The sequence below is a fragment of the Gluconobacter sp. genome, assembly GCF_047722525.1.
Lineage (GTDB): Bacteria > Pseudomonadota > Alphaproteobacteria > Acetobacterales > Acetobacteraceae > Gluconobacter.
The window spans coordinates 1-115,343 of the sequence record NZ_JBDNYY010000005.1 but is presented as its reverse complement, the minus strand read 5'-3'; the positions used below and the strand labels follow the sequence as shown (position 1 = coordinate 115,343).

Here is a 115,343-nt window from a genome sequence, read left to right as displayed (position 1 = left end):
CGTTGATGGACTGGATCGTCAGGTTGGGCGCCACGCGCTCCAGATCACGCAGGGTTACGACGCCGCGTTGGGTCAGGCGGTCGGCGGTGAGGCGTGTATCGGCGTCCGGGAGGTGCTGGGCGGCGACAAAAGCGAAGTCCGTCCGGCGGGCAGTGACGGCGATCGTTTCGGTGTCACGGGCCTGGATGGCGTGTGGGGCTGCCGGATGGGGGAGGGGTTTCGCGGCGGTGTGGTGAGGCCCTGCATGATGGGGCGTGCGCGCCTTGCCGGCCAGCGGCTTCGTCTCCTCCGGCGGGGCCGCAAGGGCGAGGGAGGGGCCAAGGAGACCGGCGCTCAGGAGAAGGGCCTTGCGAAACGTCATAAAAAGGGCGGATCTCCTGAAAGGGACGGTATCAGTGGGGGCACCCTGCCTGAAAAAGAGCAGGAAAGCCCGAAAAAACACCGTGCTTATATGGCACGCGCGCATCGGAGCCAACGACCACGCGAAATGGTTCTCAAGACGAAAGATTTCACTTGAACTGTTATGATATAACATAATAAGAGGGCTGCTTCGATTATCCTTCGCTCCTGCCGTCTTCCTGTCCGGAGGTTTCATGCCGTCTTTCGTGTCTGCCCGTTCATTTCTTCTGCTACTGGGCTGCACTACCGCCCTTGCCGATTCCGCATTTGCGCAGTCGGTTTCGTCCTCCACTCCGGCTTCGCAGGCGGCAACGACGCCTTCCGCAGCACAGATGGATGATGAGACTTCCGCCGCCCGTTCCAGCTTCGGTCACGCTGATGACCAGCATGGAACGACAACGACGGAAACCAGTCGTACGGGGGCGGATGACATTACCGTCAACGCTCATCTTGAGCGGGCCCGCGCAGCCCTTCAGCCGTCCACGGGTGCGACCACCTATAATTTCTCGCGGCAGGCCATCGAGACCAATCCCGGCGGTGACAATGCGGGGCTGAACACGCTGCTGCTTCAGGCGCCGGGTGTGGCGCAGGACAGTTACGGACAGATCCATATCCGTGGCGACCACAACGAAGTGCAGTTCCGTCTGGATGGTGTCGCCCTTCCGGAAGGCATGAGCGTTTTCGGGCAGACGCTCATGACCCGGTTTGCACATTCCATGTCGCTGACGACCGGCGCGCTGCCGAGCGAATACGGTTTCCTTCAGGCCGGTGTGATCGATATCAATACCAAGAACGGCTATTCGGACGCTGGTGGTGATGTCTCGATCTATGGCGGTGCGCGCGACTATTTCTTCCCGTCCGTGCAGTTTGGCGGTCATCACGGCAAGTGGGACTGGTTTGCGACGGGCGATTTCGTGCACAACCGTGTCGGCATCGAAAACACAACGCCGAGCTTTAATGCGATCCACGATCTGACCAACCAGTACCACTTCCTGGGTCATGGTCGTTACACGGTCGATGAAAACACCCGGATCAGCTTTACGGCCGGTGTGTCCAATGCCGAGTACCAGCTTCCCAACAACCCGGGGCAACAGCGTCAGTTCGCCAATCCATCCTTCGTCAATAGTGACCTGTCGCAGAAGCTGTACGGTAATGGCGACAGCTCAAGCCTGACCGAGCACCAGAAGGAAATTACGGATTTCGGCATCCTGTCCCTGCAGAAAGACATGGGTAAGCTGAGCTTCCAGACGTCCGCCGTGCTGCGTTACAGCTCGCTGCGGTACTCGCCCGATCCGCTGGGCGATCTGGTCTATAACGGTATTGCCCAGCGTGCGGCCCGTTCGGTTTTCTCAACGGGTACACAGTCCGATGCGACATGGCAGGCCGCCAAGGATCACACGGTCCGCTTCGGCTACCAGATCTATGTGGAACGAAACGTTTCCAAATCGGATTCAACCGTCTACCCGCAGAGCGGCGAGGATGCTGACGGGGAAGCAGTCTATTCCGACAATCCGCTCACCATCCATGACGGCACGGGCCGGACGGGCTGGATGTACGGGCTTTATGCGCAGGATGAGTGGCGTCCGCTGAAGAACCTGACGATCAATTACGGTCTGCGGTTTGACGGCGTGGATGAATATACCCATTCCAAGCAGGTCAGTCCGCGCCTGAACATCGTCTACAAGCCCTGGCATGGCGGGACGTTCCACGCAGGCTATTCCCGTTACTTCACGCCGCCGCCGTTCGAACTCGTGGGCGGCACCTCGCTCAACAAGTTTGCCAACACGTCCGCGGCTCCTGGAACATTCCAGAACAGTAACGTGAAGGCCGAGCGCGACCATTACTTCGACGCCGGCTTCTCGCAGACAATCCTGCCGGGCTGGCATGCGTCCTTTGATGCGTATGTAAAGCTCGCGAAAAACATGATCGACGAAGGGCAGTTCGGTTCCCCGGTCATCCTGTCGGCGTTCAATTATCGTCGCGGACAGGTGCATGGCTATGAATTCGCCACGGACTACACCCGCGGCGCCTTCAGCGTGTATGGCAATTTCTCCTGGTCGCGGGCCATCGGCAAGGACATCACCACGGCCCAGTGGAACTTCGATCCGGACGATCTGGCCTATGCCAGCAAGCGCTGGATCCATCTGGATCATGACCAGCGCTGGACCGCTTCGGCGGGTGGAAGCTATTCCTTCTTCCACCGGACCGGCCATCCGCTGCGCCTGTCCGCCACGATGGTCTATGGCAGTGGTCTGCGGGCTGACGGGGCAACGCCGAACGGGGCTTCCGTCCCGCAATACGCGACCTTCAACCTGTCACTGGTGCAGTCCTTCAAGGATCTGTTCCAGGTTCCCTTCCTCAAGCGCACACAGCTTCGTCTGGACGTGACCAACCTGTTCGACCGGACCTATCTCCTGCGTGATGGCAGCGGCATTGGCGTCGGTGCGCCGCAATACGGCCTGCGCCGCACGATCCTGACGGGCATCGATCAGCGTTTCTGACCCCTGTCCTGACGGACCGGAAGCTCCGCCAGGGAAGTTCCGGCTGCGAGGCGTTCAGAGCAGCGCCTTGTACCGGATTTTTTCCAGTGCTGCGGGAATGTCCATGACCGGCACCGCTTCACACAGAAAATCTCCCTGCACGAAATCACATTCCATCTCCAGAAGCGCGCGCACCTGAGGCGCGCTTCCGATCCCCTCGGCCACCACCTTGCGCCCAAGACTGTGAACGATGTCGATCACGCCCCTGATGATCGCCGCATCCGTTCCATGACGTTCCAGCCCGGCTACAAACGCCCGGTTGATCTTCACATAGTCGAACGTGATGGTCTTGAGATGGGTCAGGGACGCAAATCCCGTACCGAAATCATCAAGGGAAATCTGGACACCTTTGCGGTGAAGGGTATCCAGTTCCTGTTCCACCTGCCGATGGTGGGGGCGGCAGAAGATGTTCTCGGTGACCTCGAGGGCCAGGGTATCGAGTGGAACATTCATTTCGTCTGCCAGAGTGGCGATCTTGTGAAAGAAATCGCCGCCCTCCAGATCGCAGGACGTGATGTTGATGGCAATGCGTTCGAAGCGGATGTTCTGGTCGTGAAGCTGGCGGATGTCCTGCATGACCCGCTGCGTGACGAAACTGTTCAGGGCCAGGGTCAGTCTCGGGTCTTCGAAGATTTCAGGGAAATGCTGCGGGGAAAGTACGCTGTGTTGCGGATGGTCCCAGTGCAGGAGGGCTTCGAAGGAAATGCGGCCCGGTATCCTTAGGGAAAAGATGGGCTGATAGAAGACTTCGATGCTCTGGTTGCGCAGCCCGGTCTGGACGCGTTTGCGAAGACGGGCCGCGAGATCAAGTTTTTCTTCCATGGCGGAATGATATTTGCGGATGCGGTTTCGCCCGTCTGTCTTTGCGGCGTAGAGAGCGAGATCGGCGCATTTCAGCAGCGTCTTTTCCCGTGCATCGGGCAGTGGAACGGAAATGTAACCGATGCTGACGGTGCAGGCGTGGGTCATGGTCCGGTTGCGAAAGCTGAAACGCATCTGGCCCAGGATGTCCAGGAGGGTCATTTCAAACTGGGACGGGGCATTGCCGGTCATGAGGATGGCAAATTCATCGCCGCCAATGCGTGCGATGAAACATCTGTCGTTCTGGAACGACTGGAGTTTCTCGGCCACCTTACGCAGAAGGCGGTCACCGGAATCGTGGCCTGACGTGTCGTTGATGGTCTTGAAGGTGTCGATGTCGAGGAGGGCCAGGCAGATATGGTCGGCTGTACTTCTGCGCAGCGTCCGGCGCAGGGTATGGGAGAAATGCTGGCGGTTGGAAATCTTGGTCAGGAAGTCGGTATTGACCGCTTTCTGAAGATTCTGGCGGCTGGATTTCAGGTGGTTTTCAGCCTGTTTGCGGGCTGTGATGTCAAAGCGGATGGCGACATAGCTCGTGACCTTGCCGCTTTCCGAAACATGGGGAACGATGGTTGTATCGACCCAGTAAAGGGCGCCGTCGCGACGGCGGTTGCAGATCTCGCCATGCCAGACATGGCCCGAGGCAATGGTCCGGTACATCTGCCGGAAGAACTTCTGGTCGTGCTGACCGGAACGCAGCATCCGGTGGTCGTTGCCGATGAGTTCGTCGCGGGTGTAGCCGCTGATTTCCTCGAAGCGGGTATTGACGGAAAGAATCCGGCCACGGGTATCAGTAATAGCAACAATGGCGGAGCAGTCCAGAGCGTGGAGGACGAAGTCATCACGGGTACCCTGAGGCCAGTTATTTATATAATTCAGGCTTCTCCTGAAATCATCCTCTTGTTTTTCCATCACTCAGGTTGACTCTCTCGATAGGAGACCTGAGTGATGCCATACAATAATTAAACGTTCGTTAAAAGACTGTCATGGCATTTTCGTATCGGTTTTTGCGGATCTGTTGCGGAAGTTTTCTTTATGTCTTGGAGAGGGTGTTGGTTTTTATTTGATGTATTTCAGTAGAAAGGTTTTTCAACGGAAAGGAGAGACGGCCTGATCATTTGATTGTGTCCATGGTATATCCTCTGACCGGGTCCTGCGCGCGATCAGAGGGTGTCCCGGCTGTCTTCTGACGGGGCTAGAGTTCGGCCCACTGGCGAAGCAGGTTATGATAGGTCGAGGTCAGGCCCAGGACCGCCGGATGGCTGTCGGGAAGGGCTTTGCGCGTCTCGATGATGGAGCAGTCGAATTCGTAGAGCAGTCTGCGTTTCGTGTCGTCGCGGACCATGGACTGGGACCAGAAGAACGAGGCCCAGCGGCTGCCGCGTGTGATGCGGTTGACGCTGTGCAGACTGGTCGAGGGATAGAGGACCATGTCGCCAGCGGGAAGCTTGACGTTCTGGGTACCGTATGTGTCCTGGATAACGAGTTCGCCGCCGTCATACTCGTCCGGGCCGGTGAGGAAGAGTGTGGAGGAGACGTCCGTGCGGATGCGCATTCCGGCGCCGGGGATGGGGCGGATGGCATTGTCTACATGGGCATCGAAGTGCATGCCGGTGTCGTAACGGTTGAAAAGTGGTGGATAGACGCGCAGGGGCAGGGCGGCGCTGTTGAAGGTTGGATTGCGGCCGAGCGCGCGCAGGATGAGTTCGCCGAGTTTGCGACATTCGGGGGCATCCTGCGGGATCTGGAGGTTCAGCTTGGCCTTGGCGGACTGTTCCCCGGCGGTGACGCGGCCATCGGTCCATTCAGCGGCTTCCAGCGTGCGGCGGCAATGCAGGACCTCCTCGGCAGTCAGGACGTTGGGGATATGGATCAGCATGGCGGCGGTCCTGATGATGAGAATGACTCTTATCTGAGTCCATAAGACTGTTCCTGCATGCATGCAATTGTGTGTGACGCCGGAGTCCGTCTCCATTGACAGGCCCTCCCCGGAGGGGAATTAAGGGGGGATGGCACCTTCCTATCCCCCCGTCGAGCAGCGTCTGAAGCAGGCGCATGGTCATCTGGCCAAGATCATGACCATGCTGGCAGAACAGCGGTCCTGCGAGGATGTAATCCAGCAGATTCAGGCGGTGGAAAGCACGGTGCACAGTGCCAAACGGCTGATGATCCAGGAGCATGTGGGGACCTGTATCCTCGAGAAGTTCGCAGAGGGAGATCTGGATCTTGAGGGTGTAAGGCAGGAATTCGCGGCCTTTTCGCGGTATCTCTGACGTGAAACGGGAGATGATCCGGTTTTTCGGTCTGCTGCCGGTCTGCATGGGCCTGTGGGGAGGGGGGTATGCGGCGGCGGCCGGGATGAGTGCGCCGCTGTCCATCCATGATGCGATTGCGGCGGCCTGGAAGACGGACCCGGTGCGGGCCGAGCTTGAGGTCAACCAGGATTCCGCGGATGCGCGGGCAAAGGCGGCGCAATCCTGGTTTGCGGGCGGACCAACGCTGACGGGCGATTATTATGATGACCGCATCAGCGGGGACAACCATGGGTATGTGACCTGGCAGGGCGGGGTCTCGGTGCCGCTGTGGCTGCCGGGGCAGGGCACGGCGACCGAAAACGTGGCGAAGGCCGAGGCGAAGACGGCGACGGTCCGGCTGGATGTGGAGCGGATGTCGGTTGCGGTGCGGGTCGTGGATGCGACGGGAGCTGCGATCATGGCGATGCGCCGGCAGACGGCGGCGCTGGCGACGGTGGCGGCGTTGAGGCGGATCGAAGCGGACGTGCGGCGGGCCGGACATGCCGGGGAAATCGCGGTGTCGGACCAGCAGGCCGTGGAGGCGCAGCTTGCGCAGGCGCGCAGCGAAGCCGACATGGCGGCCGAGGAAATCGAGACCACGGCGAGCCAGTTGCGGACGCTGACGGGCCTGCCGGGTGTGCCGGACATCACGCAGGCGGATGAGCACTGGCTGGCACTGACACGGGCCAATGATGCGCGCTGGATCGAGGATGTCGATCCCAGGGTGCGGGCGACGCATCAGGCGGTGATTGCGGCGCAGAACCAGATGAAGCTGGCGCGCAAGAGCTTCATGCCCAATCCGGAAATCGGCGTTGATGCGATTGATCAGGGGCAGTACCAGAGCCCCTGGGATACGCAGGTGGGTGTCAATCTGCGGGTACCGTTGCCCAGTGCGGTGACGAATACGCCACAGGAATCTGCCGCGCGGGACCGGATGGCGGCAGCGACGCGGCAGGAAGTCGAGGCGCGGCGTGCCGTGCGCAACGAGATGGCGCAGGTGCGGGCACATCTGGCATCGACGACGGGCGCGTTGTCTAATTCGCGGGTGGAGGCGAGTTCCATGCTGCGCCGGGCGGACGGGATGGAACGGTCCTGGCGGGTTGGCGAAACGCCGCTGATCGAGGCGCTGCGTGCGCGGATGGATGCGTATCGCGCGCTGCTGGATCTGAACCGTGCGGAAATTGCCTGGCATGCGGCGGTCATCCGGATGGGTATTGCGACGGGGACCATTCCATGAGCCGGTTTGTGCGTTTTCTGGTCTGTGGGGTGGCGGTATGCGCTCTTGGGCGTGCGGGTGCGGCGGAGGCGTCGGGCTGGATGCAGCCACTGACGCTCGGGGCTGAGGCGCAGGAAGGCGAGCATCTCCAGACTGCGGTGGTGCGGCAGGGGATGCTGCATGACACGGTGTCGGCGCTGGCGCGGGTGAGTGCGGATCTGTCCCGGGCGGTGGTGATCCGCGCGAGCGGGGACGGGAAGGTGACGGCTGTGCGGGTGACGCCGGGGCAGACGGTACAGCCGGGTCAGGCGCTCGTCGATTATACGGATCATTCGCTGCATGTGCTGCATCTTCAGATGGAGCAGGATCAGGCGGCTCTGGCATCTGCGAAAGCGACGCTGGGGGAGGCGGAACTGGCCTACCGGCGCGGGCAGTCACTTGTGGGCAGCACGGTCTCGGTCGGGGAAGTGCGGCGGCGTCAGGCGGCAGTGCAGCAGGCGCGCAGCATGGTTGTGGCGCGGGAAGCGGATATCGGGCTGATCGAACATCGTCTGACGGAGGAGTTCACCTCCGTGACGGAAAAGATCGTGCAGGATGAGGCGTCGACGCTGATTTCGCCGGTGCGGGGTGTTGTGCAGTCCATCCAGACGTCCGTGGCGTCGGATGTGACGCCGGGGCAGGCTGTGGCGACAGTTGTGGATCTGTCGGCTGTGTGGATCGTCGCGGATTTGCGACCCGATGAGGTGTCGCGGCTGGAGAGTGGCGGGGGCGTGATGGTGCGGCCATCCGGGAACGCGCGGGCCGAGCCGTTTCAGGCGAAAATCACGACGATCGATGGCGTGGCCGATCCGGTGACGGGGCTGGTGCGGGTGGTGTGTGTCGTGGATCGGCCGGTTGCGTTCCTGCGGCCGGGGATCATGCTGGATGCGGCGCTTGAGACCAGTGATGCAGTCAGTGGCATGATCGTGCCGTCCAGCGCGGTGCAGACGATCGAAGGGCATGATCTGGTCTATGTGCAGACCGGCGAGGGCCAGTATGCGCCGCGTGAGGTGCGGGTGCGGCTGGCTACGGACGAGAATGTAGTCGTGCAGGGCAATCTGCGGGTCGGGGACAGGGTGGTGACGGAGGGCAGTTTCGCCCTCAAATCCATATCGCTCGTCAGCGGGCTGGATACGGACTGATCGGGTTTCATGCTGAGTTTTTTCCAGTCCAACCGTTTCGTTCTGCTGGGTCTTCTGGCTGCGCTGATGATCGGCGGGGTGATGGCCGTGCCGGGGCTTCCGGTCGAGCCGGTGCCGGATATTTCCCCCAAACAGGTCATGGTTTCCGTGACGGCGCCGGGGCTGGCGACGGAAGAGGTTGAGAAGCTCATCACCTTCCCGGTCGAGGCCAGTCTGACCGGTATTCCGGGTGTGACGGATCTGCGGTCCGTGTCGCGGACGGGGGTGTCGGCGGTTTATCTCCAGTTCGATGACGCGACGGATATTGATCTGGACCGGACGCGGGTTTCGGAGCGGTTGCAGGCGGCGCGGGACAGCATCACGATGCCGGGCGTCAGTGTCTCGATGGGGCCGCTGGCGACGGGCATGGGCGAGATCATGCAGCTTCAGATCAAGGGGACGGGACGTTCCCTGATGGAGCTGAACCGGCTGATGACCTGGACGGTTGTCCCGCAGCTCCGGCTGGTGCCGGGTGTGGTGGACGTGAACGTCAATGGCGGGGCGGTCGAGACGTATCAGGTGGCGGTCGATCCGGCGCGGATGCGGACGTTCGGTGTGTCGGTCAGCGAGATCGCTCAGGCTGTGGATGCGAACAATGCGTCGTCCGGTGGCGGCTGGATTGCGCATCATGCCGAGCAGAACGTGGTTGTGGGTCGGGCGCTGGTAGGCAGTCTGGCGGATTTTGGCGCCATTCCCGTGAAGATGGGGGCGGGCGGCCATGTGATCCGCCTGCGGGACATGGGAGTGGTGTCGGCCGGGCCGCGCACGCGGCTTGGGGCGGTAACGCGCGACGGGCAGGGCGAGGTGGTTGTCGGGGCGGTGATGATGCAGACCGGGGCCAGCTCGAATGCGACGCTCGATGCGATCAGCCGGGCCCTGCCTGCGATCCGGCAGTCCCTGCCCTCGGGTGTGACGCTGGAGCCTTATTACAGTCGGGCGACCCTGACGGGGCAGACCATCCATACGGTCAAAGAAAACCTGCTGATCGGCGCGGGGCTGGTGCTGTTCGTGCTTGTCGTCGTGCTGGGGGACTGGAGGGCGGCGCTGGTGATCGTATCGGTCATTCCGGCGGCTCTGGTGGCGGCCATGGCGGGGATGCGGCTGTTTGGCGTGTCGGCCAATCTGCTGAGTCTGGGAGCGATCGATTTCGGGATGATCGTGGACAGTTCGCTTGTGGTGGTGGAGCACATCATGGTCGAGCGCGCTGCCACGCGGGAGTCGAAACCCTTTGCCGAACTGACGGTGGATGCAGCAAAGGCCGTGGTGCGGCCGGTCAGTTTCGCGATCTTTGTGATCGTCATGGTGTATCTGCCGGTGCTGACGCTTCAGGGCATCGAGGGCAAGATGTTCCGCCCGATGGCGCAGACGGTCATCATGGCGCTGCTGGCTTCGCTGGCTTACTGCTTCGTCTGTGTGCCGGTTCTGGCGGTGCTGGTGATGCGCAACAGTCCGCCGGATCGGGAAACCTGGTTCGTCCGGACGGTCCGGCGGTATTATGAGCCGGCGCTGCGCTGGACCGAGCATCACAGCGGGCGGCTGCTGATCGTGACCGTGGGCGCTTTTCTGCTGGCGGTGCTGGTTGGAGGGCGGCTTGGCGGGGAGTTCGTGCCGCAGCTTGAGGAAGGATCGCTGGCCCTCAATGCGATGCGCCTGCCCGGTGCGTCTCTGACGACGGTCCTGGAAGGGGTGACGGAGGAAGAGCGGATCCTGCGCTCCTTTCCCGAAGTTCAGACGGTTGTGAGCAGCACGGGAACGGCGGCCATTCCCACGGACCCGATGGGAACGAACGAGACCGACACCTTCATTTTCCTGCGGCCGCGCAGTATGTGGAAGACGGCCACGACGCAGGCGGGACTGGTCGAGAAGTTCAATGCTGCCCTGCAGGCAAGGCGGCCGGAAGCGGCGTATTCCTGGTCGCAGCCGATCCAGATGCGGATGGATGATCTGCTGGCGGGTGTGCGGACGCAGCTTGCGATTTCGGTTTATGGTGATGACCTGTCGGAACTGGACCGGATTGCGGGGCAGATCGTCGAGACGTTGCAGACGGTGCGCGGTGCCGCCGACGTGGCATTGCAGGGAAGCGGGACGGTGCCGTTCCTGCATATTGACGTGAACCGGGATGCGGCGGCCCGGCTGGGGGTTTCGGTTCCGGATATCTTGGCAGTCGTGGAGGCCGTGGGCGGTCATGTCGGCAAGCCGGTGACGGTTCAGGGGGCGATCATCCCCACGCAGGTCCGTCTGCGGGAGGATGCGGTCAGTTCGCCGGATCGGATCGGTCACCTGCAGGTGCGCCGGGCGGACGGGCAGGGCTGGGTCCTGCTGTCGCAGGTGGCGGATATCGTGCTGTCGGACGGGGTATCGCGGATTGACCGGGATAATATTCACCGGCGGGTGATCGTGCAGGCCAATATCCGCGGGCGGGATGTGAGTTCGTTCGTGTCGGCGGCGCAGAAGATCGTGGCGCAGAAGGTGAAGATGCCGCAGGGCTACCGGATGGTGTGGGAAGGGCAGTTCCGCAATCTCCAGTCCGCGCTGCATCGGCTGTTCATCGTCGTGCCGGTAGCGCTGGCACTGATCTTCCTGCTGCTGGTGGCGGCACTGGGATCGTTCGGGGCGGCGGCACTGGTGTTTGCCAATCTGCCGATGGCGGCGACGGGGGGCATTCTTGCGCTGGCGGTGCGTGGTGTTCCGTTCAGTATCGCGGCAGGGATCGGCTTCATTGCGCTGTTCGGGGTTGCGATCCTGAATGGTGTGGTACTGATGAGCCAGATCCGGGTGTTCCGGCAGGCGGGCATGGCGGCGGCAGATGCGGCGTTTCAGGCAGCGCGAAGCCGGTTGCGACCGGTACTGGCAACGGCGTCCGTAGCCAGTCTGGGTTTTTTCCCGATGGCGTTTTCGGCTGGATCGGGGGCGGAGGTGGAGCGGCCTCTGGCCTCGGTTGTGATCGGGGGACTGATATCCTCCACGCTGCTGACGTTGTTCGTGCTGCCGACGCTGTACGCGCGGCTCTTTGGGCGTGAAAATCAAAGCGCCCCGGACGAAGAGTGAGCCCGTCCGGGGTGCGGACCCTTACTGGAAGGGCAGGTAGCGGAAGTCGAAGAAGATCTGGCTCATGCTGGTATGCGGATCGCCGCCGATGCCGGACCAGATCTGCCGCCGCGAATAAGCGAGCTGCGTGCCGGCTTCCACTGTGCCGAACCTGCCTTTGAAGAAGCGCCACCAGCCGCCAATCGTGATTTCGGACACGCTGCGGGTGTTAGCGCTGCAGGACAGGGTGGAGAGTTCCTGCAGGCAGCCTGCATTGGAATAGCCGGGGTTGCCGTAGCCGTAAGAGCCACCATTCTGGTTGAAATAGGAATGGCCGACGCGCTGGGTGCCGAAATAGCCGTAGACGTCGATGCGCGGGTTGGGATGCGCGATGACGCCAGCCTGTGCCTGCACGCCAAAGAGCGGATCGGGGCTGCCATTGGCCTTGAGGGTGGCGTCAGGCAGCAGGACGGACCCGTAGCGGTTGATGCCCCAGCCTGCCAGCCCGGCCATGCGCAGTTCCACCTTGCCGGGGATGAGCGGCAGGATCATGGAGCCGCCCGCGCCGCCACCGATGGCGGTGTTGTTATGGCCGGTGTTGCCCATGGTCACGCGGTCATGGGGGAAGTGCAGGATGCCTTCCATTTCGTAATGGCCCCAGACGGGATCGTAGGCGACCTTGCCGATAACGTCAGGGGCAATTTCGTTGGAGAAATTGGCCGTGTCGTTGGTCAGGCCGACGCCGTTCTCACCGATCGTGACGGTCGATCCGTTCGGCATGGAGACCGCACCATTGCTGTTGGAAAATCCTGTGGTGTCATACAGCGTGGCAGGGTTTTCTATCGAAAGACCGGTCCACAGGCGGTGATGGAAGAAGTCCTTCACGATGCGGACCTGCCACTGGCGGGACCAGGTCTGGCCGGCAAGCATGGAGGCTTCGATCGTTTCCGGAAGGCTTTCCTGTCGCGCGACAATACCCGCACGACCCGGCGTCAGGAGGCTCCAGGCCTGCCCGCCGAGGAAATGCCAGCCTTCCTTGTTGTCGTCATAGGCCAGATAGGCCTGACGCAGGCGGAAGGAATAGCTGTTGCTTTCATACGGATCGGTGGTGACGGCGCCGGCTCCGAAATCGGATTCGAAAAAGCCGGAGATCGTGGCTTCGGAATTGATGTTGCCGCGCGCCAGCAGGGACAGGCGGCTGTAGCGGGCGCCCCCATCGAAATTGTTGGTGTGATAGCGCGGCTCGTTCGGATACGGCATGTCCTGCCAGAAATTGAACGTGTCCGACGCGACATGGCGGTTTTCGAGCACGGCAGCGGTATCGACGAAGCCGCCGAGCATAAGCGTGACGGGACCGAGATGGAAAACGCCGTGATCGCCGACGGCGCCTGCGGCCTGTGCGCCGAGTGTTTCACGCGGATGCGGGCCGACGCCGTTTTCGGCGAAATGAACGACAACGTCCTCGGCGCGGTGGCCGACGACGTCGAGTTCCGAGCCCTTGTCTGTATCGACCAGGCCACGTCCCGTAGGGGAGAGGGAGACCCGGGGGGGGCGGGGGGGGGGGGGGGGGGCCGGCGCGGGGGGGGGGGGGGGGGGGGGCCCCCCCCCGGCTCCTGTCCGGATGTGGCGGTCATCTCGGCGGGAGACGTCCTGAACTGCGGGGCTTCCGCTGTCCTGCCGCCATGACGGCGGGCGGAGACGGTGGTGATCCGTTCGGCATGCTCTGCCCGAACGTCACTGCGTGCGTCGGGGTGGGCCGCAGCGAGCTGTCCGTCATGGGGCGAGGCCGCGTGGGCGGCGGAGGCGCCGGATGCGTGGTGTCGGGCGATTTCCGCTTTCAGGAGGGCCATGTCGTGATTGATGGCGCGCTGTTCTTCCTGCACATGGGCCTGTGCTGCCTGAAGGCGGCTCATTTCCTGTTCCATCTTTGAAACGATATCATCGTCGGCCCGGGCTTTCGTACCAAATAGGAGGACGCCCAGGGTCGTTCCGAGAAACAGATATCCGCGTCCCGATAACCGCAGGGAACGCAGGGTGCGGAAGGTGAGCAGTTTCAATTAATTCCCCCATGTCAAAAGATGTCTTGAACATGTGCATGAACTTGCGCGGGATAGCTTCTAAAAAGATTTTCAGGGGCGGGAGTGCGGCTGGACGGTGGAAAATCCCGTGGATGCCCGGAAAATATTCGTGATGGTTCCGTTGCGATATCACGAGAATGTGAGGGCATTTTTGCGCTGCTTCTCCTGTTGTCCCTCTAGGCAGGAAAGGTCGCGCAGCGGAAAACGGATAATAAAAAACGCGATTATATCGTGGATCTTCCCGGGAATACGGAGGGACCTCTATCGGGAACTTCAGGTCTGTTTTCTGGCGGGGGAGGAGGGACTGCCCGGGTTCTTCGGAGGTGTCGTTTTCCTTGGGCGCAGGGTGGGTGTGATCTGTTACTGTAAGGAAAAGTATCAGATCTGTTTTTTCGTCCTGTGTTGAAGGAAGGGGGCGGAAAGCGCGGGTATTCCGTCTTCACCGCACCGTCCGGGTCAGGCATGCTGAACGGATGGAAACGGGGAGGCGTGCATACACCTCCCGGAATAGGGGGTAGTGATGAAAGTTGCTCTGGGACAGTTTGCCGTTGCGCCGGACTGGGAGACCAATCAGCGTCAGTGTCTGGATCTGATCGAGGAAGCGCGGGCGGGCGGAGCCGAGCTTCTGGTTCTGCCGGAGGGTATTCTGGCGCAGGACATTAACAATCCGGAACTTCTGCCCAAGACGGCGCAGCCGCTGGATGGTCCGTTCATGGAAGGACTGCGCAAGGCCAGTCAGGGCATTGCTGTCGCAGGCTGTGTGAATGTTCCGGATGGGCAAGGACGGTTTTACAACACGCAGTTCGTGCTCCAGGACGAGGCATTCATTGCAACGTATCGCAAGCTGCATCTGTATGACGCCTTCAGCATGAAGGAATCCCAGCGGACCTCTCCGGGGCTGGAACTGCCGCCCGTGGTGCAGATCGGTGACATGAAGGTGGGTCTGATGACCTGCTACGATGTCCGTTTTCCGGAGCTCGCGCGTCATCTGGCGCTGGCGGGAGCCGAGGTGCTGCTGTTGCCTGCCGCCTGGGTGCGGGGCCCCGGCAAGGAGCGTCACTGGGAAATTATGTCGGTGGCGCGGGCGCTGGAGAACACCTGCTATGTCGTGGCCGTCGGGGAATGTGGGCCGCGCAATACCGGTTTCAGCATGGTGGTCGATCCGCTGGGCGTCGTGACGCTGGCATTGGGGGAGTCTCCAGCGCTGGGTTTTGCGACGCTGGACCGCGAGCGGATCGCCCATGCGCGGCGGGTCCTGCCGGTGCTGGAAAACCGGCGTTTCGCAGCACCGGTTCTGGCTGAACGGTAAAAGGGGACAAGGGCCTGTTACGCCTGGCGTTCAGGCGTGTTACAGTTCGTTTCCGGTAACCATTGCTGTAGACGAACGATGAAAAACCTGACTGCGTGGAGTGTGGGTGCGGCGGCACTGTTGGCCGGGCTGGGTGTTATCGGGCTGAGCCTGAGGCAGCCGCAGGTCATGCAGACTTCCGCATCCCGGCCGGATCCGTGCAGCACGTCAAACACGGCGGGACAGCACCCCGAGGACTGTCATCATTCCGGTGGGCATTTCGTGTATGCCTCTTCATCCCATGACAGGTCTGACGATGGTCGGTCCGGCCGGGGTGGGGAGGATACGTCCTCTGCGGGGCATGCCGGATTTGGCGAGGGCGCGGCCGGGCATGGGGGCGGAGGCGAATAGCGCCTTCTCGTGGTTCAGCTTCGCCGCGTGATCTCTGCGCCCCGGCCGGACTGGACGGCTCAGGCGGAGCGGCTGGGATATCATTATTACCGCAATGCGGATGGCAGCTTCGCATGGCGTGAGGATGTCCGTTACGCATTCGATGCATCCGCGCTCGTCCGTATCCGCAGGGTTGCCGAAACGTTGCATCAGCTCTGTCTGGCGGTGGTGGACGAGGCGGTCCGGCAGCCCGGAGGGCTGGATGCGTTTCATATCCCGCCCGCTGTTCAGGATGTCGTGCGGGAGTCCTGGGCGCGGCGTGATCCGTTTCTGATCGGTCGTTTCGATCTGGCATGGTGTGGAGGGCGGCTCAAGCTCATCGAATACAATGCCGATACGCCCGCGACCCTGCCGGAGAGTACGCGGATGCAGGCACTGTGGCATCGGCAGAGAGGTGGATCGCATGGGCATGCGCCTCTGGACGCACAGGCACTCGTCGATCGGCTGGTGGCGCTGCGGCGGTCGGGACGGATTGAGTCCGTGGTGCATGTCGTGCCCTATCCCGACAATATCGAGGACACCACGCATGCCGTTTATTACCGGCAATGGGCCGAACAGGCGGGGCTGGAGGCGGTTCATTGTGAGCTGCGGGATCTGGAAATCACACATGGGGGGCAGCTTCTGCACCGGGGGCGGATCGTCCGGAGCATGATCCGCATGTATCCGTGGGAGCTGATGTTCAGGGATTCCGGTGCCCGACATCTGCGGAATTGTGGGTGTACGTTTCTGAACCCGCCCTGGACGGCGCTGCTGTCCAACAAGGCGCTGCTGCCAGCATTATGGAAGCGCTATCCGGGGCATCCCAACCTGCTGGCGGCAGGATATGCGCCCGAGGATGTGCTCCGCGAACGGCCGGGGCCTTATGTGGAAAAGCCGATCCATGCGCGGGGCGGCGAGAACGTGCGCGTCATGGTGGGGGATCGTCCGGTCTGTGCCGAGGAAGGGACCTACGGGGCGTATCCGAAGGTCTATCAGGAATTTGCCGATCACCGGATTGATGGCGTAACGGCGTCAGTCGGGGCATGGATGGTGGGAGACCGGTTTTCCGGCCTCACCATGCGCGAAAGTGCGGACCCGATCGTGCGGCACACATCTCCGATCGTGCCGCATCTCGTCCGGGAGCCGGGACGGTTGCGCGGACTGTTCAGCCCGCGCTGACCGACTGTCCGGGATCGCGGGGTCAGAACTCCGAGACGACCGAGAAGAAAGTGCCGCGACGCTGGCCGTACTGGGCCTGATAAATGCCGACGCCACTGCCGTCGCGGAGCTGGTAGCGTTTGTCGAACAGGTTGACGACATCGGCGCGGACCTTGATGTCGTGTCCGAACGGCACCTTCGTGAAGGTATGCTGATAACCGATATTGAACACGTCGTATTGCGGTTCCTTGTACAGATTGGCGAAGCCGCTGCGCAGACCGTAGCCATAGACGAAATCGATATAGGCCATGTCATGCTTCGTGGTCCAGGAAGCCCCGGCCGTGGCGGTGAATTCGCCCTGATGGTCCAACTGGATCGCATGCTTCTTGATGTAGGCCAGTTCAACCAGATCGAACTGGTACTGTGCCGAATTGATGTCGCGGGCCGATGTTTTCACATAGGAAAAATTGCCGAAGAGCGACCAGGGTCCATGCCGCCAGGAACTGCCAAATTCGGCGCCATAGACGCGTCCGCGCTTGTAGCTGAAGGGTGCAAGGATCACCGCGCGACCGAACTGCCCCAGATCGGTAAGATCATGGGCCCATTTCGCATAGGCATCGAGCGTGATCTGGAACTCTGGTGTGATACGCTGGAGGATGCCGCCATCCACGTAGTGTGATTTTTCGACCTTGGTCGCGTCGTTGATCATGTTCGCGGCGGCATTGGTCGTGCCCGCGAATCTGGCCAGCGTGGAGGGGTAGACATATTGCGGTGACGGGGGCGCGAAATAGCGGGAATAGCCGAGATGCAGGGTCGTGTTGCGTGTCGGCTTCCACACCATGTTCGCGCGCGGGCTCAACTGGCCTTCATTGTCGAAGGAGGACGCGAAACGGTCGTAACGGATGCCGTAATTGAAGGTCAGGTTCTTGGTGATCTTGTATTCATCCTGGATGTAGGCACCCGCTTCGACCGACCAGTTTCCCGTATTGTCGATCAGGCGCACCGGGACGTTCGAACTCTGGTTTCCGGCCTCATCGACGGGGAATGCCAGCGTGTTGGTGTCAAGCTTCTCGGAGGTGTACTGGCCAAGCAGGCCCGCGCGTAATGTGTGATGGCGCGCGATCTCGTAGGAGAGATCGAACTGCATGCCGCCGGTTGTGAAGTCGTTGACTTCATGCTCGGACACGCCCTGGTAGATCAGGTCCCGGTCACGATCGGGCGTATAATCAATTCGCCCGTAACGGAAATAGGGCGAGGCCTGAAAGTTCATCTTGTCTGTTGTGCGCTGATAGGACAGCACGGCGTAATAGTTCTGTTCTGTTTGACTGTCGTTCAGATTGGCCCAGTTCATCGACGGATCGTGAGGATTGACGCCGGCAGTGTCATAGATGGTCGTGTAATCCGGGCTGTTTACATCGAATGTCTTGAACGAATTGGGGATCTCGAAATCCGCATAGGAGGCGCTCGTCAGCAGCGTGACGCGGCTTGCATCGTCAATATGGTAGGAAAGGTAGGAGAAAGCCTTTTCCTGTTCGGTCACGTCGTGAACGGCCCGGAACGTATTGCTGGGGTTCTCGATACCGATATTGTTGCGGGTGAAGGACAGGGTGGTGAAGTAGTCCAGCTTTCCGTGCTGCCCACCAAACTGGAGGGAGGGAACGAACGTGTTGTAGCTCCCGCCATAAAGCGAGACCTGATTGTGTTTGAGGCTGTCGCCCGTCTTGGTGGTGACATCCACCACACCCGCCGTGCGGAAGCCGAACTGGGCCGGCAGGGTGCCGGTCAGCAGATCCACGGACTGGATGATCCGTGTGTCGAGTTCCTGTCCGAAACCGTTCAGTCCCTCAGGCAGCAGCACGCCGTTGACGCGATAGGTCAGGCCGCCATGCTCGCCGCGGACATGCACCTCGCCATAGCTGTCCAGCACGACACCGGGCACGCGCAGCAGGATCTGGCTGAACGCGGCGTTCTGGCCCCCGGGAGTCGTCGTGATCTGCCGCTGGTCGATGTTGTAATCCACCGCGCCAAGCCCCGGGAAAATGCGGGCGCGTTCCCGGTTAAGATGACCGACGACGTTGATCTGCTCGGAGGCGGGTGTTTTTTCCGAGGAGGCAGGCGCCTGGGTGACGGCCGCTTTCTTCGTATGCCGGGGCTTGTCTTCGGGAGCGGCTGCATTGGCGACGTCTGTTCCGAGAAGAATCAGGCTCACGGCCATCCATCCGCAATGACATCCTGCCAGCAGTTTGCAGGCATGAGGCCGTTTCTTTTCGGATAGTAAACTGCCTACAGAATAGCACTTGCTATATTGTTGGCGGTGCGTGAGCGAATGTCTTCGCGCGGAAGGAAGCATGAAGGGCAGCCTGCAAAATACGTTTCAGCCATCGGAGGCCATGGGGGGAGTCTACGTTAAAGCATCCATGCCATTGTATGCAATATGCTATATAAATGAGTCCCTGGCATTACAGGATGCTCTTTGAGCGGTTGGTCAATAATCTTGGGGAAAACTGCGGAACAGCACCTGAAGATCGCAGGCGGGATGTTCGCCGTATGTCGTAAAGGAGGACCGGACGCTGTCTGTTATCGGGCTCTGGCTGGAATCGGATGGCACGGATGGTGGACTGCATTGATACGATTGCGGAAAAATAGATTCATGGAATGAAAAAAATCATATGCTTGGCCGTCCCTTCGTCCCGAAGGCCGTGATTCATTTTGGCAACGGACGTGTTTTTACGGTGGTCGCCGAGCCTCTGGACGCGCAGCACCCGTGTGACGGTTCCATAATCCTCGATGCCCAATTGCTTGAAAAACCCTTTCTGTCGCGAAGAGCGTCATGGCAGGGAGCGTGCTGGTAGCGTGACGACCGTGCGCAGTGGCAGCAGAGGGTGCTTCAAAGCTATCACATCAATTGTCACATAAAATCGTAATATATCACAGATAAATGTGTTCTAAATCCCATAGATGATGTTATGGGTGCTCATCGTTTTTATCGTTCGATGATCCGTCACGCTGTCTGGAGGGTGTTCAATGCGCCAGGAGTTCACCATCGGAATCGACAGTGGTTCCACGACGACGAAGGCTGTCGTGTTCTCGCCGACCGGCGCCATCATGGGGACGGGGCGGCGCCGTGTCGCACAGCATATGGGCCGGCCTCACCATGTTGAGCGGGACATGCACGAAGCCTGGGAAGCTGTGACTGGCTCGGTTCGGGATGCTCTGGCGGATGCCGGGCTTGAGGGTTCGGCCATTGCCGGCATCGGCGTGACCGCGCATGGAGATGGCGTTTTCCTCCTTGACCGCTCAAGTCAACCGCTGGGGCGGGGAATCATGTCGCTCGACAGCCGGGCTACGGCTCTGCACGAGCGGTGGCAGCGCGATGGCCTGTCCGATCTGGTTCTTCCGGTGGCGGGGCAGCGTCCCTATGCCTATTCGGCTAATACGCTTCTCGCCTGGATCCGTGAAAACGAGCCGGAGCGTTATGCCGCAATCGGGTCCGTTATCTTTGCGAAGGACTGGATCCGGTACTGCCTGACGGGTGAGATTGCGACGGATCTGACGGAAGCCAGCACCTCTTTCACGGATCTGCATACACAGGACTACAGCGATGACCTGCTGGAAATCCTGGGGTTGCAGGGCATCCGCCGGGCGCTGCCGGATATGCGTCTGTCCTGCGACAGCGGGGGTGTTCTGACAGCTGAGGCCGCGGCGCTGACCGGCCTGAAGGCCGGGACGCCCGTATCGGTGGGGCTGCATGACGTCACGGCGGCAGCCGTCGGGATGGGGTATACGCAGGCTGATGATCTTTCCGTCACGGCCGGAACATTCTCGATCAATGAAGTGTTCCGGGATCGTCCGGTCATCGGGGAAGGCTGGGCCTGTCGCGCAGGATATCGTCGTGGTCTGTGGAACTGCATGGCCATTTCGCCAGCGTCCTCCAGCAATCTCGAATGGCTGGCCAAATTGCTGCGCCCTGAAGAACAGGATGCAGCCCGACAGCTTTCGGCGGAAATGGAAAGCCGCCTTTCACAGCCGGGCGGACGTCATCAGGTTCCGCTGTATCATCCGTTCCTGTTCGGCTCGCCCTATGAAGCACCGGCCAGCGCCTCCCTGTTCGGGGTCCAGTCCTGGCATGATCGGGCGGATCTGTTTCAGGCGATGGTGGAAGGCACGATCTTCAATCACCGCGAGCATGTCGATGCGCTGCGTCAGACTGGCCCTGTCCGCAGGATTGGCGTGTCAGGCGGAGGAAGCGGGCAGCCTGTGATCGCCCAGATGTTCGCCGATATTCTGGGGGCGGATGTGGAAATCCCGGAAGTGCGGGAGGCCGGCGCGCTTGGCGCGGCCCTGACGGCCAGTGTCGCCATCGGACGATATGCCGATCTGGAGGAGGCCGTCTCTGCCCAGACCATCCCGATGCAGACTTACACTCCCCAGATCGAACGGCGGCGTACTTATGAAGGGATTTACCAGCGTTATGTTGCTCTGACCCAGGCCATGCGGCCTTTCTGGTCGGATCTTTATGATGGCGGAACAGCTCAGGCAAAGTCCGTTACAGAGCCTGTTACGGTGGAGGCGGGCGCTGTCCTGAACTATGCCGCCGTTGGCTTTGTGCCGCAGGAGGCGCGGTCATGAAGGGGCTTGCTGCCATACCGGATAATGCCACGTTCGACGTGGCGATCATCGGAGCCGGGATCAATGGTGCGGGCCTGTTCCGGGAACTGACCTTGCAGGGACTGCGTGTTCTGCTGGTGGACCGGAATGACTTCTGCTCTGGCGCATCATGCGCGCCCTCACGTCTGATTCACGGGGGCATCAAATATCTTGAAACCGGCGAATTCCGGCTCGTGGCGCAGTCCACGCTGGAGCGCAATCTGCTGCTGCGCAACGCGCCGCATGTGGTCAAACCGCTGCCGACCGTCCTGCCGATCCGGTCCTGGTTCGGCGGTATTGTGCCCTCGTTCCGGAAGTTTCTGGGGCTGGGTGGGAAAATGACTGATCGCGGCGCGCTTGTTCTGGAAGCGGGTCTGCAGATTTACGATTTTCTGGGACGTCGTGCTCGCGTAATGCCCCGTCACAGCCTGTTCCTCAAACGCAAAACCCGGCAGGAATGGCCGCATATGGCTGCGGATGTCATGGCGACGGCCCAATACTATGATGCCGCTATTACACAGCCGGAACGTCTTGGTTATGAATGCGTGCGTGACGGTCTCGATGTTGGTACGGACTGCGCGGTTTCGACCTACACGGTGCCGCTGTCCTTTGCGGAGGGTGTGCTGGCGCTCCGGGATGAAAGAAGCGGCGAGACGCGCCATGTCCGTCCGCGGATCATCGTCAATGCCGGGGGCGCATGGATCGACCGCATCAATGCTGTTCTGGGTCATGCGACCCGCTATATCGGCGGGACGAAAGGCAGTCACCTTCTTCTGCGTCATGAGGGGCTTCTGCGGGAACTGAATGGCCGCATGATGTATTTCGGAACGCCGGACGGACGTATCTGTCTGGCCTATCCATTCTATGGTCATGTACTCGTCGGCTCCACTGATCTGCGGATCGACGATCCGGACAGCGCCGTCTGCACCGATGACGAACAGGACTACATGCTGCGTATGCTCGGTGACCTGTTCCCGGGATTCCGGTTTGGCGCGGACGATGTGATTTATCGCTACAGCGGCGTGCGGCCGCTGCCTGCGACGGATGCAGCCGATCCGGGGGCCATCAGTCGCGATCATATCATCCATGAGGACGTTCTGGACGGCATCCCGATCCTGTCGCTGGTCGGCGGAAAATGGACGACGTTCCGAGGGCTGGCTGAAGAAACCGCTGACAGGGTGCTGGACATGCTGGGGGTAGCGCGTCGGCTGTCCACACAGGATTTTCCAATCGGTGGCGGTCGCGACTATCCCGCGCCCGAGCGGTACACGGCCTATCTGGACGCATTCTTCGTCACGTATGGCCTGCCGAGAGCCCGGGCGGCTCTGCTTCTGGAGCGCTATGGGACGCGGGCGCGGGCCTTTGCGGTGTTCTGTCAGGAAAAGCCGGATGCGCCGCTGCGCAGCCTGCCCTCCTATACGCGCCGTGAACTGGCATTCATCGCTACTGATGAGTTGGTGCGCACGCTGTCAGATGTCCTGTTCCGCCGCACGCCGATCGCCCTGAGTGGTCTTCTGACGCCGGATATCGTGCGCGAAGCAGGCGCCGTCGTGGGGGAGGCGCTGGGCTGGAGCGCGCAGGAGACGGAGCAGCAGTGCCTGCTGACCTGGAAGGAAGGGCAGGAACGCCACCAGTTGAAGGGTGAACTGCCCGCAGCATCGTTTTTACACACAGCCCTGAGGGCATGAACCATGAACCGTTACGAAGAAAAGATTGCGCGCATGGTCTCCGGTCAGGACAGCCGGACCGATTTCATCCTCGCGGACGCCAAGGATTCCGACATGGCGGCTGGTATCAGCGCCACGGGCCTGCATCGCCATTCGTCTCCCGGCCAGGAAAAGCGCTCCCGTTTCCGCACGCGGCGCGACTATGTCGATGTGATCAGGACGATCCTCGATCAGGATATCGTGGATATCATGCTGACATCGGCCTCGATCCTGGAGACGCTGATTCAGGAAGATGCCTTTGAAGGCACGCGCATCCAGTCTGCCATCCGCGCCAATGACACCACCGATCTGTGGCGCGTCCGGGGCGGCAGTTATCAGACCCAGAAATCGGTTCCGTTCCGTTCGGCCTCCCTGAAGAAAGCACAGACCAATCTCGGCCTGTATTCCATGACGTTCAACGGCGACGCCGATCAGGACAGTCTGGCGCTTGAGGAATTCGCCCGCTTTCGCGAGGAAGCGGCAGAGCGGCGTTTTTCGTATTTCCTGGAAGTATTCAACCCCAATGAAGGGCGCATTTCCCATGCCGATCAGGGCTTCTTCCTCAACGACATGATCGTCCGCTGTCTGGCGGGGCTGCGGCGCGAAGAACGGCCGGTTTTCCTCAAGGTTCCGTTCAATGGGGCGGAAGTGTTGACGGAACTCTGTGAGTTCGACCCGTCGGTGATTGTCGGCATCATGGGGGGTGGAAGCGGCACGACCCGCGACTGTCTGGAACTGCTGCATCAGGCCCAGTGCTGCGGCGCCCGTGCCGCCCTGTTCGGTCGCAAGATCGTGGACGCGGACGACCCCGTTCTGCTGATCGAAGCCATGCGCAGCGTGACGGACGGCGCCCTGTCTCCCATGGAAGCCACCCATGTCTATCATGAGAAAATGGGCAAGCGCGGCCTGGTCGCAGGGCGGGGCGTGGAAGTCGATAGTGTGGTGACGGAAACCGTCCTTCTGGAGCGGGCGGCGTGACGTTCGCGTGAGGGGTGGGGAACTTTTCTGATGTATCATTACTTTTGACAATAATAACGTTTGTAGTGTTATTGTTTAGCGTTAAAGTGTTCCGGATATCAGTAGGGCTGGGAGAATCGGCATGAGCATTCAGCCAGTTGGGCAGTCTTTCGGGAGGTCGGTTGTGGGTCAGAAGAGCGTCTGGATCGGGACGAACTGGAAGATGAACAAGGGGCCGGCCGAGGCGGTTGCGGCAGCGCGGGCGCTTGAGTCTTTCCGACCACCCCCGGGGGTGCGCTCGTTTGTGATCCCGCCGTTCACGTCCCTGCGGGATGTGTGTTCGGTGCTGGAGGACAGCGCGCTGATGGTGGGGGCGCAGAACATGCACTGGAAGGACAGCGGCGCCTGGACCGGGGAGGTTTCCGCGCCGATGATCGCCGAATGTGGGGCATCCCTTGTGGAGATCGGCCATTCGGAGCGTCGGCAGCATTTTGGCGAGACGGACTGGACGGTGAACCTGAAGGTGCTTGCAGCCCTGCGGCACGGTCTGCGGCCGCTGATCTGCATTGGCGATACGCTGGACGAGTTTGAGTTCGGGGTCTCGCCCGAAACGCTGGCGCGGCAGACGAAGATTGCGCTGAATGGCGTGGCCCAGAAGGATCTGGGGCAGGTCCTGATTGCGTATGAGCCGGTCTGGGCCATCGGATCGGCGGGGCGTCCGGCAGAGGCGGCGTTCGTGTCTGAAATCCATACGAGACTTCGGGCCGTGGTGCGGGAAATCGCGGGCGAAAGCGGGGTGCGGATTCCGCTGCTTTATGGCGGTAGCGTGTCGCAGGCGAATATCCGCGATTACGTGGCATTGCCGGATGTGGATGGCGTGTTTGTCGGGCGGGCGGCCTGGGAGCCTGCGGATTTCATGAAGCTGGTGAACAGCGTGAGTGGGCTGGTGTCCCGCAAGGCGGCAGCGTGATGACCGCCAGGGCGGTTTGTTGCGGTTCCGTATCCTGTTCCGGCCGGCGGAACAGTCTGACTGAACGTTAAGAGACGGAGAACGGTCATGCGTATTGCGATTGGTGGAGACAGTGCCGGTGAAGGTCTGGCGCGGCTTCTGGTTCAGCATCTCTCGGCACTCGGGCGGCATGTCGTCATTGACATGTCCCATCCCGGGCACGAGCGGGGCGAACTGTATTCGGAACTGAGCGAGCGCGTGGCGCTGTCGGTTCTGCATGGAGAGTTTGACCGGGGCATCCTGTGCTGCGGAACGGGGATTGGTGTGTGCATTTCGGCCAACAAGATCCCGGGTATCCGGGCGGCGCTCACGCACGACACGTACTCCGCGGAGCGGGCGGCGCTGTCGAACAACGCGCATATCATCACGATGGGATCGCGTGTCATCGGGCCGGAAGTCGCGAAATCCATTGCGGAAGCCTGGCTGGCCTGCACGTTTGATCCGCGCAGTGCGTCGGCGAAAAATGTTGCGGGTATTGACGCGCTGGGGAAGAAATACCGCCAGCAGAGTCCTGTCGGCGCAGCTTGCTGAAGTAAAACGTCCGGTCTGGAGCTGATCCGGGCCTCTATTTGAAAGAATACACTTATGAAAACGGCATTTGCTTTTGCCGCAATGCTGACGGCTGCGCCATTTCTGGCGTCGCTGGTAGCAGGTCAGGCCCAGGCTGCGGATAACAGCGCACCATTGCGGTTCGTGCTGATCCCCAAGACGGTACATCCGTGGTTCGACAAGGCGAATAACGGAGCGCAGGCCGCTGCGGCGATGATTACGCAGGCGACAGGACGGAAGGTCGAGATCGAATACCGCGCACCACAGACGGCGGACGTGTCATCGCAGAACGACATTATCGAACGTGCCATCGCGACCCATCCGGACGGGCTGATTCTCGACCTGCTGGACGAGAAGGGCAACCGGGCGACGATGGACGAGGCCGTGGACGAAAAGATCCCCATGACGGTGTTTGATTCCCTGCCGCCCGAAGGCATGGACATCACAGCAGTGGGCGCGGATTTCTGCGAGCAGGGAACGATGGCGGCGGAGCGGCTGGCGAACCTTGTGGGCAGGAAAGGCGAAGTGGCGATCATGATGGGGGTGCCGACGGCGCCGAACCATACGCTGCGGGCCGAGTGTGAAAAGAAGGTCTTTGCCAAATATCCGGACATGAAGGTCGTCGCGACCGGTGTGGATAATGACAGCATCGAGACCGCGCAAAAGCAGGCCTCCGCCATCATGCAGGCGCATCCGGATCTGGTCGGCTGGGTTGCGTGCGATGCGTCCGGACCCGTGGGCGTGGGTCAGGCCATCCGTGAGAGTGGCAAGACGGGCAAGGTGAAGGAAGTGGGGCTCGATAACCTCAATGACATGATCCAGCTCATCAAGGAGGGCGTTGCGGAATCCTCTGCGTCGAGCCGTCCGGAAATGCAGGGGTACTGGGCGGTTGTGTCGGCCTGGCAGCGGGCGATGGGGCAGAAGACGCCCAAATATATTGATACCGGAATTGATCTTCTGACGGCCAAGAGCCTCTAACGCGGCAGGACAGGGAGTAACGGTCATGACAGTTCTTCAGATTGAAGCCGTCCGGAAGACCTATCCCGGTGTGGTGGCGCTGGATCATGTCGATCTGACACTGGAGCCGGGGAAGATTCATATTCTCGCCGGGGAGAACGGCGCCGGAAAGTCCACGCTCATCAAGACACTGACCGGGCTGGTCGTGCCGGATGAGGGGGCTGTCCTGATCGAAGGGCAGGATGCGCTGCATGACCGGACGCTGTTTGAGAAGGTTGCGTATGTGCCGCAGGAGCTGAACCTGTTCGGGCCGATGACGGTGGCCGAGAACATGTTCATGCCGTTTAACCGTTCCGGGTTCGGGCATCTGACGGTGTCGCGCGGGGCGATGGAAAAGGCGGCCGCGGAGCTGATCGAGCGGTTCGGCATTCATGCCAAGCCGGGGCAGCTTGTGAACCGGATCAGCGTGCCGGACCAGCAGCTTCTGCAGATTGCGCGCGCAGCGTGCCGTGAAGAGTTCAAGGTACTGATCCTTGATGAGCCGACCTCGTCGCTGACGGCGAACGAGACGGAGCATCTGTTCCGCATCATCCGGACGCTGCGCGACGATGGCTGTGCGATCGTGTTCGTGTCGCACAAGATGGAAGAGATCTTTGCGCTGGGCGATACGGTGACCGTGCTGCGCAACGGGCGCAGCGTGGGCACCTATCCGATGGCGGGCATGACGGAGGAGCATCTGATCCGGCTGATGTCGGGCAGTTCAGTGCCTTTGGGGGAGAAGTTCCAGCCGCGTGGGGTTGCGACTGACTCCGATGTTATCTTGAGCGTTAAAGATATGTCGGGGCCAGGCTTCTCGGATGCGTCTTTCGTTCTGCGGCGGGGAGAGATCCTCGGTTTTGCGGGGCTTGTGGGGGCCGGGCGTTCGGAACTGATGCAGACAATCTTCGGATATCTGCGTTCGACGGGGGGGCATGCGTTTCTTGAGGGTGAAGAAATCCCGAAGGGCCGGACCGACCGGGCCGTGGCGCTGGGGATGGTTTACCTCTCCGAAGAGCGCAAGCATCACGGGATTTTTCCGCTGCTGAGTGTGCGGGAGAATATCAGCCTTTCGGTTCTGGATCGCATGAAGCGTGGGGGGATCATTTCCTCCGCGCGCGAGAACGAGGTCGTGGCCGATACGATCCGGCAGTTCGATCTGCGGACGTCTTCGGCGGGCAAGAAGATCGCGCATCTGTCGGGCGGGAACCAGCAGAAGGCGATTATTGGCCGGGCGATGGCGCGGCGGCCTCGTGTGCTGATTTTCGACGAGCCGACCAAGGGCATCGATATCGGCACGAAGTTCCAGATCTACCGCATCATGCAGCAGCTCGCGGAAGAGGGCGTGGGGATCATTCTCGTCTCGTCCGAGATGACCGAACTCCAGCGCTGCGCCTCGCGGATCATCACCATGTATTCCGGCCGGATCACGGGGTCGTTCGATCAGGCCACTACTGACGTTAACACGCTTGTCGGCGCGATCATCGGCGCCCCGGAGACCCGTCATGTCGCTTGAAACCACTGTTCCGGCAGCTCCTTCGCAGCAGCCGCCGAAACTGCCGCCGCTCAAGGCGCTCGTCTCCCGTCTGGCGGGCAATCCGCTGGGGGGCGTGATTGCAGCGCTCGTCATCATTTTCGGGGCGTCCTGTGCGCTGTCGCCGCACTTCCTGACGACGTTCAACATGATGATCATTGCCCGCGCGCTGGCCTTTATCGGGCTGGTGACGATCGGGCAGTCCATTCTGATGATCCTCGGCGAGCTTGATCTGTCCGTGGGTGCGATTGGCGGGCTTGCGGGCGTGGTGGGCGGCATCCTGATGGTGCAACTCGGGCTCAATCCGTGGCTGTCTCTGGGACTGTGCCTGCTGATGGGGGCGGGTTGCGGCCTGCTGAACGGGGCGCTGATCACGCAGCTCCGTCTTCATTCGCTGGTGCTGACGATCGGCATGGCCGGCGTGTATGGCGGCGCCAATCTGGTGGCGACCAAGGGTGTGGCCATTACGGGTGTGCCGCGGGACATCACGTTCCTTGGTCGTGGGCTCGTGATGGGCGTGCCGGTGCCGTTCGTAGTGCTGCTGGTCTGTCTGGCGATTGTGGCGTTCGTGATGCTGCGCACACCGGTCGGGCGTTACATCTATGCCATTGGCAGCAATCCTGATGCGGCGCGGATGCTTGGTATCAGGGTGAATGCGATCCGGATGGGGGCGTTTGCGCTGGCCGGGTTCCTTTCGGCGCTGGCGGGTATCCTGATGGTGGCGCGTCTGGGCACGGCCCAGCCGTCCATTGGTGACACCTGGGTGCTCGGTCCGATTGCCGCGGCCGTTATCGGTGGCGTGGCGACGACGGGGGGCATTGGCAGCCCGATCGGGGCGGTTCTGGGTGCCGTTATCATCGGGATTATCGAAGACATCATCGTTCTGTTTGGCATCTCGCCGTACTGGCAGTCGGTCGTCAGTGGAGGGATCGTCGTGCTGGCGATTTCCTTCGATGCGCTGGCCCGCCGTTACCTCAACCGTGATGCCGTCTGAAATCTGAAAAGGGAGACGTTCCATGACCAAGATCTGCGGTGACGCATCGACTTTCGCGGCGTCCGCCCTTCGGGGGTTCAGCCTTCTTCATCCTGATCTCGTGCGGCACGTGCGCGGCGGAGTGCTTCGGGCCACTCCCGGCCGGCGCGGCAAGGTTGCCGTTGTTCTCGGCGGTGGCTCGGGACATTATCCGGCCTTTGCGGGGTATGTCGGACCGGGGTTCGGCGATGCGGCGGTGGCGGGAGATATCTTCGCTTCGCCCTCCACACAGGCCATCAAGAGCATTGCGCGGCAGGCTGATCTGGGGGGCGGGATCATTCTCGGTTACGGCAACTATGCCGGGGATGTGCTGAATTTCGGGATCGCGGCGGACCGGCTGCGCGAAGAGGGCTATGACGTTCGCGTTCTGGCGACGGCGGACGATGTGGCGAGTTCGGACGCGTCCACACGGGAGAAGCGGCGCGGAATTGCCGGTGATCTGGTGATTTTCCGGATTGTGGGGGCTGCGGCCGAGGCGGGGCTGACGCTCGATGAAGTCGAGGAAGTTGCGCAGCGGGTGAACCGTCAGACCTGCACGTTCGGCGTGGCGTTCGATGGCTGCACGCTGCCGGGCGAGAAGGAAAAGCTGTTCGAGGTTCCGAAGAACCGCATGGCGCTCGGTCTGGGTGTCCATGGTGAGCCGGGTATTGACGAGCAGGATGTTCCGGATCCGGAGCATCTCGCGCGGATCCTGTTCGACCGCCTGCTGGCCGAGATTCCGGACGGGGCGTCACGCCGGGTGGCGGTTCTGCTGAACGGTCTTGGCAGCACGAAGCAGGAAGAACTGTTCGTTCTGTGGGACCGGCTGGTGCCGATGTTTGAAAAGGCGGGTCTGACACTCGTGGCGCCGCTGGTGGGCGAATATGTCACGAGCCTTGATATGGCGGGCTGTTCGCTGACGCTGACCTGGCTCGATGAGGATCTGGAGCAGTACTGGCGTTCGCCTGTGGAATCCGCCGCGATGAGCCACGGTCTGCTGGCCGGAGACGGGATCACGCGGCTTGAAGTGCCCGAGGAGACGGAGGTTCTGTACATGCGGTCCGGAACGGCGCAGGGACGTCGGGGCGGGGCATGTGTGGCGACCGTAATGGGGCATCTGGCGCAGATGCTGGCGGAGGTGGAGTCCGATCTCGGGCATATTGATGCCGTGGCGGGTGACGGGGACCATGGGCAGGGCATGGCGCGTGGTTCGGCGGCGGCGGCGAAAGTTGCCCGGGCTGCGGCGGAGGCCGGGGCCGGACCGGCGACGGTTCTGGCTTCGGCGGCGGATGCCTGGGCGGATCGGGCCGGGGGAACGTCGGGCGCGCTATGGGGCGAGGGGCTGCGGGCGTTCAGCCTGGCGCTCGACGACAACAGTCTGCCCGATGCACAGCAGCTTTCAGGCGGTGCGCGGAACAGCATGGAGCGCATCATGGAGCTTGGCCGTGCAAAGCCCGGTGACAAGACGCTCGTGGATGCGCTGGTGCCATTTGTCGAGACGCTGGAGGAGGCTCTGGCCGCCGGGCATGGGCTTGTGGAGTCCTGGCGGATCGGGGCGGAAGCGGCTCACGAGGCTGCGCAGGCCACGCGCGATCTGTTGCCGCGGATGGGGCGTGCGAAGATGCATGGCGAGCGCAGCAAGGGGCACCCCGATGCGGGCGCGCTTTCGCTCGCACTCTGCGCGCGGATCGTGGGGGAGGATCTGAAGGCGGGTCTGACCTCTGCAGGAGGGGAGCCTTCCCTGACCAGCCGCGTGGGGTAGTCCTGCGGGGAGGCTGCTTTCTGGCAGGAGGGAGGGGGTATCCTTATGAAAAACGGTGCCTCACCCTCCTCCGGTCATTTCAGGATATTGTAAAAAATCTTTCCCTGACTGATGTCGATGCGAATATTCCGGAATGATTCTGCAGGAAGAGGTGTTGACGCTGTGACCTCGAATGAGCCCGTGGAGGTGATGATACGATAGCGGAAAAGACCGTTGGAAAAATCCGGAAGCTTTTCTGCGAATGCGTGTCCTGATGAGGCTGTGAGGGTAACCTCATGGGGTCGGATCAGGGCCGTGGCGCGTCCGTCTTTGCCGTGAAAGGCGAAAGGAGCGATGTCATGGTTGTCCGGAATGAACTGACCTGACTGGAGGGTTCCGGGGAATTTGAGTGTTTCGCCCAGGAATTCCATGACGAAGGGGGTTGCTGGTGCTGCATTCAGGGTGGAGGCGTCGGCGGCCTGTATGATGCGGCCGTCCTGCATGACGACCAGGGAGTCCGCGACATCCATCGCTTCTTCGTGGTCATGTGTGACAAGAATGGTTGTCAGATTCATCCGGTCATGCAGATCGCGGAGCCACCGGCGGATGTCACGGCGCACGATGGGGTCGAGCGCGCCGAAAGGTTCATCCAGCAGGAGAAGCCGGGGAGAGGTTGCCAGGGCGCGGGCGAGGGCGACACGCTGTCTCTGGCCGCCGGAAAGCTGGTCCGGGTAGGCTTTTGCAAGATGGGGGAGCTGGATCAGTTCCAGCAGTTCGGTGACGCGGCGTTGTATGGAGGCGGGATCGGGGCGGCGTGAGCGCGGCAGGACGTCGAGGCCGAAAGCGATGTTGCGGGCCACGGTCATGTGCCGGAACAGCGCGTAGTTCTGAAAGACGAACCCGATGCCGCGCTCCTGTACGGGGCGGTCATGGATGGGCACGCCGTCTATCAGGAGACTGCCTTCGGAATGGGAGGAAAGGCCGGCGATGGCTCTGAGGAGCGTGGTTTTTCCTGCACCCGACGGGCCGACCAGGGCAACGAACGAACGGTCTTCGACGGTCAGGGTAATATCGTCAAGCAGCTTGCGCGAAGAGCGGGGGGCGTATTGCGTAAAGGCTTCGAGGGTGATGCTCATAGGTGCTGTTTTCTGAAGGAACGCTCGAGAAACATGCGGATCAGGACCGTTGTCATTGCGAAAAGGACGAGAAGGGCTGCCATCGCGAAGGCGGCTACGGACTGGTAGCCGTTATAGAGGGTTTCGATATGGAGCGGCATTGTCTCGGTGACGCCGGGGATGTGGCCGGAAATAACGGCGACTGCACCAAATTCACCCATGGCGCGCGCTGTTGTGAGGAGAACCCCTGAAAGAAGGGCCCAGCCTGCATCCGGCAGGGTGACGTGGATCAGGGTTTTCCAGAAGCCTGCGCCGAGTAGAAATGCGGCCTCCTCGGCGGCGCGGCCCTGCTGTTCCATATAGGGCATGAGGGTGCGGGTGACGTACGGGAAGGTCACGAAGAGTGTCGCGAGAACGATGCCGGGGACGGCGAAGGCGATATGGATGCCGTGCTGGCCGAGCCAGTTTCCCCACCAGCCCTGCCGTCCGAACAGCAGAAGCCAGACAAGGCCTGCGATGACAGGGGAAACGCTGATGGGCAGTTCTATCAGGCTGACCAGAAGGCGGGACCCGCGGAAATCGTATTTCGTCAGTGTCCAGGCGGCAGCGATCCCGCCCGCCGTGTTGATGACGGTCACCAGCGCCGTGATGATGGCCGTCAGACGGATGGCGGAGAGGGCTTCCGGGTCTTTCAGGGTTTCAAAGGCTGCGTGCAGTCCTTGCCGCAGGGCTTCATGAAGGATCAGGAGAACAGGCAGGACGATGAGAAGCCCGACTGCGGCATAGGTGAGGAGGGTCAGCAGAACCGGGATCGTTTTCGGGGAGTCGTTCATGCGCCGTCCTCGCGGACCAGTCCCGAAGATACGGAGCGGCGTAGACGGCTGACGGCAATGAGGCAGAGCAGGGCGGTGACGAGCAGGATCAGGGCGATCGAGGTTGCGCCGTCATAATTATACTCCTGAAGTCGCATGACGATCAGCAACGGAGCGACCTCGGTGTGGAAGGGCTGGTTTCCGGCAATGAAGATCACTGAGCCGTATTCCCCGATGCCACGGGCGAAGGCGAGGCCGGCGCCGCTCAGCAGAGGGGGCGCAAGTGTGGGAAGGAGAATGCGACGGAAGCGCTGCCATGCTGAGGCGCCCAGCAGGAAGGCCGCTTCCTCGACATCTTTGGGAAAGCTGCGCAGGACGGGCTCGATGGACCGCACGATGAAGGGCAGTCCGATGAAGGTCAGTGCGATCACGATTCCTGCGGGCGTAAAGGCGAGCTTCAGGCCCCAGTGACTGGCCATGGAGCCGATCCATCCGCCGGGACCGTAAAGTGTGGCCAGGGCGATGCCTGTAACGGCTGTGGGAATGGCGAAAGGGAGGTCAATCATGGCGTCCAGCACGCGATGGCCGGGGGGACGGTAGCGGACGAGGGTCCAGGCCAGCAGCAGGCCGACGGGCAGGTCAATGAGTACGGCCAGCAGGGCGCATGTGAAGCTGATCCGGAGGGCGGCGTGCATGCGTGCGTCGTACAGCGCATGGATCATCGGGCCGGCGCCGTGGTGCCAGGGGCGCAGAAGCAGGGCTGTCAGCGGGAGCACGACGATCAGCCCGGTCCAGAGCAGTGTCAGCCCAAGCGACAGGGAAAATCCCGGCAGGGCATGCCGCCGGTTTCGGGAGGTGCGCAGGGCCGTCACACTCGGCACTTTCATGGTCAGTGGCTGTAGATCTGATCGAAAATGCCACCGTCCGAGAAATGCGTTTTCTGAAGCCGGGTCCAGCCTCCAAGGCTGGCCACATCAAATGTTGTGGTCTTCGGAAAAACCGAGGCTGTCTCGGCCTGGATGGCGGGATCCACGGGGCGGAAATAATGTCTGGCCCCGATCCGCTGGCCTTCGGGAGAGAACAGGAACTCCAGATAGGCGCGGGAGATGGCTTCCGTCCCGTGTTCCTGAACATTTCTGTCTACCGTTGCGACGGGAGGTTCAGCGAGAATGGTGAGAGGGGGGACGACGATGTCGAATTTGTCAGGACCCAGATCGCGTGCCGCCAGAAGGGCTTCATCTTCCCATGCGATCAGGACGTCGCCCAGCCCGCGCTGGACGAAGCTGTTCGTGGCACCACGGGCGCCGGTATCAAGGGCGGGAACATGGGCGAAAAGGGCCTTGAGATAGGCCGTTGCGGACTGTTCCGTCCCTCCTGGCTGGTGGAGCGCCCAGCCCCATGCCGCCAGATAATTCCAGCGTGCACCGCCGGATGTCTTGGGGTTGGGGGTAATGACCTGGATGCCGTTGCGAATGAGATCGGGCCAGTCGTGAATGTTCTTCGGATTTCCCTTCCGCACCAGAAACACGATCGTGCTGGTATAGGGCGTCGCATTATGGGGCAGGCGCTTCTGCCAGTCAGCGGCCAGAAGGCCGTTCTGGGCGAGGATATCGATGTCATATGCGAGACCCAGCGTGACGATATCGGCGGGTGCGCCTTCGAGAACCGAGCGGGCCTGTGCGCCGGAGCCTCCATGGGAGGATGTAACGACGACACTGTCTCCACCGTGGGTTTTCGACCAGACGGCCGGGAAGGCGCGGTCGATATCGCTGTAAAGTTCGCGGGTGGGATCATAGGACACGTTCAGCAGCCTGTAATCTGCTGCCTGTGCGCAGGAGAGGCCCGCCGCTGCGACGAGGGCTGCTCCCAGAGCCAGTGTGCCTTTGAGGACGTAACGGCGGGACGACACGTTTTTCATGACCACGAACCTCTGGGAGCGGGGAGAATGACAGATGGCTTATATAACGATATATAAAAGTCGTTATCATAAATAACGATGAGAATTGATTATAGATCCGCATCATTTCGTCAAGCGGGCCTGTGCGGGATTCTTGTGGATGGATCAGAAACTCCCGGTTTTCTGACGAAAACCTATGATTCTGGGCATTGAAAGATGAGGCCGTATCAGGATTTGTGATTCTAATAACGATGATATAGGGTTTTTAAATCATAAAACGATCAGGAACAGTCAAATGGCCCTTGGTTCCGTTCCCGCCTCTGAAAAAAAAGCGTGCTGCGTTCCTCAGGCAGTACGATCAGCTCCCCGCGCCGTCTGCACTTCCATCCTTCAGGACAATCTTCTGTCCCGTGCTGTCAGTTACGAGGACATGGTGCTGATCGGGCCTGGAGCTTACCGGATTGGCGCTGATGATTCCGAGGTTCACGTTGCGGACGGGGAAGGTCCGGTCCGGTCCGTTGACATGGATGCCTTCTGGATCGACAGATATGCCGTGACCAACCGGCAGTTCGCGGCCTTTGTTGCGGCTACGGGCCATGTGACGGAGGCTGAAAGCGAAGGCTGGTCCTTCGTGTTTGAAGGCGTGGCCACGGCGACGGGAAAGAAGCGTCGTCTTCATGGATCGGTCCCGCAGACACCGTGGTGGCTGCCCGTCCGGGGCGCGCAGTGGCGGCATCCGGAGGGCCCGGGGTCCCATATTTCGTCCCGGCAGGATCATCCGGTCGTGCATGTCTCGTGGCATGATGCCGTTGCGTACGCGAACTGGGTCGGCAAGCGCCTGCCGACGGAAGCGGAATGGGAAATTGCGGCGCGGGGACGGATGGAGAACTTCCGCTATCCCTGGGGCAACGAGCTTCTTCCTGACGGTGAGCATCAGTGCAACATCTGGCAGGGACGTTTCCCCGAAGAGAATACCAAGGAAGACGGGTATGTGACGACAGCGCCCGTCACGGCCTTTCCGCCCAATGGGTATGGCTTGTACAACATGGTGGGGAATACGTGGGAATGGTGCGCTGATTTCTGGAGTCCGGACTGGCATCAGGCCGAGAATGCGCTGACGCGGCATAATCCCGCCGGGCCTCCTGAGGGAACGGACCGGGTGATCCGGGGCGGGTCGCATATGTGCCATCACTCCTACTGCAACCGGTATCGCAATTCGGCCCGGACCCATACGACGCCTGACAGTTCTCTGGGCCATATCGGTTTCAGATGCGCCTCCTCGGCCGTGGCGGAATTATGAGAATGGACCGTCCCGTGAAAACGATCAGCCGACGTCGTGTTCTCGCAGCGACGGCTGGAGCCAGTGCGGCGTTTTCGGCAGGGGGAGGGGCGAAAGCCCTTCCCGCACCGGCTGTTCCTTCGACCGACCGGAAGCCGAACATTATCTGGATCGTGTGCCACGATATTCATGCGCCCCTTCTGGGCTGTTACGGAAATCCGCTGGCAGCAACGCCGACGATTGATGCCCTCGCACGGGAGGGTATCCGCTTTGAACATGCTTACGCTGCCGCCCCGGTCTGCTCCCCGTCGCGTTTTTCGCTCGTGACGGGTCTGTATCCGCAGAGTTGTGGCCCTGCGGAAAACATGCGTGCCGTGGCGCGCGTTGCGGGGCAGTTCCCCAGTTTGCCCGAGCAGATGCGGGAAGCGGGGTATTACTGCACCAATAACGTCTTTACCGATTACAACTGTGATCTGGATCCCAAAACCATCTGGGATGAGTGTTCACTCACGGCGCACTGGCGCAACCGCCCGGAGGGGAAGCCCTTTTTTGCGGTTTACAACTATCTCATCACGCATGAATCCCACCTGTTCGAAACGGGTGCGACCGTAACCGATCCTGCGCGGGTCAGTATTCCGCCCTATCTGCCGGATACGCCCGATATCCGGGATTCGATTGCGCGCAATATCGACATGGTGAACCGGCAGGACAGGGCTGTGGCCCATATTCTGGAGGAGCTTCATCAGGATGATCTGGTGCAGGACACGATCGTCATGTTCTTCGCTGATCATGGCGGCGTACAGCCCCGAACCAAGCGGTACTGCTATGAAGGGGGCCTGCATGTTCCCCTGATCGTGCGCTTTCCGGAGAAATACCGGCATCTTGCCCATCGGGAGGCCGGGCAGTCCAGTCCGGATCTTGTCAGTCTGGTGGACATGGCCCCGACGACGCTGTCGCTGGCCGGGGCGGCCATTCCGCCGCATATGCAGGGGCAGCCGTTTCTGGGGCAGCGCCTTGCGGCGGCGCGCGATCATGTGTTCAGCGGTCGCAACCGGATGGATGAGCGGCTGGATCTGATGCGGACGGTCCGGAACAGGCGCTACCGATATATCCGCAATTACATGCCCCACCGTATTTACGGGCAGCATAATGCGTATGAATGGAAAGGGCGTGGCTACCAGTCCTGGGAAGAGGAATGGCTGGCAGGGCGTCTGAACGTCACTCAGGCCGCGTTCTGGCAGGCCAAGCCAGGCGAGGAGCTTTACGACATCGAGGCTGATCCGCACCAGATCAGCAATCTCGTGGACGATCCTGCGCATCAGGGGGCGCTGCGGGACCTGCGTGGCGTTCTGGATGCGCAGATGATTGCGATCCACGACAATGCCTTCATTGCCGAAGGACTGCCGCAGCAGGGATATCAGGAGAGCCGTCAGCCTGGCGTCTATCCATTGCCTGCGCTGATGGCCTTCGGGGCGAAGGTGATCCAGCGCAGGGCAGGGAATCTTCCGGCGTTCAGAACATATCTTCAGGATAAAAACGAGGTCCTGCGCTACTGGGCCGCGACAGGGATTCTGGCTGTGCAGAAGCCGCTGGATGCCCGGACGACCCATGACGTGGCGGTGGCATTCGAGAAGGAAACGTCTCCCGTTATCAGGGCGGTGCAGGGCGAAATCCTGCTGAATGGCAGTCATGCGGCTCAGGCGCTTGGATGGGTGGCCGCCACGATTGCGGAGATGGAGCACCCGGAGGGTTCTCTGGCGGCCGTGCTGGCAGCGACCTACGGAAAGAATGCGCGCTCTCCGAAAGTGACATCAGCCGTTCAGACGGCTCTGACCGCCCGTGTCTCGCCGCCCGACGTGCAGGCTGTGCTGGGTGTTTTCGCGGTGCGTGCTGCTGCGCGCTATCTCAGCGAAAAACTCGATGGAACCTATACGCCGCGCGTGAAACAGCCTTCGGATTTTGATGCGGCCGCCATGCAGAGCCCGGCCGGAAAGATGCTGGTGGCTGCCATGGGGGGCAGGATCGGCGACCCGCAGATCTAGGGGATGCTGCGGGCATCGGATTTCAGCTTTCTTCTGCGCCCACAGGGCGTGCGGCCCCGCTCCGGGCCGAATATCCGGAGGATCGGAATGGTACAGGTCAGACGTCGCAACCTTCTTGCCGCGGGTGGAGGGGCCTTTGTTGCGAAAGGATACGGGCATGCTCTCCCGGCGCGCCGGTGGACGAATATTCTCTATATTCATTCCCATGACAGCGGGCGGTCCCTCGAGCCTTATGACAGTGCTGTCTCCACGCCGGAAATAGCCTCTCTTGCCCGGGATGGTGTGCTGTTCCGGCAGGCTTTCAGTGCGGCGCCGGTCTGTTCTCCTAGTCGTGCGGCCCTGCTGACCGGCCAGTCTCCGCATCGCTCGGGGATGCTCGGGCTGGCGCATCGGGGGTTCAGCCTGAACGATCCGCGGCAGCTTCTTTTCCGGGATCTGCAGAAATTCGGGTATCAGGCTGTGCTGACCGGGATGCAGCATGTCGCCGCAGATCCGGAGACGCTGGGATATGACAGAAATCTCGGATATCGCGACGAAAACGGGAAGTGGCGGGCCGAGGCGGCGATTGTCGCACCTATTGCCGAGCGGTTTCTGGACAGCCGGCCAAAACAGCCTTTCTTCCTGGATGTCGGATTTTTCGAGACGCATCGAGATTACCCTGATCCGACAGCGGCCGATCTGGAGCGTGTCCGGGATATTCCCCGGCCGCTGCCTGACACGCCCGAAACCCGACGCGATTTTGCGGCTTTCGGGGCCAGCGCACGACAACTGGATGCGGGCGTGGGGCGTGTTCTGCGGGCGCTGTCCCGAAATGGTTATGCTGAGAACACACTGGTCATTTTCGTAACGGATCACGGTGTCGCTTTCCCCCGCATGAAATGCACTCTGACGGATGACGGGATCGGAACGGCGCTTGTCATGCGGGGACCGGGTCTGGCTGTGGGACATCAGTCGGACGTGATGGTTTCCCAGATTGATATCTTTCCGACCGTTTATGATTATCTGGGCATTCCGTGCCCGTCCTGGCTGACGGGAACGTCATTTCTGGCCGTATTGCGCGGCGGGCAGGAGGAAATCCGGGATGCCGTGTTTTCTGAGATGACGTATCATGCGGCCTATGAGCCGATGCGTGCGGTGCGGACCCGTCGGTGGAAATATATCCGCAGGTTTGGGGAGCGTCGGCAGCCCGTCCTGCCCAACTGTGATGACAGTCCGAGCAAATCCGTCTGGGTGAGGGCCGGGTGGCGTGATCAGGTTCTGCCCGAGGAAGAACTGTATGATCTGACGTTCGATCCGACGGAGCATTGCAATCTTTGTGCCGATCCCCGTTTTCATGACGTCCTGAGGGAGATGCGAAAACGGTTGAGACGCTGGATGCAGGAGACGCAGGACCCGCTTCTCAAGGGGCGTGTGGCGGCTCCGGCAGGGGCGGTCGTCAATCCGGTTGACGGTCAGTCGCCGTCCGAGCCGACCGTGCCGGCTTGAGAGAGAAGCTCCGGCCTCTCATGACCTGAGAAGCCGGAGCTTTGTGCTTTTTATTTCGTCTGGGCAAAGGCCGGGGCAACGGCCGTTTCGGTATGGGTTACGCCTGATGGAGTCCAGTCATACGGCACAGGCTGAATACGATAGACCCAGTTGGAACGGGTCGGTCTGTCAGGAGAGGTGCCGGGTGTTTCGCCGGAATAGGGGGAGACATATTCCCAGACGATTTCGCCCGTAGGGGTGACCTGAAAAAAGCGGCCGTTCATGCCCTCGTCGATGAGGGTGTTGCCATTGGGCAGCCGGTCTGCGGAACTGATGAAGCTGCTGTAAAAGGACCATGGCGGGCCGCCAGAGTTCTCGCCCGTATATTGCCAGACGACCTGAGCCGTTACGGGATTGATTTCCAGGATTCTGGAGCCATTGGCGACCTGAAGGGGACGCGCCGGATAGCCTGCTTCGCCCTGATTGTCGAAAACGATCAGGTTGCCTGCACCGGGCAGTCCTTCCGGGATGAGATGCGCGTCGTGCTGGCCGACGAACTGGTCTACGGAGAAAGGAACGTCAGGCTCTGTCCGGCGGCGCTGGGGAAGGTTGGGACCCAGACGCCAGACGACCTTGCCGGAGTGGCGGTCCAGGATTGCGATGAAGTTCGCCTCCCGTGAGTCGATCATGATGTTGTCGGGAGCGAAGCGTTTGTCGCCCGCGCGGTACCAGTGGTTGTCGCCCACAAGCTGCATGTTGTTGATATGCAGGTAATCGGGGTTTTCGGCGTGGAGAACAAGCTGGAGCTGACTGTCGGTAAATCCGAATTCCTGGAGGTGATCGCCTGCTTTCCAGGTCCAGCGGATTTTCCCGTCTGGCGCGATATCGTAAATCACGTCATCAAGCACCGGTTTTGCCCCGCCGGGGATGGAGCGGTTCTGGTTGGCCAGCAGGAGTGTGCCGCCATCGGGCAGGCGGGCCCAGTCATGGTGCTGGCGGGCATTGCCTTCGGGTGATTGAAGACCCCATTCCCAGAGCGTTTTGTCTGACCAGTCCACATAGCCGAAGGTCCTGTTGCGGAAACCGGCTGTGGCCCCGGGGATCTTGTGTGTTCCGTCTCCCCGGATTTCAGAGAGTTGAAGACCGATCACGCCTTTCTGGCCCTGAACCAGTGCAGGATCGACATATCTGGCGGGAAAGCCCGACTGTGCCCATTGCCGGACTTCGTGGCCGTTCATGTCGATGAGATGGGTATGATTGTCGCTGCCCGAGAACAGAATAAAGCTGTTGTAGGCCTTTTCGGGAGCGTAGCGGGTCACGCCGGTTGGCACCACGCTTGGGACGGCGTTCGCCGGGGGCGGGTGGAACGCTGCCACAGTGCATATCGCCAGCGCTCCCGCAGTGGCGGTGGAGAGCCTGAGTCGGAGCGAAGCCATATCACTTACCTTGTCTTCTGGGTTTCAGGGCGTGTTGGTGCCGTAGGAACTGAAGCCGCTTCCACGGATCATTTCAACCATTGAATGTGGTTTTTATTAATTTACATCATATTTTTTAGTCTATAACATTTACCACTCAAATATATAGTTATTAACTCGGATCGAAAGCCTTGCAGATGAGCCGCTTTGTTCAGAGGCGTCGTGCCTTTCTCACGACTGTTGCCGGGATTGGCCTTGGAGGACTTACAGGGCTGGGCTCGCAGGCGATGGGCCAGCCCCGGTCTCCGACCCGTTCCGGGAACGGGGCCACGGCGCCCAACATCATTTTCATTCTGGCGGATGATCTCGGATATGCGGATGTCAGTTGCTTCGGGACGCCGGGCTTCACAACGCCGTCCATTGATCGCATCGCCCATGAGGGGATCAAACTGACGCGCGCCTATGCGAATTCTGCCGTCTGCTCCGCGACGCGGACTGCGCTGATTACCGGGCGCTATCAGGATCGCATTGCGTGTGGTCTTGAAGAGCCGATTGCCTCATCCAGCGGGAAAGTCGGTCTTCCACCGGGGCTGCCGACCTTGCCGGAACAGCTTCACAGGGCAGGGTACAAGACGGCTCTGGTGGGGAAATGGCATCTTGGAAGCCCTCCGCAATTCGGGCCTCTGAAAAGCGGGTATGACCATTTTTACGGTATTTCGGGCGGGGCTGCCGATTATTTCACTCATCAGGCCAAGCCCGGTGAGGATCAGTTCTACCGCGATGATCATCTGATCCATGATCATGGTTATCTCACAGGGCTTCTTGGGGATGAGGCCGTTCGTCTAGTGGAGACTTTTGCCGGAGGGACATCGCCGTTTTTCCTTAGCCTGCATTTCAATGCGCCGCACTGGCCCTGGGAAGGTCCGGAGGACGAAGCCGAGTCAAAGCGGCTGAAAGGCAGGATCTTCGATTACGATGGTGGAACGCAGGAGACTTACGGTCGCATGGTCAGGGCCATGGATGATCAGATCGGGCGTGTGCTGGCCGCGCTCGACAGTCATCACCTGACAGAAAATACGATCGTCGTGTTCACCAGCGATAACGGAGGTGAGCGCTTCTCCGATATCTGGCCGTTTACGGGCATGAAGGGGGAACTTCTGGAAGGTGGTCTGAGAGTGCCGGCGGTCCTCAGATGGCCTGCCCGGGTCAAGCCGGGGTCTGAAAGCGATCAGACCATTGTCACGATGGACTGGCTCCCCAGTTTTCTGGCGGCAGCAGGGGCTGCGCCGGACGCTACGTTCCCCTCCGATGGAACGAGCCTTCTGCCCTTCCTCCTTGACCCGTTAAAGCGGCAGGCGCGGTCGCTGTTCTGGCGTTACAAGATTCATGACCAGCATGCGCATCTCGATGGCAACTACAAATATCTGAAAATCGGAGCCAATGAATTCCTCTTTGATGTTGTCAGTGATCCCCGTGAAAGGGCCAATCTGAAGGATCGCAAACCGGAACTGTTTGCGCGTCTGAAGAAGGAATGGGCGGAGTGGAACGCCACCATGCTGCCTTTCCCGCAAGGGAGTTATAGCTGGGGGGCGGATGGTCCGCATTTTGCGGATCATTACGGCGTATCCCCGGCGGATTAGGGAAGATCAGGTCTGACACTGCCCTGCCTGCAAAAGGCAGGGCATCCTGGGTCGACTCGATCAGACACTGATGCGGGATGGGTGTATGCAGGAGCCGTGCGCCCTGACCGCGTCGCATCATCCTCGTATTTCCACAGTCATTGGCAACCCGTTCCTGTGCGGGGCCAGATGAGCCTGACGCTTAGGTTTCACGATATATAAAAACTATATAAAATAGTTCAATAAATATTACCCGAATCGCAAACGGCCGTATGGACGACTCTATGACGAATATGTATCGTTTTTAAATATAAGAACGATAAAATAAAGTGTTAAAGCGGCTCCGGGAGCATTCTGGCCATGAAGAAAAAATACGTTCTGCTCACCGCCATCATGGCCGCGGCCGATGCGACAGTCTGGGAAAGCGCGCAGGCGAAAGGTCCCGGTCCGGATGAACGCAATGGCGCCACGCATGTCGCGCACGGCCATCATCCTGCAAGACCGGTTCCGGCTGTTCCTCCGGGCGGAAAATCTGCGAAAGCGCCGGTTGGACACCCCGAAGAAATCCATGTAGTCGCATCCCAGGCCCAGCGTGCGGCCCAGACGATCGACAAAGAGACGCACGATCTGCAGAATGTTCCGCAGGCGGCGACGCGGATCAGCGCACAGGAACTGAAGGCGGAGCATATTACGGCGCTGCCGCAGGCAGCCCGTCTGCTTCCCACTGTCCAGCTCAACATCTCCAATCCACGCAATACGACCATCAATATCCGCGGTCTTGGAGCCGCCGGGACGGCTCCAACGGATGGAATTGAAGGCGGTGTGTCGGTGTATGTTGACGGGGTGTATCGTTCGCGCCCGGCCACGGCACTCAGCGATCTGGTTGATCTGAACGGGATAACCGTCCTGCGCGGTCCGGCCGGGACGGAAGGCGGCATGACGGCGACGGCCGGCGCCATTCAGCTCACGACTGCCGCTCCGGATCTGCATACGCGGCATATCTATGGCGAAGCCGGTGTGGGGAATTATGACTATAACCGCTGGAGCCTTGGCCTTACGACACCGCTTATCAAGGACAAGCTTGCCATCCGCCTGAGTGCGCTGGGTTATGGGAACAGCGGCTGGATCAAGAACCTTGCGGGCGGCGGGGACGTCAACGGACAGACAAGCCGCTCTTTCCGGGCTCAGGTTCTGTATCATCCCACGGACGAACTGAGTATCCGGCTGACGGGGGATTATGCCCATCTGCGTGAAAACTGCTGCTCCGGAGCTCTGTACAAGGTCGTTGCAACCAAAACGGATGGGAGTGCCGTGGCCGGAACGCTTGCCCAGCGTCTGGGCTGGACAGGGTATGCCCCGACGGTGCCGTCCAACGCGCCCTATACCATCAACCGAAGCTCCCTTTCGGATGCAGAACAGGAAGATATGGGGCTTTCGGGGCATGTGGACTGGCATCATGCCAATTTTACGCTGTCGTCCATCACGGCTTTTCGCTGGTGGGACTGGGCGCCGCATAATGACGGGGATCTGGGACCGGCCAATGCCATCGTGAACTCCAACGCCAAGGTCGACCAGAACCAGTTCACGCAGGAGCTGCGCTTTTCCAGTTCCTGGGGCCATCTGCTCGATTACCGGGTCGGAGCCTTCTACATGTGGCAGGAAAACCGCGTTTACGGTGATACCCGATATGGGCCTGATGCCGGGGCATGGTATGGTTATGGTACGGGAAGCTCACCTGTTGCCGGTGTTTCGACCGCGCAGGCTTCCAATGTCCTGAACGACTATGATGTACGCAGTTACGGACAGCCGACGACCAATTATTACGGTCTGTACGCGGACGGAACCTGGCATGTTACCCGGAAACTGGATTTCGTGACTGGGGTCAGGTATAATTACGCTACAAAAACGGGTAGTTATTCCCAGTGGCAGGTCACACCCAGCAGCTATAATTCGGCACTCACGCCTCTGGCGACGGCCCAGAGTATCTGGGCACAGTACGGGACCAACCGGGGATATGGCGCGCATTTCGACAATGGTTTCGTAACCGGACAGTTTGTTGCGAAATACCATGTGACGGATAATGCCATGGTCTATGGCCGTTATGGACGCGGCGGAAAATCCGGGGGGCTCAATCTGGTCCCGTTCTCTGCCAGCCAGCTCTCCCAGGGAGCGGTTTCAGCGAATGTCGGCAAAGAGACGGATGACGCTTTCGAAGTGGGTGCGAAGGCACAGTTCCTGCAAAATCGCCTGCTGGTCAGTGGTGCGCTGTATCAGACGAACGACCATAACTATCAGGTGACGGCGGTTCGCGAATATCAGGGGACGCTGCTGTCCTATCTGAGCAGTGCTCCGAAAGTACGGGTCCGTGGGGCGGAAATGGACATTCATTACAGCCCGATCGTGAATCTCGTGACGTCCCTCTCGGCGTCTTACAACGATGCCCAGTTCCTGCAGTATTCCACCAGCGCGCCACCGGAAGTGGCCTGGAAAGGGATCTACAGTCTGGCCCATACCCAGATTCCGTTTGTGCCGCGATGGGCGCTGTCTGCTGCGGTGCAGTATTCGCATGGGATCGGGAAGGTCTTTTCCCGTCGTCTCGATGCCTATGCTGGTGGAAGTTATAATTACAATACGCGCATGAACACCTCCAGCAACAACTCCGCTTATGGCTGGGTGCCGGCTTATGGCACGCTGAACCTGAATTTCGGGCTGCGCGATCATCAGGGGCGCTGGGAGCTTGCTGGCTTTATCAACAATGCGACGGACGAGCGGCGCGTGACGCAGATATCCCAGGGGAGTGCGGCCTCCGGCAATGGAAGCTGGTATGCGTATGTCAGCCAGCCGCGCAATTTCGGTTTTATTGCCCGCGTCAATTACTGAACCCTCAGGAAGACTGCTGCCGTTCCCTTAACCCGGGGAACGGCCGGGGAATTATGTCATGAAAATACGCACATATCTGGGTCTTCTCCTGGGCAGTACGCTCCTGCTCGGAGCGGCTCAGCAGAGTGTCCGGGCTTCGGAACCGTCAGAAGGAACCGAGGGCTGGCCCCAGTTGCCGCAGGCGCCCAAAGGTGCGCCCAATATCGTCGTGATCCTGGTGGATGATGTCGGGTTTGGTGCGACGAATGTTTTTGGTGGCCCTGTTTCGACGCCGGATTTCTCACGCTTGGCCAGCAGTGGGCTCAGATATAACAATTTCCATGTGAATGCCCTGTGCTCGCCTTCCCGGGCTTCGCTGCTGACGGGATATAATGACCGGCAGGTGGGGTTCGGTAATATTGAGGAAGCCGCATCGAAGCATCCGGGATATAATACCGTTCTGCCTGTGAATGTGACGCCGATTGCCGAGGTTCTGAGGGAACACGGGTATAATACGGCTGCGTTCGGGAAATGGCACAACACACCCTACTGGCAGATCAGTGCTGCGGGGCCATTCGACCTGTGGCCAACAGGGCGGTGGGGGTTCGAGCATTTCTATGGCTTCCTGGCTGCGGCTGATAACCAGTATTACCCCCGGCTTTACCGGGATCAGACCCCTGTGGAGCCGTCATTCACGCCCGAGCAGGGGTATTATTTCACGACCGACATTACCAATGAAGCAATCCGCTGGATGCATCAGCATGATGCCGTGGCCCATGACAAACCGTTCTTCCTCTATTACGCGACGGGTGCCACGCATGAGCCGCATCATGTCCCCAGGGAATGGATTGCGAAATACAGGGGGAAGTTCGATCAGGGATGGGACGTCATCCGGCAGCAGAGCTTTGACCGGCAGAAAGCGCTTGGCGTCATCCCCGCGAATGCGGAACTGACACCGCGTCCTTCAACGCTGCCAGCGTGGGACAGCCTGTCGCCTGATGAAAAGAAGCTTCTGGCGCATCAGGCGGAAGTCTATGCCGCCTTTGCCGAGGAAACGGATCACGAAGTGGGGCGGCTTCTCGCAACGCTTCGTGAAGAAGGCATTGCCGACAATACCCTCGTTCTTGAGATTTTCGGGGATAATGGCGGGAGTGCCGAAGGGGGTTTTCTGGGCAGGGATGTCAAGAACCCCGATAGCAGCACGCCGGATGTCCGGACACGTCTGGCTGATAGCGATGCGTTGGGAAGCGAGCTGTATCTCAATCATTATGCCGCGGCCTGGGCCTGGGCGCTGACGTCTCCTTTTCAGGGCACGAAGCAGGACGCGGCCCATCTGGGAGGGACGACGGATCCTCTGGTGATTTCATGGCCTGCACGTATCCATGAGAGCAATGGACTGCGGGCGCAGTTCGGTCATCTGAACGATATTGCGCCGACGCTCTATGAAGCCGCCGGGATCACGCCGCCGTTACGCACGGCAGGCATCGAACAGATCCCGCTCGAAGGTCAGAGCCTGCTTTATACGTTCGATCATCCCGCCGCGCCCTCACGTCACAGGGTTCAGTATTTCACCACGAGTGGAAATCTGGGGATCTATTCCGATGGGTGGTGGGCAGGACAACTGGCGCAGGAAACCTGGGAAGTCGGCGACAACCGCGTCTATCTCGCCCGGGGTGTACAGCCCCGGACGCATCCCTGGGAACTTTACAGGCTGACCGATGATTACAGTCAGGCTCATGATCTGGCGACAAAATATCCTGAAAAACTGAAGGAGCTTCAGGCTCTGTTCGCGCAGGAAGCCAGACGTAATCACGCAGAGCCGCTCCGGCCGGGCGTGGACGCCTATCCGCTGGGAACGGAGACCGGGCAGACGGTCTTTACGTATCGTTCCGGTGTAGACCGCGTTGGACCGAGATTCGCGCCTGATCTGGGGCATGATCCTTACACGCTGAGTGCGGATGTCGATATTCCTGCCGGTGGCGCGCGCGGGGTCATTTTCGCCGAAGGGGGACGATACGGCGGCGTTGCGCTGTATGTGGCGAACGGGCGCCTTGTTTATGAAGTGAATGCGCATGGAGTGCGTACGGGCCAGATCGTGACGTCTGCGCCTCTTCCCGTCGGGCAGCGGCATATCGTTGTGACGGTTGTGCCGGAACAGGAGCGTAGGGCCGGCAAAACGGATGCGGCGGCGGAGATGATCCGCCGCTGGGTGGGCGGAAAATCGGTTCCCGCGACAGTAACGCTCTCCGTGGACGGGGTTTCGGCGGGACAGGCGCGGTTCAGCAACATCGCCCTGTCATCGCGGGAGACACTCGATATCGGCCGTGATCTGGGGTCTGCCGTCAGTCCCGCCTACACGGTCCCCGCAGCATTTACGGGACGCATCGACAAGGTCACGCTTGTCACACCGAAACTGTCCAACCAGTGAAGCCTGTTTTCTCAAAGGAGGCACGCGCCTTGTCCAATCCGACCGACGCCAGCGAAACCGCGCTGGAAAACACAGTTACGCGCCGGACCCTTCTGGCGGGAACGGCAGCTCTTGGTCTGGCTGGAGGCGTTGCACAGGCTGCCTCCACGCCAGCGCCACGCTCGCCCAATATCATCTATATCATTGCGGATGATCTGGGTGTCTATGATCTGGGCTGTTATGGTCAGACGAAAATCCGGACGCCCAATATCGATCGGATGGCCTCGCAGGGCATGCAGTTCACGCAGGCCTATGGGGGGGCGCCGATCTGTTCTCCGTCCCGGTGTGCGCTCATGACAGGCCGCCATATGGGTCATGCTTCCATTCGCGACAATTTTGCGCTTGCTGGAGGAGTGGTCGGGTACAAGGGGCAGGAAAAGATCCGCAGGGCCAACCTGCCCGATCAGGAGCCGACTGTCGCAACCGTCCTGAAGGATCAGGGATATGTGACGGGTCTGGTGGGGAAATGGCATCTGGACGGATATGCCCCGGCCGCGGTGCCGACCCGACACGGATTTGACGAGTTTCACGGGTGGCTGACGCAGACGGAAAAGACCCAGGGGTATTTCCCGGAGAAATGGTACGATGGAACCACTCTGCTGGATGTTCCGGGAAATGCCGGGGAAGGGCGCGCCGTTTACGAAACGGATATCGTGACGGACCAGAGCTGTGATTTCATCAGGCGGCACCGTCAGAAACCCTTTTTTCTGACCGTCGCCTATAACGCGCCACATAGTCCGTATGTCACGCCGGCCGAAGGCGACTATGGCGGGGAGCCGTGGGGAAGGTCGGAGAAAACCTACGCAGCCATGATCGAGTTTCTGGATGCAGGGGTGGGCAGTATCCTGCGGGCCCTTGAAGAGCTTGGGCTGGACGAAGATACGGTTGTATTTTTCTCGTCCGATCATGGTCCGCGATCCGAGCCTACGGCGGAGCAGACGGATGTTGTGACGTTTTTCAACTCCCATGGTCCTCTGCGGGGATACAAGCGTGAGCTCTATGAAGGCGGAATCCGCGTTCCGCTCATTGCCCGCTGGCCCGGTCATATTGCTGCCGGGGCAAAAGAAGAGACGCCCGTCTATCATCCGGATTTTCTGCCGACCGCTGTGGGACTGGCAGGTAAAAGCATTTCCGTGGTCACGGACGGCCATGATCTGACTCCCGTCCTGCTGGGGGACCGGAGGCTGCCTGAGCGCCTGCTTTACTGGGAAACATATGAACCGGCTTTCTGGCAGGCCGCCCGGCAGGGAAAGTGGAAAATCGTACGGCCCGTCGGATCATCCCGGCTGGAGCTTTACGATCTGGCGGCGGATCCCAGCGAAAAACGCGATGTTGCGGCAAAATATCCGGACATTGTCAGCAAACTCTCCGCGCAGCTTGTGACGGAACACCGACCTTCGCGCGAATACCCGATCGCTCTCTGAGCGTTCGGGGGGGACAGGAGAGGGGGAAAACCACTATCTCTTTTCAGGATTGGTTTCTGTCGCAAAAGGACTGAGTGATATCGTGGCTGTCGGATTCCACCCTGCGCCGTGCATGGAAGGATGAGTTCCTCGTCAGGCCGCCCGAGATCGAGGCGCCACGAGACCGGTTTCTGACAAAGGCAGAGGCCAAGAAGTTGCTTGATGCGTGCGAAACGCCACAGGTTCGGCCATTCATGGCGATTGCCATTTATACTGGCGCGCGCAAAGGGTCTATCCTAGCCCTGACATGGGATCGCGTGCATTGGCAGACAGGGCTGATCGACTTTCAGGAGGCGGGACGCCCACTAACTGGCAAGCGGCGCGCCATCGTGCCTATGACCAAGGCGCTGCGGAAGGAAATGGAAGAGGCGTTCAAACTGAGAAACGGCAATTATGTGGTCCACTGACACGGAAAGCCGATTCCCACGGGTCTGCAATGGTCGTTTAACAAGGCCTGTCAGCCCGCTGGACTGACCTGGCGGGCCGACCCCCATCATGTGAAGCACAGTGTGGCTTTATGGTTCGCCATGGACAAAGTGCCGATTGATCAGGCGGCAGACTGGCTGGCCACAGATCCGGACACATTGCGGCGGGTATATCGCCAATTCGACCCGTCATATCTGCGCTCTATCGCAGATGAGTTTGAACTGTAGTGGTCCTAATGGACCATTACGCACCCTGCGCATAATTCAATTTTTGGCTGAAAGCCTTGGCGTCCCGTACGGGATTCGAACCCGTGTTGCCGCCGTGAAAGGGCGGTGTCCTAGGCCTCTAGACGAACGGGACTGGAGGCGTGAGCGGGTGTATAGGGGCGTCTTTCGGGAGCGTCAAGCCGATGCGGCATCAGAAATGAAAAAAGACAGATTTTTTCTTTCCTGCCATGTCTCGGCCCGCAGGGTGCCTGCGACATGGACCAGTGGCATGCTGCGGTCTTCCAGCAGGGCGGCGAAGGGTTTGTCGCCTGCACGGAAAACCAGTCCGCGCAGGCGGGTGCCTCCATCTTCGCCCTGAAGGATGACGCGCAGGGTATTGCCGTCCTTGCCAATGCGCTCGCTTTTGACGCAGCGGACGTTGCTGATGGCGAGGACCGGCTCCTCATTGCCGGGGCCGAAGGGTTCCAGCCGGGCGAGCTGATCAGCGACTGCGATGGATGCGCCAGCCAGTGTCATGATGCCGTCGAGCTTGAGTGCATCCTGTTTTGGGAGGGTGAGCGCGGTGGAGAGCTGCTCGTCCAGCCATGTGTGGAACTCTTCGGCGCGGTCGGCGGCCAGGGAGAAGCCGGCGGCCATGGCGTGTCCGCCGCCGGTGAGGAGAAGGCCATTCTGCCGCGCGGCGATGATGGCGGTTCCGAGATCCAGCCCTGGGACGGAGCGGGCCGAGCCTTTGATGACGCCATCTGTCAGGGCTCCGACCAACGCGGGGCGGTTGTAGCGTTCTTTCAGGCGGCCTGCGACGATGCCGACGACGCCGGGGTGCCATGTTTCCCCATGCAGGAAGATGACGGCGTGGTCCGCATCGAGCTGCTGCTGCGCCTGTTCCATGGCGGAATCGAGGATTGTGGATTCGACGGTCTGGCGCTGCCGGTTGACGCGGTCGAGCTGTTCGGCGAGGGCGCGGGCTTCGACGACATCGTCCGACAGCAGGAGTTTCAGGCCCAGATCGGCCTGTGCGATGCGGCCACCGGCATTGATGCGGGGGCCGAGCGCGAAGCCGCAGGCCATGGCGCTGGCTTCTTCTTTCACGCCTGCAACGGAGGACAGTGTGGCCAGTCCCAGACGCTCGCCTCGGGACATGACCCGCAGGCCCTGCATGACAAGCGCCCGGTTGAGACCGGTCAGGGGCATGACATCGCAGATGGTGGCGAGTGCCGCGAGGTCGAGGCGCTTGAGAAGGTCGGGAATGGCCTGGCCTTCGTCGAACCAGTTGGTGCGGCGCAGGAGACGCAGGGTGGCGACCATGGTGAGGAAGGCAACGGCGGTGGCGCAGATGCTGCCCAGACCGGACGGGCAGTCCAGACGGTTCGGGTTGACCACGATCCCTTTCGGCAGGGCTGCCCCGTCGGGCTTATGGTGATCAAGCACGATGATGTCGGCGCGGTCTGTCAGGCCGTTGAGGATGTCGATGGCTGCCGTGCCGCAGTCGATGCAGACCAGCAGGGTGGCGCCTTGGGAGAGCAGGTTTTCGAGGGCTGCGGTATTGGGGCCGTAGCCTTCGGTCAGGCGGTCGGGGATATGGGTGCTGACGGTGCAGCCCAGTTCGCGCAGCGTGTCGCAGACGAGGGCGGTTCCGCAGGCGCCGTCCACGTCGTAGTCACCGAACAGGCCGACATGCTCCTGGTTGCGGACGGCCTGTGCGAGGCGTTCGGCGGCCCTGTCCATGTCCTGCAGGCAGGAGGGGTCGGGCATGGCGTCACGCAGGCGGGGATTGAGAAAGGAGGAGGCGGCGTGGGATGCGACGCCTCGTGCCGAGAGGATACGGGCCAGAAGCTCGGGGATACCGGCCTGCTGGGCCAAGGCGAGAGCCAGACGGTTGTCTGCCTCTGCCAGGCGGGGATCACGCCAGATCCAGCGGCGGTGTCCTGCACTTCGGGTTACGCCGAGGACGGCACCCGTATCGTCTGCGAGCATGGTTCTCCGTTCAGGAAGCGGTCTGTGTCTTCGGTTTGAAGGTATGGTGGCTTTCTATATAGCGCACCGTGCCGGATTTTGAACGCATGACGATGGAATGTGTGCGTGCCCGGGTCGGGCTCGGACGTTCCACACCCTTCAGGAGCGGGCCGGATGTGACGCCCGTTGCGGAGAACAGGACGTGACCGGACGCCATATCGTGCAGGAAGAGCTTGCGGGCCGGGTCCAGACCATTGGCCATTTCGCGGGCACGTTCACGCTGGCTCTCGTCCTCGAACAGGAGGCGTCCCTGCATCTGGCCGTCCATGCACCGGATGGCGGCGGCGGCGAGAACGCCTTCGGGAGCCCCGCCGGAACCGGCATAGAGATCCACGCCGCTGCCGTCGATACAGGTGGCGATGGCGGCGGCGACATCACCGTCGCTCAGGAGCATCACACGGGCGCCGGCTTCGCGGGCATAGGCGATGAGTTCTTCGTGTCTTTCGCGGTCAAGTGCGCAGAGAACAAGATCCGAAACGTCGCGTTTCTTGGCCTTGGCCAGCGAGCGCAGGTTGTTTCCGATCGAGGCGTCAATATCGACGACGTCTTCGGGAAGGTCGGGGCCGACGACGATCTTTTCCATGTAGATGTCGGGGGCGTGGAGGAACTTGCCGCGCTCGGCAAGAGCTACGACCGTCAGGGCGTTGGGCAGGCTCTTGGCGCACAGGTTCGTGCCTTCGAGCGGATCGACCGCGATGTCCATTGCCGGGCCGCCGGAGCCGACTTTCTCACCGATATAGAGCATCGGTGCTTCGTCCATCTCGCCTTCACCGATGGTGACGACGCCATCGATGGCGACGGTGTCGAACGCGGCTCGCATGGCCTGCACGGCGGCGCCATCGGCTTCGTTCTTCTGGCCACGGCCGGTCCAGTGGGCGGAGGCGATTGCAGCCGCCTCCGTGACACGGACGAGCTCGAGGGCAAGGTTACGGTCAGTGACGCGGTACGGGAGAACGTTCTGAGGGTCGATCACGCAAGGGGATCCTCGATTTTGAGCACAAGCGGCTTTCCTGTCACGACAGGAAGGACGGCGAGCGCTGTGGCTGCTGCATGGATGGCTTTTTCGGGAACCTGATGGGTTACGATCGCCAGGTCGGCACATCCTGTTGCAGCATCATGCTGGGAAACAAAGTGAACAGAAACATCATGGTCCCGAAGAACCGATGTCAGATCAGCCATTACGCCCGGACGGTCCTGAACGTTCAGACGTAAATAGAACGTGCTGTTCAAATCAGCGAGATTTGCACAGGTGGCTGGGGCCGGAACGGACTGGGTGCCCCATACGGGAATGGCGGTTCCCCGCGCCAGATCGATGAGATCGGCGACGACGGCGCTCGCGGTGGGGCCTTCGCCGGCCCCGCGACCGGAAATGGTCATGGGGCCGCTGAAAATGCCCTGTGTGGAGACAGCGTTGAAGACGCCCTCGACGCTGGCGATGGGAGCGCTGGCCGGGACGAGGCACGGACGCACCCAGGCGGCGACGGTGCCGTTTTCAGCCTGTCGGGCCATGCCGAGGAGCTTGATGCGGTATCCGAGCTGGTCAGCGAATTTCAGATCGGTCGCGGTGATGTCGCGGATGCCCTGAACGGAGAGGGTGTCAAAGGCGATGGGCTGGAAGGCCAGACCGGCGAGGATGGCCAGCTTGTGGGCCGTGTCCCAGCCGTCCACATCCGTCGAGGGCTCGGCTTCGGCATAGCCCTTGGCCTGAGCTTCGGTCAGGACGTCGCTGAAGTCCCGGCCTGTGGCACGCATTTCAGTCAGGATGTAGTTGCAAGTGCCGTTCAGGATGCCGCCGACGCTGAGGAGACGGTCTGCGGCCAGTCCTTCGCGCACGAGCTTGATGGCGGGGATGCCGCCAGCCACGGCTGCTTCGAACAGCAGCGGGGCCTTCTTCTCGGACGACAGGCGGCTGAGACGGTCGCCATGCAGGGCCACGAGCGCCTTGTTGGCGGTCACGACCGGCAGGCCGCGTTCGAGCGCGGTACGGACCATGTCACGCGCCGGGCCTTCGGAGCCGCCGATGAGTTCGACGGCCACGTCAATGTCCGGGTCCTGCGCCACGGCGGTGGCGCTGTCGTGCCAGCGCATGGCGGACAGGTCCACGCCCCGGTCGCGGGTGCGGTCCCGGGCCGTGATGGCCACGACTTCGATCGGCCGGCCGGCCCGGGCGGTAATCATGTCAGCGTTCTCACGCAGGAGACGAATGACACCGATCCCGACAGTCCCGAGTCCAGCCAGTCCGATCCGCAGTGGTTTCACGATGATGCAGCTCCAAGAAGATCAGCGGTTCCGGCCCCGGCGCCATGCCGGGTCATGAAGCCCTTGATGGCCCGCGTCGCCTGACGCAGCCGCTGGGTGTTTTCGACAAGTCCGATCCGGACAAAGCCCTCGCCGTATTCTCCGAATCCGAGGCCCGGCGCAACCGCCACGCCGGCTTCCTTGAGAAGCAGCTTGGAGAAGGCAACGCTGCCCATATCGGCAAAGGCAGGCGGGATGGGGGCCCAGGCGAACATCGAGCCTGCCGGGGGAGGGACGTCCCATCCGGCGCTCTGAAGACCGCGCAGCAGCACGTCGCGGCGGTCCTTGTACATGGCGCGGATTTCGGAAACGTAGTCCTGCGGACCGTTCAGGGCAGCGACGGAGGCGACCTGGATCGGTGTGAAGGCGCCGTAGTCCAGATAGGACTTGATGCGGGTCAGGGCCTGGATCAGACGCGGATTACCGACCGCAAAGCCCATGCGCCAGCCTGCCATGGAATAGGTCTTGGACATGGACGTGAACTCGACGGCCACATCCTTTGCGCCCGGAACGGCGAGAAGGGACGGGGGTGGTTCGTTCTCGTTGAAATAGATTTCCGCGTAAGCCAGATCGGACAGGATCCAGATCTCTTCCCGGCGCGCGAAGGCCACGAGTTCTTTGTAGAAATCGAGGTTTGCGACAAAGGCTGTCGGGTTGGACGGGAAGTTGACGATCAGGGCCGTCGGCTTGGGAACCGAGTGCCGGACGGCACGCTCGAGCGCGCGGAGCATGTCCTCATCCGGCGTGGCCGGGATCGAACGGACGGACGCGCCGGCGATGATGAAGCCGAACTGGTGGATCGGATAGGACGGGTTCGGGACCAGGATCGTGTCGCCGGGGCTCGTGATGGCGGCGGCCAGATTGGCCAGGCCTTCCTTGGAGCCGAGGGTCGCGATGACTTCGGTTTCCGGGTCCAGCGAGACGTTGAACCGGCGCTCATAATAGTTCGCCATGGCCTTGCGCAGGCCAGGGATGCCGCGGCTGACGGAATAACCGTGAGCGCGGGGATTGCCAACGGTCTCGATCAGCTTCTGCACGACGTGAGCCGGCGGAGGGCTGTCGGGATTGCCCATGCCCAGATCGATGATGTCATCACCGGCGGCTCGCGCGGCGGCCTTGGCCTTGTTCACTTCAGCGAACACATAGGGCGGCAGGCGGCGGATGCGGTGGAACTCTTCGGTCATGACCAGCTCTGGGGCAGAGGGTGAAAGGGAGGAGCGACGATAGACATGTTTTTTGATGAGTGGAACAGTCAGACTGTTCCTGATGTCACAATGTCCTCTTCCCGTTCAGCCTCCGATCGTGACGCGGACCCCTTCGCCAATGGCTTCGGCCTTGAGAATGATGGCTGAGGCCGGGACCCCGCGTTCGATCAGGGCGCGGGCCACGACGCGCGCGCGCAGCAGGCCCAGCGCGATTTCCCGGTTCTGGTCTGCGGGAGCGAGGGCTGCTTCGGCGCTCATGAAGGCGCCGAAGCCACGGATGGTCAGATGCTGGTTTCCGCGCTGGGAGATGATGTGCTGGTAATCGCCCTGAGGGTTGCCGGCCACATGGTCGGTGGCGGGCTGGAAGCGGATCAGGGTGCCTTCGGGCGTGGCCGTGTCAATGTCCGGACGGATGGGGTCGCTGAGCATGGCATCGCGCGGAAGATCGAAACCGGGGAACTGCGGCGGGGGGGGAGGCAGGTCGCCGATCTGCGGGAACTCGCCCGGCGGGGTCGGGGGAATGGATTTTGTGACCACAGCCGGGAGTTCGGCTTCCGGGGCTGGCGGAGTTGAGCTCTGAGCGGCCGGTTTTTTGGTGGGTACAGGCGATGAGGCCGGTGCTGGCGCAGGTGTCTGGGCAGGAGACGCCGGTGCGGACGTGCCCGGGAGTTCCGGCGCCGGATTGATGGCGGAGGGCGATTCAGGTTCCGGCTGTCCGACGGCGGTCATGGTCATGCCGCTCTGTTCGGTATCTGCCGTCACAGCCGTTGCCGGAGCGGGTTTGGGCGGCGGCGGGATGGTCGGCAGGGCACCCTGAGCCGCGCTTTCGCGCTGGGCGAGGTTCCGCTGGGCTTCGAGCTGCGTGGTTAGCGACAGACGGGCTTCGGGTGTCGGAAGGTCAGGCGCCTGGGTAGGGGTGCGTCCGACATGGGGGTAACGCAGGTTCTCGCCCGGCGGGGGCGCGCGGAGCTTGGCAATCTCGCCCCCTTCGAAGTTGTGCCACCAGCCGGTCACGGTGTCCGTCATGTCCCGGTGCTGGCAGCCCGCCAGCAGCGGCGCGGTCACCAGCAGGAGAAACGGGATTTTCCCCGCAGTCCTGCGTGTTGCCGCTGTCATGGGCTGCCTGCTGTTCCCTGGGACCACTGTGCCGTTCCTGCCGTCTGTAGAATGTCCAAACGCGGCGGAGACTAGCGGTTCGTGACAGGGATGGCGAGAGTTCCTGTCGGTCTGCATTGGAGGCCCGATCCGAAGGAGGACTTGGCACCGACGAAAACGAAGCGCAGGATAGGGGGTATGAAGATGCATGCTGGATCTGGAAACGATATGGATATCACCAGAATGACCCCGACCCGCCTGGACGACGAGCCGGATGCTCCGGAGCCTGAAACCAAGGAAGACGACAACAAGACGCTGAACAGTCCGATCAGCGAGCTTGAAGGCCGTCTGTTCGATCAGCGGAAAGTCCTGATCTTCGGCGGTATCAATGACAAGATCGCGCGTGATGTCACCGGGCGCCTCCTGGCGCTGGCCGGGACGTCCGACAAGCCGATCGACGTGTATGTGAACTCCCCGGGCGGTCATGTGGAGAGTGGCGACACCATCCATGACATGATCCGCTTCGTGGATTCGATCGCGCCGATCAACATGATCGGAACAGGCTGGGTCGCATCCGCCGGTGCGCTGATCTATGCCGCGGGCCGTCCGGAGCGTCGCGTCTGCCTGCCGAACACGCGCTTCCTGCTGCATCAGCCGATGGGTGGGGTGCGTGGTCCGGCGACGGATATCGACATCGAGGCCCGCGAGATCATCAAGATGCGCGAGCGTCTGAACCGGATCTTCGCGAAGGAAACGGGGCAGACCTACGAGAAGGTCGCCAAGGACACGGACCGGAACTACTGGATGTCGGCCAATGAAGCCATTGCGTATGGCCTCGTGAACCGCGTTATCCACTCGGCAACCGAACTCAAGTAAAAACTACAAGCTCCAAGGGGCACGGCGTGCCTTTCCGGCACGCCGCGAACACAGTCATGAAAAGTCTGGCCGAAATCTATTCCCATCTTCCCGACGCACCGTCGGAGAAGACGCTCGAGCGCGTTGATTACGAAGCGCGCCACTGGAGCAGCCCGATCCAGGGGCCGCTCAAGCCAGGTACGGAAGAGCACAAGCGGGCTGTCGCCGCGATGTTCCGCGATACGTTCAATCCGTACAAGCCGTCCGTGATCGACTGGCCGAAGCTGGATCCGGAGACGCTGCATCGCATTACGTCGCTGCCGATCTGGGATATCGCGGTCCAGACCGAGGGCAAGGCCCGCCTGCGCATGGCCGCCTATGCGGACATGATCACCGATCCGGACATGAAGGACGCGCTGTCGCGCAATGCCTGGGAAGAGAACCGGCACAAGGAAGTCCTGACCAAGCTGGTCGAGGCCTACAACATTCCGATGGCGCCGGAGCCTCCCTATGTCACGCCGAAGGATACGGAATGGGCGTATCTGGTCACGGGTTTCTCGGAATGTGTGGACAGCTTCTTTGCGTTCGGCCTGTTCGCGCTGGCCGAGCGGGCGGGTCTGTTCCCGCAGGAACTGATCGAGACGTTCGAGCCGGTGATGCAGGAAGAATGTCGCCATATCCTGCTGTTCGCAAACTGGCTGGCCTGGCACCGGGCGACCATGCCGTTCTGGAAGCGCCCCTGGTTCGAACTGCGTGTGATCGCAGTGTGGCTGTTTCTGGCCTATGAGCGCATGGGGCTGGCCCGCTCGATTGACGAGAACGGCGAAGAGCACACCCAGGACAATAATTTCACGGTCACGGGTGCCAAGGACATGACGACCATGGACATCAGTCTTCCGGACCTGATGCAGCTCTGTCTGGACGAAGATGACCGCCGGTTCTCCGGCTATGACCCCCGTCTGCTGCGGCCGACGACGACGCCGGCGATTGCGCGTGCGATCATCAAGGGTGCAAAGCTCTGGGATCGTGTCCGGAGCAAGATCGCCGCCTGAGCGGTCCTGTCCACGACAGCTACACGGCATAAAAAAGGGCTCCGGAAGGAGCCCTTTTTCGTTTCAGTCTTCCGGAGTGCCGTCTGCGTCGGGCTCCGGATCCGTCATCAGGGCGTCGGAGAGGACGCCGGCTTCTGCGCGGATGCGACGCTCGATCTCGGAGGCCATCTCCGGATGATCGCGCAGAAACTGCTTGGCGTTTTCACGTCCCTGCCCGATGCGCTGGCTGTCGAAGGAGAACCATGCACCGGATTTCTCGACGATGTTGCCCTTCACGCCCAGATCGAGCAGTTCGCCCATCTTGCTGATGCCCTCGCCGTACATGATGTCGAACTCGACCTGACGGAACGGGGGCGCCATCTTGTTCTTCACGACCTTGACGCGGGTCTGGTTGCCGACGACCTCGTCCTTGTCCTTGATGGAGCCGATGCGGCGGATGTCGAGACGGATGGACGAGTAGAACTTCAGCGCGTTGCCGCCCGTCGTCGTTTCCGGATTGCCGAACATCACGCCGATCTTCATGCGGATCTGGTTCAGGAAGATCACGAGCGTGTTGGAACGCGAGACCGTGCCTGTCAGCTTGCGCAGAGCCTGACTCATGAGACGCGCATGCAGACCGACATGGCTGTCGCCCATATCGCCTTCGAGTTCGGCGCGGGGGACGAGAGCGGCGACAGAGTCCACGACCAGCACGTCAACAGCACCGGAACGGACCAGCGTATCGGCAATTTCCAGCGCCTGTTCGCCGGCATCCGGCTGGCTCAGGAGAAGATCGTCGATGTTGACGCCGAGTTTGCGGGCGTAGCCGGGGTCGAGCGCATGTTCGGCATCGATGAAGGCCACGGTGCCGCCCTTCTTCTGGGCTTCTGCCAGCACGTGCAGGGCGAGGGTGGTCTTGCCCGAGCTTTCCGGACCGTAGATTTCAACGATACGGCCCCGGGGCATACCACCGATTCCGAGGGCGATATCCAGTCCGATGGACCCGGTGGAAATCACATTGGTTTCCACTTTCGGACGCTGGCCCATGCGCATGATCGAGCCCTTGCCGAAGGCACGCTCAATCTGGCTGAGTGCGCCTTCAAGCGCCTTGGTCTTGTCCATTCAATCCTCGCAGTCGGTTGGGGCTGGCGTTTACAGGATACGATAGACCGGGCGGCCATTCTCGCAAAGAGCCGCGGTTTCTGCGGTCGCCAGTGTCATGTGTTCACAAATGTTCCTGTGACAGACATATCATGCCTGCCCCCTGTTCCGCCAAGGGGTATGACGGCTCCGGATGCAGATTTTTTCCTGCGGACGGAGCCATGATCATCTTAGAGGAGCAGAACGATTGGCAGGTCGTTTGAGTTTCCAGACATAGGCGATGATGGCCGCGACGACCTTGAAGTGCTCGGCCGGAATTTCGCTGTCGAGCGGGAGAGTGAAGAGCGCCCGGGCCAGGGGCGGGTTGGCCACGATCGGGATGCGGTTGTCCTGCGCGATGGCCCGGATACGGGCTGCGACATCGTCCATGCCTTTGGCCACGATCTTGGGAGCGCCTCCGCCGCCTCTTTGATAGACGAGAGCGACGGCGTAATGGGTCGGGTTGGTCACGACGACGGTGGATGTCTTGACTGCTTCCATCATGCGCTGTTTGGCCGCCCTTGCCCGCAGGGCTTTCTGGCGTCCCTTGACGTGAGGGTCGCCTTCGGTGTTCCGGTACTCGTCCTTGAGATCCTCGCGGCTCATCTTCAGCTTGGAGATGTGACGGAAGCGCATCCAGAAAATATCAAATCCTGCGATGAGCAGTTGAGCCCCGATCATGGCTGCTGCTGCCCTGAAGCCGAGATCCGTCATCATTTTCAGGAGAGGACCGGGTTCCAGTCCGACCATGCGGGGCGCTGTGGGAATGGCGTTTCTGGAGATATTCCACAGGATGATGGCAAAGACCCCAAATTTTGCCAGAGCCTTGAACGTATCTGGCAGGGTCCCGCCGCCAGCGATGCGTTTGAACCCGGCGAGGGGAGAAACGCGCTCGAATTTTGGCAGCAGTGAGCCGGGATGGATGAGGAAGCCGGTCTGCAGAAAGCCGGCAGCAAGACAGAAAACGGCAACGGTTGCCGCTACCGGGACCGCCAGGGACAGGCCCGCTTCAATGGCGTGATTCGTGCTGTTGAGGAGACCTCCCTGTGCCATGGGAACTGTGCCTGCATTGGCCATGAGAGCCCGCATGCTGCGAACGAAATCGGCCAGAAGGTAAGGCAGGAGGAGGAAAATCCCGGCAAATCCGCCGAGAAGGGCAACGAAACTCATGGCTTCGCGGGACATGACGATCTGGCCGTCATCGCGCGCTTTCTGGAGGCGCTGGGCTGACGGGGCTTCTGTCTTGTCGCCGGAATCAGACATTTCTCAAAGTCCTGGAAGGGCCCGGAGGACGTCGAAGGCCTGTCCCTGCCAGATGGCGATCATGGTGCTGAGGGTCAGTCCGAGCAGAGCGATGCCGCCCAGAAGCTGAAGGGGGCTGGCTGCGTTGTAGATCTGCAGGGTGGGCAACAGACGCGTCATGATGCCGAGCATTCCCTGCCAGACAAGGGACAGGATCAGGAAAGGTGCGCTCAGTTCCAGGCCGAGGGCGAAGCTGCGTTCCGTGAGCTGGATGATGCCCTGGGCAGAGTCGCCCAGCAGGTTCCAGTGGGCATGACTGGCGACGAGGAGAAGGGTGCCACCCGGGGGAATGATGCTGTAGCTGCCAAGGATCGCGCGGATGGGAAGAATGTACGCGCCGGTTACGAGGAGTACGAGCGGCGCCAGAAGGTTCAGGAAGCGGGCTGGCGCGGAGCTTCCTGAACCGAGGTCTGGATCCGGTTGGAGCACGCTGGAAATGCCCATGCAGACTGCGATGATCTGCCCCGCAATGGGCAGGGCCATGCAGATCAGACGGGCCATCCAGCCGATCAGGACGCCTGCAAAAAGTTCGACGGCAATCATGCCGCCCAGAGCCAGGGGTGCCAGTGCATCCAGATGTGTCTGCATCAGCAGGGGGGCGACAAGCGGGAGGAGCAGGACGGTGAGGGTGATGGCGCATCCTGCCCGGATCATCATGGGCATGGACTGTTCGCCCAGACCCGGCATGACCATGACGACTGCGCCGGTGCGGGAGAGGACCAGAACGAAGGCCAGCGCCCAGACGCTCAGCACCGGACCGCTGAGATCCAGCCCCTGCAGGGCTGAGGCTCCGGCGGTATCAGAAAGACCGGCGTTCACGGGTTCTTTTCCTTCAGAACGGAGGCAGGGGCACAGTCAGTGGGGTCAGGTGGTGCCAACGAGAATGAGCTGATCGAAGAGGTGTCGGGTAAAGCCGATGAGTGTGGCCGTCATGAAGGAGCCGGCCATGACCATGACGGCGCCGATGGCCAGCACCTTCGGGACGAAGGACAAGGTGGCCTCGTTGAGCTGGGTGACGGCCTGTACAAGCGAGACCAGAAGGCCGACCCCGAGCGCAGTCAGGAGGGCAGGGGCACTCAGCTTGAGAGCGACGAGAAAGGTCTGCTCCAGAATGGCGCCGAGATCGATGGCCTGCATGGTCAGATCGTCATTTTCATCACGTCCTGATACGCCTGGACCATGCGGTCGCGGATCACGGTCGTGGTCTGGAGGGCGAGCTGGGCATTGGAGACGGCAGTCACGATCTGGGTCATGTCACCGCCGCCTTTCAGCCCCTGTGCAGCCTTGGCTTCGGCGTCATGACCACCGTCGATGACGCTGCCAATGGACTGGGACAGGATGGAGCCGAAATCCGTGCCGGAGCTGCTTGTGTTGGCTGAGGCCGACGGGCGGAGGCCATCATCGACAGTGTCCGTAACGTCTTGCAGGCGGCTCTGGAGGCTCTGCACGGCGTAGGCGTTATGGGCCTGGGAAAGGGATGTGAGCATAGGGGTTATTTCAGCAGGTCGAGCGTGCGGGACAGCATGGTCCGGCTGCTCTGCATGGCGTTGAGGTTGGCTTCGTAGGAACGTTCGGCTTCACGCATGTCCATCATCTCCGTCATGGAATCCACGTTGGAAACCTTGACGTACCCGCGCTCGTCGGCAGCGGGGTGGGAGGGATCATAGCGGGTGTCGAAGTCCGACATGTCCTGTCCGATATTCTGGACATCCACGGTCGAAGCGCCCGTTTCGTCGTCCACATGTTCGGCAAAGGTGATGGTCTTGCGGCGATAGGGATCCGCGCCGGGCTGGGAGCCGGTCGTATCCTGATTGGCGAGGTTTTCCGCGACGATACGCAGGCGCTGGGCCTGTGCGTCCATGCCGCTTGCGGAAATGCCGATGGTGGTGGACAGGTTCATCCGTCAGGCTCCTTACTTGCCGAGTGCCGTCTGGAACATGCTCAGGTATTTGGAATAGACGTTCACGGCGAGATGCTGCTGGTCGTTCACGTCCGCAACCTGTTCCATCTGCTGGTCGAGTGAGATCTGGTTACCGTCCAGGGACTGTTCGGATGTGGTTTCGATGGTGTGGGTGCCTGAAGCGTTATAACCGATATGGCCAGGCTGGGTGACGGTGGGCGTGATGTCGAATTCGCCCATCGCCGCCTCGAACGGAGAGACGTCTCGGGCCTGGTAGTCCGGTGTGTCGGAATTGGCGATGTTGCCAGCCAGCACCTGCTGGCGCGCCTGAAGCCAGTTCATGCGGTCACGGCCCAGAGAGAAGAGGTCGGTGCCGCCTGCGCTGGTTGGGTCGATGTTACGCATCGAGACAGTCTCCATCATGCAGGTGCCGGAAAAATCCCGGCGAAGCGCATGATGGCGTGAAATCTTTAATAAATGGTTGCCTGAGCGGCCGATTCTGGTGCGGAAGAAGGATGTGACGGACTTTGTCAGGCCTCGCATTCATTAGCGCGTGCCGAACGGCCCATGGCCTCTTCGAGGGTGCGTCCGGTGCTGTCTTTCCATTCTGTCCATCCGTTGGCCGCACGCCCCAGCAGGGCTACGGCGGCCGGGCTTGGGGACTTGAACAGTGTGTCACGGGTAAAACAGATGCGATCACCTTCAATGCGAAGAAGGCCCTGATCCAGCATGGTTTGCCGCTTCTGGGCATAATTGTGCCGAAGGAAGCTGCTGGAGACCTCGGCGCGACCATAAGAGCCTGCCAGCACGACTAAACCTTCTTCGGTGTACTGGGCGCGGCCATCTACGCCGGAGGTGCGGCAGTAGAATTCGGAGGGAGGGATCTGTTCCCCTGAAGCAGAAAAGACTTCAGTGACCTGAGAGGTGACGATAAGGCTTCGGTTTCGGATGAGAGGTTCGAAAATCGGATATCCCAGAGTCGTCAGCAGGATGTCGATTGTTTCGAAAACTTCACGGCATTCTGCCTCCAGTGCGGGGAGAGTGTGGGGGCGTGTGCCGGCTGTGCCGTTGTCCATTTCGAAGCGCTGTGCCTGTGTCGCGCGGCTGAGGGCGAGCCATTCCAGATAATGCGCGTGTGTGACTGTCAGGCTCTGGGTGAGCGAGAAGGCGACGACGACGCGGTTCCACCAGAGACCCTTCTTCTCGTTGTGCTGCTTCAGGCGGTTCCCGAAATTGCCTGTCTGTCCAATATAGGCGCGCGGCCGTTCCGTTTCGTCGTTTTCACCGAACAGGATGTAGATGCCAACCGAGTTGGCTTCGGGCCGTTCCAGAAACTCGTCCAGTCGCAGACGGGGGATTTCGACAACCTGCACGATCCGGGTGGTGATGGAGGCGGTACGGATTCCCTGTGGATCGCCGGAGGGAAGGAAAATCTGGATCGTCTGGGGGTGGGCGTTCACGACGTCTGGTCCTGCGCAGAAACATTGAGAAAAATATCTGTGGCAGGGACAGGGCGCTCAGGACAGGGGCTTTCTGCTTTTGGGACGGAATCTTGGCAAAACTGACAGGCAATTAAGCGGTCATTAACCGGTCTTGGGCATCATGCCGGGGAATGAGGATGACTGACCTATGACCCTGCATGACTGCGTGAACGCGATTGCCGCTCTGATTTTCATTATCGTGCTGATTTTCTGTGCGCGGCCACTCCTCCGTTTGCTGGAGCAGAGAAAGAGTGGGGCGCGGGACGGGCAGGCGGGGCTGTCGCTTGTGGGGCAGATGGCTCTGGACCGGACACGGCGTCTTTCGGTCGTGCGGTATGGCGCGCGGGAGGTGCTGGTCCTGACGGGTGGTAGCCAGGACGTCATGATGGACTGGACGGAGCGGGAGACGTTTGCCTCGGCGCTGGATGCGTCGGGCGCGGAGGACGTGGCATGAGGAAGATGCTCTGTGTCCTTCGGGCTTTCCTGCCGGCTCTGGTGCTGTTGATGTGTCTGGGTCTGCCGCATCTGGCGCATGCCCAGGCTGTGAGCATTGATCTGGGGCAGAACGGGGGTGCCGGTGGCGCGGGTACGACCAGTCGACTGGTGCAGCTTACGGCGCTGATCACTGTTCTGTCGCTGGCGCCAAGTCTGCTGGTGATGATTACGGCGTTTACGCGGATCGTGATCGTGCTGTCGCTGCTGCGCAGTGCGCTGGGCGCGCAGGGAACGCCGCCCAATACGGTTCTGATCGGGCTGGCGCTGTTTCTGACGCTGTTCGTGATGCAGCCGACGCTTCAGAAATCCTGGGATGCCGGGATCGAGCCGATGATGGCGGGGCGTGTGGGGGAAATGGAAGGTCTGACGACGGCGGCACAGCCGTTCCATGATTTCATGGCGGCGACGGCGCGGCCTGCGGATGTGGCGACGTTCCTGAACATCGCGCATGAGAAGCCGCCCGCGAAGATCGGCGATACCCCCTGGCGGGTGCTGGTGCCTGCGTTCATGATTGGTGAACTGCGTCGCGGGTTCGAGATGGGATTTCTGCTCTATCTGCCGTTTCTGGTCATCGATCTGGTGGTGTCCAGCGTGTTGATGAGCCTTGGCATGATGATGCTGCCGCCGAGTACGGTATCCCTGCCGTTCAAGTTGATCTTTTTCGTCGTTGTTGACGGGTGGTCGCTGGTGGCGGGAAGTCTGGTGCGAAGTTTTACCGGATAGGATGCCGGGTCGGAAAAAGCCCCGCTAGTCCGGAAGGGTGGCGGGGCTTTTTGTCAGTTCCTGCTGTCGTTCGTGGTGCCTGCGGCAAGGCCGGCGGCGCGGGGGTCCGTGGAACCGCGGCATGAATTGTTGCCCTGACAGAGGATCGCGTTGATGCGACCTGCGCCTTCATGGGGGATCGGGGTCTCGTGTGCGGCGGCGCGGGCGGCGTCTCCGACGGCATCTGCGGCTTCGTTCTGGCCGGAGGCGGCGATGACTGCGCGCAGGTTGCGCTGGTCACGCAGGATGGCGGCGGCGAGCAGGGGTTGCGGCGTGCGGGCCGGAGAAGCGCCAAGGACAACGCCGGTGCTGCCGGCCACGCGACCTGTCCCGAACAGGTTGTTCTCGCTCAGGGCACAGGCGACGGCCATGCCGGAATGGTCTGACACGACAAAGGAGGTTGAGGCTGGCAGGGCCGGGAGGGTGCCGTTACCGGAACGGCCATTGTCGAGGGCGGCCTGTGCGGCGGCCAGTGTCGTATTGCCGGAAGCACGCCATGCGGCGACTGTTCCCTGTGCGGAAGCCCCGGTCGTATAGCGGAGGGCAGCACCGAGCCCGCCATCGGCGGGCGGGGCCAGGAAGGACGCGTCCACACCACCCTGACGGGCTGTGAGGGCGGCTGTCTGGGCCGGAAGGGTCTGGCGCATGTCTTCGTCGTTCAGGCCGCCTCCCGCTTTCTGGGCGGCGGTGACATATACGTCGGCGAGCGCGCCGTTATAGAGGTCACCGACGCCTGCAACGCGGATGCGTTCGAGGAAGCCGGCAAGACGCGGCTGGGCCAGGCTGTCGCCTGCTGCCACGGTGGAAGTTTCCCCGCGTCCGAAGATGGCGCGGGCATTGTCGTCTGCCATCAGGGCCGGGCGGACGGCGGCCAGATCGGCTGCGAGGGTGCGGCTGACGGTGATGCCGGTGCTGGCGAGGTTCAGGGCCGGGGCGATGAGGTCGTTGAAATCGACAGTGCCGTAATGGAGCTGCATCAGATACAGGCCACGGAACTCCGCGGCTGTTCCGGCCGGCCGGTCGCCACCCTTGCTGGTGCCGGGGCGGGGCAGGAACGTGATGGCCTGGGCGGGTTCGCCGGGGCGGCTGACCAGACAGGCGCCGCCGCCGCCGAAGGAGGCGCGGGACGGCAGGGTTACACCGAGGGCGAGGGCTGTTGCGGTCGCTGCGTCCGCGGCGTTGCCGCCACGGGCGAGGACGTCATGGCCCACCAGCGCGGCCTGGGGCTCGTCTGCGACCACGGTGCCGATACTGCCACCGGCGGGGGCGGAGGTTTCGTTGCCGCTGAGGAAGTGGACACCGGGAATCCACGAGCAGGCACCCAGCAGGAGGCCTGAGGCGGCCGTGGCCATCAGTGAGGCTGGGAAGCGGGAAGGCACGCGACGGCCCTGCGGGGCGTCCGGGGTGGAAATCTGGTGCTGACGATGCGCCACCTGGCGTTTCTCCAATGTCTGGTCACGACTGTCCGGCCTCGTGGCCTTCGCGGATGACGGGCGCGGGCAGACGGGTCTGCGCCGTGGGTCCGCTCCGGCTGTTGTTCCCTCATAACGGTAATCTGGAGTTTGTGGGAGGGGCGAGTTGGTGTCTTCTCTTTGCCATGGACGTTCTTTATGGCGTATGGACCTGACGTTGTGCTTTCCCTTCAGCTGATCCGGAGCTTTGTCCTTGAGACACCATCTGCTTGCCACGGCCTGTGCCGTTGTTGCCGGAATGGCCTTTTCCGTGGGGGGGCAGGCTGTGGCGGCTCCGGCCCAGTCGTTCACCCCGGCCCAGCGGGCCGAGATTGTCGGCATCATGCGTGAGGCGCTTCAGAACGATCCGAGCATCCTGACGGATGCCATCCGTTCGATCCGTGAAAAGGCGGAGGAGCAGAAGCAGGATTCGACGCTTGCGGCCGTCAAGGCGCATCAGTCCGAATTGCAGAGTGCGCCCGACTTTGCGATCCGCGGCAATCCGCATGGCACGATCACGGTCGTGGAATTCTATGATCCGCGCTGCTCTTACTGCCGGTCCATGATGGGAGAAGTGGACAGCTTCCTCAGTCGTCATCCGGATGTCCGGCTTGTCGAGAAGGTCGTGCCCGTTCTGGGCAGCAACAGCGTGCTCGATACGCGGGCCATTTTCGCCGCCAGCGCGCAGGGCAAGTATGAGGCCATGCGCAAGGCGCTGATGGAAGATACCACCAAGCCCAGCATGGAGCGGATCGTCGAACTGGCCAGGGCCAACGGCATTGATGCAAAGAAGCTGACGGCTGATATGAGTTCGCCCCAGACAGTGGCGCTGATTACCACCAATCTGGATCAGGGGCGGGCTGTGGGGCTGGACGGAACCCCGACCTTCATTTTCGGAACGGCTGCCGTGGCTCCGGGCGCGCTGGAGCCGGACCAGATGGATGCTTTTCTGGCCCGGGCCAGAAAAGCCTGAGTTTCAGGGGGCCGGTTTCAGCGTTTTTCGCCGTCGGCGCCTGAACCGTCCATATCGCCGTTGCCATCGACGATTCCGGCACGGGATGGCGCGTCCGATCCCGGCTGTACCGTGCGGGTGATGGCTGCGACTTCTTCATCTGAGGCGGTTGGCGGCGGTCTGTGTCCGCGGCTGGCCGGAATGTCACTGTCGCGTTGCAGGACGTTGGCGAGGGCTTCGGGGTCCGTGCGTTCGGCCTCGTCCAGAAGGCGTTCGGCCAGCGCGTCGTCTCCGGTCTGACGGGCGCGGAGAGCCGCTTCCGCCTGTTCGGTCGCCACGCGATATTTGCGGTCTTCGCCTTCGAATGCTGTGTCATCAATGCGGGACATGGGGTCTCTCTTCTTCCTGCAGGTAATGCGGTGGCCGGTGCAGATCTTAAAACACAAGGCCTAAAACACGGGGATGGTGCCGGGGTTCCGGCGCGGGACGGTTTCGGCAGGCGGAGAGCCACTGGAAAATCCGTTCTGCGGGGTTTGGAAACGATATCTTTGCGGGTATGATTTTTCGAGTGTCGTGACGGGGCGTTCTTCTGGTCCGGGAAGCCCGTTTTCAGGCTTGTGACGTGCTCCACTGGTATGACGGTGTATGACAGACGACAGACGTTCCGGCGCGGGGAGCAGCGGCGGGAAGGGGAGAGGACCGGAGGGGTCCGTTACGGATGGATGTGGGGAGGATGTCTCCCCGGACGGGGCGGAGGGCCCGGCGGCGTGCAGGATGGACCGCCAGAAGATGCGGTTCTTCGGGGAAAGATGGTTCCGACGCTCCCTGTTCCTGCGATGGGTTGCGGCTTGCATTTCGAAATCAAAACGTGGCGACGGGCAGGGCATAAGTCCGGATTTTCCTGCGATGGAGGTTCCGTCGCATCGACAGGATGCTTTCAGGCGCGTCCGGTTGCGGATGCTCGGGCTGCTCCTTCCGCTCCATCTGCTGGCGCAGGCGGTCAGTGCGCCTGTAGCGGCGCTGGGGATATGGTCTTCGAGCCGCTGGCTGGCGGTGGTGCCATGTGTGGCCATCGAGGGTGCTCTGCTGGTCTGGGTCTGTGGGGTTCAGCCGCGGCTTCGGGGGCGGGGGAAATATTCCCGGCTGGATGACCGGTCTCTCCGCTGGGCCTTGCGACTGCTGAACGGTGGTCTGGGGCTCGTCTGGTTCGTTTTCATCATTCTGGTTTTCCGGCTGCCCCAGGAAGACGTCCATCTGCTGACGCTCGGGGTATGTTTTGGACTCATGGCGCCCCTGCTGCTCTGTTCTGTGGTGACGGGCGCGGTTGAGGCCATGATGGTGCCGATCGTGGCGGGTCTGTATGGCGCGCTGCTGGAAGACGGTTTTCACCATTCCGTGCTTTTTACGGTGTCGTTTTTCCTGGCCGTGACAGTCTGTGGGTTTTTCGTCGCGGGGATCAGCCGACTAGTGGGCACCCTTCTGTGTCGGATGCAGATGGCACGGCTGAAGCAGCAGGAACAGGCGGATATCCTCTCGCTCCTCACCCGTCGGTCTGTTCCTCAAGGGGGCGGGTGGCTGTGGGAAACGGACGAAGCAGGCATGCTGCGTCCTCCGTTCGCGGGACTTGGCCGGATGCTGGGACGGGATGAGGCGGACGTTGCGGGATGGACACTGGAGCGCCTTCTGGAACTGCCGGCGGTTGCGCCGGAGCATCCGTGGCCGGGGGCCGATCTGTCTGGCGCGATGTCGCCGGAACGGCATCTGGCGCATTGTCTGACCAACCGGCTGGCGTTCCGGGAGCTTGCTGTGAGGGTTGCAACCGGGGCGGGAGACAGATGGTGGATGCTGACCGGGCAGCCGGTGTTCCGGGCGGGGGTCTTCCAGGGCTATCGGGGTATGGGGACGGATGTCACGGCTCTGCAGGCGATGCGGAAGCGGCATTTCCATCGGGTACGGGTGGATGGGCTGACGGGACTGCCGAACCGGCTGGCCTGTCTGGAATATGTCCAGCAAAGCCTGCTGGAGACAGCGCGGGGCGCGCAGGCCTTCGTGATCGTGCTGGTCTCGCTGGACCTCTCCGGGGCGGCGAGGTGGGAGGCGATGACGGCTGAAGACGCTGCATATGTCCTGCAGGTGAGCGCGGCGCGGCTTGGAGTGCTGTTCGACAGGGATGCTCCCGAAGGTCGGGACCGGGCGGGAAACCCTTTCCTGGCGCGGCATGGTATGAGGGATCTGGCAGTCGTGACGGAAGTGCCTGCCGACCGAAGAGGGCGTTTTCTGGAGGTTCTCGCTCTGGAGATCCTGTCTGTTCTCAGGCGCCCGGTGGAAGTTCCGGGAGGCTGTGCGGTTGAAATGGAGGCGGCGATCGGGCTGGCGGTCTCGACCGTGGGCGAAGGGGATGCGCTTGTGGAGGCCGCGGAGACGGCGTTGCAGGATGCGCGGCGCGAGCGGGTCGGGCGTTACAGTATTTTCGATCCGTGCGGGGATCTGGCGGACAGTCGTCAGAAAAGCCTGTTCCGGGAGGTGCGTCAGGCGCTGCGTCTGAAAGCGTTCGTGCTTGTGTATCAGCCGATCGCCAATGCCCGGACCGGGCAGGTGGTCGGGTTCGAGGCGCTGTGCCGGTGGAAGGGATCGGCGTACGGGCATCTGTCGATCGAGAAGGTCATCGACATGATTGTCGAAACCGGGAACGGGCCGGAGTTCGATAGCTGGGTTCTGGAGACGGCGTGTCGGGTGGCGCGGCACTGGCCTGCGCCTCTGTGGGTTTCGGTCAACATGACGGCGACGCATTTTTCCCTGCCCGATATTACGGACCGTATTTTCGCCGTTCTGGAGAAGGTCGGGCTGGACCCGCGCCGGTTGCAGATTGAAGTGACGGAGACCCGGGCTCTTGAGGCCGGGCCGCCTGTCTATCATGCATTCCGGGAGCTGGAGCGCAGAGGGGTGCGGATGGCGCTGGATGATTTCGGCAAGGGATTTTCGACGCTGATGTATCTGCGGCAGTTCCCTTTTTCCAAGATCAAGCTGGATGCGGCGTTCATTCAGGACATGTTGCAGGATGCGCGCAGTGCGGCGGTGGTCCGCAATGTGATCGAGCTTGCGGTGGATCTGGGGATTGCGGTGACGGCCGAAGGGGTGTCTTCGCCAGAGCATTACCGTCATCTTCAGGAGCGGGGCTGTACGGAAGTACAGGGATTCTTCCTGGGAAGGCCCGTGCCGGAAGAGGATGTGCCGCTCTGCTGGGGGCGGCTGGTGCCGGATCTGTGGTGAGGAGATGTTTGTGAGGGATCTGCGAATGAGCCTGTCCGGGAACGGGCGGGTGGCGGTGATGGGGATCGTGAATGTCACGCCGGATTCCTTTTCCGACGGGGGACGGTTCCTGCGGCCTGAGGCGGCGCTGGCACACGGGCGCACCCTGCTGGCGGACGGGGCGGATCTGCTGGATCTGGGGGCTGAGTCCACACGGCCCGGTTTTGAGCCTGTTCCCGCGGAAGAGGAATGGGCGCGGCTTTCGCCTGTCGTGGGCACGCTTGTCGAGGAAGGTGCTGTCGTGTCTGTGGATACGACCAAGGCGTTTGTTGCGAAGCGGGCCCTGCAGGCCGGGGCGGCGGTCATTAATGATGTCTGGGGACTTCAGGCCGATCCGGAGATGGCGTCCGTGGTTGCGGATTCGGATGCGATGGTTGTTGTGATGCATAACCGTCATAAGGTGGATGAGGCGCTCGACCTGCGGGCGGACTGGCGGCGGTTCTTTGACCGGTCTCTGGAACTGGCGGAACGGGCCGGACTGGCACGGGAGCGGATCTTACTGGATCCGGGTGTGGGCTTCGGCAAGACGCAGGTGCAGAATATCGAAGCTGTGGCACGTCTGGGGGATCTGCGGGCCGAGTATGGGTTGCCGGTTCTGCTGGGGGTGTCGCGCAAGTCCATGTTCGGGCATTTTCTGGGGCGTCCGGCATCCGAGCGGCTGGCGGGGACGCTGGCGACCCATCTGTACGGGGTGGAGCAGGGTGCTGCAATCCTGCGGGTGCATGACGTGCGTGAGCATGTGGATGCGTTGAAAATGCGTCATATTCTGAAGGATGTCCGATGATCGTTCCTGCCCTGACTTCCGTTTTCGTGCGGGACCTGTGTCTGTTCGGGTATCACGGCGTGTTGCCGGAAGAGACGCGGATCGGGCAGCGTTTCGTAGTGGATATCGAGATCCGTGCGGATCTGTCTGCTGCGATCGCTGGCGACGATTACGAGCAGGCGGTCTGTTATGGAACGCTGTGCGACATCGCCTCCGCAATCGTGACGGGGCCGCCGCTTCAGCTTATCGAAACGGTGGCGGGACGCATCGCTGAAGCCGTGCTGGTGAAGCTGGAGCGTGTGGAATGGGTACGGGTCGAGGTCCGCAAGCCGTCTGCGCCTGTGCCTTATGCGGTTTCGGGAACAGCGGTCGTTGTTGAACAGGTCCGGGTTCAGGAGGTTGCGTTCTCGCTGGGGAGCAATCTGGGGGAGCGCGAGGCTGTTCTGGCGGCGGCGGTGGATCGGCTGGCGCTCGTGGAGGGGCTTGAGATTGTGGAAGTCTCGTCTTTGTATGACAGCGCGCCCTGGGGCGGGGTGGAGCAGCCGGCTTTCGTCAATATCTGCGCTACGGGGCGGACGACGCTGGAGCCGCATGCGCTTCTGCGGATCTGCAAGGCGATCGAGGTCGATCTGGGGCGTGTGCCGGGTGTGCGCTGGGGGGCGCGGGCGGTCGATATCGATGTGCTCTATTATGGTGTGCGGGAAGTCCGGGACCGGGTTCTGACCCTGCCACATGCCTGCCTGTTCGAGCGGGCTTTTGTGCTCGAGCCTCTTGCGGAAATTGATCCAGATCACGTCATTGGTGGACGTCGCGTGCGGGACGCGCTAGCAGTCCTGCCGCGGAGCCTGGGGGATGTGACCCGGCGCGCCCCTGACGGCACGGGCCGTTGGGGTATAGAGGAGCCTGAACCCGCATGACCAACCTGAACGCCACGATCCTGACCGCCGCACCGGCATGTCAGTCGGACAGTCAGGACAGCCTTTCTTCCGAGGAACTGCGCCCGATGGGAGCGTTGCCGCTGCCTGCGGATGCGGAAGTGCGGATTGCGGGGGCCGTGCGGGAGATCCTTGAGGCGCTGGGGGAAAATCCGGAGCGTGAGGGGCTGCTCGATACGCCGCAGCGCGTGGCGAAGATGTATCTCGAAGTGTTCAGCGGTCTGCATCAGGACCCGCGGGATCATCTGAAGACGCAGTTCTCGGCGGACCGGCATCATGGCGCGGTGATCGTCAAGGATATCCGCTTCCATTCCATGTGCGAGCATCATCTGCTTCCGGTCTATGGCAAGGCGCATGTCGCCTATCTGCCAGCAGGTGGCCGCCTGACGGGACTGAGCAAGATTGCGCGGCTGGTCGAGGGCTTTGCCCGCCGTCCGCAGCTTCAGGAGCGTCTGACGGATCAGATCGCGCAGGGCATGGAGGATGTGCTTGCGCCGGAAGCCGTGCTGGTCGTGATCGAGGCCGAGCATATGTGCATGAGCATGCGCGGCGTGCGCTCGCCCGGTTCCACGACCGTGACGTCCATTGCGCGCGGCACCTGGCTGCGGGATAGCGCTGCCAGAATGGAAATCATGTCGCTCCTGCGGGGCTGACCGGAGTGCCGGCTCCCGGTGAGATGTTTGGCCCCCTCAAGGTTCTTTTAATGAAAGCAGGCGTTCTGGTAACGCTTTCATACCGTTCTTCACTGACCGGAGTATCGGGGCGGGATGCTTAAGGCGAGGCATAAAATATTGAAAATAAAAAAATAATATAGAACAATATCAGAATCGTAGATATTATCAGTATTGCTAAAAATGCATTTTTTATTTTACTCCCATAATTGAATATATTTTTATGATTCAGGGTGAAATACAGAATCGTGATTATCGCGGTCGATAACATTACCGTCAATGATGCACTCATCATTGATGTCGGTGTTGTTCGGAGGATGTTGATAAGTGCTTCGATAAACAGGTCGTAAGCCTTTCAGTCTCTTGTGGCGTTGCGGGCAAAAGCGGCGAATGGTTGTCCGGGTGACGCAGAGGGAAGGAGGAATGTCTGATGACGTTTGGAAATCGCGTGTTTCGGATGCTCACACGCTATGCCATGGCGTACCAGATCCAGGAATGGGGCTGGCAGATCGGGGCCCATACCTATGGTGTGCCGACAGTCCTTGAGCCCGATGAAGCGGGACTTGTGATCGGCGATTACTGTTCGATCGGGCCGGAGGTCACCATTATTCTGGGCAATCACCGTGCCGATCTCGTCAGCACCTATCCGTTCAGGACGCTTTCGCATTTCTGGCCGTCTGCTGCGGAGGGGCAGGAAGATCACTCTTCCAAGGGGGACGTGATCATCGGCAATGATGTCTGGATCGGTGCGCATGCCACGATCATGTCCGGGGTGACGATTGGTGATGGGGCCGTCATTGCCGCGCAGGCGCTCGTCACGAAACCTGTGCCGCCTTATGCGATTGTTGGTGGCAATCCGGCAAAAGTGATCCGGTACCGGTTTTCCGACAGCGTCATTGCGCGTCTGCGGGCGCTGGCATGGTGGGACTGGCCGGAAAAGCTGGTGGAAGAACGCTCCGCGCATCTGATGAGTGATGATATCGAGGCCTTTCTGGCGCTTTATGAAAATGCTCCGGACGGGTCCGGAGAGGAGTCATCCTGATTTGGTGAGCGGGTCGCATCTTCATCAGGCATCGGGGGTGCGGTACGGTTTCTTGAAGCTGTCGTGCCGGAACTCCGCGGGTGCCCGTGCGATTGGCTTGTGTCGGGAAACGTGCTGCGACATGGGGTGATCGGTATGATCCTTCGGAAGTGGTGACGGTTTTCCCTGTATCAGAGGGGATCTTGATGAGCACCGCGGAAACGATGATGTCGCAGATGGCGGAAAAAGGCGGATTTATTGCGGCTCTGGACCAGAGCGGCGGGTCCACGCCTGGCGCGCTGAAGCAGTATGGCATCCCGGAAAGCGAATATTCCGATGAGAGCGAGATGTTCGCGCTCATGCATGAGATGCGGGTGCGGATCATCACGGCGCCGGCGTTTACCGGGGACAAGGTGATCGGCGCCATCCTGTTTGAGCGCACGATGGATGGCGATGTGAACGGTGAGCCTGTCCCGGCCTATCTGTGGCGGGAGCGGGGCGTTGTACCGTTCGTGAAGATCGACAAGGGGCTGGAGGCGGAAGCGGACGGCGTTCAGCTCATGAAGCCGATGCCGGGACTGGATGAACTGCTGGCCCGGGCCGCTAAACTGGGCGTGTACGGGACGAAGGAGCGATCCACGATCCGTCTGCCGTCCGAGAGCGGGATCCGGGCCGTCGTGCAGCAGCAGTTTGCCGTGGCGGAGCAGGTTCGCAGGCATGGACTGGTGCCTATTCTGGAGCCGGAAGTGCTCATCAAGAGTCCGGACAAGGCAGCCTGCGAGCAGCTTCTGCATGACTGTGTGCTGGAGGAGCTTCAGAAGCTGCCCGAGGACGCGCGGATCATGCTGAAGGTGACGATCCCTGAAGTGCCGGATCTGTATGATGATATTGCGCGTGACCCGCGGATGGTCCGGGTTGTGGCGCTTTCCGGCGGGTATCCGCTGGGTCAGGCCTGTGAGAAGCTGCGGCACAATCACCGGATGATTGCGAGTTTCTCCCGTGCGCTGATCGGGGATCTGCGCCATCAGATGGATGATGCGCAGTTCGATACGACGCTCGCAGAGGCGATCGACGAAATCTACGAGGCGTCGGTCAACAAGGTCTGAAACAGGCCTTGGCCGGACGTCAGGAAATGCTGGCGTCTGGCCGGTTCCACCAGCACTGTTCGGGTGGGCGGGACACGGCGGGCAGATAATGCTGTGGGTTTCCGCCGAGGCGCACGGTGTTGGTGGGCGTCTCTTCCAGCTCGATTTCGTGGACACGCAGGATATCGCCCTGATCCGCAAGGATGGCAGTCAGCTTGGCGAGCATAAGGGCGGCCATAAGTTCGGTCGTCGGGTCGCCGGGCGTGACGACGATCCGCTGGGCGCGTTCGGGTTCGTTGGCGCGGAACCACGCGAGCAGCGGGTCGCTTTCCGAAAGCTGGAGCGCGTGATCGAGACTGTTGTCCACGAAATGGTGCCAGCGCGTCTTGGCCTCGGCAAAAGGCAGGATCATGTTCGCGTGGCCGTCCAGCCGGGCCTGTTTCGCCGGACGGAGAGTGACGCGGACATATTCGTTGTGTCCGTGCGGGATGGCACAGCGTTCGCTGGCGCCGGTTATGAGGCGATGCCCCATGCAGAAGCGACGGGTGAAGACGAGTTCGGCGGTCATGTGGCGCCTCCGTGCGTATGGTGGCTCTGCTGGTAGCGGCGCCATCCTTCAGCGCGCAGGTTGCAGGCCGGGCAGGTGCCGCAGCCATAGCCCCAGTCATGCCGGTGGGTGCGGTCGCCCATGTAGCAGGAGTGGCTGTCACGATTGATGACATCCACGAGCTTCTGGCCGCCGAGCTGCTCGGTCAGATCCCAGGTCTGGGCCTTGTCGATCCACATCAGCGGCGTGTGCAGGACGAAGCGCTGGTCCATACCGAGGTTCAGGGCGACCTGAAGCGCCTTGATCGTGTCGTCGCGGCAGTCGGGATAGCCGGAATAATCGGTTTCGCAGACACCGGTGACGATGTGCCGCGCGTTGCGGCGGACACCCAGGGCGGCGGCGAAGGTCAGGAAGATGATGTTGCGACCCGGCACGAAAGTGTTGGGTAGGCCGTTTTCGCTCAGGCCGATTGCGGCTTCGCGCGTCAGGGCCGTTTCGGACAGGGCGCCGAGAGAAGCGAGGTCGATCGTGTGATCTTCGCCAAGGCGTGCCTTCCAGGCCGGCGAGAAGGCGGCCATTTCGGCGCGCAGGGTCTCGCGGCATTCGAGTTCGATGGCGTGGCGCTGTCCGTAGGCATAGCCGACGGTTTCGACGCGGTCGAAGCGGGAAAGGGCCCAGGCGAGACAGGTTGCGGAATCCTGACCGCCGGAGAACAGGACGAGCGCGGTGTTGCTGTTGATGGTCGTGCTCATGATCAGGGGATTCCGATCAGCTTGTGGGTCTGGAGCGACAGGCGCCAGCGCGGGTGGCGCAGGCAGTGGGCCACGGCGCCCTGTGTGTTGGCGATGCGGTCTGGGCCATCCATCGGCTGGAGCCAGAAATGGCGGAAGGAAAGCTGTTCGAACAATTCGGGTGGGAGTTCGGGCTGCGGGTAGATCAGCTTGAGTTCCGCGCCTTCGGTCTGGACAAGGGTCCCGCCGGGTTTGGGGCTGACGCAGATCCAGTCGATTCCGGTGGGGGCTGCGATCGTACCGTTGGTTTCCACGGCGATTTCAAAGCCGCGGGTCTTTACGGCGGCGATCAGGGCGTCATCAAGCTGAAGCAGGGGTTCGCCGCCCGTGAAGACGACATAGCGCCGGCCACTATCGTCGGCTGTACTGGTCCAGCAGGCCTCAATAGTGGAAGCCAGGGCCTCGGCCGTCTCGAAACGGCCGCCGCCTTCGCCGTCCGTGCCGATGAAATCGGTATCGCAGAACGTGCAGGCCGCAGTCGCGCGATCCTGCTCACGACCCGACCACAGGTTACAGCCGGCAAAGCGGCAGAACACCGACGCGCGGCCTGTCTGTGCACCCTCGCCCTGGAGGGTCACGAACATTTCCTTCACAGCATATGACATGACCGCAGCATGTCGGCGAGGTTGGCGCAGGATGCAAGGGAAATCATCAACTCAGGCCGATGCGGTACGGGAGAGGGATGTTTCGGCGGCAGGGGGGGATGGGCAGGACGCGCTTTCATGGTAGGGAGAGCGCATGGAAGACATGAATGCCCGTTCTCCTGTTCTGACCCTTGAGCCCCTGCGTGGATGGGGGCTTGTCCGCGCCGCCTGGAGCGACCTCAGAGGGGGGCTCCGGCTGCTGCCGCTTGCCGTGACTCTTGGCTGGCTGGACATCAAGATGCGGTATCGCGGGTCCATTCTGGGGCCGCTGTGGCTGACGCTGTCCACGGCCGTGATGATTGGTGCGATGGGGGTGGTTTACGGCTACCTCTTCCACATGGATCTGAAAGCCTATCTGCCTTTCCTGTCGCTTTCGATCGTGCTGTGGGGGTATGGCGGGACGGTCATCAATGATGCCGGGACGGTCTTCACGCAGAACACCTCCCTGTTTCATTCGATGCGGATTCCGGTCAGCCTGCCCGTGGCGCAGGTCATTGTCAGGAACCTGCTGATCCTGCTCCATAATATGGTCGTCGTTGTTGTCGTGTTCGCGGTCTTCCATGTGTGGCCGCAGAATGTCTGGAGCCTGCTGTTCAGCCTGCCGGTCTGGATCGTGGACAGTTTCTGCGTCATTCTGCTGATCGGAATGCTGGGCGCGCGGTTTCGGGACATTGCCCCGATCGTGGCGTCCCTGATGCAGATCTTTTTCTTTGTGACGCCGGTCATCTGGAAGCCGGAGCTGATCACGACCGGGCGGAAATACCTGCTCCTCGACCCGTTTTATCCGCTTCTCGAGATCGTTCGTGCGCCTCTTCTGGGGCAGACGGTCGATCCGGTGGTATGGGAGGCGGCGCTCGGCCACAGCGTGCTTCTATGGGTTCTGGCGGCCGTCCTGTTCTGCCGGATGCGTTCGCGTATTCCTTACTGGATCTGATCTGATGCCCGGTATCGTTGTTGACCGTCTCTGTATTGATTTTCCGCTGTATCATGGTCAGAGCCGCTCTCTGAAGCGGCAGGTCGGCAAGACGCTGGCCCGGTTCGCGCCGTCGTCGCCCTCCGCCCACCTGATGCACGATCTGCGGGAGCGCACGATTGTCAGCGTGCTGCGGGAGATCAGTTTCACGCTGCACTCTGGCGAGCGGCTGGGGCTGATCGGCAGCAATGGCGCGGGCAAGACCACACTTCTGAGGGCGCTGGCGGGGATCTATGAACCTGTCACCGGGCAGGTGCGGCTCCAGGGGACGATGCGGACGTTGCTGGACAGCAGCCTGGGCATGAATCCCGAACTGACCGGCCGTGAAAACATTCGCCTCAGAGGGCGGTATGAAGGGCTTTCACGTCAGCAGATCAACCAGATCGAGAAGGATGTGCAGGACTTCGCCGAACTCGGGCCGTATATGGACATGCCGGTCAAGGTTTACAGCGCGGGCATGGGCGTGCGTCTGGCGTTCGGTCTGGCGACGGCATCCTCTCCGCAGATCCTGCTGATGGACGAGTGGTTTCTGGCAGGGGATGGGGTCTTCATGAACAAGGCCAGGGCCCGGCTGGAAGAACTCGTCCAGCAGGCGGAGATCCTGGTGCTTTCAACCCATCAGCCCAAGGTCATGCGGCAGTGGTGTACGCGCGTCATCTGGCTGGAGAACGGGCATATCCGGATGGACGGCACGCCGGACGAGGTTCTGGACGTCTATCTTGAGGAAGCGGGCTGACGGGTGTTGTCAGCCACCTGAACCCAGGCGTGTGAACGCCCAGGTCGTGCCGAGATACAGGATGACCGTCAGGGCGCATCCTGCCGTCAGGGCGAGCCAGAAGGGCAGTCCCGCTCGCAGCATTCGGGGGATCAACAGGAACATCGGCAGGGATGGAAGCACGTACCAGAAGGTTGCCTCCGCGTGCCGGCTCATGACAACGCGATCAGGTTTTTCCAGCCAGAGCCAGATCATGCCCAGGACCGACACCAGAGGCAGGGAGGCTATCAGGGCGCCTGCTGCGGGATAACGGCGGGCAATACCTGAGGCTGCCGCGATCAGAAGTCCCGAAATCAGACATTTCAGAATGAAGAAAACCATACTCTTACCTAGGGGTAAGCAGTCGTTTCCGGAATTGTTTTCTTGGGGGAAATGGCCAACTCCTCAAGAGGAGTGGCGCGAGTGACGGGGCTCGAACCCGCGACCTCCGGCGTGACAGGCCGGCGCTCTAACCAACTGAGCTACACCCGCAAAACCGCTTTTCAGCAGTCTGGGACCTTCCGTTTGGAAGCTGTTTGGCTTCCTCTTGGTCGGTGGCGGTGATGTATCAGCCTGCCCGGGGGGTGGCAATAGGGTATGCAGAAAAAAAAGCAATTTTGGTCGAAAAATCTGTCTTGCCCGTGATTGGAAGACCGTGTCCTTTGTAACGGAACGATACGGAGGACGGGGATGAGGCTGGGACGATTGGGCGCGCTACTCGTGATGGGAGTACTGCTGGCCGGATGTGAAAGCGGGCCGCGTCAGTGCAAGCTGTTTGTCAGTGGCGACATGCCTGTCCTGAATGACTGGGGCAGCCCGATCGTCCGGGCTTCCATCAATGGTCATCCCGTCGCGCTTATCGTTGATACGGGCGCATTTTCCACAACGATCGGGCAGAGTTTCATTGAACCCCTCGGTCTGAGGGACACGGGGGCATCTGTGTATGTGCGTGGTGTGGGCGGAGAAGATTATGGACGTGTCGTGACGATCGACACGCTGGACATGGGAAGTTCCAAGGCACTGAATATTGCTGTTGCGGGGGTGGGAAAGTTTACCGGCCGAATTGCCGGCCTTCCGATCGTGGGGGTATTCGGGCGTGATTTTCTGGGGCGGTACGATACTGTCGTGGACATGCCCGGGCATCGGGTGCGACTGGTCGAGACGGAAGGCTGCGACACGCCAACCCCGGGATGGACAGGGCGCATTCATACGGTTCCGGTCAGCCATCTTTATAATGGCGGCCACAAGACGACGGTGGATATCTGGCTGAACGGGCATGCCACCGACGCCGTTCTTGATACGGGAGCGGGCACCACCCTGATCAGTCGCGATGCCGCCCGGGCGGCGGGTGTGACGCGCGCCATGCTCGAGAAGGACCCGGTGACAATCGGGTATGGGCTGACGCGGGACCCGGTCAAGAATTATCGGCATCATTTCGAGACCCTTCAACTGGGCGACATCATTTTTCGGGATGTCGTGCTGAGGGTTGGTGGGGACCTTCCCGATACGGACGCCCTGCTTGGGGCGGATGTTCTCAAGCACTACCGGATCTGGATTCCCCGGGAGGGAAGCCGGATGTTCGTCCAGCATGATGCTGACATTCCAGCGACGGATCCCTGAGACTGTCTGACGGGTCATTAACGGAGTTTCAATCAACTGTTCTCTAGGAAGGAGAGCATCTGGTCGGCTGCATGTGGCTGCCGCGATGTGATCTGTGTTTCTGGAGGCGGTCTGGCATGTCCGACATACGCTCTGTTCCCCTGCATGGGAGTTCCTTTCTACGCAGGCGGCTGCTTGTGGCATTTGGCGTGCCTGTGCTGCTCTGTGTCTGTGGCCTGGCATGGGAACTGATGGCGACCGGCGCATATGCTGAAAGCATCAGGCGGTCGACTTTTCCGGAAATCGCTGTCCTTGCGTTGTTCTTCGTCTCTGGAGTCATGGCTTTCGTTCTGGTTGCGGCCTGCGGAGATGGTCTGATCGACGCCACAAGGCAACTGGCTGCGAAAGGCACGCTGCCGCAGAGGGTGCGGGAGGCCAGTCTGATTCGATTGCAGGTCATGCTAGGGGAAGCGCGTACGAACTCTGAGCGCAGTGAAGTCATGGCATCGCAGGCACAGTCTGCCCTGGCTGCGGCCCGGATCGAAGCTGAGGACGCCCGTCAGTCGGCAAAGGAAGAAGCGTCCGAACATGAACGGGTGATTGCGATTCTGGGGAACGCAATGGCCGGTCTGCGCGACGGTGAACTGGGTTTTCGTCTCGAGGAGGCTCTGCCAGCCCGGTATGAGCGGTTGCGGCAGGACTTCAATGATACGGCTTCGACGCTTCAGAAGGTGATGGTTTCGCTGAATGACAGCATTTCGACCATTTCCTCCGGATCTGCCGAAATTGCCTCAGCCGCGGATGATCTGGCGCGTCGGACAGAACTTCAGGTCGCACGGCTTGAAGAAACCACGGTTTCCGTCGGGAATGTCACGGAAACTGTCCGCAAGACGGCGGCAGCGTCCGTTCACGCGAGCGAGGTTGCCAGCCAGACGCGTGACCGTGCAGAGCGGTCAGGGGAAGTCATGATGGCTGCCACGGCAGCCATGCAGGACATCCAGCAGTCTTCCATCCATATCGCCCAGATTCTCGGATTGATTGACGACATTGCGTTCCAGACCAATCTTCTGGCGCTGAATGCGGGTGTCGAGGCCGCCCGGGCAGGGGATGCGGGCAAGGGATTTGCTGTTGTTGCCGCTGAGGTTCGAGCCCTTGCCCAGCGATCGGCGGATGCCGCCAAGGAAATCAAGGCGCTTATTACCTCAAGCACACAGCAGGTCAGCCGAGGCAGTTCCCTGGTCGAAGAGACGGGGGTCGCAATGAAATCCATCGTGGAAAACGTCAGTGAAATCAGCGTTCTGATTGGTGAAATCGCCACAGCCGCCCGTAGTCAGGCCAATGACCTGTCAGAAATCAGTGTTGCGGTCAGTCAGATGGACCAGAACACCCAGCAGAACGCTGCGATGGTCGAGGAAGCGACGGCCGCCAGTCATAACCTGAGTGCGGAAGCCAGGGAACTCGTGGGAAGCCTGCAGCGGTTTCACCTGCAGGGAAGCCATGATGAAACAGAACTCCCTTCCGATAGCGGATTAGCAGGTTCGGAGTCCCCTTCCTTACAATGGGGAACCAACTCCTTTCAGACTTCTGATGAAGGATGGGAGGAGTTCCGTTGATGGGTATTCTGATACTGCCTGAAATGCTGGACACCAGCTACGCTGCCCCTTTTTCGGAACTTCTCAGGAGAGAAGAGAAGGACTTCTGTCTGGATGGGAGCCAAGTTGGCCGGGTGGGGGGCCTCTGTTTCCAGCTGCTGGTCTCGGCGTATCGCACGGCACAGATGCGAGCTTCTGTTTTCGAAATCAGGAATGTTTCTGATGCGATGAGAGAAGGCCTTCTGCTGATGGGAGGAGATTTTCTCCTGAAAGCAGGAGGAGAGGCATGAATATTCTGGTCGTTGATGATTCACGCACCATGCGGGACCTCGTGAGCCGGGAGCTTCGCAAAGAGGGTTATGATGTGGAAACTGCCGAGGATGGCCTTGATGCGCTTGAAAAAATCAGATGTTTCCCGCCGGCGGTCATCATAACGGATCTGAACATGCCGCGTATGGATGGACTGGCGCTGACAAAGGCTCTGCGCGCGCAGTCCGATACAAAATATGTTCCGATCATTTTTCTGACGACGGAATCAGGGGAGGACCTTCGCCGTGCCGCACGTGACGCAGGGGCGACCGGATGGATTGTGAAGCCTTTTGAGGGGACCAAACTGCTTGCGGCAGTGAGGCGCGTCAGTTCATGAGCACGGAAGATTTTACCGATGACATGGATGCGATCCGGCAGATCTTTTTTGACGAGTGTGACGAGCAGCTTGCTCTTCTCGAAGAGGAACTGACGACACTTGGAGAAGAGCCGGAAAACGGAGAAAAGATCAATACGATCTTCCGATGTGTTCATTCCATCAAAGGGGGCGCAGCCGCCTTCGGAATGGAAGATCTGGTAAAGTTCTCGCATCTTTTCGAAAGCGTGCTTGACCGGTTCCGGTCGGGAGAACGCTGCGTAAATGCGGACAGCATCACGACTTTCCTCAAGTGTAAGGACACGCTGTTCGATATCGTCGCCAGTTTCAAAAATGGCGGCGACAGTTATGAAGTTGCTCCGGATACGACTGCCGAACTGGAACGGTATCTTCATTCAGACACTTCAGAGTCCGAGAAACAGTCTCAAGACGTCGCATTGGATGATATTTTCGGACTGTCGTTTGCTCCGGTTAAAATTGAAATTGATGCTCCGACCGAGCAGCGGTTCTCAATCGCTCTGACCGTGTCATCGGAGCTTTATGAGCGTGGCGATGATGTGCGCAATATTCTGGTTGCCTTGGAAGGGCTGGGGCAGATCCAGGTTGAGGTCGATATTGATTCCGTACCCTTGGTTACGGATATTCTGCCGGCTCAAAGCTATCTGACGTGGCGTATTCTCCTCGTGACAGGGAACCCACGAGAGAGCATCGACGAGATTTTTGAGTGGTCCGGCGATGATGTGCAGGCAGTGATCACCCTGCAGACTGAAGAAGCCGAGCATGGTGTAGAGATACCTGCTCCGGTCATGGAGGAGAAAACCGATCCTCCAGCCCGGAAGGCAGTTGAACGCAAGGATTCTGCGACCGTTCGGGTGGATATCCAGCGGATCGACAAGTTGGTCGATCTGATTGGGGAACTGGTTATCAATCAGGGTGCCATTCACTCACAGATGCGACGTAACAAGATTCCTGGAGACTCGTTCCTGGGAAACGTGGTGACAGCGCAGGAGCAGTTGATCCATGAACTGCAGGAAAACGTCATCACGATGCGGGCGTATCCGATCAAGACGGTTTTCCAGAAATTGGGCCGGGTGGTGCGGGAGACGGCGAGACTGACGGAAAAGCAGGTCCGGCTCATACTGGAGGGAGAGGATACGGAGGTCGATCGGTCCATTCTCGAAAAACTGTCCGATCCTCTTACGCATATGGTTCGTAATGCCATTGATCATGGGATCGAGAGCCCGGAGATCAGGGCGGGGGAACGTAAGGATCCGGAAGGCCTGTTGAGGCTGCGGGCTTTTCAACGCTCGGGACGGATTATTGTAGAAATTCAGGACGACGGAGCCGGTCTGGATCCAGATAGGATTTACGAAAAGGCTGTTGAAAAGAACATCATTGAAAAAGGCCAGCGGCTGGACCAGGAAGAAATCTATTCCCTTATTTTTGAGCCGGGATTTTCGACTGTTGCGGAAGTAACGGACGTGTCCGGACGTGGCGTGGGAATGGACGTTGTCAAACAGAGTCTTCAGCAGATTAACGGACGGATTTTCATCAGTTCGGCAAAAGGCAAAGGGACGACTTTTTCGATCTCGTTGCCTTTCACCCTTTCGGTTATTGAGGGAATTATTTTCAAAGCCGAGGGGCAGGATTTTGTTGTCCCGGTAAATAATGTCTCAGAAACGATAATTTATGACACGGATAAAGCCTTTCCTATCGGGGAGGGAAAATACGGATATCCATACCGGGACGGGTATCTGTCCGTGATTTATGCCGCTGATCTTCTGGGCTCTTCTTCAGGTGGAAAAAACCAGAAAATATGTTTCGTTATCGAAAATGAAAACGAAGAAAAAATGGCCTTCGTTGTCGATAAAATTATCGATCACTCGAGGTTCGTCGTAAAAAATCTTGAAGAAAACTACAGAAAAATTGCCTGTTTTTCCACGGCGACCATTCTGGGGGACGGTAATGTGGCATTTATTCTGGATGTGGAATTTCTCTTTGGCGAGCTTTTGAAGAAAAGGGAAAGTTCGTTGGACGAAAGAGTATGAACATGGAAAAGGCTCTGGTTTTTTCTTTGGGAAGTCAGGAATTCTCTGTTCGGATTTCCGCCGTCAAAGAAATCAAGGAGTGGACAAAGCCCACGCCCTTTCCTGCCGCTCCGACGTTTGTGGAGGGAGTGGTCAATGTTCGCGGATCAGTGATCCCGCTCGTGGACATGGCGCAGATGATGGGGGTTTCGGAAGCGCAGAACGAAAAGAAAGCGATCATCTTTCTGAAAAATGGAAGCAAGATCATCGGCTTTTCGGTTTCAAACGTGACAGATATTTCAGAGGTTGATGAGACGGATTTTAAATCTCTTCCAGAACTGTCCAGTGATAATCTCAAATATTTTTCAAATGGTATTCAGTCTCTTGGTGATCGTCTGATTTTTTCTGTGAATGTTTCCTCCCTGTTTGAGGGAAGCCTGCAATGATGGCGGTTGGGGAGCTGGAAGAGAACGCCATTTCAGACGAAAATTTTCGAATTATTGCAGGAATCGCGAAAAACTACGCTGGTATTTCGCTTTCGGCAAAAAAAAAGAGCCTGGTTTATTCTCGGATTTCACGGCGGGTCCGGCAGGAAGGGTTTGGCTCTTTTGATGAATATTGCGGTTTTCTGGTGAGTGGTGCGGGCGTTGAGGAACGCCAGCATCTGGTTTCAGCGCTGACGACCAATGTCACCAGTTTCTATCGAGAAAAACATCATTTCGTATATCTGGAGCATCTGCTTCGTCAGAGATTATATTTCCGTCTTGAGCGCGGAGAAGAACTCAGGATCTGGTCGGCGGCGTGTTCGAGCGGCGAAGAAGCATATTCAATCGCCATGACCGTCATGAAGTGCCTCTCCGCAGTGTCAGATCTGAGAGCCAAGATTCTGGCGACAGATATTGACCCTGACATCCTGGCGCAGGCGCGACAGGGAAATTATCCTTCCGAGGAAGCTGAGACGCTGTTTGAAGAGGGAGGACAGGCGTTTTGCCGGATGGAAGGGGGACGGATCGTGATGTCCGAAAAGCTCCGGAACATGATTCGTTTCCGCCGTCTCAATCTGGTGGAACCGTGGCCGTTTTCATCCCGTTTCCATGCCATCTTCTGTCGGAATGTCGCGATATATTTCGATCGCGAAACGCAGGACAGGCTGTGGCGGAGCCTCTCGGAGCGAATTTTTCCGGGCGGAGAACTCTATCTCGGCCATTCAGAGCGGATTGCGCATCCCGAGCGGTTCGGAATGGAAAGCATCGGCTATAATGCCTATCGTAAAATCTCGTTCGGGGAGGCGGGCTCTTGAGTGGAACCACGCCCCTGAGTGTTGTTGTTGTCGATGACTCGCTGACGACCCGTGCCTTGATCGTGGCGGCGCTCAAGCGCGATTGCAGGGTGAAAGTCGTGGGGACGGCCGGAACGCCGTTCGAGGCCCGTGACCTGATCGTACGGCTGAACCCTGATGTGTTGACACTTGATTTCGAAATGCCGTCCATGAACGGTCTGCAGTTTCTCGAAAAGATCATGAGGCTGCGTCCGATGCCGGTGGTGATGGTGTCGGGCCATCTTTCCAGCCATAAGGGGCTGGTTGAGCAGGCTCTGCGCATGGGAGCAGCCGAATGGTACTCGAAAATGGCTCTCGGAAGCGGAGAGGAACCATTTGCGGGACTGGGTGACGCGATTGTCCGGGCCGCAGGCGTAAAGGGGCCGTCGCCTCCATCGCTGGGGGGGAGCGCAGGTCCCAGGAATGTGCCCGGTCCGAAAACGGAAGTGATCGTTGGGATCGGTGCGTCGACCGGAGGCGTGGAGGCTCTGACGGATGTGCTTGAACATTTTCCTGTGGCCTGTCCTCCCACGGTCATTGTGCAGCATATGCCCCGTCAGTTTTCAGAAAGCTTTGCGCGCCGTCTTAACAGGCTCGTGAAACCTGAAGTCAGGCTGGCCGAAGACGGGGATGTCCTGAAACCGGGCACGGTTTATGTCGCTTCCGGTGGGGAGCGTCATCTGCGGGTCAGGGGTGGTGGGCGACCTGGCGAGTATGTCTGCCAGTTGATCGCGGGGCCTCCGGTCAACGGACACCGGCCATCGGTGGACGAACTCTTTTATTCTCTTGCCAGAACGGTCGGGAAGGATGCGGTGGGTGTCATCCTGACCGGAATGGAATGTGACGGTGCCCAGGGTCTCCTGGCCATGCGTCATGCAGGGGCCTGTACGATCGGTCAGGATCGGGCGACCTCTGTCATCTACGGTATGCCGAGGGCTGCATTCGAACTGGGGGCTGTTGAGGCGCAGCTTCCGCTTTCCGCCATTGGCCCAGCCATTCTCAATCTTTGTGAACGCCGTTCTCTGGAGACGTATCCATGATTTCCGCCTCTTCCATGTCCGTTCTTCTCGTGGACGACCAGACATCCATTCGTTCGATCCTGCGGAATACCCTTGTCCAGATCGGATTTGTCCAGATTGCCGGAGTCCGGAACGGGGTCGAGGCCCTGGAGCATCTCAAGGGCAACCCGGTGCATCTGATTATTTCCGACTTCAATATGCCGGACATGGACGGACTGGAGCTTCTGAAAGCAGTCAGGGGCAACGCACGAACCGCTAAAACGGGCTTCATCATGCTGACCGGACAGGCCAGCAAGGAACTGGTGCAGCAGGCAATTGCGGAAGGAGTGAACAATTTCCTGGCCAAGCCTTTTACAGCCAGCTCGCTCAAGTCCCGTATCGAAGCCGTTTTCGGGCCGATCTGTAATGCATGAGATGTCAGATGCGCTTTCGTTGCCTCAGGTTCTGTCGGGGGTGAGTGCGCAGCTTGTCCTAAGCCTTCAGGATCTGCGGAAGCTGGAGGCAGTCTGTCTGAAAGTATTGCCGACCGGCAGTGTTCCGGAGTTTCAGGATTTTGACCGGATCATGCAGGTTCTGGGGCAACTGGCGCAGTGTTGTGAAGGGCTGAGTCTCGAGAGCGGTCTGAGAGATGTGCAGATCGGGCGTTCCGTTGTGGAGCGACTGACACTGGCAGAGGTGCGGCAACGTCTTCTGGCGGCAGATCCCCAGACCTGCGTCGGGTCGGGGGATGTCGAGTTTTTTTGAGGCGCCGGGGGATTTCGTCAGCTTGGCTGGCTGGCATCCTCGGGGTTGGAGCGGATCATGGTGCGCTGTTTCTGAAGGCCCCGAATGATCTGTTCGATATCCTGTGGGCCGAAGACAACACCAACCGGTCCGTAAGCCGGGTGCTGGAAAGCCAGCATGGAGCCTTCGGTCAGGGCGTCGATCTGAAGTGCCCAGTTCGTGGTGTAGACAGGCGTGAAGCGCGCGCCTGCAATGGGGGGCGGGGGACGTTTTTCGACGAGGCTGGCATGGGCCAGGCCGAGACTAGCGATCAGTTGGGCGAGCTGGGTTTCGTCCAGGGCAATGCTGCCGGAGATGCCGCTGCCTTCGAGGAAGGACAGGATAACGGTCTTGCCGTCCTCTGAACGTGTGACCTGCATGCGTGGGGCTGTCATGGTGTCGGGCTCCCTGCTCGGTTCTGTTGTGATCAGGTTGAGGGGGCAGTGTGATGGAAACCGCCTGCCCATGTCCACCAACCCAGACGTGCGCTCTGTGTATTCAGGATGCGGGCCGCGGTAACGGCGCTTTCGGGGCTGGGAAAGATGCCGAAGCATGTGGCGCCTGAACCGCTCATGCGGCTGAGCAGGCAAGCGGGGAGGCTTTCAATCGAGGCCAGAACCGTACCGATGACGGGGCACTGAGACAGGGCGGGCGCCTGAAGGTCGTTTGTGGTGGCATTCAGATCCGCGACCATGTCCTGCACGGTGGTCCAGCGGTCCGGCAGGAAGGGGGCCGGGCGTTCGACGATGCCGCCCCCGGCCGCAAAGGCCCGGAAGACGTCAGGAGTCGAGACGCCGACGCCGGGATTGACCAGCAGAAGACCAGCCTCGGGAAGGGCCGGTGCCGGTGCAAGGATCTCGCCGATTCCCTGCATCCGCGTCGGGCGCTGGGCGACGCAGACCGGAACATCTGCGCCCAGCTTAGCAGCAATCGGAAAGAGTGCTTCCTGATCGACGTCCCATTCCTGAGCTAGCAGGCGCAGCGTTGCGGCGGCGTCGGCCGAGCCGCCGCCGATGCCGGAGGAGACGGGAAGGTTTTTCTCCAGTTCCAGACGGAAGGAGTCGGTCAGGCCGTCGACCGTAGTGCCGGACTGGGCCTGAAGGGCGCGAGCGGCGCGGAGGACGAGATTGTGACCGTCCGCTTCCAGCCCCTGTCCGAACGGGCCGTTGATTGTGAGGGACATGGCCTCGCTAAGGCCTGCGAGCGTGACGCGGTCCGCTGCGCCCGCGAAAACGGCCAGACTGTCGAGCAGGTGGTAGCCGTCATCGCGGCGGCCGGTGATGTGCAGGAACAGGTTGATCTTGGCGTGAGCGCTCGCCTGTGCCGTGGTCTGCGTGGAAACAGGCATTGAAGCTGCGGAATAGGTCGTATCTGAAAAGGTCATTGTTTCAGTTCGAAAGCTGCGAGATGGGGGCCGCCGTTCTGGAGCGCCTGCATGAGCAGGGCGCGGTCCTGTGGCTGGGGGCTGTCGTCAAGGGACTGGTTCCACTGGTCCAGCGCTTCGGTCTGCCGGCCGAGATACCAGTAAGCGACGCCGAGATGATAGCCGATTTCGGCGTCACTGGGTGCGTGTTCGGCGGCCTGAATGAGGAGGGGAAGCGCCGTCTTGAGGTCTGCGCGGTATTTGAGGAGGGCCCAGGCGTAGCTGTCCTGGATGGAGGCGTCCGCGGGCTGAAGATCGACGGCCTTTTTGAGCATGGCGAGGGCCTGTGCCTGATCGGCGTCATGCTCGATATTGGCGTAACCGACGAAATTGAGCACTTCGGGCTGGTCCGGGGCGAGTTCGAGCGCATGCTTCATGTCGTCCTGCACCATGGGCCAGTTGCCGCTTTCCTCGGCAGCCATGGCACGGCCAAGCAGGATGGGCCAGAGGACTTCCTTGCGGGGCGGAGAGGCCTTGAGGGCGCGCGTGTACAGATCGACGGCCTGAGTATGGTTGCCGCGCTGGTCTTCAACCTCGGCAAGCTGGATCAGGAACTCGGGATTGTCGGGACGGAGCGTCAGGGCACGGTGCAGGGCGTCGGCTTCCTGTTCGGGGTCGCCGGAATGCAGGGCGAGATTGACCCGTTCCTGCGCCGCCAGGGCGGCGAGGGGGTCGGAAGAAGGGATGCTTTCCAGTTCGGCCAGACCGCTGGAAACCTGGTTCGCCTCGCGGAAAGTGTCGGCCAGGAAGATGCGGGCCATGGTCAGGCCGGGATCAAGGAAAATGGCCTGTTGCAGGGCGATGATGGCAGGATCCCGCGGGATGCCGTCCTGCTGGATGGCGTCCGTAATCATGAGGGCGATCTGCAGGTTGAGGACCGCGCCTCCGAGAGCCGGGGACGGGCTTTTCAGGTGGGGGAGGCTCTGCTGGACCGGGCCGATGACCAGGGATGCCAGGGGAGACGTCACACCGAGAGCCGTTATGGCGTCACTGGCTTCCTTGTGGTGACCATGCCGTTCGAGCCATCCGCCATAGAGCTGTGCATAAAGGATCTGGAGCGTCAGCGGATCGCCGGGAGCATTTCCCGTACGGTGATAGAGCTGTCCTGCGAGTTGGGGGGTGGGGAGGCGCTCGGCAATCATGGCGGCGTGCAGAAGGTAGAGCCTGCGGGTCGAGGGCTGGGCGGCGGCTTCCGCAAGCAGGTTCAGGGCCTTGTCGACATGATTTTCGGCAGCGAGGCTCCAGGCCATGAGAACGGGGGCGGCAATCGCGACGAGCGGGCCGTGATGGGGACTGCGGGTCAGGATGCGGCGCATTTCGGCCCAGTCCTGCCGGGAGAAGGCATCCTGCGCGAGAATGAGGGTTCCGATATCGCTTCCGGAGTCGCGGTCAGGCAGGGTGTTGGCCAGTCTGACGGCCTCTGCCTGATGTCCCGCCATCGCGGCGTAACGCAGTGCATCCTGCCGCAACCGAAGATTGTGCGGCGAGAGTGGCAGGGCATGGGAGAGGGCCAGATTGGCGGCCGGAACGTCTCCGCGCTCCATCATGACGATCGCGGCCATCATCCAGCCGGTCAGGGAGTTCTCCGGATTGACGGCTGGCTTTATGGCTGGAGGAACGGCGGCCGCGACGGTTCCCGTGAGGCAGCCGCCCAGCACGAGAGCGGGAAGCGCCAGACGGAGCGGGCGGGAAAAATCCTCGAATGATCTGGGCCAGCCGCGTGTGATCTGCATAATGGGCGAAACTCTAGCCCTCTTGGGGTTCTACGCCAACCGGCATCCCTTTCGGGACCGCATGGTGCGGGACCGGGAGGCAACCAGAACGGATAGACCATGACGCCCCAGCCAGTCGTGAGCCGGGCCGAACTGCTGGCCGCGCTCCAGCTTCAGTATGAATGGGGAGCCGATGAGGCTCTGTGCGAACTGCCTGTGGATCGTCTTTCCGAGGCGGTGCCCCAATTGCCGCCGCGACGGCCTTCAGACGTGCCATCGGGAAAAAGCGGACGTCAGGATGGACTGGGACCGGTTGCGACGAAAGCGGATGGAGTACCGGCAGGGGGCATAAATCTGCGGGCTGTGGAAGAGGCTCCTGATCTGCCGACGCTGATGAGGCTGACGGCGGCGCCCGACGACCTGTTTCTGGCCCGGACCGCCACCCATCGGCTGGAGCCGGTTTTCGTGGAGGATGCTCCCTTCATGCTGATCGGTGAGGCGCCCGATGCGGATGAGGACCGGTCAGGGGCGCTCTTCGCCGGGGAGGCGGGTGCTCTTCTGGAAAAGATGCTGCGCTCGGCGGCGATGGACCGGAGTCAGATTTCGATGGCGCCCGCCCTGCCATGGCGCCCCCCTGGCGGCCGGACTCCGAGTGATGCGGAAATGCAGGCCTGTCACCCCTTGCTGCTGCGGACGATTGCCCTGTGTCGGCCACGTTTTCTGGTGACGATGGGTGTGACGCCGCTGAGGATGCTACTGGGGCCGGAAGCCGCTGTGGGACGTCTGCGGGGGAAGTGGACGGAGGTTCCGGTGCCCGGACTTGCGACTCCGGTGCCCCTCCTGCCGATGCGTCATCCGCTTCAGTTGCGGGCCAGTGCGGCTGCGCGGCGGAATGCCTGGCAGGACCTCCTGATTTTGATGGAGAAACTGGCGCCGGAGTAATGAGGACTGAAAAGGTACAAATGGCAGCGTTAAAAAACTTCGGGAAAACGTAAAAAAACGCGCGAAGACAGGCGTTTGCCACTGGATTGTTTTGGGGTTGGGTTATATCATTGCCCAGTCCAAGGCTGTAAGAAGCTTAACAAGTTCTTGCCAATGATACGCAAAGCGGGTAGCAACCCGCTGCTATGCGAAGGACAACCCCTTTCATTTCAGGCAGTAGCGCGCGGGCTTTGCTCGTCAGCATACTGATTCTGGCCGGCGGCTCGCTGTCGCCGGCGCGTGCCGAAAGCACACGAAACCTCCCTCCCCAGCCGGAGCGGGTGGGGGATGAGACTGCGTTTGCCGAAGCCCGTCCCTCCCTGGGGGGCGATGGCGTCGTCTCGCTTCCACATCCGCTCAGTGCTGCCGCAGCGAGCCGTTACCGGCTGATCTTCCAGGCCCAGCGGGAAGGGAATGCGCGCATCGTTCAGGACCAGATGCGTCTGCTGACGGACCATGTCCTGCTGTCGGATGTGCTGGCCGAGCGTTATCTGGCGCCCGGTGCCCATCCGGCGGTCGAACAACTCCGGGAGTGGCTTCATGATTATGCGTCCCAACCCGATGCCGTGAACATTCAGGCCCTGCTTCTGAAAATTGCGCTTCCGGGGACGGTGCAGCCGCAGTCTTTCATCCGTCCGCTGGCCGCTGATGCGCGGGCTGACGATGTGAAGGGCGTGTCCCCCCCCGTTGACCCGGTGATGCATGCCTTTGTACGCAATCCGCTGCTGGACCGGACGGTTCAGGAGCGCGTGCTCTCAGGCGTGCGGGGGGCGGAAAGTGCGCTGCATCTGGTGGACATCACGCCCGGGATGACGGCGCCTTATGCCGCCCAGCTTTATGGCGAGGTTGCGCTCGGCCTGCTGTCGCAGGGGAAGACCCTTCTGGCCCTGCGCCATGGCAGCGCAGGCTTTGGCCGTGGAAACAGTCAGGTCGGGCTGCCAGCCTATGTGGCGGGGCTTGCGGCGTGGCGCGAAGGACATATCGAAGCGGCTTACGATCTGTTCCAGTCCGCTGCGAATGCGCCTGTTACCGCTGTCGAGCTTCGCGCTGCGGCGGCCTTCTGGGCAGCGCGCGCCGAAGGGCGGCGTCATGACATGGTCGGTTACGTCAAGTGGCTGCATCGCGCGGCCATCCATCATGAGACGTTCTACGGTATTCTGGCTGCCCAGACGCTTGAGCTTGGGCGGCATGGTCATGCGCGTCTTCCGGATGGGGGCGTTGAGGTCACGCTGCACGATCCGGTTCCCGTTCTTGCGGAAATCGATGTCGAGGCTGTGGGCGCTCTTCCGCAGGGGCGTCAGCTCTTTGCGCTGTTGCAGATCGGCGAGCGGATGCGGGCCGAGAACCTGATCCGGCGCATGTGGATGGATGTCGCGGCAGATAGTGCGCGGTCGCGCTCGCTCCAGCTCGTGGCGCAGGCTGCGGGTTATGAGGATCTGTCCGAACAGCTCGCATCCCTCATCATGCATCAGGAAGCGCAGGTGACGAAGCCGACGCCGCTTCCGCTGCCTTCGTTGAAGCCCAGTCACGGGTTCCGGATGAATCCCGCTCTGGTCTATGCTCTGACGCGGGTTGAATCCAATTTTGATCCCTCTGCGACGTCGGGTGCGGGAGCGCATGGTCTCATGCAGATCCGTCCCGTGACGGCCAGTTTCGTCACCACGTCGCACATGACTTATGATGCACATGGCGTGGCGGTGATCCCTGTTGCTCCGGACATGGTCAGCCGACTGCACAATCCGTCTTCCAATCTGGAGATCGGTCAGCTCTACGTCCTGTATCTGGCGAACCAGTCGAGCCGGGTTGCGACGGTTGCGCCGCCTGAGGGGGGGGATCTGGTCCGGGTACTGGCGTCCTATAATGCCGGACCGGGGGCCATTGCCCGCTGGGAAGGGGCGCAGAAGGCGGACATGCATGATCCGCTGTTTTTCATGGAAACGCTCCCCAGTGGCGAGACGCGGGACTATGTCCATCGCGCGCTGACCTACACATGGCTGTATGCGCATCGCATGGGGCTGCCCTCTCCGTCACTGAAGGCGTTGACGCGCTCTCAATGGCCATCATTCGGGGAAGAGCAGGCCATGGCGCATGAGCGGATGGCGCTTAACTGAGGTGTCTTGATTGAAAAAACCCCGGCCTGGACCGGGGTTTTCGTGCCGTTCAGCATGCATATCCTGTTGCGGATAGAGATGCCTGCGTGAAGAACGTGGAGCCGCTCACGGTCCAGACAAGAGCCGTGAGCGGACTTTCAGGTGTTTTTCCTGGAAACATCAGGCCCTGAGGGCCTGCGTTTCTTTTGTGGTCGCATCGTCAAGAAAATAGGTTCCACTCGCCAGAATGGTGATGGAAAGAACGCCGAAATGAAGGGGCGCGCGCTCGCCGAGCGGAATAAGAGCGTTGCCGGTTGTCCAGCGGCAGCGGGCATTTTCCGGCTGGGACCAGCCGTCGAGAGGCTGAGTGTTCAGGTGGTCTTCAAGATCGGTTGTGGTCCCGGAATCAAAAAACACGATATCCCCGACCAGAACGCCAAGGGTGCGGCGGTCATCAACAAACGGGCCGATTGTGTCGCACGGACGCGAAGAACGGGACATGAGCCTTACCGAGTTGATACCCGGCGGGATCATGAACAGCGTCCGGTTCTTCGTCTGCCGCATCGGATAGATGACCTGACCATCCGAGGCGAGGAGATGCAGGTCGGGATCTTCCGTTTTCTCCAGCGTCTGCACGCTGTCTGTAACCGGATGGGTCTGCTGCTGAAGAGCGCGGGCGTCGATCTGTCGATAAAGAGGCTCGACAAAGTCCCGGCTGACTTCCAGGGGGGCTGCCGCGTCGGCCCAGCTCTTGTGCTGACCGCCGATGGCAAGGATTTTTCCATCCTGCCGGAAAGTGTGCCGGTTGCCTGTGTCGAGATAGCTTTCGGTCAGCATGCCGTCAGCCATGATGACAGAATGATCTCTGGTCTCGATATGGAAGTATTCATAGGAGGTCACGGACCGGTCGTAGAAGATCGACTTGCCGTTTACGAGCATCCGGGCAGGAACAAAGCGTCCGTCCATGAACAGGCAGTGTTCTGCCGTGATCAGCATGTCCTTGTGAGGGACATTGTCTGCGATGGCGTTGGCAAGGATGCGGACGGGATAGCCGGCCTGGTCATCTGGAAGGGCCGGGTTGGTGGTGGCCTGTCGCCGGCCGGTCCAGATGACCTTGCGGGCAGAAGGTGTCCCCTCATACCACGCCAGGATTTCATCGCCCGTGCGGATATCCTGGATCGGGGTTTCGCCGGATGGCGTGCGGACCATGGAGTCAGCAAGGAAGCAGACACCAATATAGGTGTTGCCGTTGGAATAGGTGATCTTGAGCGGGTTATTGTCAGCGTTCAGGGCATTGTAGGTGCCGGCTTTGAGGGTGGCACCACTGGCCAGGGTAACGGTATAGGTTGCGATCTGTGTATTGTTGTTGCCGCCGAAAAGCGTAACAGTCCGCGAGGATCCCGTACCAGAGATTGTGTAACCGCTAATTGCAGTGACCGTATTCTGTAGTTCGATTGTGTCTTTGGTCGGATTGTAGTTGGTGATGCTCGTTCCGCTCAGGTTGATGAGCGTTCCGCCACCATTCAGGATCAGTGTTCCACCACCAGTACCGAAATTGATTGTGGACCCTGTCAGGACGCTGGCGAGGTTGGAGCCGGAAACGTAGGTTCCGCCTGCACTGATATTGATGGTGGATCCCTGAAGCGCGCTGGCGACGAGACCGCTGGAAAAGGACAACTGGCCGCCCACGACGTTCAGCGTCAGTCCTGACACTGCACTGACGCCCAGAGAAACAGTTGTGTCGCCGCCAATATAGAAGTTAACGGAACTCAGGGCATTCAGAAGAATATTGATGTCGCCGGTTGATCCGGGAACAGTGACATAAGTGCCGCTCAGTAAGCTTGCGAGGACGTTTACTGAACTTGAACCAGTGACAATATTACCGGTAGGGACACCAGAAAGAGTGTAAAGGGTATTCCCCGCATGGTCTTGAATGGTCACACTGCTTGTGAGCCCTAAAAAACCAGTCGGAGTGACGGTGTAAGTAGCATCAGCATCGCTATACGAAGTCATGCCAATTCCCCTTTTTGTTAGGATTGAGCTAACATATGTCCCTCTCCAAATGACTAATGTTTGTCATTTAAAAACAGGACATCTTTACTTCGAACTTTCTGCCGATTCGGATCAATAAATAATTAACTCAAATATAGTTTACTGGATCAGTATTTTGGTCCGAAAAACTTTGATTGTGTTTTATAAACAGATTGTTTCGTTGTTAATTTTTCTGATATTCACGCTTCATAATAGGAAATTTAAAATTCTATATTTATTGGGCGTGAAACTAAGCTTTTGATTTATGTCAATTTTTTTACTGATTGAGTTTTAAAAAAATTAACAAATATCCAATCTGTCTTGTCGATGTTTGTTTTTTTTCTGGAATATGTTCTTCAGGACGTAACTATTCTGTTCAGTCCCTCTCGGGACTGCAGGGCAGTTGCAGATATTAAATAATATTTAAAGAAACTCGATTAACGCGATACCCAGGGCAATGAGAAGCAGCGCAGCCATAAGGACAAGAGCCAGACGTTTTTCAATGAAGTTGCGGATGGGTTCGCCAAAGGTGCGAAGCAGGGCGGCTTCGAGGAAGAAGCGGGCGCCACGGGTAACGATACTGGCGGCGATGAAAGGAAGCAGGGAGAAATGGGCGGCGCCAGCGGCCAGCGTGACGAATTTGTAGGGAAGCGGGGTCAGACCCTTGGCGAGAATGATCCAGACACCGTAATGGCGGAACATGGCTTCCAGGTTCAGGATGCGCTGGTCGGCATGATAGAAATGGGCGATCGGCATGCCGACATGTTCCATGAGGAACGCGCCCAGGATCCAGCCGATCAGTCCGCCCCCGACGCTGGCCAGCGTACACACGAACGCCAGAAACCAGGCGCGCTCGCGGTTGGCGAGCAGCATGGGCACGAGCATCAGGTCCACCGGCAGCGGAAAGACCGAAGCCTCCGCCATGGCAACGACGATCAGCCACCAGACTGCACGAGGAGAGGCGGCCAGTTCGGTGATGCGGGTGTACAGCAGTGTCAGCATGGCGGTCGGGTGTTCCTGTGAGAGCGTGCGTGCTGTCCTAGCCGTCCGGCGAGCGCTTGAAAATCCGTAACCCTGTGTCGTGTGTGTTCCGGGAAAGGAACAGGCTATAGGAAACCGGCCTGTTCTTCCGGAGTACCGCCGTTTCATGGACAAGACCCTTCCGCCGTTCCAGCGTTATTCCCTCGTGGCGAGGATGTTCCACTGGGGAATGGCAGCAATCATCATTCCGCTCTGGCTTCTGGGGTTCTATGTGGGACGGATCATGCCGCATGCGGCGACGCCGCAGAAGGCGCTCCTGCTGCTGATCCACAAGGAAATCGGGCCGTTCATCATCATCCTGACGGTCCTACGTCTTGTCTGGCTGGCGACGCATCAGCCGCCCGCCATGTCGGCGGACATCCCGGAGGAGGAGCGTCTGGCCGTTCAGGTCGGGCATCTGGGGCTGTATGTGATGATGCTGGTCGTGCCGCTGACGGGATGGGTGCGGAGTTCGGTTCACGGGCTGCCGATCCCGATGATGTGGATCGTGAATCTCCCACCTTTGGCGCATAAAGCTCCGGTTTTCGTCCCACTGGTGAACGTGCTGCACCAGTTCTCGTCATGGATTTTGGGCGTGCTGATCGCCGGGCATGGGATTGCGGCGCTGCTTCATCGCTATGGCCGGAAGGACAGGGTCATGGACCGGATGCTCTGAAAACGGGTTTTTAATGAAAAAGCCCCTGCACGATGGCGCGTGCAGGGGCTTTTTTGTGGTCTGACGTTCCCGATTATTTGGGTGCGGCGGGCTGCTGGGCCGGGAAGGGCTCGGGTTTGAGGCTCAGGCGCGGGTGGTCGGCCATGTCCTTGCGGAGCCAGGTGATGGCGGCATCGAGCTGCTGGTCCTGTCCGTTGAAGGTGGCGACCGGCATGTTTTCGACCTCGATGTCCGGAGAGACGCCCCTGTTCTCGACCAGCCAGTGGCCGTTCAGGTCGAAATACGGGTTCTCGGCCGTGCGGGCATTGCCGTTGTCGATCAGGCGATCCCCGTCAGACAGCCAGACGCCCGCGCCTGCGGTACGCTCGCCAAGCAGCGGGGCGATATGCAGGGACTTGATGCCTTGCGAGAAGGTCTCGCCGTCCGAATAGGTCATTTCATCAGACAGGACGATCAGACGGCCCTGGAAGGACTGCTGCATGTCCACCGAAGGTGCATTGCCGTAGCGGCCCCAGAACATCCACGGACGACGCATGAGCTGGGTCAGGACCCAACTGTCGATATTGCCGCCCGTATTGCCGCGGACGTCCACGATCAGGCCGTCCTTGTCGATATTGGCGTAGAACTCGCGGGCGAAGGCTTCCATGTCGTCGCCGACCATGGATTGCAGATGCAGGTAGCCGATGCGGCCGTGGCTGGCGCGGTCGACGACATCCGCGCGACTGACTTCCCAGTCACGGGCACGCAGATCCCGGTCTTTCGCGTAGGAAACGGGTGTGACGATGACCTTGTGGTCTTTCCCGGCCCGCGAGAGCGTCAGGAGAACCTGCTTTCCGGCCTGATCGGCAAGGAGGGAGCCCAGATCGGGCTGTCCGGCCGTGGGCTGTCCGTTGACGGCGGTGATGAGGTCCCCGTCGCGGGCATCCACGCCGGGTGCGGCCAGCGGAGACTGCTGGTCCGGGAGGTCGCGGTCGCCCTTATAGATGTGGTCGATACGGAAGCCGTTGTCTTCATGCGTCAGATGTGCGCCAAGGCCTGCGATAAGGCTGAAAGCGGGCTGATCGACGGTCGTGGGCGCGTGGAGCTGCGAGTGCATGGCGCCAATTTCCGCCACCATCTGGCCGAGTAGATCGTCAAGATCCGCACGGTCGCCTAGTCGGTCCACGAAGGGCGCGAAATGGGCGCGCACGGCTTTCCAGTCCACGCCGTGCAGGTCGCGGTCATAGTAATGGTCGCGGTGCAGGCGCCAGGCGTCCACGAACTCGTCCGACCATTCCTGTCCGGGATCGATCCGCAGGCGTAGGTGGTCGAGCTCGATCTTCTTGCCAGCCAGTTCCTTGGGCTGCTTTTCGCCAGCGGGTGTCAGGAGCAGGGCGGGGGCGTTCTTCCCCTTGCGGCTGAGGGTCAGGAGGGTCTTGCCATCCGGGGTGATGTCGAAATCAGAAATCTTTGCGGCGTAGGTTTCGATCTTGTGTTCGTTATTGTCGATATGGATCGACTTCAGATCGCCGGGGCCATCGCCCGAGCCGGAATTGTCGATCGTGAAGAGATAGTCGTCAGAAACGCCGAGACCTTCGTAGTCTCCGGCGGGGACCGGAGCCTGATAGAGGCGTGTGGCAAGACCGGCCCATTCGATGGCGGGGAGTGCCTTTTTCCTGTCGCCGTCTTTCTTCTTGGCATCCTTCTTGTCGGCATCGGGCTTCTTGTCCGCCGGGTCCAGTTCGGTGGCGGGCTGGAACGGGAAGCGCTCGCCAGACTGGAGGGCCAAGGCGTAAATGCCGGTCCGCTTCGGGAAAGCCGGACCGATATTGCGGTCACCCCAGGGAGAGCCATTGGACAGCGAGAAGGTGCGGTCCGAGAGGAACCACAGCCATTTCCCGTCCGGAGAGAAGCTCGGAGTATAGGATTCGTAACGTCCGTCCGTGACCCAGTTCGTCTGGCCGGTAGCGGGAACGTAGAGCGCGATCTGGCGACGCAGGTTTGCACCACGGGTACGAACGAAAGCCAGAACATGACCGTCCGAAGACCACGACAGGGAGTCGAAGGTGTTGGTGCCGTCCTGCGTGGCGTTATCCACGAGTTTGTCGGCTTTCGTGGACAGGTCCGTCAGCCACAGGTGACCCAGAAGATCGGTATGGGCGGCGTATTTTCCATTCGGCGAAAGCGACAGGATGACGGGTTCGGTCGGGGAGGGCTGGGTAATGGCCTCACCCTTGCCGCTGCCGTCTGCTGCGAAACGCCAGAGAGCGGAATCACCGTTGACGTCACTGAAGGCAATGACGGATTTGCCGTCCGGCGTGATCTGGGCAAGGCGCAGGCGGACGTTGTCAGGCGTTGCGAGCACGACGATGCGGCGCGGGGAGGGGCCGGCGACCACGACATGGCCGCGCATGGTGAAGGCTGCGGTTTCCCCCTTGGGGGAAATGGTCGAGGCGGTCAGGAAACGCGTCGGCTTCTCCAGCCAGTACGGGCTGCGGGGAAGATTGTCGGAGGTCAGGTCCACTTTTATGGGGGTGGTCTCGCCGCTCGCCAGATTGAAGTCGAACAGATCCGCGCCCTTGCGCAGTGCGATGTGGTCACCGGAAATGGCGGCTTCGAGGACGCTGTAATCCGTGAAATGGGTGAGCTGTTTTGTGTCCGAGCCGTCCGGGGCGAGGCTCCACAGATTGTAGCGGCCATTTTCGTCGGAAATGACGATCAGTCGGTCGCGCCAGGGCATCGGGCGGATGAGATTGGCGTCATGCGTGCCAATGCGCTCGGCTTCCTTGCCGTTCTGAAGATCGAAGCGCCAGAGCTGGGAGAGTGCGCCCCCGCGATAGGCGCGCATGTGATCGCCCGTCGTGGCGAGGCCGAAGCGGACGGCATAGAGCCAGCGTCCGTCCGGGCTGATGGCAGCATCGTTGACGCCGGAGAGCGGAAAGACGTGCTTTGCGCTGGTCTTCGGGTCAATGGCGGTGACGGTCTGGGTGTAATACGGGCCCGTGGCAGCGGGGGCGGCGTAGAGGATACCGGCATGGGTGTCCCAGCCGATGATCTTCAGCCGCGCAACGTTCTCGAATGTCAGGCGCCGGGGCGTGCCGCCGCTGCGGGGCATGACATAGATTTCGGTCGGGCCGTCGAAATTGGCGGCAAATGCGATCTGGGTGCCGTCCGGAGAAATGACGGGGTGCGGATCAATGGCGTTTGCGCCCTGCGGCACGGTTGTCAGGCGCCGGGCCTGACCGCCCGAGAGGGGCACGCTCCAGACGGACTGTTCGGCGTTGAACAGGACGGTCTGGCCGGAAATCGAGGGTTCACGCAGATAGCCGGGCTCGGCCTGCGCGATGCCAAGGCTCAGGCCCATCAGGGCTGCGCAGGACATGAGGGAGCTTCTGAGCGATGGACGTAATGGCATGATGATGATCTCGACGTGAAACGACTGTGATCCAGTCGTTTCACAAAGGAGTCATGTCGTCAAAGGCCCCTGGATGACATCCTGTTAAGGTAGGGAACTTCCTTTATCCAACGGCGGCCTTGAGCCCCTGTCCGGCGGCGAGAGGGCACAGCGGCAGGCAGGCGAAGAGGCACGCCCCCAGCAGATCCAGACTGGCGGCGGGTGATGTCGCGAGCTGTCCGGCATAGGACGAAGCCGCACCGAAAATCAGGACCGGCGTTGCGAGGGGGAGGACCAGAAGCGGCAGCAGCACGCCTCCGCGCCGGGCGCCAAGGACGATCGAGGCCGCCATGCCCCCTAGAAGCGAGAGGGACATCGTGCCCATTGTCAGACCGAGCAGCAGCAGCGGAAGTTCGGAGCCTTTAACCCCGAGCATGATCCCGAGAGGAATGCTGGCGATCAGGAGTGGCAGGCCGGTGGTCAGCCAGTGTGCCGCCATCTTGGCGAAGGCCACGGCGGCCGGGGCCGGGCCGGTCAGCATCAGCAGGTCGAGGGAGCCGTCCTCGAGTTCCGCACCGAACAGGCGGTCCAGCGGCAGGAGGCAGGCGAGGAGGGCACAGACCCAGATAATGCCCGGCCCCATGTGTCTTAGCAGGTCTGGTGAGGGGCCGAGCGCCAGCGGGAACAGGCTGCCACAGAGGATGAAGAACAGCAGCGAGGCCAGTGTGTCGGCGCCGAAGCGGAAGGCCAGACGGAGGTCACGGTCGATCAGGGCAAGGAAAGCGGTCATGACAGCCAGAAGGAGTCCACATGCGCGAGCGACGGCAGTTCGTGCGAGCGGGTGTTTTCAAGGGGAAGCGGCATATGCGTCGTGACGATCATCGCACCGCCTTTGGCGCGATGGGCGGCCATGACGGCGCCGAGGCGTTGGATGCTGGCGACGTCCAGCCCGACCGTCGGTTCGTCGAGCAGCCAGAGCGGGGCACTGGAGAGCATGACGCGGGCGAAGGCGGCGCGGCGTTTCTGCCCCGAGGAGAGGAGGCGGGCGGGAAGATCGGTCAGATGAGTGAGGTCCAGCGCATCAAGTGCATCAGACAGACTATTCGTGCCAAGTTTTTCAGCCAGAGCAAGGTTCTGCGCCAGCGTCAGTCCGGGCTTGAGCGCATCCTGATGGCCAAGCCAGGCGAGGTCGCCATAACGGATGACCTTCCCTGAATCGGCGCGGCGCAGGCCCGAGATCGTGCGCAGAAGGGTGGATTTCCCGGCACCGTTCGGGCCCGTCAGGATCATGGCGTCCCCCGCATCCAGCGTCAGGGACACGCCGTCGAGAACCAGTCTGTCACCACGGAAAACCGTGACATCCTCGACATCGAGCAGTCGTCCGGGAACGGAGGGTGTGGGGAAGTCAGACGGGCTGGTCATCAAAGGGTCTCATGCGGGTTTTGGTTCTGTCCCGGTGTGTGTCTTTCTGTTTTAGAGACCCTGCGGACGTCCTTCGCAAGGGCTGGCACACGGTCTGTGGTCGGGGAGAGCGGAATATGATGATCGTATGAATCGTGCGCTCTACTGTATTAAGGTCTCGATACACTGGCGCAGGTCCGTTATGAGGGCCGCGCGGTCATGTGATCGTGCATCTCTTTTTTCGAGGGTTTCCGGAACTGGCTGATCTGGTGCTGCAGGCGAGGGGTATCGCCAAGTCTTTTGGTGGGAACGAGGTTCTGCGTGGCCTGTCGCTCGACGTGGAGCGCGGCGAGCTGATTTCGATCATCGGACCTTCGGGATGTGGCAAGTCCACGTTTCTGCGTTGTCTGAACTTTCTGGAGCATCCCGATGCGGGATCGGTCCGGATCGAGGACGTGACGGTCGCGTGCACGGGGAAGCACTGGAGCCGCGCCAACGAGGCCGAGGCTCACCGGCTGCGGGCGCATGTCGGCATGGTGTTCCAGGCCTTCAACCTGTTCCCCCATCGGACGGTGCTCGACAACGTCATGATGGCGCCGATCCAGGTCAAGAAAATGTCGCGTGACGAGGCCCAGTCCATCGCCTGCGAGCTTCTGGCTAAGGTCGGGCTGGCGGCTGTGAAGGACCGCTATCCGGACAGTCTTTCGGGCGGTCAGAAGCAGCGCGCGGCCATCGCGCGTGCTCTGGCGATGAAGCCATCCGTCATGCTGTATGATGAACCCACATCCGCGCTGGATCCGGAGCTTTCCGAGGAGGTCCTGTCTGTGATGCGGGCACTTGATGACGAGGGCATGACGCAGCTTGTGGTGACGCATGACATGCGTTTCGCGCGCGCAGCCTCGGACCGCGTTCTGTTTGTCGAGGGCGGGGAAATCGTCGAGAGCGGTGATCCGGACCTGATGTTCGCCAACCCCCGGGAGGGACGGACACGCCGGTTCCTGCGGACGCTGCTGTGATGAAGAAACTTTTCGCACTTCTGCTGGCGCTTGCCGTCAGCCCCGTTTCCGTCGCGCTGGCCGATACTCCTGCAGCATCACAGGACCTGCTCTGGGCGTCGGATGGTGAGGCGAATGTGCCTTACGTTTTCCACGACCCGGCCCATGAATCCCGGATGACCGGTTTTGAGTACGAACTGGTCAACGAGATCGCCGCACGGATGCACCGCAAGGCGCAGTTCATCCAGAATGACTGGGATGGTTTGATCCCTGGCCTGTCCCGCGGGCTGTACGGCATGGTGCTGGATGGCATCGAGATGACGCCGGAGCACAAGGCGGCTGTCCTGTTCTCGCGGCCCTATTATGTGACGAGCGAGCGTATCATCGTTCGGCACGATCAGAACGGGCTGGACACGATGGAGGCCCTCAAGGGTCATACCATCGGGACGATCAAGGACACCACGGCCGAGCGGATGCTGCGTCGGCAGGGTGGCTCGAACGTTCGGTCCTATGAAGAAGAGACGAATGCGTTCTCGGATCTGCGGAACGGACGTCTGGATGCGATTCTGCTCGATGCGCCGATTGCGCTCTACTATGGCAGCATCTCGTCGGACATGAAGCTCGTGGGTGAGCCGATCGGCAGCATGGAATACGGGATCGCGTTCTCACCGGAGAACCGCGCGCTGCGCGATCAGGTGGATGCGGCCCTTGGCGAGATCATTCAGGACGGGACGCTGCATCGCATTCTGGCGCGCTGGAATCTGTGGACGCCGCTGATGGCGAACTACACGGGCGATACCAGCCAGCCGGATATCGCGCCGACGGAATGGGACCGTTACCGGCAGGCCATGGCGAACACGACCGGCAGTGGCTGGCATGTTCTGGTCCGACGCTATGTGAGTTTCCTGCCCCTGATCGGGCAGGCGGCGCTCATGACGCTGGCAGTTTCGGCGCTGGCCATGGTTCTGGCCGTGGCGCTGGGGCTGCTGCTGGCACTGTCCCGCCATTATGGCGCGGCCCCGCTGCGTTTCGTGGCGGGTGTGTATGTTGAAGTCGTGCGCGGAACGCCTTTGCTGATTCAGGTGCTGTTCATTTTCTACGGACTGCCGGCTTTCGGTATCCGTCTGTCCCCGTTCATGGCGGGTGTGCTGTCGCTGGGGCTGAACTATGCGGCCTATGAGGCAGAAAACTATCGCGCCGGGTTGCTGTCCGTCCCGCGAGGGCAGATGGAAGCGGCGATTGCGCTGAACATGACGCACTGGCAGGCGCTGCGGCTCGTAATTGTGCCGCAGGCTTTCCGGACGGTGGTGCCGGTCATGACCAATGACTTTATTTCACTGCTCAAGGACAGTTCGCTCGTCTCCGTCATCACGCTGACGGAGCTGAGCCAGACCTATGTGCGGCTGTCCTCCACCTACTACGATTATTTCGGAACGGGGATTATGGTCGGTCTGGCGTACCTGCTGCTCGGGTTACCGTTTGTAAGGCTGGCACGCATGGCGGAGCGACGGCTGGGTCGTGGCTTTTCAGGAACCGGGCACCACTGAAACCGTGGGTGCCCGTGTCCTGTTTAGGCCGGCCGTGGTGCGGACGGATCATTGATCAGGGGCGGCACAAGCGTTGCCGTGTCCAGCGTGCCGTCAAATCCCTGACGCAGAACGCGGGACCAGCCGATCATCCAGCGGTCCAGCGTGTCAATGAACTGGGCGGCATCCGGGTTCTTGTGAACCGAAGCCTTGTTCCAGTACTGCGGCGGCGCCAGAAGCTGGCGCGATCCATGTTCGATCGGGGCGACGAGCGTCTCGACCGTTTCGATATGAGCGGTGCCCTTGCCAGCGGCCGCGGCATAATACCAGCCGACATTGATCATCAGGCTCGGGATCGGAAAGCCCAGGGTGCGCATACGCGAAAACGCTGCCGTGATGAACGGGTCCGTGCTGACGCTCTGGTTTTCGAGCACGGCGTTGCTGGTGTAGCTGCATTCCTGCGAGATGCCGGGCCTGTCTGAAATATGCGCGGCGTAGTCGCGGTCGTCATGGCAGGGTGTTTCAAGCTGTTCAGCCAGATCGGCCGGCACGGGCTGCTGTGTGGCGCGCACGACAATGACGCCGGAGACGACGCCCCGATCGGTGCGGGCCAGAACCTGCTGGGAGAGTTCGCCATGAGCGCCGCTTCGGGCGGTCAGGATCGGGTGCCAGTCCCCGGCCGGAAGCGGAAGGATGCGTCCGGCGATGGTGATGCTGCCATGCTGTGTGATGCCGGGATCGGGTACGCCGATCTGGTCTCCCGGACCGGCAGCGGACTGGGCACCGGCCTGTTGTCCATCCGGCTGTGATGCGCCGGACCCCGCACTATACGGTGTCGCGCCGGGAAGGTGGCCTGGCAGCCACGGCATGGCCTTCTTGAGCGCCGGGGTGGGGTAGAAGGCCGCCATACCGAGCGCACCTACCGTTACGATCACGCTCGTGCGCCACAGAGGCGCGCGTCGCCAGAGCCGTCCGAATGCCGTCATGGATCAGTGGCTCACCCGGCCGAGCTGGGTTTCGGTATCGTTGGCGATTTCGGTAACGACGGTGCCGTCCTCCTGCGTGACGAGACGGACGCGCTTGGCGCCCTGCTGACGGGCCACGATGAGGCTTTCGCTGACCATGTCCTCAATGGACCGGACAAGATCGCGCGCGCTGGCGCCGGTGCCGAGGTTCTTCTGCTTGACCATGACCTGGAACAGGACGCCGGCGTCGATACCGCCGGTTTCGACATGCAGGCCGTAGCCTTCGATCATGGCTTCGATTTCGAGCGCGGCGACGCGGGCGAGGTCCAGTCCACGCAGGGGACGGAAAATGAAGATCCGGTCCAGACGGTTGAGAACTTCGGGCGCGAAACCGGATTTGCGCAGGGCCTCGACCGACTCGGCACGCATCTTTTCAGGCTCATTGGCGAGGCGGTCAGCGATCTCCGTCAGGGCCTCCGTCGCGACGTTGGACGTCAGCATGAAGATCGCGCGGGTCGTGGAGACCTGCTCGCCGGTGGAGGCTTCGGTGACGTGGCCGTCGTTCCAGGCGGTGAGGAACTTCTTGAAGACGTCCGGATGGGCCTTCTCGATTTCGTCGAGTAGGACGACGGCATCCGGCTTGTCCTTGAGGCCGCCGGTCAGCTTGCCGAACGTGTCGGACCCTACATAACCCTTGGGAGAGCCGAAAAGCTGGGTCGCGGCATGGGCGCTGGACATCTGCGTCATGTCGAAATGCAGCAGAGGGCGTTCCATCTGCTTGGCCATCTGTTTGGCGAGATAGGTCTTGCCGGTGCCCGGAGGGCCTGCGAGCAGGAAAATACCCACGGGCTTGCCGCGGACCTGAAGCGCCAGGCGGCGACGCATCTGCTGGGCGATGTCCTCGCAGACCTGATCCTGTCCGATGACGCGGGCACGCAGCGAGGCGGCCAGTTCGTCGGCATCAATAACGGTTTCGCGCTGTTCGCGGGCCATGAGCTCTTCAAGGGCTCCGCGGTTTGTCAGACGGCTGAGAACATCCATGATGAGACCTTTCCTGCGGCGCAGTCCGCGACGCGCCAGTTTTTCGGCTGACGTTTCATACGCCAGTCCCGTGACTGCCAGAAGGGCGCTGATGCCTGCCAGCGGAAGATAGAAACGCCGTCCCCATTCGATGGCGGCCCACAGCCCGTTCAGTGACAGGTGTAGCATGACCGCAACCTGAATTACCGCCAGAATAAGGAAGGCGGCCATCATCAGCGGCATGGCCCGGTTGAGCATGGGAACGAGGGACTTGAACACCGGGGCGGTTCCTTACTGGACGATCACGTTGAGCAGGACGCGCTGGTCGAGCGTCGTCAGGGCAGGCAGCGCCTGGGGGCCGAGGGCTGTCAGCGCACCGATGGTCAGGGCCGGGGCACGCGGCATGCTGACGGGCGCAATGAGGATCTGTCCGGCTTCGACGATGGGAATGACCAAATGCTGGAACTTGCCAGTCAGGACGACGCGTTGTGTCAGGCCCGAGACCGTAACGTCGATGGTCTGACCAACGGCGCCCGAGGCATCCAGTACCGGCATTTCCACCAGGCGCATCTTGCCGTCTTTTACCGCCGCAAGGATGCGGGCACGGTCAGCAGGGCTGAAGCCGCTCTGGGCAAGGGCAGCATGCGCTTTTGCAGGGGGCAGCATGGAAAGCTGGACAGCCGCGGTCTGCGCGGCGGGCACTGCGGGAGTGTTCTGGGCGGGAGGGGAAATCGCCGGAGCGGCGGGCGCCGTCGTATTATGGGTATAGAAAAAGGCTCCGGCCCCGACTGTCAGGGCCGCGATCAGGCCGCCTCCGCCCCACACTGTCCGGCTCCGGGATGCCGGTTCGGAGGGCAGGGGCTGGGCGCGTGGTTCTGGACGAGGCTCGGGCTGGGCAGTCATTTCAGGACCATCTGACTCCCGACGGCGTCCGAAGACAAGGGCTTTCGCGGAACGGGAATGTAAACAAATCTTTCGACTCGTCCAATGGATAACGGCTTCCGGAACAAAGGGATTTGCGTTCCTCTTGCGTCTGGTGGGGAGGTGACTTACATAGGGCATATTCCATTCATCTTCCGCTCATTTGGGGGGTGGCCCTGACGGGCCGCCTTTTTTGTCTTGTCTCAGCAGAACGCCTCTTCCGACATCGAACTGCCCCACCTCACGGGGCTGGAAGCCCGCATTGCGGAGCGGATTGCGCCGACGCTTGCCGATCTGGGCTATGAGCTCGTGCGTCTTTCGGTGCTGGGACGCGATACTCCGACGATCCAGATCATGGCGGACCGTGCAAACGGTTCCCTGATCTCGGTGGAAGACTGCGAACAGATCAGTCATGCCGTCGGCGCCATTCTGGACGTTGACGATCCGATCCCCGGTGCGTGGATGCTGGAAGTGTCGTCCTCGGGGATCGACCGTCCGCTGACGCGCGCCAAGGATTGGGAACGATTCGCCGGTCATCTGGCAAAGGCGGAGCTGGACGTTCCTCTCAATGGCCGCCGCCGCTTCTCGGGCACCGTTATGGGGGCACGGGACGGCAATGCCATCATCCGTCTGGATGACGGAACGGAAGCGGTTCTGCCGCTGGTGGATATCCGCAAGGCCCGTCTGGTCCTGACCGATGCGCTGATCGAGGCGAGTGCGGCCCTTGCAGGGCTCAATTCCGAAGGGGAAGATGGCGAGGAAGCGCGCCAGGCGCCCAAACTGAATCCGAAGAAGCCGGGAAAGAAGTGATGACCCGTCTCATGCTGGCTGGAGGTCCGATCTGATGGACACGTCTGTTACACGTCCCGAACTGCTGCTGGTTGCCGATGCAGTTTCCCGCGAGAAGAACATCGACCGCGAGGAAGTGCTCGAAGCCATGGAGCAGGCCATCCAGAAGGCTGGCCGCGCGAAGTACGGGCATGAAAAGGACATCCGTGCGACGATCGACCGCAAGAGCGGAGAAGTCCGGCTGAGCCGCTGGACCGAAGCGGTCGAGCAGGTCGAGAACGAGGACACGCAGATCCCGTTGCACATCGCCCGGAAGTTCCAGCCGGAAATCCAGGCTGGTGAGCATCTGGTCGATCCGCTGCCTCCCATCGATTTCGGACGTATCGCTGCGCAGACCGCCAAGCAGGTCATTGTGCAGCGCGTTCGTGAATACGAGCGCAAGCGCCAGTACAACGAATTCAAGGACCGCGTGGGCGAGATCGTCAACGGCACCGTCAAGCGGACCGAGTACGGCAATCTCATGGTCGAGATCGGTCATACGGAAGCCCTGCTGCGTCGCGACGAACTGATCCCCCGCGAGTCCTTCCGCAATTCCGATCGCGTCCGCGCCTACATCTATGATGTGCGTGACGAGCCGCGTGGTCCGCAGATCTTCCTGTCCCGCACGCATCCGGCCTTCCTGGCCAAGCTGTTCGCGCAGGAAGTTCCGGAAATCTATGACGGCATCATCGAGATCAAGGCCGTGTCCCGTGACCCGGGATCGCGCGCCAAGATGGCCGTGATTTCCCGCGACGCGGCGATCGATCCGGTCGGTGCCTGCGTCGGTATGCGCGGCTCCCGCGTTCAGGCCGTTGTGGCCGAACTGCAGGGCGAAAAGATCGACATCATTCCCTGGAGCCCGCAGGCTGCGACGTTTGTCGTCAATGCGCTGGCGCCTGCTGAAGTCAGCAAGGTGGTGATGGATGAGGAAGCAGGTCGCGTCGAAGTCGTGGTGCCGGATGAGCAGCTTTCGCTCGCCATCGGCCGCCGCGGACAGAATGTCCGTCTGGCCAGTCAGCTGACGCGCTGGGACATCGATATCCTGACGGAGGCCGAGGAATCGGAGCGTCGTCAGGAAGAGTTCCGCAAGCGCTCCTCCCAGTTCGTGGATGCGCTGGACGTCGATGATGTGATCGCGGGCCTGCTGGTGACGGAAGGTTTCCACACGATCGAGGAACTGGCCTACACCGATCCGGTCGAGCTGAACGATATCGAAGGCTTTGACGAGAGCGTGGCTGAAGAGCTGATGCATCGTGCCAATGACTATCTGGCCAGCAAGGAACAGGCTCTGGACGATCAGCGCAAGGCGCTGGGTGTCACAGACGATGTGGCCGAACTGGGCACCTTCACGAACCAGATGCTGGTGACGCTGGGTGAGAAGGGCGTGAAGACGCTCGACGATCTTGCGGATCTGGCCGGTGACGAGCTGGTGGAAATCCTCGGTGAGGATGCCATCGACGAGGATGCCGCCAACGAGATCATCATGGCGGCGCGTGCGCACTGGTTCGACGGTGAAGAAGCCGACTCGGCAAAGCCCGAAAACGGTGACGGGGAGTCGACCGACGTCTGATATTTCTGATACTGATAATGGTCCTGTTCGTGGTGCTTTAGGGCGTCGCGGCTCGGAGCGGCGATGCATCGTTACGCGAGAGCAGAAGCCGCCTGAAGGCATGATCCGTTTCGTGGTCAGTCCGGATAACCGGGTTGTCCCCGATCTCGCCGGAAAGCTTCCGGGCCGGGGAATGTGGTTGAGTGCCAGCCGGGATGTGTTAGATAGCGCCCGCACACGACAGGCTTTTGCCAGAGCGGCCAAAGCCCAGGTGATCGTACCGGACGGCTTGGCCGATCTGGTCGAAGCCGCGCTGGTGCAGCGGATGCTGGACGCAGTCAGTCTGGCCCGGAGAGCGGGTCAGACGGTCTGCGGGTTTCAGAAATGCCGGGAGTGGCTCACTTCAGGCAGGGTAGGGGTGGTGATCCGTTCGGAAAGTGCAAGCCCGGACGAGTTCTCCAGACTGGTGTCGGGCCGGCGTTCTCTGCCGGTGGTGACAGTTCCCGATCGGGTCCTGGAATCGGCGTTCAGCCGGGACCGGGCGGTCTATGCGGTGATGGCGCCTGGTGCGCTGGCACAGCGCCTGATCGCCGAACATGAGAGATTTTCGGGAGTGGCAGGACGTCCGCTCCCAGACCCCGCAGGGGTCAGTAAGGAACAGGCGGAACTATGAGCGACGGCAACGAGCGCAACCAGGACGGAAACAACACCCCATCACAGGGCGGCGAACAGACCAGAAGCAGCCGCCTGTCGCTTCGCCCTGCTGGACGTCAGGAGGTCGGGCGTACTGTGGATGCCGGGTCCGTGCGTCAGAGCTTCAGCCATGGCCGTTCCAAGGTCGTGCAGGTTGAGGTCCGCAAGCCCAAGCGCAACGCAGCCGGCCCGGGTGCCGGTGCAGCGGCCCGCGGTGGCCGTGCGGGTGGTCGTGCCCTGACGGCAGCCGAACTGGCAGCACGTCAGCGTGCCCTTGAGGGGCAGCGCAAGGCTGCGGCCGAAGAGGCTGCGCGGCGCGAGGAAGAAAAGATCCAGATCATGTCTGCTGCCGAGGCTGCGCGTCGCGCAGCCGAGGAAGAGCGCCTGATCAGCGAACAGAAGGCTGCGGAAATCGCAGCGCTGAAGGAAAGCGAGCAGCAGGCTGCGCGGGAACAGGCTGCGGCTGAAGCTGCGGCACGCGCTGCGGAACAGGCTGCTGCCGAAGCAGCGGCACGCGAGGCCGAGGAAGCAGCCCGGGCGGCTCCGCTCGATCCGCGCAGCCACTCGACCGGCGGTGTTCAGCTTGCCGCTCCGGTGCAGCGTCTGCGTCCTCTGGCCGAGCGTGCGATCATGCCGCCGCGCCCGGTCCAGCCGTCGCGTCCGGCAGCGTCTGCTTCTGCGCCTGCCCGTAACAACGAAACGCTTCATCTGCGTTCCGGTGCGGCTGGTGGCGATGATGAACGTCGTCCCGCTCCGCGCCGCAGTGGCCCAGGGGCCCCGCCGGCGCCGCAGCGTCGTCCGTCCGCACCGTCCCGCAAGGGTGGTGGCAGCGATCGTCGTGCAGGCCGCATTGATGTGCGGGCCGCAATCGAGGGTGATGACGACAAGACGCGTTCGCTGGCGTCGGTCCGTCGTCAGCGTGACCGTGAGCGTCGTCAGGCCGAGCTGGAGCGTCTGCGTTCCGATCAGGTCCGCGTTGTCCGTGACGTCATCGTGCCGGAAACCATCACCGTGGCCGAACTGGCCAACCGTATGGCTGCCCGTCAGGGTGAAGTCATCAAGGCGCTCATGAAGATGGGTGTGATGGCGACGGCCGCGCAGAGCATTGATGGCGATACCGCCGAACTCGTGGTCGAGGAATTCGGCCACCGCATCAAGCGTGTTTCCGAAAGCGATGTTGAAATCGGTATTGAGGGTGTTGAAGACAACGCTGACGATCTGAAGCCTCGTGCTCCGGTCGTCACCGTCATGGGTCATGTCGATCACGGCAAGACCTCCCTGCTCGATGCGCTGCGCACCACGGATGTGGCGGCAAGTGAAGCCGGTGGCATCACGCAGCATATCGGCGCGTATCAGATCACGGCCCCGTCGGGAAAGAAGATCACTTTCATCGACACCCCGGGTCATGAGGCTTTCACGTCCATGCGTGCCCGTGGCGCGTCCGTGACGGATATCGTGGTGCTCGTGGTGGCGGCCGATGACGGCGTGATGCCGCAGACGATCGAAGCCATCAAGCATGCCAAGGCTGCCAATGCTCCGATCATCGTGGCGATCAACAAGATCGACAAGCCGGGTGCCAACCCCGCCCGTGTGCGTCAGGAGCTTCTGAGCCACGAGATCGTGGTCGAGGAAATGGGTGGCGACACCCAGGACGTCGAGGTTTCCGCTCTCAAGCGGACCGGTCTGGACAAGCTCGAAGAGTGCATCCTGCTTCAGGCAGAACTGCTGGATCTCAAGGCCAATCCGGATCGTGTGGCCGAAGGTGTCGTGATTGAAAGCCGCCTGGATCGCGGACGTGGCCCTGTTGCCGCCGTTCTCGTCCAGAAGGGCACGCTGCGTCGCGGTGATATCGTGGTGGCCGGTGCCGAATGGGGCCGTGTCCGTGCAGTGCTCGATGACCGTGGCCGTCAGGTCAAGGAAGCCGGTCCGTCCATGCCGGTCGAAGTGCTCGGCCTGACGGGTGTGCCGGGTGCGGGTGAGCCGTTCGTCGTTGTCGAAAATGATGCGCGGGCCCGTGAGATCAGCGAGTTCCGTCAGCGGAAGATCAAGGAGAAGGAGGCAGCCTCACAGGTTGCGGCCCGTGGTACCCTTGATCAGATGCTGGCTCGCATTCAGGCCGGTGTGCAGAAGGAAGTCGCCCTTCTCATCAAGGCTGACGTGCAAGGTTCGGCGGAAGCCATTTCCACGACCGTGCAGAAGCTGGCCCATGAGGAAGTCGCGGTTCGCGTTCTGAATGCCAGTGTCGGTCAGATCACGGAAAGCGACATCCAGCTTGCCAAGGCTTCGGATGCCATCATCGTGGCGTTCAATGTCCGTGCAACCACGCAGGCCCGTGAACTGGCCCAGCGTGAGGGTGTGGATATCCGCTACTACTCGATCATCTATCAGGTGGCGGATGATGTGGAGCAACTGGTCAAGGGCAAGGTTGCGCCCAAGCATCGCGAGAAATTCCTGGGCTATGCCGAGATCCGTCAGGTCTTCAACATCACCAAGACTGGCAAGGTCGCGGGTTGCTATGTCACCGAAGGTCTCGTCAAGCGCGGCTGTGGCGTGCGTCTGCTGCGTGACAACGTGGTCATTCATGAGGGTGAACTGAGCCAGCTCAAGCGCTTCAAGGATGACGTCAAGGAAGTGGCGCGCGGTTATGAGTGCGGTCTGTCGTTTGCGGGTTACAACGACCTGCGCGAAGGCGACATGGTCGAGTGCTATGAAATGGAAGTGATCCCGGCTTGAGCTCTCGTTCCAGACATGACGTGAAAGGTCCCGCGGGCGTCTCTGCTCACGGGCCCAGCACCCGCCAGCTTCGGGTGGCCGAAGAGGTCCGCCGGGTTCTGGCGGAGCTGTTTGCCCGGACCGAGTTCCGTGACCCGGAGCTGCTGGATGTGCGGATTACGGTGACGGAAGTTCGCATCTCACCGGATTTCAGGCATGCCACGGCTTTCGTGACGCGTCTGGGACGGAGCGACGTGGAGGTCCTTTTGCCTGCCCTGAAGCGGGTGGCGCCTTTCCTGAGGACGGGGCTTTCCAGAGCCCTCAATCTCCGGACGGTGCCGGAGATCCACTTCCAGCCCGACACGGCGCTGGATAACGCCATGGAACTTGACGAGATCATGCGATCTCCGGAAGTCCGGCGGGATCTGGAAAAGGATCCAGAGTAATTTTAAGAAACGCCTCTCACTCCCGGTGGGGGGCGTTTTTGCATTCCGGTCCCTTGCTGGTCTATCAGCGGCCTTCAAAAGCAAGGACAGAATGTATGGGCAGGAAACGTGGACGCGATATCGACGGGTGGCTGATTCTTGACAAGCCGCTGGGTCCGACCTCCACGGATATGGTCAACAGGCTGCGATGGGCTTTCGACGCAAAGAAGGCCGGTCATGGTGGAACGCTCGATCCGCTGGCTTCCGGCGTGCTGCCGATTGCGTTTGGCAAGGCCACGCGGACCATTCCCTACATCATGGACGCGACAAAGCGTTACCGCTTCACCCTGACTTTTGGTGAAAGCCGGACGACGGATGATCTCGAAGGCGAAATTCTGGCGACATCCCCGAACCGCCCGACTGACGAACAGATCCTTGCTGTCCTGCCTGCGCTGACGGGAAATGTCATGCAGGTGCCGCCCGTGTTTTCGGCGCTTCGGGTCGGGGGAGAGCGGGCCTATGACATGGCCCGGGCCGGCCGTCCGCCTGAACTTCCCCCCCGTCCGGCACGGATCGATTCGATAACGCTGGTGGATCGTCCGGATGCGGACACGGCTGTCTTTGATGTCCAGTCTGGCAAGGGCGTCTATATGCGCTCGCTCGCTCGTGACATCGCGCTGGCCTGCGGAACGGTCGGGCATATTTCGGTGCTGCGGCGGACGAAGTGCGGGCCATTCGATCTGAGCCACGCACTGACGATCGATCAGATATCACTGGACAAATCGACTCAAACTGTGGACAACGCCGATGCTCTTCCGGCTCCTCT

98 protein-coding genes, 2 tRNA genes and 1 pseudogene (1 of these 101 running past the window's edge) are annotated in these 115,343 nt (G+C 61.0%); 59 read left to right on the top strand and 42 right to left on the bottom strand.

Annotated features, from left to right (window positions below):
• Window positions 1–361: the 5' end (the start) of a TonB-dependent receptor gene (locus tag ABF859_RS06620; protein WP_415526988.1), read on the bottom strand. The gene continues 1,964 nt to the left of window position 1, outside the view; the window shows 361 of its 2,325 coding nt (coding positions 1–361); it begins with the start codon at window positions 359–361; its stop codon lies beyond the left edge, outside the window.
• Window positions 362–593: 232 nt separating this feature from the next.
• Between ABF859_RS06620 and ABF859_RS06615 the strand changes: the two genes are divergently transcribed.
• Window positions 594–2,900 carry a TonB-dependent receptor gene (locus tag ABF859_RS06615; RefSeq protein WP_415526987.1) on the top strand — a complete coding sequence of 769 codons (2,307 nt, stop codon included), beginning with the start codon at window positions 594–596 and terminating at the stop codon, window positions 2,898–2,900.
• Window positions 2,901–2,954: 54 nt separating this feature from the next.
• Here ABF859_RS06615 and ABF859_RS06610 read toward each other — a convergent pair whose 3' ends face one another.
• Window positions 2,955–4,712, bottom strand: a complete 1,758-nt coding sequence (locus ABF859_RS06610) for a putative bifunctional diguanylate cyclase/phosphodiesterase (RefSeq protein WP_415527090.1) — start codon at window positions 4,710–4,712, stop codon at window positions 2,955–2,957.
• Window positions 4,713–4,995: 283 nt separating this feature from the next.
• A complete protein-coding gene (locus tag ABF859_RS06605) occupies window positions 4,996–5,679 on the bottom strand; it encodes a Fe2+-dependent dioxygenase (RefSeq protein ID WP_415526986.1) in 684 nt (227 codons plus the stop codon).
• Window positions 5,680–5,809: 130 nt separating this feature from the next.
• On the opposite strand from ABF859_RS06605, the gene ABF859_RS06600 reads away from it, so the two are divergent.
• The 4 genes from ABF859_RS06600 to ABF859_RS06585 are packed head-to-tail and all read left to right on the top strand — an operon-like array spanning window position 5,810 to window position 11,578.
• Complete coding sequence (locus tag ABF859_RS06600; RefSeq protein WP_415526985.1) at window positions 5,810–6,073, top strand: metal-sensing transcriptional repressor; 264 nt, start codon at window positions 5,810–5,812, stop codon at window positions 6,071–6,073.
• A 13-nt stretch (window positions 6,074–6,086) separates the two neighbouring features.
• Window positions 6,087–7,331: a TolC family protein gene (locus tag ABF859_RS06595; protein WP_415526984.1), complete on the top strand. Its 1,245-nt coding sequence runs from the start codon at window positions 6,087–6,089 to the stop codon at window positions 7,329–7,331.
• Complete coding sequence (locus ABF859_RS06590) at window positions 7,328–8,491, top strand: efflux RND transporter periplasmic adaptor subunit (protein WP_415526983.1); 1,164 nt, start codon at window positions 7,328–7,330, stop codon at window positions 8,489–8,491. Before ABF859_RS06595 ends, ABF859_RS06590 begins: the two co-directional genes overlap by 4 nt.
• 9 nt (window positions 8,492–8,500) lie before the next feature.
• A complete protein-coding gene (locus ABF859_RS06585; RefSeq protein WP_415526982.1) occupies window positions 8,501–11,578 on the top strand; it encodes an efflux RND transporter permease subunit in 3,078 nt (1,025 codons plus the stop codon).
• A 21-nt stretch (window positions 11,579–11,599) separates the two neighbouring features.
• Here the strand turns inward: ABF859_RS06585 and ABF859_RS06580 are convergent.
• Window positions 11,600–13,614 (bottom strand): annotated as a pseudogene (locus ABF859_RS06580) (hypothetical protein).
• 541 nt (window positions 13,615–14,155) lie between these two features.
• On the opposite strand from ABF859_RS06580, the gene ABF859_RS06575 reads away from it, so the two are divergent.
• The 3 genes from ABF859_RS06575 (at window position 14,156) to ABF859_RS06565 (ending at window position 16,531) form a co-directional block, all read left to right on the top strand.
• Window positions 14,156–14,944 (top strand): deaminated glutathione amidase, encoded by a 789-nt coding sequence (locus ABF859_RS06575; RefSeq protein ID WP_415527089.1) that lies wholly within the window; start codon window positions 14,156–14,158, stop codon window positions 14,942–14,944.
• 78 nt (window positions 14,945–15,022) lie between these two features.
• Window positions 15,023–15,334: a hypothetical protein gene (locus ABF859_RS06570; protein WP_415526981.1), complete on the top strand. Its 312-nt coding sequence runs from the start codon at window positions 15,023–15,025 to the stop codon at window positions 15,332–15,334.
• Window positions 15,335–15,343: 9 nt separating this feature from the next.
• Entirely contained in the window at window positions 15,344–16,531 is a 1,188-nt protein-coding gene (locus ABF859_RS06565; RefSeq protein WP_415526980.1) for a glutathionylspermidine synthase family protein, read from the top strand.
• Between the two features lie 22 nt (window positions 16,532–16,553).
• Here the strand turns inward: ABF859_RS06565 and ABF859_RS06560 are convergent, their stop codons facing one another.
• Window positions 16,554–18,725: a TonB-dependent receptor gene (locus ABF859_RS06560; RefSeq protein WP_415526979.1), complete on the bottom strand. Its 2,172-nt coding sequence runs from the start codon at window positions 18,723–18,725 to the stop codon at window positions 16,554–16,556.
• An 809-nt stretch (window positions 18,726–19,534) separates the two neighbouring features.
• Between ABF859_RS06560 and ABF859_RS06555 the strand changes: the two genes are divergently transcribed.
• From ABF859_RS06555 to ABF859_RS06515, 9 genes are all read left to right on the top strand, one after another.
• The gene (locus ABF859_RS06555) at window positions 19,535–21,139 is read left to right on the top strand and encodes an FGGY-family carbohydrate kinase (RefSeq protein WP_415526978.1); all 1,605 of its coding nucleotides are present in this window, start codon (window positions 19,535–19,537) and stop codon (window positions 21,137–21,139) included.
• Window positions 21,136–22,845, top strand: coding sequence for an FAD-dependent oxidoreductase (locus tag ABF859_RS06550; RefSeq protein WP_415526977.1), 1,710 nt, complete (start codon window positions 21,136–21,138; stop codon window positions 22,843–22,845). Before ABF859_RS06555 ends, ABF859_RS06550 begins: the two co-directional genes overlap by 4 nt.
• A 3-nt stretch (window positions 22,846–22,848) precedes the next feature.
• Window positions 22,849–23,841: a hypothetical protein gene (locus tag ABF859_RS06545; protein WP_415526976.1), complete on the top strand. Its 993-nt coding sequence runs from the start codon at window positions 22,849–22,851 to the stop codon at window positions 23,839–23,841.
• A 121-nt stretch (window positions 23,842–23,962) separates the two neighbouring features.
• Window positions 23,963–24,790 (top strand): triose-phosphate isomerase, encoded by an 828-nt coding sequence (locus ABF859_RS06540; RefSeq protein ID WP_415526975.1) that lies wholly within the window; start codon window positions 23,963–23,965, stop codon window positions 24,788–24,790.
• Between the two features lie 87 nt (window positions 24,791–24,877).
• Window positions 24,878–25,360 (top strand): RpiB/LacA/LacB family sugar-phosphate isomerase, encoded by a 483-nt coding sequence (locus ABF859_RS06535; RefSeq protein ID WP_415526974.1) that lies wholly within the window; start codon window positions 24,878–24,880, stop codon window positions 25,358–25,360.
• Between the two features lie 54 nt (window positions 25,361–25,414).
• Entirely contained in the window at window positions 25,415–26,356 is a 942-nt protein-coding gene (locus ABF859_RS06530; protein ID WP_415526973.1) for a substrate-binding domain-containing protein, read from the top strand.
• A 25-nt stretch (window positions 26,357–26,381) separates the two neighbouring features.
• Window positions 26,382–27,887 carry a sugar ABC transporter ATP-binding protein gene (locus ABF859_RS06525; RefSeq protein ID WP_415526972.1) on the top strand — a complete coding sequence of 502 codons (1,506 nt, stop codon included), beginning with the start codon at window positions 26,382–26,384 and terminating at the stop codon, window positions 27,885–27,887.
• Window positions 27,877–28,899, top strand: a complete 1,023-nt coding sequence (locus tag ABF859_RS06520; protein ID WP_415526971.1) for an ABC transporter permease — start codon at window positions 27,877–27,879, stop codon at window positions 28,897–28,899. The genes ABF859_RS06525 and ABF859_RS06520 overlap by 11 nt, the downstream gene beginning before the upstream one ends.
• A 22-nt stretch (window positions 28,900–28,921) precedes the next feature.
• Complete coding sequence (locus tag ABF859_RS06515; RefSeq protein ID WP_415526970.1) at window positions 28,922–30,679, top strand: dihydroxyacetone kinase family protein; 1,758 nt, start codon at window positions 28,922–28,924, stop codon at window positions 30,677–30,679.
• A gap of 74 nt (window positions 30,680–30,753) precedes the next feature.
• Here ABF859_RS06515 and ABF859_RS06510 read toward each other — a convergent pair whose 3' ends face one another.
• From ABF859_RS06510 to ABF859_RS06495, 4 genes are read right to left on the bottom strand one after another with little or no spacing between them, the layout of a single operon-like run.
• Complete coding sequence (locus ABF859_RS06510) at window positions 30,754–31,794, bottom strand: sulfate/molybdate ABC transporter ATP-binding protein (protein ID WP_415526969.1); 1,041 nt, start codon at window positions 31,792–31,794, stop codon at window positions 30,754–30,756.
• Window positions 31,791–32,606 carry a sulfate ABC transporter permease gene (locus tag ABF859_RS06505; protein ID WP_415526968.1) on the bottom strand — a complete coding sequence of 272 codons (816 nt, stop codon included), beginning with the start codon at window positions 32,604–32,606 and terminating at the stop codon, window positions 31,791–31,793. The genes ABF859_RS06510 and ABF859_RS06505 overlap by 4 nt, the downstream gene beginning before the upstream one ends.
• Complete coding sequence (gene cysT / locus ABF859_RS06500; RefSeq protein ID WP_415526967.1) at window positions 32,603–33,472, bottom strand: sulfate ABC transporter permease subunit CysT; 870 nt, start codon at window positions 33,470–33,472, stop codon at window positions 32,603–32,605. The genes ABF859_RS06505 and cysT overlap by 4 nt, the downstream gene beginning before the upstream one ends.
• 2 nt (window positions 33,473–33,474) lie before the next feature.
• Window positions 33,475–34,503 carry a sulfate ABC transporter substrate-binding protein gene (locus ABF859_RS06495; protein WP_415526966.1) on the bottom strand — a complete coding sequence of 343 codons (1,029 nt, stop codon included), beginning with the start codon at window positions 34,501–34,503 and terminating at the stop codon, window positions 33,475–33,477.
• 274 nt (window positions 34,504–34,777) lie between these two features.
• Between ABF859_RS06495 and ABF859_RS06490 the strand changes: the two genes are divergently transcribed.
• The 3 genes from ABF859_RS06490 (at window position 34,778) to ABF859_RS06480 (ending at window position 39,288) form a co-directional block, all read left to right on the top strand.
• Window positions 34,778–35,782, top strand: coding sequence for a formylglycine-generating enzyme family protein (locus ABF859_RS06490; RefSeq protein ID WP_415526965.1), 1,005 nt, complete (start codon window positions 34,778–34,780; stop codon window positions 35,780–35,782).
• 14 nt (window positions 35,783–35,796) lie between these two features.
• Window positions 35,797–37,803 (top strand): sulfatase, encoded by a 2,007-nt coding sequence (locus ABF859_RS06485; RefSeq protein ID WP_415526964.1) that lies wholly within the window; start codon window positions 35,797–35,799, stop codon window positions 37,801–37,803.
• A gap of 87 nt (window positions 37,804–37,890) precedes the next feature.
• The gene (locus ABF859_RS06480; protein ID WP_415526963.1) at window positions 37,891–39,288 is read left to right on the top strand and encodes a sulfatase; all 1,398 of its coding nucleotides are present in this window, start codon (window positions 37,891–37,893) and stop codon (window positions 39,286–39,288) included.
• A 50-nt stretch (window positions 39,289–39,338) separates the two neighbouring features.
• Here the strand turns inward: ABF859_RS06480 and ABF859_RS06475 are convergent, their stop codons facing one another.
• Complete coding sequence (locus ABF859_RS06475) at window positions 39,339–40,703, bottom strand: aryl-sulfate sulfotransferase (protein WP_415526962.1); 1,365 nt, start codon at window positions 40,701–40,703, stop codon at window positions 39,339–39,341.
• A gap of 176 nt (window positions 40,704–40,879) precedes the next feature.
• On the opposite strand from ABF859_RS06475, the gene ABF859_RS06470 reads away from it, so the two are divergent.
• The 5 genes from ABF859_RS06470 to ABF859_RS06450 all read left to right on the top strand — a co-directional run bounded on the left by ABF859_RS06470 (window position 40,880) and on the right by ABF859_RS06450 (window position 49,497).
• The gene (locus ABF859_RS06470) at window positions 40,880–42,322 is read left to right on the top strand and encodes a sulfatase (protein ID WP_415526961.1); all 1,443 of its coding nucleotides are present in this window, start codon (window positions 40,880–40,882) and stop codon (window positions 42,320–42,322) included.
• A gap of 339 nt (window positions 42,323–42,661) precedes the next feature.
• Entirely contained in the window at window positions 42,662–45,181 is a 2,520-nt protein-coding gene (locus ABF859_RS06465; RefSeq protein WP_415526960.1) for a TonB-dependent receptor, read from the top strand.
• Between the two features lie 58 nt (window positions 45,182–45,239).
• Window positions 45,240–47,588 (top strand): sulfatase-like hydrolase/transferase, encoded by a 2,349-nt coding sequence (locus tag ABF859_RS06460; protein ID WP_415526959.1) that lies wholly within the window; start codon window positions 45,240–45,242, stop codon window positions 47,586–47,588.
• A gap of 29 nt (window positions 47,589–47,617) precedes the next feature.
• The gene (locus ABF859_RS06455) at window positions 47,618–49,051 is read left to right on the top strand and encodes an arylsulfatase (RefSeq protein ID WP_415526958.1); all 1,434 of its coding nucleotides are present in this window, start codon (window positions 47,618–47,620) and stop codon (window positions 49,049–49,051) included.
• 74 nt (window positions 49,052–49,125) lie between these two features.
• Window positions 49,126–49,497, top strand: coding sequence for a tyrosine-type recombinase/integrase (locus ABF859_RS06450; protein ID WP_415526957.1), 372 nt, complete (start codon window positions 49,126–49,128; stop codon window positions 49,495–49,497).
• Window positions 49,498–49,800: 303 nt separating this feature from the next.
• Here ABF859_RS06450 and ABF859_RS06445 read toward each other — a convergent pair.
• From ABF859_RS06445 to ABF859_RS06420, 6 genes are all read right to left on the bottom strand, one after another.
• A tRNA-Glu gene (locus tag ABF859_RS06445) sits at window positions 49,801–49,876 on the bottom strand.
• 41 nt (window positions 49,877–49,917) lie between these two features.
• Window positions 49,918–51,717, bottom strand: a complete 1,800-nt coding sequence (gene recJ, locus ABF859_RS06440) for a single-stranded-DNA-specific exonuclease RecJ (protein WP_415526956.1) — start codon at window positions 51,715–51,717, stop codon at window positions 49,918–49,920.
• A gap of 10 nt (window positions 51,718–51,727) precedes the next feature.
• Window positions 51,728–52,729 (bottom strand): class II fructose-bisphosphatase, encoded by a 1,002-nt coding sequence (gene glpX / locus ABF859_RS06435; protein ID WP_415526955.1) that lies wholly within the window; start codon window positions 52,727–52,729, stop codon window positions 51,728–51,730.
• Complete coding sequence (locus ABF859_RS06430) at window positions 52,726–54,015, bottom strand: homoserine dehydrogenase (RefSeq protein WP_415526954.1); 1,290 nt, start codon at window positions 54,013–54,015, stop codon at window positions 52,726–52,728. Before ABF859_RS06430 ends, glpX begins: the two co-directional genes overlap by 4 nt.
• Entirely contained in the window at window positions 54,012–55,238 is a 1,227-nt protein-coding gene (locus tag ABF859_RS06425) for an LL-diaminopimelate aminotransferase (RefSeq protein WP_415526953.1), read from the bottom strand. The genes ABF859_RS06430 and ABF859_RS06425 overlap by 4 nt, the downstream gene beginning before the upstream one ends.
• A 105-nt stretch (window positions 55,239–55,343) precedes the next feature.
• The gene (locus ABF859_RS06420) at window positions 55,344–56,375 is read right to left on the bottom strand and encodes a hypothetical protein (protein ID WP_415526952.1); all 1,032 of its coding nucleotides are present in this window, start codon (window positions 56,373–56,375) and stop codon (window positions 55,344–55,346) included.
• A 177-nt stretch (window positions 56,376–56,552) separates the two neighbouring features.
• Here ABF859_RS06420 and ABF859_RS06415 point away from each other — a divergent pair, with 177 nt between their 5' ends.
• Window positions 56,553–57,230 carry an ATP-dependent Clp protease proteolytic subunit gene (locus ABF859_RS06415; RefSeq protein WP_415526951.1) on the top strand — a complete coding sequence of 226 codons (678 nt, stop codon included), beginning with the start codon at window positions 56,553–56,555 and terminating at the stop codon, window positions 57,228–57,230.
• A gap of 56 nt (window positions 57,231–57,286) precedes the next feature.
• Entirely contained in the window at window positions 57,287–58,261 is a 975-nt protein-coding gene (locus tag ABF859_RS06410) for a ferritin-like domain-containing protein (protein WP_194264346.1), read from the top strand.
• 63 nt (window positions 58,262–58,324) lie between these two features.
• On the opposite strand, the gene recA is transcribed toward ABF859_RS06410, so the two are convergent.
• From recA to ABF859_RS06370, 8 genes are all read right to left on the bottom strand, one after another.
• Window positions 58,325–59,362 carry a recombinase RecA gene (gene recA / locus ABF859_RS06405; RefSeq protein WP_367632067.1) on the bottom strand — a complete coding sequence of 346 codons (1,038 nt, stop codon included), beginning with the start codon at window positions 59,360–59,362 and terminating at the stop codon, window positions 58,325–58,327.
• 204 nt (window positions 59,363–59,566) lie between these two features.
• Window positions 59,567–60,643 (bottom strand): flagellar biosynthesis protein FlhB, encoded by a 1,077-nt coding sequence (locus tag ABF859_RS06400; protein ID WP_415526950.1) that lies wholly within the window; start codon window positions 60,641–60,643, stop codon window positions 59,567–59,569.
• A gap of 3 nt (window positions 60,644–60,646) precedes the next feature.
• Entirely contained in the window at window positions 60,647–61,501 is an 855-nt protein-coding gene (locus ABF859_RS06395; protein ID WP_415526949.1) for a flagellar biosynthetic protein FliR, read from the bottom strand.
• 45 nt (window positions 61,502–61,546) lie between these two features.
• On the bottom strand, window positions 61,547–61,819 hold the full coding sequence (locus tag ABF859_RS06390; RefSeq protein ID WP_225197681.1) for a flagellar biosynthetic protein FliQ: 273 nt from the start codon (window positions 61,817–61,819) through the stop codon (window positions 61,547–61,549).
• A 2-nt stretch (window positions 61,820–61,821) separates the two neighbouring features.
• Window positions 61,822–62,169, bottom strand: a complete 348-nt coding sequence (locus tag ABF859_RS06385) for a flagellar hook-basal body complex protein FliE (RefSeq protein ID WP_415526948.1) — start codon at window positions 62,167–62,169, stop codon at window positions 61,822–61,824.
• Between the two features lie 5 nt (window positions 62,170–62,174).
• On the bottom strand, window positions 62,175–62,582 hold the full coding sequence (gene flgC / locus ABF859_RS06380) for a flagellar basal body rod protein FlgC (RefSeq protein WP_415526947.1): 408 nt from the start codon (window positions 62,580–62,582) through the stop codon (window positions 62,175–62,177).
• Between the two features lie 12 nt (window positions 62,583–62,594).
• On the bottom strand, window positions 62,595–62,987 hold the full coding sequence (locus ABF859_RS06375; protein ID WP_415526946.1) for a flagellar basal body rod protein FlgB: 393 nt from the start codon (window positions 62,985–62,987) through the stop codon (window positions 62,595–62,597).
• A 125-nt stretch (window positions 62,988–63,112) separates the two neighbouring features.
• The gene (locus ABF859_RS06370; RefSeq protein ID WP_415526945.1) at window positions 63,113–64,042 is read right to left on the bottom strand and encodes a GIY-YIG nuclease family protein; all 930 of its coding nucleotides are present in this window, start codon (window positions 64,040–64,042) and stop codon (window positions 63,113–63,115) included.
• Window positions 64,043–64,211: 169 nt separating this feature from the next.
• On the opposite strand from ABF859_RS06370, the gene ABF859_RS06365 reads away from it, so the two are divergent.
• Both ABF859_RS06365 and fliP read left to right on the top strand, forming a co-directional pair.
• Window positions 64,212–64,517, top strand: a complete 306-nt coding sequence (locus ABF859_RS06365) for a hypothetical protein (protein ID WP_415526944.1) — start codon at window positions 64,212–64,214, stop codon at window positions 64,515–64,517.
• Window positions 64,518–64,522: 5 nt separating this feature from the next.
• A complete protein-coding gene (fliP, locus tag ABF859_RS06360) occupies window positions 64,523–65,281 on the top strand; it encodes a flagellar type III secretion system pore protein FliP (protein WP_415527088.1) in 759 nt (252 codons plus the stop codon).
• Window positions 65,282–65,334: 53 nt separating this feature from the next.
• Here fliP and ABF859_RS06355 read toward each other — a convergent pair whose 3' ends face one another.
• A complete protein-coding gene (locus tag ABF859_RS06355) occupies window positions 65,335–66,753 on the bottom strand; it encodes a gamma-glutamyltransferase (RefSeq protein ID WP_415526943.1) in 1,419 nt (472 codons plus the stop codon).
• 232 nt (window positions 66,754–66,985) lie between these two features.
• Here ABF859_RS06355 and ABF859_RS06350 point away from each other — a divergent pair, with 232 nt between their 5' ends.
• Window positions 66,986–67,744: a DsbA family protein gene (locus ABF859_RS06350; protein WP_415526942.1), complete on the top strand. Its 759-nt coding sequence runs from the start codon at window positions 66,986–66,988 to the stop codon at window positions 67,742–67,744.
• Between the two features lie 17 nt (window positions 67,745–67,761).
• Here the strand turns inward: ABF859_RS06350 and ABF859_RS06345 are convergent, their stop codons facing one another.
• Window positions 67,762–68,112, bottom strand: coding sequence for a hypothetical protein (locus tag ABF859_RS06345; RefSeq protein ID WP_415526941.1), 351 nt, complete (start codon window positions 68,110–68,112; stop codon window positions 67,762–67,764).
• A gap of 517 nt (window positions 68,113–68,629) precedes the next feature.
• On the opposite strand from ABF859_RS06345, the gene ABF859_RS06340 reads away from it, so the two are divergent.
• From ABF859_RS06340 to ABF859_RS06315, 6 genes are all read left to right on the top strand, one after another.
• The gene (locus ABF859_RS06340) at window positions 68,630–70,993 is read left to right on the top strand and encodes a putative bifunctional diguanylate cyclase/phosphodiesterase (protein ID WP_415526940.1); all 2,364 of its coding nucleotides are present in this window, start codon (window positions 68,630–68,632) and stop codon (window positions 70,991–70,993) included.
• Window positions 70,994–71,018: 25 nt separating this feature from the next.
• Complete coding sequence (folP, locus tag ABF859_RS06335; protein WP_415526939.1) at window positions 71,019–71,816, top strand: dihydropteroate synthase; 798 nt, start codon at window positions 71,019–71,021, stop codon at window positions 71,814–71,816.
• On the top strand, window positions 71,813–72,712 hold the full coding sequence (gene folK, locus ABF859_RS06330; protein ID WP_415526938.1) for a 2-amino-4-hydroxy-6-hydroxymethyldihydropteridine diphosphokinase: 900 nt from the start codon (window positions 71,813–71,815) through the stop codon (window positions 72,710–72,712). Before folP ends, folK begins: the two co-directional genes overlap by 4 nt.
• Window positions 72,709–73,383 carry a GTP cyclohydrolase I FolE gene (gene folE / locus ABF859_RS06325; protein WP_415526937.1) on the top strand — a complete coding sequence of 225 codons (675 nt, stop codon included), beginning with the start codon at window positions 72,709–72,711 and terminating at the stop codon, window positions 73,381–73,383. The genes folK and folE overlap by 4 nt, the downstream gene beginning before the upstream one ends.
• 448 nt (window positions 73,384–73,831) lie before the next feature.
• On the top strand, window positions 73,832–74,443 hold the full coding sequence (locus tag ABF859_RS06320; RefSeq protein WP_415526936.1) for a CatB-related O-acetyltransferase: 612 nt from the start codon (window positions 73,832–73,834) through the stop codon (window positions 74,441–74,443).
• A gap of 185 nt (window positions 74,444–74,628) precedes the next feature.
• On the top strand, window positions 74,629–75,528 hold the full coding sequence (locus tag ABF859_RS06315) for a fructose bisphosphate aldolase (protein ID WP_415526935.1): 900 nt from the start codon (window positions 74,629–74,631) through the stop codon (window positions 75,526–75,528).
• A gap of 19 nt (window positions 75,529–75,547) precedes the next feature.
• On the opposite strand, the gene ABF859_RS06310 is transcribed toward ABF859_RS06315, so the two are convergent.
• Genes ABF859_RS06310 through queE form a run of 3 tightly spaced genes read right to left on the bottom strand, consistent with a single transcriptional unit; the run spans window position 75,548 to window position 77,450 of the window.
• The gene (locus ABF859_RS06310; RefSeq protein WP_415526934.1) at window positions 75,548–76,075 is read right to left on the bottom strand and encodes a 6-carboxytetrahydropterin synthase; all 528 of its coding nucleotides are present in this window, start codon (window positions 76,073–76,075) and stop codon (window positions 75,548–75,550) included.
• A complete protein-coding gene (queC, locus tag ABF859_RS06305; protein WP_415526933.1) occupies window positions 76,072–76,806 on the bottom strand; it encodes a 7-cyano-7-deazaguanine synthase QueC in 735 nt (244 codons plus the stop codon). Before queC ends, ABF859_RS06310 begins: the two co-directional genes overlap by 4 nt.
• Window positions 76,807–76,808: 2 nt before the next feature.
• Complete coding sequence (gene queE / locus ABF859_RS06300; protein WP_415526932.1) at window positions 76,809–77,450, bottom strand: 7-carboxy-7-deazaguanine synthase; 642 nt, start codon at window positions 77,448–77,450, stop codon at window positions 76,809–76,811.
• 133 nt (window positions 77,451–77,583) lie between these two features.
• On the opposite strand from queE, the gene ABF859_RS06295 reads away from it, so the two are divergent.
• Both ABF859_RS06295 and ABF859_RS06290 read left to right on the top strand, forming a co-directional pair.
• Window positions 77,584–78,423: an ABC transporter permease gene (locus ABF859_RS06295; RefSeq protein ID WP_415526931.1), complete on the top strand. Its 840-nt coding sequence runs from the start codon at window positions 77,584–77,586 to the stop codon at window positions 78,421–78,423.
• Window positions 78,424–78,427: 4 nt separating this feature from the next.
• Entirely contained in the window at window positions 78,428–79,198 is a 771-nt protein-coding gene (locus tag ABF859_RS06290; RefSeq protein ID WP_415526930.1) for an ABC transporter ATP-binding protein, read from the top strand.
• Window positions 79,199–79,207: 9 nt separating this feature from the next.
• On the opposite strand, the gene ABF859_RS06285 is transcribed toward ABF859_RS06290, so the two are convergent.
• Both ABF859_RS06285 and ABF859_RS06280 read right to left on the bottom strand, forming a co-directional pair.
• Window positions 79,208–79,558: a DUF3147 family protein gene (locus tag ABF859_RS06285; protein ID WP_415526929.1), complete on the bottom strand. Its 351-nt coding sequence runs from the start codon at window positions 79,556–79,558 to the stop codon at window positions 79,208–79,210.
• A gap of 73 nt (window positions 79,559–79,631) precedes the next feature.
• Window positions 79,632–79,708 (bottom strand) — tRNA-Asp (locus ABF859_RS06280).
• Between the two features lie 198 nt (window positions 79,709–79,906).
• Between ABF859_RS06280 and ABF859_RS06275 the strand changes: the two genes are divergently transcribed.
• The 10 genes from ABF859_RS06275 to ABF859_RS06230 all read left to right on the top strand — a co-directional run bounded on the left by ABF859_RS06275 (window position 79,907) and on the right by ABF859_RS06230 (window position 88,158).
• Window positions 79,907–80,836 (top strand): retroviral-like aspartic protease family protein, encoded by a 930-nt coding sequence (locus ABF859_RS06275; RefSeq protein WP_415526928.1) that lies wholly within the window; start codon window positions 79,907–79,909, stop codon window positions 80,834–80,836.
• 116 nt (window positions 80,837–80,952) lie between these two features.
• A complete protein-coding gene (locus ABF859_RS06270; RefSeq protein WP_415526927.1) occupies window positions 80,953–82,428 on the top strand; it encodes a methyl-accepting chemotaxis protein in 1,476 nt (491 codons plus the stop codon).
• Window positions 82,428–82,697 carry an STAS domain-containing protein gene (locus ABF859_RS06265; protein WP_415526926.1) on the top strand — a complete coding sequence of 90 codons (270 nt, stop codon included), beginning with the start codon at window positions 82,428–82,430 and terminating at the stop codon, window positions 82,695–82,697. Before ABF859_RS06270 ends, ABF859_RS06265 begins: the two co-directional genes overlap by 1 nt.
• On the top strand, window positions 82,694–83,053 hold the full coding sequence (locus tag ABF859_RS06260) for a response regulator (protein ID WP_415526925.1): 360 nt from the start codon (window positions 82,694–82,696) through the stop codon (window positions 83,051–83,053). Before ABF859_RS06265 ends, ABF859_RS06260 begins: the two co-directional genes overlap by 4 nt.
• Window positions 83,050–85,098 carry a chemotaxis protein CheA gene (locus tag ABF859_RS06255; protein WP_415526924.1) on the top strand — a complete coding sequence of 683 codons (2,049 nt, stop codon included), beginning with the start codon at window positions 83,050–83,052 and terminating at the stop codon, window positions 85,096–85,098. Before ABF859_RS06260 ends, ABF859_RS06255 begins: the two co-directional genes overlap by 4 nt.
• A gap of 2 nt (window positions 85,099–85,100) precedes the next feature.
• The gene (locus ABF859_RS06250; RefSeq protein ID WP_415526923.1) at window positions 85,101–85,523 is read left to right on the top strand and encodes a chemotaxis protein CheW; all 423 of its coding nucleotides are present in this window, start codon (window positions 85,101–85,103) and stop codon (window positions 85,521–85,523) included.
• Window positions 85,520–86,377 carry a CheR family methyltransferase gene (locus ABF859_RS06245; RefSeq protein WP_415526922.1) on the top strand — a complete coding sequence of 286 codons (858 nt, stop codon included), beginning with the start codon at window positions 85,520–85,522 and terminating at the stop codon, window positions 86,375–86,377. The genes ABF859_RS06250 and ABF859_RS06245 overlap by 4 nt, the downstream gene beginning before the upstream one ends.
• On the top strand, window positions 86,374–87,435 hold the full coding sequence (locus tag ABF859_RS06240) for a protein-glutamate methylesterase/protein-glutamine glutaminase (RefSeq protein ID WP_415526921.1): 1,062 nt from the start codon (window positions 86,374–86,376) through the stop codon (window positions 87,433–87,435). Before ABF859_RS06245 ends, ABF859_RS06240 begins: the two co-directional genes overlap by 4 nt.
• Window positions 87,432–87,827: a response regulator gene (locus ABF859_RS06235; protein ID WP_415526920.1), complete on the top strand. Its 396-nt coding sequence runs from the start codon at window positions 87,432–87,434 to the stop codon at window positions 87,825–87,827. The genes ABF859_RS06240 and ABF859_RS06235 overlap by 4 nt, the downstream gene beginning before the upstream one ends.
• On the top strand, window positions 87,820–88,158 hold the full coding sequence (locus ABF859_RS06230; RefSeq protein ID WP_415526919.1) for a hypothetical protein: 339 nt from the start codon (window positions 87,820–87,822) through the stop codon (window positions 88,156–88,158). Before ABF859_RS06235 ends, ABF859_RS06230 begins: the two co-directional genes overlap by 8 nt.
• 17 nt (window positions 88,159–88,175) lie before the next feature.
• On the opposite strand, the gene ABF859_RS06225 is transcribed toward ABF859_RS06230, so the two are convergent.
• Genes ABF859_RS06225 through ABF859_RS06215 form a run of 3 tightly spaced genes read right to left on the bottom strand, consistent with a single transcriptional unit; the run spans window position 88,176 to window position 91,332 of the window.
• Window positions 88,176–88,556 carry a hypothetical protein gene (locus tag ABF859_RS06225; protein ID WP_415527087.1) on the bottom strand — a complete coding sequence of 127 codons (381 nt, stop codon included), beginning with the start codon at window positions 88,554–88,556 and terminating at the stop codon, window positions 88,176–88,178.
• 47 nt (window positions 88,557–88,603) lie between these two features.
• Window positions 88,604–89,524 carry a 4-(cytidine 5'-diphospho)-2-C-methyl-D-erythritol kinase gene (locus ABF859_RS06220; protein WP_415527086.1) on the bottom strand — a complete coding sequence of 307 codons (921 nt, stop codon included), beginning with the start codon at window positions 89,522–89,524 and terminating at the stop codon, window positions 88,604–88,606.
• 32 nt (window positions 89,525–89,556) lie between these two features.
• Window positions 89,557–91,332, bottom strand: a complete 1,776-nt coding sequence (locus ABF859_RS06215; protein WP_415526918.1) for a tetratricopeptide repeat protein — start codon at window positions 91,330–91,332, stop codon at window positions 89,557–89,559.
• A gap of 99 nt (window positions 91,333–91,431) precedes the next feature.
• On the opposite strand from ABF859_RS06215, the gene ABF859_RS06210 reads away from it, so the two are divergent.
• Window positions 91,432–92,253, top strand: a complete 822-nt coding sequence (locus tag ABF859_RS06210) for a uracil-DNA glycosylase (RefSeq protein ID WP_415526917.1) — start codon at window positions 91,432–91,434, stop codon at window positions 92,251–92,253.
• Between the two features lie 185 nt (window positions 92,254–92,438).
• Window positions 92,439–94,403, top strand: coding sequence for a transglycosylase SLT domain-containing protein (locus ABF859_RS06205; RefSeq protein ID WP_415526916.1), 1,965 nt, complete (start codon window positions 92,439–92,441; stop codon window positions 94,401–94,403).
• Between the two features lie 159 nt (window positions 94,404–94,562).
• On the opposite strand, the gene ABF859_RS06200 is transcribed toward ABF859_RS06205, so the two are convergent.
• On the bottom strand, window positions 94,563–96,323 hold the full coding sequence (locus ABF859_RS06200) for a Hint domain-containing protein (RefSeq protein WP_415526915.1): 1,761 nt from the start codon (window positions 96,321–96,323) through the stop codon (window positions 94,563–94,565).
• A 513-nt stretch (window positions 96,324–96,836) separates the two neighbouring features.
• Window positions 96,837–97,415, bottom strand: a complete 579-nt coding sequence (locus ABF859_RS06195; protein WP_415526914.1) for a YqaA family protein — start codon at window positions 97,413–97,415, stop codon at window positions 96,837–96,839.
• 145 nt (window positions 97,416–97,560) lie between these two features.
• On the opposite strand from ABF859_RS06195, the gene ABF859_RS06190 reads away from it, so the two are divergent.
• Window positions 97,561–98,109, top strand: coding sequence for a cytochrome b (locus ABF859_RS06190; protein ID WP_415526913.1), 549 nt, complete (start codon window positions 97,561–97,563; stop codon window positions 98,107–98,109).
• A 73-nt stretch (window positions 98,110–98,182) separates the two neighbouring features.
• Here ABF859_RS06190 and ABF859_RS06185 read toward each other — a convergent pair whose 3' ends face one another.
• The 3 genes from ABF859_RS06185 to ccmA form a co-directional block, all read right to left on the bottom strand.
• The gene (locus tag ABF859_RS06185) at window positions 98,183–101,470 is read right to left on the bottom strand and encodes a S41 family peptidase (RefSeq protein ID WP_415526912.1); all 3,288 of its coding nucleotides are present in this window, start codon (window positions 101,468–101,470) and stop codon (window positions 98,183–98,185) included.
• Window positions 101,471–101,606: 136 nt separating this feature from the next.
• Window positions 101,607–102,272, bottom strand: coding sequence for a heme exporter protein CcmB (ccmB, locus tag ABF859_RS06180; RefSeq protein ID WP_415526911.1), 666 nt, complete (start codon window positions 102,270–102,272; stop codon window positions 101,607–101,609).
• Window positions 102,269–102,904 carry a heme ABC exporter ATP-binding protein CcmA gene (ccmA, locus tag ABF859_RS06175; protein WP_415526910.1) on the bottom strand — a complete coding sequence of 212 codons (636 nt, stop codon included), beginning with the start codon at window positions 102,902–102,904 and terminating at the stop codon, window positions 102,269–102,271. The genes ccmB and ccmA overlap by 4 nt, the downstream gene beginning before the upstream one ends.
• A 200-nt stretch (window positions 102,905–103,104) precedes the next feature.
• On the opposite strand from ccmA, the gene ABF859_RS06170 reads away from it, so the two are divergent.
• Both ABF859_RS06170 and ABF859_RS06165 read left to right on the top strand, forming a co-directional pair.
• Entirely contained in the window at window positions 103,105–103,899 is a 795-nt protein-coding gene (locus ABF859_RS06170) for an amino acid ABC transporter ATP-binding protein (RefSeq protein WP_415526909.1), read from the top strand.
• Complete coding sequence (locus ABF859_RS06165) at window positions 103,899–105,425, top strand: ABC transporter substrate-binding protein/permease (protein ID WP_415526908.1); 1,527 nt, start codon at window positions 103,899–103,901, stop codon at window positions 105,423–105,425. The genes ABF859_RS06170 and ABF859_RS06165 overlap by 1 nt, the downstream gene beginning before the upstream one ends.
• A 23-nt stretch (window positions 105,426–105,448) precedes the next feature.
• On the opposite strand, the gene ABF859_RS06160 is transcribed toward ABF859_RS06165, so the two are convergent.
• From ABF859_RS06160 to ABF859_RS06150, 3 genes are read right to left on the bottom strand one after another with little or no spacing between them, the layout of a single operon-like run.
• On the bottom strand, window positions 105,449–106,390 hold the full coding sequence (locus ABF859_RS06160; protein ID WP_415526907.1) for a hypothetical protein: 942 nt from the start codon (window positions 106,388–106,390) through the stop codon (window positions 105,449–105,451).
• A gap of 3 nt (window positions 106,391–106,393) precedes the next feature.
• A complete protein-coding gene (locus ABF859_RS06155) occupies window positions 106,394–107,647 on the bottom strand; it encodes an AAA family ATPase (protein ID WP_415527085.1) in 1,254 nt (417 codons plus the stop codon).
• Between the two features lie 33 nt (window positions 107,648–107,680).
• Window positions 107,681–108,292 carry a hypothetical protein gene (locus ABF859_RS06150; RefSeq protein WP_415526906.1) on the bottom strand — a complete coding sequence of 204 codons (612 nt, stop codon included), beginning with the start codon at window positions 108,290–108,292 and terminating at the stop codon, window positions 107,681–107,683.
• A gap of 216 nt (window positions 108,293–108,508) precedes the next feature.
• Here ABF859_RS06150 and rimP point away from each other — a divergent pair, with 216 nt between their 5' ends.
• The 6 genes from rimP to truB form a co-directional block, all read left to right on the top strand.
• The gene (gene rimP, locus ABF859_RS06145; protein WP_415526905.1) at window positions 108,509–109,120 is read left to right on the top strand and encodes a ribosome maturation factor RimP; all 612 of its coding nucleotides are present in this window, start codon (window positions 108,509–108,511) and stop codon (window positions 109,118–109,120) included.
• 34 nt (window positions 109,121–109,154) lie between these two features.
• Entirely contained in the window at window positions 109,155–110,708 is a 1,554-nt protein-coding gene (nusA, locus tag ABF859_RS06140; protein WP_211561553.1) for a transcription termination factor NusA, read from the top strand.
• Entirely contained in the window at window positions 110,632–111,360 is a 729-nt protein-coding gene (locus tag ABF859_RS06135) for an RNA-binding protein (RefSeq protein ID WP_415526904.1), read from the top strand. The genes nusA and ABF859_RS06135 overlap by 77 nt, the downstream gene beginning before the upstream one ends.
• Window positions 111,357–114,113, top strand: a complete 2,757-nt coding sequence (gene infB, locus ABF859_RS06130) for a translation initiation factor IF-2 (RefSeq protein ID WP_415526903.1) — start codon at window positions 111,357–111,359, stop codon at window positions 114,111–114,113. Before ABF859_RS06135 ends, infB begins: the two co-directional genes overlap by 4 nt.
• Window positions 114,110–114,538, top strand: coding sequence for a 30S ribosome-binding factor RbfA (gene rbfA / locus ABF859_RS06125; protein ID WP_415526902.1), 429 nt, complete (start codon window positions 114,110–114,112; stop codon window positions 114,536–114,538). Before infB ends, rbfA begins: the two co-directional genes overlap by 4 nt.
• Window positions 114,539–114,633: 95 nt before the next feature.
• Window positions 114,634–115,343: tRNA pseudouridine(55) synthase TruB (gene truB / locus ABF859_RS06120; protein WP_415526901.1), on the top strand; the 710-nt coding region annotated here is incomplete at its 3' end.

Excerpts from the sequence above, each read along its gene's own strand:
- ABF859_RS06420 (WP_415526952.1), bottom strand. The coding sequence starts at position 56,375 with ATGACAGCGGCAACACGCAGGACTGCGGGGAAAATCCCGTTTCTCCTG.
- ABF859_RS06155 (WP_415527085.1), bottom strand. The coding sequence starts at position 107,647 with ATGCTCAACCGGGCCATGCCGCTGATGATGGCCGCCTTCCTTATTCTG.
- ABF859_RS06555 (WP_415526978.1), top strand. The coding sequence starts at position 19,535 with ATGCGCCAGGAGTTCACCATCGGAATCGACAGTGGTTCCACGACGACG.
- ABF859_RS06255 (WP_415526924.1), top strand. The coding sequence starts at position 83,050 with ATGAGCACGGAAGATTTTACCGATGACATGGATGCGATCCGGCAGATC.
- ABF859_RS06310 (WP_415526934.1), bottom strand. The coding sequence starts at position 76,075 with ATGACCGCCGAACTCGTCTTCACCCGTCGCTTCTGCATGGGGCATCGC.
- ABF859_RS06510 (WP_415526969.1), bottom strand. The coding sequence starts at position 31,794 with ATGAGCATCACCCTCGAAGCCTTTACGCAATACGCCCCCCGCTCTTCG.
- ABF859_RS06515 (WP_415526970.1), top strand. The coding sequence starts at position 28,922 with ATGACCAAGATCTGCGGTGACGCATCGACTTTCGCGGCGTCCGCCCTT.
- recA (WP_367632067.1), bottom strand. The coding sequence starts at position 59,362 with ATGGACAAGACCAAGGCGCTTGAAGGCGCACTCAGCCAGATTGAGCGT.
- ccmB (WP_415526911.1), bottom strand. The coding sequence starts at position 102,272 with ATGACCGCTTTCCTTGCCCTGATCGACCGTGACCTCCGTCTGGCCTTC.
- ABF859_RS06570 (WP_415526981.1), top strand. The coding sequence starts at position 15,023 with ATGAAAAACCTGACTGCGTGGAGTGTGGGTGCGGCGGCACTGTTGGCC.
- ABF859_RS06615 (WP_415526987.1), top strand. The coding sequence starts at position 594 with ATGCCGTCTTTCGTGTCTGCCCGTTCATTTCTTCTGCTACTGGGCTGC.
- ABF859_RS06605 (WP_415526986.1), bottom strand. The coding sequence starts at position 5,679 with ATGCTGATCCATATCCCCAACGTCCTGACTGCCGAGGAGGTCCTGCAT.
- ABF859_RS06575 (WP_415527089.1), top strand. The coding sequence starts at position 14,156 with ATGAAAGTTGCTCTGGGACAGTTTGCCGTTGCGCCGGACTGGGAGACC.
- flgC (WP_415526947.1), bottom strand. The coding sequence starts at position 62,582 with ATGAACCTGTCCACCACCATCGGCATTTCCGCAAGCGGCATGGACGCA.
- ABF859_RS06480 (WP_415526963.1), top strand. The coding sequence starts at position 37,891 with ATGGTACAGGTCAGACGTCGCAACCTTCTTGCCGCGGGTGGAGGGGCC.
- ABF859_RS06295 (WP_415526931.1), top strand. The coding sequence starts at position 77,584 with ATGGAAGACATGAATGCCCGTTCTCCTGTTCTGACCCTTGAGCCCCTG.
- ABF859_RS06235 (WP_415526920.1), top strand. The coding sequence starts at position 87,432 with ATGATTTCCGCCTCTTCCATGTCCGTTCTTCTCGTGGACGACCAGACA.
- ABF859_RS06475 (WP_415526962.1), bottom strand. The coding sequence starts at position 40,703 with ATGGCTTCGCTCCGACTCAGGCTCTCCACCGCCACTGCGGGAGCGCTG.
- ABF859_RS06540 (WP_415526975.1), top strand. The coding sequence starts at position 23,963 with ATGAGCATTCAGCCAGTTGGGCAGTCTTTCGGGAGGTCGGTTGTGGGT.
- ABF859_RS06365 (WP_415526944.1), top strand. The coding sequence starts at position 64,212 with ATGACCCTGCATGACTGCGTGAACGCGATTGCCGCTCTGATTTTCATT.
- ABF859_RS06320 (WP_415526936.1), top strand. The coding sequence starts at position 73,832 with ATGACGTTTGGAAATCGCGTGTTTCGGATGCTCACACGCTATGCCATG.
- ABF859_RS06230 (WP_415526919.1), top strand. The coding sequence starts at position 87,820 with ATGCATGAGATGTCAGATGCGCTTTCGTTGCCTCAGGTTCTGTCGGGG.
- ABF859_RS06245 (WP_415526922.1), top strand. The coding sequence starts at position 85,520 with ATGATGGCGGTTGGGGAGCTGGAAGAGAACGCCATTTCAGACGAAAAT.
- ABF859_RS06190 (WP_415526913.1), top strand. The coding sequence starts at position 97,561 with ATGGACAAGACCCTTCCGCCGTTCCAGCGTTATTCCCTCGTGGCGAGG.
- ABF859_RS06560 (WP_415526979.1), bottom strand. The coding sequence starts at position 18,725 with ATGGCCGTGAGCCTGATTCTTCTCGGAACAGACGTCGCCAATGCAGCC.
- ABF859_RS06185 (WP_415526912.1), bottom strand. The coding sequence starts at position 101,470 with ATGTCCTGCGCAGCCCTGATGGGCCTGAGCCTTGGCATCGCGCAGGCC.
- ABF859_RS06460 (WP_415526959.1), top strand. The coding sequence starts at position 45,240 with ATGAAAATACGCACATATCTGGGTCTTCTCCTGGGCAGTACGCTCCTG.
- ABF859_RS06535 (WP_415526974.1), top strand. The coding sequence starts at position 24,878 with ATGCGTATTGCGATTGGTGGAGACAGTGCCGGTGAAGGTCTGGCGCGG.
- ABF859_RS06220 (WP_415527086.1), bottom strand. The coding sequence starts at position 89,524 with ATGCCTGTTTCCACGCAGACCACGGCACAGGCGAGCGCTCACGCCAAG.
- ABF859_RS06150 (WP_415526906.1), bottom strand. The coding sequence starts at position 108,292 with ATGACTGCCCAGCCCGAGCCTCGTCCAGAACCACGCGCCCAGCCCCTG.
- folP (WP_415526939.1), top strand. The coding sequence starts at position 71,019 with ATGAGCCTGTCCGGGAACGGGCGGGTGGCGGTGATGGGGATCGTGAAT.
- queE (WP_415526932.1), bottom strand. The coding sequence starts at position 77,450 with ATGTCATATGCTGTGAAGGAAATGTTCGTGACCCTCCAGGGCGAGGGT.
- ABF859_RS06195 (WP_415526914.1), bottom strand. The coding sequence starts at position 97,415 with ATGCTGACACTGCTGTACACCCGCATCACCGAACTGGCCGCCTCTCCT.
- ABF859_RS06315 (WP_415526935.1), top strand. The coding sequence starts at position 74,629 with ATGAGCACCGCGGAAACGATGATGTCGCAGATGGCGGAAAAAGGCGGA.
- ABF859_RS06520 (WP_415526971.1), top strand. The coding sequence starts at position 27,877 with ATGTCGCTTGAAACCACTGTTCCGGCAGCTCCTTCGCAGCAGCCGCCG.
- ABF859_RS06260 (WP_415526925.1), top strand. The coding sequence starts at position 82,694 with ATGAATATTCTGGTCGTTGATGATTCACGCACCATGCGGGACCTCGTG.
- cysT (WP_415526967.1), bottom strand. The coding sequence starts at position 33,472 with ATGAAAGTGCCGAGTGTGACGGCCCTGCGCACCTCCCGAAACCGGCGG.
- ABF859_RS06205 (WP_415526916.1), top strand. The coding sequence starts at position 92,439 with ATGCGAAGGACAACCCCTTTCATTTCAGGCAGTAGCGCGCGGGCTTTG.
- ABF859_RS06495 (WP_415526966.1), bottom strand. The coding sequence starts at position 34,503 with ATGAAAAACGTGTCGTCCCGCCGTTACGTCCTCAAAGGCACACTGGCT.
- ABF859_RS06210 (WP_415526917.1), top strand. The coding sequence starts at position 91,432 with ATGACGCCCCAGCCAGTCGTGAGCCGGGCCGAACTGCTGGCCGCGCTC.
- ABF859_RS06505 (WP_415526968.1), bottom strand. The coding sequence starts at position 32,606 with ATGAACGACTCCCCGAAAACGATCCCGGTTCTGCTGACCCTCCTCACC.
- ABF859_RS06550 (WP_415526977.1), top strand. The coding sequence starts at position 21,136 with ATGAAGGGGCTTGCTGCCATACCGGATAATGCCACGTTCGACGTGGCG.
- ABF859_RS06215 (WP_415526918.1), bottom strand. The coding sequence starts at position 91,332 with ATGCAGATCACACGCGGCTGGCCCAGATCATTCGAGGATTTTTCCCGC.
- ABF859_RS06595 (WP_415526984.1), top strand. The coding sequence starts at position 6,087 with ATGATCCGGTTTTTCGGTCTGCTGCCGGTCTGCATGGGCCTGTGGGGA.
- ABF859_RS06160 (WP_415526907.1), bottom strand. The coding sequence starts at position 106,390 with ATGACGGCATTCGGACGGCTCTGGCGACGCGCGCCTCTGTGGCGCACG.
- ABF859_RS06525 (WP_415526972.1), top strand. The coding sequence starts at position 26,382 with ATGACAGTTCTTCAGATTGAAGCCGTCCGGAAGACCTATCCCGGTGTG.
- ABF859_RS06290 (WP_415526930.1), top strand. The coding sequence starts at position 78,428 with ATGCCCGGTATCGTTGTTGACCGTCTCTGTATTGATTTTCCGCTGTAT.
- folK (WP_415526938.1), top strand. The coding sequence starts at position 71,813 with ATGATCGTTCCTGCCCTGACTTCCGTTTTCGTGCGGGACCTGTGTCTG.
- ABF859_RS06270 (WP_415526927.1), top strand. The coding sequence starts at position 80,953 with ATGTCCGACATACGCTCTGTTCCCCTGCATGGGAGTTCCTTTCTACGC.
- ABF859_RS06385 (WP_415526948.1), bottom strand. The coding sequence starts at position 62,169 with ATGCTCACATCCCTTTCCCAGGCCCATAACGCCTACGCCGTGCAGAGC.
- ABF859_RS06265 (WP_415526926.1), top strand. The coding sequence starts at position 82,428 with ATGGGTATTCTGATACTGCCTGAAATGCTGGACACCAGCTACGCTGCC.
- ABF859_RS06545 (WP_415526976.1), top strand. The coding sequence starts at position 22,849 with ATGAACCGTTACGAAGAAAAGATTGCGCGCATGGTCTCCGGTCAGGAC.
- ABF859_RS06425 (WP_415526953.1), bottom strand. The coding sequence starts at position 55,238 with ATGACCGAAGAGTTCCACCGCATCCGCCGCCTGCCGCCCTATGTGTTC.
- ABF859_RS06375 (WP_415526946.1), bottom strand. The coding sequence starts at position 62,987 with ATGCGTAACATCGACCCAACCAGCGCAGGCGGCACCGACCTCTTCTCT.
- ABF859_RS06465 (WP_415526960.1), top strand. The coding sequence starts at position 42,662 with ATGAAGAAAAAATACGTTCTGCTCACCGCCATCATGGCCGCGGCCGAT.
- ABF859_RS06600 (WP_415526985.1), top strand. The coding sequence starts at position 5,810 with ATGGCACCTTCCTATCCCCCCGTCGAGCAGCGTCTGAAGCAGGCGCAT.
- ABF859_RS06410 (WP_194264346.1), top strand. The coding sequence starts at position 57,287 with ATGAAAAGTCTGGCCGAAATCTATTCCCATCTTCCCGACGCACCGTCG.
- ABF859_RS06250 (WP_415526923.1), top strand. The coding sequence starts at position 85,101 with ATGGAAAAGGCTCTGGTTTTTTCTTTGGGAAGTCAGGAATTCTCTGTT.
- ABF859_RS06400 (WP_415526950.1), bottom strand. The coding sequence starts at position 60,643 with ATGTCTGATTCCGGCGACAAGACAGAAGCCCCGTCAGCCCAGCGCCTC.
- ABF859_RS06225 (WP_415527087.1), bottom strand. The coding sequence starts at position 88,556 with ATGCAGGTCACACGTTCAGAGGACGGCAAGACCGTTATCCTGTCCTTC.
- ccmA (WP_415526910.1), bottom strand. The coding sequence starts at position 102,904 with ATGACCAGCCCGTCTGACTTCCCCACACCCTCCGTTCCCGGACGACTG.
- ABF859_RS06530 (WP_415526973.1), top strand. The coding sequence starts at position 25,415 with ATGAAAACGGCATTTGCTTTTGCCGCAATGCTGACGGCTGCGCCATTT.
- ABF859_RS06285 (WP_415526929.1), bottom strand. The coding sequence starts at position 79,558 with ATGGTTTTCTTCATTCTGAAATGTCTGATTTCGGGACTTCTGATCGCG.
- ABF859_RS06390 (WP_225197681.1), bottom strand. The coding sequence starts at position 61,819 with ATGCAGGCCATCGATCTCGGCGCCATTCTGGAGCAGACCTTTCTCGTC.
- ABF859_RS06340 (WP_415526940.1), top strand. The coding sequence starts at position 68,630 with ATGGAGGTTCCGTCGCATCGACAGGATGCTTTCAGGCGCGTCCGGTTG.
- folE (WP_415526937.1), top strand. The coding sequence starts at position 72,709 with ATGACCAACCTGAACGCCACGATCCTGACCGCCGCACCGGCATGTCAG.
- ABF859_RS06415 (WP_415526951.1), top strand. The coding sequence starts at position 56,553 with ATGAAGATGCATGCTGGATCTGGAAACGATATGGATATCACCAGAATG.
- infB (WP_415526903.1), top strand. The coding sequence starts at position 111,357 with ATGAGCGACGGCAACGAGCGCAACCAGGACGGAAACAACACCCCATCA.
- ABF859_RS06590 (WP_415526983.1), top strand. The coding sequence starts at position 7,328 with ATGAGCCGGTTTGTGCGTTTTCTGGTCTGTGGGGTGGCGGTATGCGCT.
- nusA (WP_211561553.1), top strand. The coding sequence starts at position 109,155 with ATGGACACGTCTGTTACACGTCCCGAACTGCTGCTGGTTGCCGATGCA.
- ABF859_RS06345 (WP_415526941.1), bottom strand. The coding sequence starts at position 68,112 with ATGTCCCGCATTGATGACACAGCATTCGAAGGCGAAGACCGCAAATAT.
- ABF859_RS06610 (WP_415527090.1), bottom strand. The coding sequence starts at position 4,712 with ATGGAAAAACAAGAGGATGATTTCAGGAGAAGCCTGAATTATATAAAT.
- queC (WP_415526933.1), bottom strand. The coding sequence starts at position 76,806 with ATGAGCACGACCATCAACAGCAACACCGCGCTCGTCCTGTTCTCCGGC.
- fliP (WP_415527088.1), top strand. The coding sequence starts at position 64,523 with ATGCTCTGTGTCCTTCGGGCTTTCCTGCCGGCTCTGGTGCTGTTGATG.
- ABF859_RS06585 (WP_415526982.1), top strand. The coding sequence starts at position 8,501 with ATGCTGAGTTTTTTCCAGTCCAACCGTTTCGTTCTGCTGGGTCTTCTG.
- ABF859_RS06165 (WP_415526908.1), top strand. The coding sequence starts at position 103,899 with ATGAAGAAACTTTTCGCACTTCTGCTGGCGCTTGCCGTCAGCCCCGTT.
- ABF859_RS06470 (WP_415526961.1), top strand. The coding sequence starts at position 40,880 with ATGAGCCGCTTTGTTCAGAGGCGTCGTGCCTTTCTCACGACTGTTGCC.
- ABF859_RS06275 (WP_415526928.1), top strand. The coding sequence starts at position 79,907 with ATGAGGCTGGGACGATTGGGCGCGCTACTCGTGATGGGAGTACTGCTG.
- ABF859_RS06490 (WP_415526965.1), top strand. The coding sequence starts at position 34,778 with ATGGCCCTTGGTTCCGTTCCCGCCTCTGAAAAAAAAGCGTGCTGCGTT.
- recJ (WP_415526956.1), bottom strand. The coding sequence starts at position 51,717 with ATGCTCGCAGACGATACGGGTGCCGTCCTCGGCGTAACCCGAAGTGCA.